The organism is Chitinimonas koreensis (assembly GCF_014353015.1).
Classification (GTDB): domain Bacteria; phylum Pseudomonadota; class Gammaproteobacteria; order Burkholderiales; family Chitinimonadaceae; genus Chitinimonas; species Chitinimonas koreensis.
In genome coordinates, this window is sequence record NZ_CP060704.1 from 1,325,690 (window position 1) to 1,439,996 (window position 114,307).

A 114,307-nucleotide genomic window follows, 5' to 3' on the forward strand; every position below is an offset into this window, starting at 1 on the left:
CCCTTGGGCATGCAGTAGCTGCAGCGCAGGTCGCAGCGGTCGGTCACGCTCAGGCGCAGGTAGTCGATGCGGCGGCCGTGGCCGTCGAGCAGGACTGGGGTGGAGGTGGGCGCGTTCATACGGACTGGGTCGGACGAGATTGCTGCGGATGACGCCCAGTGTAGGCGCTTTGCGCCCTGGCGGGTTCCGGCCGCCGATCGGCCGGGACGCGGCGGAAGGGTCGCGCTACGCCGCGACCGGGCAGAACGCGGCGCCGTCGGCGAAGGTCACCGCCACGCCGCCCGGCTCGCGCAGCCAGTCGACCAGGTCGATGCGCGGCGCGGCCAGCCGCCGGCGCAGCTGCGGCAGCACGCGGTGGGTGAGCAGGCAGACGCCCGAGGGCTCGATGCCGTCGCACACCGCGTAGGCGTACGGCGCGTCGCTGAGCGCCAGTGGCCGCCACAGCTTGGCGGCGGCGTCGAACGGCAGCTCGGGCAGGTCGCACGGCACCACCAGCAGGCAGTCGGCGTCGCTGGCGCTCAGCGCGGCTTCGAGCGCGGCCAGCGGGCCGGGCCAGTCGGCGAAATTGTCGGCGACCGGCTCGAAGCCGAGCCGGCGATAGCTGTCGTGATGGTCGTTGGCGCTGGCGAACACCGTGTCGGGCAGGCAGCTCTGCCGCTGCAGCCGCTCGCGCGCATGCAGCGCCAGCGGGCGGCCGCCGTGCAGCGCCAAGCCCTTGTCGCCGTGCGGGCGCTGGCGGCTGGCGCAGAGGATCAGCGCATCGAGTTCGGGTTGCCACGGTACCGAGATGGTCATGCCGATTTCCTTGGGGCGTAAGGGCCAGGTCATGCCGGCGCGCGATGCGAACGGCATGTTGCACTGCGGCAGTCTCAGCCATTTCGGATGCCGGTGAAAGTCTGCCGGCCAGGCTGCCGTCAACTGTTGCTGCGCCGCCGCAAATTCCGGTCGTTTTCATGCTGCGCAGCGCTCCGGCAGGGCCGTGCCGGCGTCGGCCAGCGCCGCGACCTGGCCGATCACCACGATGGCCGGGCTGCCCATCGCGGCGGCGCGCGCAGCCTGCGGCAGCCGGCCCAGCGTGGTGGCCAGCCGGCGCTCGTCGGGCAGGGTGGCGCGCTCGATCACCGCGGCCGGGGTGGCGGCGGCCAGGCCGGCCGCGATCAGGCCGGCCGCCATGCCGTCGAGGTGGCGCATGCCCATGTAGACCACCAGCGTGGTGTCGAGCCCGGCCAGCGCGGCCCAGTCGGGTTCGCCGCCGTCCTGGGTGTGGCCGGTGACGAAGGTGACGCCGCGGCAGGCGTCGCGGTGGGTCAGCGGGATGCCGGCCGCGGTGGCGGCGGCGAGGCCGGCGGTGATGCCGTTGACCACCTCGTGGCGGATGCCGGCGGCGCGCAGCGCCTCGACTTCCTCGCCGCCGCGGCCGAACACGAACGGGTCGCCGCCCTTGAGCCGGCCGACCACGCGGCCCTGGCGGGCGTGGCGCAGCATCAGCCGGGTGATGAAATCCTGCGGCGTGGAGCGGCAGCCGCCGCGCTTGCCGACCGCCACGATGCGCGCGTCGGGCCGGGCGTGGGCCAGTACCGCGCGGTTGACCAGGTCGTCGACCAGCAGCACGTCGCAGGCGCCGATGGCGCGCACGGCCTTGAGGGTGAGCAGCTCGGGATCGCCGGGGCCGGCGCCGATGAGGTAGACCTGGGTGGACATCGCGTGCTCCTGGCGGTCGGGTTGACTGGAAATCGGAAGGCGGAAGTCGCCGAGGCCGTGGCAATGGTCGGGTGCGAGGTCACTGGGCGGCCTGGCAGGTCGGGCTTCATGCCCGACAGCGCCATCTGCCAAGGGCGCTGTCGGGCGTAAAGCCCGACCTAGGGGAGCGTCCGGCGTCGCTGCGGTCGACGGGCGCATCGCTAGGCCGCCTCGCCTGCGATGGCCGGGCGCGGCGCGGCCGCCATGCGCTTGAGCTCGGGGATGCAGGAGCCGCACTTGCTGCCGCAGCCGAGCCGCGCCTTGAGGCCGTCGAGGTCGCAGCCCTCGGCCAGCGCGGCCTCGATCGCGTCGGCGGCGACGTCCATGCAGTTGCAGACCACCTTGCCGCGGCTCTGCTGGCCGCTCGGCGGCGAGGCCAGCGGCGCCAGCAGCCAGGGCCGCAATGCGGCCGCCTCGGCGCCTTCGGCGATCAACTGCCTGAGCCAGTCCTGCGCCGCCGTCTCGCCGCACAGGCGGATGCCGACCAGCCGGCCGGCGCGGATCTCGGCGTGCTTCTCCACGCCGCGGCGCGCGTCGCGGTAGCTCAGCGTGGCGAGCGGATCGTCGAAGCCGAACACCGCGTCGAGCCGGGCCAGGAAATCGGCCGGCGGCGCAGCGCGATGGGCCAGCCGCAGGATCACCGCCGGCCGTTCGCGCCCGAACAGGCCGACCGTGCCGTAGTCGAAGCCGGCCAGCAGCGCGGCGGCGCGGTGCATCAGCGCGACCGCGTCGGCGCTCTGCTTCATCGCCACCGCCTGCCACGGCAGCTCGGCGCGTTCGAGCCGCACCGCGGCGTGCTTGAGCTCGGGCTGCTTCGACACCGGGTCGACCTTGGCCAGCGTCAGCGCATTGCTGCCGTCGCCGGCCATGAAGCGGCCCGACCAGTGCATCGGCAGGAACACCTCGCCGCGGCGCTGGGCGTCGCTGGCCTCGACCCGCAGCACCAGGCTGCCGCGGCGGCTCCTGATGCGCGCCAGCGTGCCGGGCGCGATGCGGGCGGCGGCCAGGTCGGCCGGGTGGACCGCCAGCCGCGGCTCGTCGGCGTGGCTGAACAGCCGGGCCACGGTGCCGGTGCGGCTCATGCCGTGCCATTGGTCGCGCAGCCGGCCGGTGTTCAGGCGCAGCGGGTAGCGCGCGTCGGTCTTCTCGGCCACCGGCAGGTAGTCGAGCGCGACGAAGCGGGCGCGGCCGCTCGCGGTGGGGAAGCGGCCGTCGGCGTAGAGCCGCGCGGTGCCGTGGGCGGCGCCGGCGGGGTAGGGCCATTGCTGCGGGCCCTGGGCATCGAGCAGGGCGTAGCCGAGGCCGCCGATGTCGAGGTCGCGGCCGGCGGTGGTGCGCTTGTGTTCTTCGAAGATCGATTCGGGGTCGGCATAGGGGAAGAGCGTGCGGCCGCGGGGGACCGGCGCGCCGCCCTCCCTCTCTCCCTGGGAGAGGGCCGGGGTGAGGGGGCGCGGTTCAGGCTGGACTGCGTGCTCCAGCGCGATCGGAATGGTCAGCGCTGTATTTTCCGGTGTGTACGAAGCGGTCTGCGCGCTTTTCTCCGGCAGCGAGCGCTCCGCCGGCGCTCCCTCACCCCCGGCCCCTCTCCCGGGGGAGAGGGGAGCGGCAGGTCGGACTTCAGTCCGGCGGCGTTCTTGGCCGACGGTGCCGCCGGACTGGGGCCGGCCTGGCCGGCAGGCGCCGTTCCAGCCGGCGGGCGAAATCGGCCGCGATTTGCCAATCGTGGCGCGCCTCGCCCGGCGCCGGCACGGCGGCGTGCACGCGGGTGATGCGGCGTTCGGAATTGGTCACCGTGCCGTCCTTCTCGGCCCAGCTCGAGGCCGGCAGCAGCAGGTCGGCGTAGGCGGTGGTGTCGGTGTGGGCGTAGGCCTCCTGCACCACCACGAATTCGGCGGCCGCCAGCGCGCGGCGCACCTGGGCGCTGTCGGGCATCGAGTGGGCCGGGTTGGTGCAGGCGATCCACACCGCCTTGATCTCGCCGCGCTCGACCGCCTCGAACAGTTCCACCGCGGTCTTGCCCGGCCGCTCCGGCACCGACGGCACGCCCCACAGCGCGGCGACCTCGGCGCGGTGCTGCGGGTCGGCCAGGTCGCGGTGGCCCGACAGCAGGTTGGCCATGCCGCCGACCTCGCGGCCGCCCATCGCGTTGGGCTGGCCGGTCAGGCTGAACGGCCCGGCGCCGGGCCGGCCGAGCTGGCCGGTGGCGAGGTGCAGGTGGATCAGCGCGGCATTCTTGTCGGTGCCGTGGCTGGACTGGTTGAGCCCCATGCACCACAGCGACAGCGCGGCCGGCGCGGTGCCGAACCATTCGGCCGCGCGCACGATGTCGTCGGGCCGGATGCCGCACAGCTCGGCGGCGAAGCGCGGCGTGTATTCGCGGATGCGGCGCTTGAGCGCCTCGAAGCCCTCGGTGTGGGCGGCGATGTAGTCCTCGGCGATCCAGCCTTCCCACACCAGCACGTTGAGCATGGCGTGGAACAGCGCGACGTCGGTGCCGGGCAGGATGGCCAGGTGCAGGTCGGCCAGCTCGGCGCTGTCGGTGCGGCGCGGATCGACCACGATCAGCTTCATGCCGGGCCGCGCCGCCTTGGCCTCCTCGATGCGGCGGAACAGCACCGGGTGGGCATAGGCCGGGTTGGCGCCGGCGATCAGCAGGCAGTCGGCCAGCGCCAGATCCTCGTAGCTGCACGGCGGCGCGTCGGCGCCGAGCGTGGCCTTGTAGCCGGCCACCGCGCTGGACATGCACAGCCGCGAATTGGTGTCGATGTTGTTGCTGCCGATCAGGCCCTTGGCCAGCTTGTTGAAGACGTAGTAGTCCTCGGTCAGCAGCTGGCCGGAGATATAGAAGGCGACGGCGTCGGGGCCGTGCTCGGCGACGATCGCGGCGAAGCGGTCGGCGGCGTGGTCGAGCGCGGTGTTCCAGTCGACCCGGCGGCGCGCTTCGCTGCGCGCGGTGCGCAGCTCGGGATGCAGCGCGCGGCCCTGGCGCATGTCGGTCAGGTGCAGGGTGGCGCCCTTGCTGCACAGCCGGCCGAAGTTGGCCGGGTGGTCGGGATCGCCCTCGACCTGGACGACCCGGTCGCCGTCGGCGTGGATCAGCACGCCGCAGCCGGTGCCGCAGTAGCAGCAGGTCGATTTGACGATGTGGGGGCGGGCATGCGCGGGCTCCGGTGATCGGCGGGCGGGACGAGGTCAGGCGTCGGTGTCGAGGTAGACCTCGCCGCCTTCGAGCCGCACCGGGTAGCGGCGCGCGCAGCCGACGTCGGGCGCCTGCGCCTGGCCGCAGCCGAGGCCGATCTGCCAGCCGTGCAGCGGGCAGGCGACGGTGTCGCCGTAGACGATGCCCTGCGACAGCGGGCCGCCCTTGTGCGGGCAGCGGTCCTCGAGCGCGAAGACGGCGTCGGCGGCGGTGCGGAACACGGCGATGTCGCCGGCCGGGTGGCGCACCACGCGGGCGCCGAGCGGGGGGATTTCGGTTAGCGGGCAGATGTGTTTCCAGGTGCTCATGTCTGATCCTTGTGAGGTGGGAGGGGTGAGGGTGAGGTGTAACCCCATCCCCACCCCGGCCCTCCCCTTGAAGGGGAGGGAGTGATGCGGTGACGCCTGAACGATCGTCGACGGTTCCGATCGATGCGGCCTGCTCCTCCCCCTTCAAGGGGGAGGTTGGGTGGGGGGTGGGGTTACACCTCACCCCTCACTCCTGACCCCTCACGCGCCGATCGCCTCGTACTCATGCCGCTGCGCCCCGCGCACCCGCTCGGCCCAAGGGTCCTGGCCGAAGCTCAGCGCATACTTCAGCCGCTCGAACAGCTCGCGCCGGCGGCCGGCGTCCTCCACCACCTGGCGGCGCGCATGCTCCAGGCCGACGCGCGCCAGGTAGTGCACCGTGCGTTCGAGGTAGAAGCCCTCCTCGCGGTAGAGCTGCAGGAAGGCGCCGCTGTACTCCATCACCTCCTCGGCGCTGGCCACCTTGGCGAAGAACTGGGCGACCTCGGTCTTGATGCCGCCGTTGCCGCCGACGTACAGCTCCCAGCCCGATTCCACCCCGATCACGCCGACGTCCTTGATGCCGGCCTCGGCGCAGTTGCGCGGGCAGCCGCTGACCGCCAGCTTCACCTTGTGCGGGCTCCACATGCAGGCCAGCATGGTTTCGAGGTCGATGCCCATCTGCGTGCTGTTCTGCGTGCCGAAGCGGCAGAACTCCGATCCGACGCAGGTCTTCACCGTGCGGATCGACTTGCCGTAGGCGTGGCCGCTCGGCATGTCCAGGTCGCGCCAGACGCCGACCAGGTCTTCCTTCTTCACGCCCAGCAGGTCGATACGCTGGCCGCCGGTCACCTTCACCAGCGGGATGCGGTACTTGTCGGCCACGTCGGCGATGCGGCGCAGCTCGGCCGCGTTGGTGACGCCGCCCTTCATCTGCGGCACCACCGAGTAGGTGCCGTCCTTCTGGATGTTGGCGTGCACCCGCTCGTTGACGAAGCGGCTCTGCGGGTCGTCCTGCGCCTCGCCGGGCCAGGTCGAGATCAGGTAGTAGTTGAGCGCCGGCCGGCACGAGGCGCAGCCGTTCGGGGTGCGCCATTCGAGCGCGCGCATGGTGTCGGGGATGGTCAGCAGGTGCCGCTCGCGGATCGCGTCGCGCACCGCCTGGTGGGTGCGGTCGGTGCAGCCGCACACCGTGCGGGTCTTGGGCGTGGCGTCGAAGCTCGAACCGAGGCAGTTCATCAGGATCTGCTCGCACAGGCCGGCGCAGGAGCCGCACGAGCCCGAGGCCTTGGTGTGCTTCTTCACCTCGTCCAGCGTGGTCAGGCCCTGCTCGCGGATCGCCTTGACGATGACGCCCTTCTTCACGCCGTTGCAGCCGCACACCTCGGCGTCGTCGGCCATCGCCGCGGCGCGGTTCTCGCCGGCGTGGCCGGTGTCGCCGAGGTTCTGCTCGCCCCACATCAGGTGGTCGCGCATCGCGCCGACCGGGGCGCCGTCCTTGAGCAGGCGGAAGTACCAGGCGCCGTCGGCGGTGTCGCCGTAGAGGCAGGCGCCGATCAGCCGGTCGTCCTTCAGCACCAGCTTCTTGTAGACGCCGCCGACCGGGTCGGCCAGCGTGATCTCCTCGCAGCCTTCGCCGCCCATGAAGTCGCCGGCCGAGAACAGGTCGATGCCGGTGACCTTGAGCTTGGTCGACAGCACCGAGCCGGTGTAGCGGCCATAGCCCCAGCCGGCCAGGTGGTTGGCGCAGACGCGCGCCTGCTCGAACAAGGGCGCCACCAGGCCGTAGGCGGTGCCGCGGTGGTTCACGCATTCGCCGACCGCGTAGATGCGCGGGTCGAAGGTCTGCAGCGTGTCGCTGACCACGATGCCGCGGCTGCACTGCAGGCCGGCCGATTCGGCCAGCTCGGTGTTGGGGCGGATGCCGACCGCCATCACCACCAGGTCGGCCGGGATCTCCTCGCCGTCCTTGAAGCGCAGCGCGGCGACCCGGCCCGGCTCGGCCGCGCCGGGACCGGCGCCGACCAGTTCGGCGGTCTGCTTCTGCAGCGCGAACTTCAGCCCGCGCTGCTCCAGCGAGGCCTGCAGCAGCTTGCCGGCGACGCGGTCGAGCTGGCGTTCGAGCAGCCATTCGCCGATGTGCACCACCGTCACGTCCATGCCGCGCAGCTTGAGCCCGTTGGCGGCCTCGAGGCCCAGCAGGCCGCCGCCGATCACCACCGCGTGCTTGTAGCGGCCGGCCGCCGCGATCATCGCCTCGGTATCGGCGATGTCGCGGTAGCTGATCACGCCGGGCAGATCGCGCCCCGGCACCGGCAGCACGAACGGTTTGGAGCCGGTGGCGATCAGCAGCCGGTCGTAGTGCGCCTCGCTGCCGTCGTCGGCGTGGACGATGCGGCGCAGCCGGTCGATCTTGACCGCCTTGCGGCCCAGGCGCAGGTCGATGCCGTGCTCGGCGTACCACTCGAGCGGGTTGAGGACGATCTCGTCGACCGTCTGCTCGCCGGCCAGCACCGGCGACAGCAGGATGCGGTTGTAGTTGGGGTGCGGCTCCTCGCCGAACACGGTGATCTCGTAGCGGTTCGGCGTGAGCTTGAACAGTTCTTCCAGCGTGCGTACGCCGGCCATGCCGTTGCCGATCATCACGAGTTTCAGTTTTTGCATGGCTGGGCTCCGGGGAGGCGCCGTCCGCGCAGGCGGCGGCTGGGGTGGATTGCATGGGTTTGGAATGCGGACCTGGAGAGGCGAAGGGCAGGGCGAGCGGCGGGGCGAGGGAAGCCAGGCCGGCCGTGCGCAGCGGCCTGGCGGCGGCCGGCGCCGCGGGCTGCTTCGCCTGCTCCCTGGCGGGCCCCCGTGTTTCGACGCGGGACTTCGTTTTTGCGCGGCGGCCGGTTCGCGGCTCAGCAGGGCGAACAGCAGCACGACGTTGCAGCCGAGCGAGGCCAGCGCCAGCGCCTGCCACAGCCGGCCCGGCGCGCGCCGGGCCAGCGGGCTGCGGCGCGCCACCGCCAGCGGCCGCGCCTCGCCGAGCTCGAGCGCCAGCCGCAGCTCCTCGGCGGTCTCGAAGCGCTGCGCCGGATCGCGCGCCACCGCCTTGAGCAGCACGCTTTCGAGCCACACCGGCAGGTCGGGCCGGTAGCGCGTCGGCGGCACCGGGTCGCCGAACTGCGGCGCCTGGAACGGCTCGATCTCGCCGTAGGGATAGCGCCGCGTCAGCGCGTGGTAGAGCGTCACGCCGGCCGCGTACAGGTCGCTGCCCGCGCCGGCCGCGCCGCCGGCGAACAGCTCGGGCGCCAGGTAGCTCGGCGTGCCCGGCGTCTCGCCGCGCTCGGCGGTGATGCCGGGCAGTGCGCCACGCCGAGGTCCAGGAGGCGCAGCCGGCCGTCCGGGTCGAGGTGCAGGTTGGCCGGCTTGACGTCGCGGTGGACGATGTCGAGCCGGTGCAGCGCGCCGAGCGCGCGCGCCAGCCGCAGGCCGATGCGCACCGCCTCGGCCGCGCCGATCCGCTCGCCGCGCTCGAGCCGGGCCGCCAGCGTCTCGCCCGGGTACCAGCGCATCGCCAGCAGCAGCCACTGGCGGTCGGCCGGTTCGACCGGCTCGGGCAGGTAGCGGCTGGCGGCGCGCTGCAGCAGCCAGCCCTCGGTCAGCAGGTCCTCGGCCTGGGCCGGGTCCTGCGCCGCCAGCGCGGTCAGGGTCTTGAGCACCACGCGCTGGCCCTGGCCGTCGCGCGCCAGGTAGACCAGGCTGCTGCGGCTCTCGGCCAGCAGCGCCTCGACGGTGAAGCCGGCGATCGCCTGGCCGGGCCTGAGCCGCGGCGGCACCGCGCGGCCGGCGGCGCCGGCCACTTCGTCGAGCAGCCGGCCGGCCGGCAGCGACTCGACCCGCAGCACCACGGCCGAGACGTTGTCCTGCGAGCCGGCCGCCAGCGCCGCCGCGACCAGCGCCTCGGCGGCGCGCTGCGGCGCGTCGTGCAGTTGCAGCAGCCGGTGCACCTCGGCATCGCCGAGCGGCTCCCACACGCCGTCGCACAGCAGCGCGAACACGTCGCCGGCCGCCAGCTCGCCGTCGCGGAAATCGGCCACCAGGTGGGCATCGAGCCCGACCGCGCGCTTGAGCACGTGGCTGAAGCCGGCGTGCTGCCAGACGTGGTCCTCGCTCAGCTGCTCGCAGCGGCCGCCGCGCAGCAGGTAGGCGCGGCTGTCGCCGACGTGGGCCAGCGTGTAGCGGCGGCCGCGCAGCACCAGCGCGGTCAGGGTGGTGGCCAGCGGCTCGCCGTGGCGGGCCTGGCCCTGCAGCCACAGGTTCTGCGCCGCCAGCACGCGGTCGAGCGCATGGGCCGGCTCCCAGGTATCGGGCGTGGCGTAGTAGTCGGCCGCCAGGCCCTTCACCGTGGCCTGGGCCGCCAGCCGGCCGTCGGCCGACTGGCTGACGCCGTCGGCCAGCGCCGCCAGCCAGCCCTTGGCCGCTTCGAGTCCGGCCGGCGGCTCGATCACCGCGACGGCGTCCTCGTTGCGCGGCTTGCGGCCGGTTTCGCTGGCGGTGCCGATGGCGAGCGCGAGCATCATGCCGACTCCCGTCCCGGAGCAACGCCTGATCGACTGCACGTTCTAGCGAGCGCAGCGAGGCTCCCTCTGGACCACCCCACAAAGCCTTCGACTTTGTGGGGACCCCGGCGCGGCGAGGGCGGGGGAGTAGGGATGAAACAGGATGAGCCGGTGGTTGAGTACCCGCGGACCTGAAGCGCCCGGCTTTGCCGGGGGCCTGCACAGAAGCCCATTCCATGGCGGCCTCAGACCCGCGCGCCGGCGATATGCACGGCGCCCCAGGTGGTGCGCCAGCGTTGCTTGACGGAGAGCAGCCCGACCCAGGCCAGCAGCGCCAGCGCGGCGAAGATCGTCAGCCCGGTCGAATAGCCGCCGGTGAGCTGCTTGGAATAGCCGAGCCCGGCCGCCAGCAGGAAGCCGCCGATGCCGCCGGCCATGCCGACAAGCCCGGTCATCACCCCGATCTCGCGGCGGAAGCGCTGCGGTACCAGCTGGAACACCGCGCCGTTGCCCATGCCCAGCCACAGCATGCCGGCCACCAGGGCGGTCAGCGCCATCCAGGCCTCGGGCAGGTCGCGGCCGACCAGCCACAGGCAGGCCGAGGCCAGCGTGTACAGCACCAGCAGCGAGCGGATGCCGCCGACGCGGTCGGCCAGCGCGCCGCCGATCGGCCGCATCAGGGAACCGGCGAACACGCACAGCGCGGTGTAGAAGCCGGCCTTGACCGGGTCGAGCCCGTACTGGTCGTTGAAATAGACGGTGAGCGAGGAGGCGAGGCCGGAGAAGCCGCCGAAGGTGACGCAGTAGAAGAACATGAACCACCAGGCGTCGCGGTCGCGCAGCACGGCGAGGTAGGCCGACAGCTTCTTGGCCGGCGGGCAGTCGGGGCTGTCGCGGGCGAAAGCCAGGTAGACCAGGAAGACCAGCGCCAGCGGCGCCAGCGCCAGGCCGAACACCGCGTTCCAGCCGAAAGCCTTGGCCAGCGAGGGCGCGAACAGCGCGGCGATGGCGGTGCCCGAGTTGCCGGCGCCGGCGATGCCCATGGCGGCGCCCTGGTAGTGCGGCGGATACCAGCGGCTGGCCAGCGGCAGCGCCACCGCGAACGAGGCGCCGGCCACGCCGAGGAAGACCGCCAGCAGCATCACCTGGCCGAAGCTGTGCACGCCGGCCAGCCAGGCCACCGCCAGCGCCGCCATCACGATCAGTTGGCCGATCGCGCCGGCGCGCTTGGGCCGCAGGTGGTCGACCAGCACGCCCATCACCAGCCGCAGCAGCGCGCCGGCCAGCAGCGGGGTGGCCACCATCAGGCCTTTCTGCGCCGGGGTGAGGCCGAGGTCGCGGGCGATGTGCACCGCCAGCGGGCCGAGCAGCACCCAGACCATGAAACTCAGGTCGAAATAGAGGAAGGCCGACAGCAGCGTGGGCGGGTGGCCCGCTTTCCAGAAACCCTTGTCCATCTGTGTTCTCCATGCGTGAAGACGCAAAAAAGGCGTCCGCGCTGGGCGGCGGGTCTGCGATGAGAGACCGCCGCGTAGCGAGGACGCCTTTGTCCGGATTCGAGGGTTCGACGTTGAACCGTTGTCTTGCCAGGCCAGCGGTCCGCCGTTGAACCGTTGGGTGCTGCTTCATTCTGGCGGAACGCTAACAGCAACTGCCGTGCCAGCGTCGTGGCCTAGCTGGATCAAGGGCTTGCAGGCATGATGGCCGCGGCGCGGCCCGGTCCGTGCGCGCGGTTTGTGCATTGCAGCAGCGGCATGCACCGCAGCTGTGCGGAGCGGCGGCGGCCGTCGCGGCCGGCCGGCTTGTATGACACCGGGCTTCCCGCTACCCTCGCGCCCTTTCTGAAAACGCACCGGCCCGTCGCCCGGGGAGGAAAACAGCCATGTCGTCCAACAAGAACAACGCGCCGTCCGGCGTCCTCGCCACGCTCGCGCTGGCCCTGCTGCTGGCCGGTTGCGGCGGCGGCGGCGAAGGATCGGGCCCGGCGCCATGGAACGGCGGCGGGAGCAACGGCGGTGGCGGCGTGGCGGTGGCGCAGAAGTGCGCGGCCAACAACCCGTACCGCCAGGACGCCAGCGCGGCCACCACGCCGGGCACCCTGGCCGACGAGAAGGCCTGGCTGCGCGCCTACATGGGCGAGGCCTACCTGTGGTACGGCGAGATCCCGGCGGTGAACGCCGCGGCGGCGGCCTACTCGGACGAGCGCGACGTCTACGGCTCGCTCGACAACTATTTCGAAGCGCTGAAGACGCCGGCGCGCACCGCCTCGGGCAAGCGCAAGGACCAGTTCAGCTTCATCTACCCGACCCGGGAATGGGATGCGCTGTCGCAGTCGGGCGCGGTGCTCGGCTACGGCATCGAGTGGCACATGACCAGCAGCACGCCGCCGCGCGGCCTGCGCGTGGCCTACGTCGAGCCGGGCTCGCCGGCGGCGGCGGCCGGCGTGCTGCGCGGCGACGTGCTGGTGAGCGCCGACGGCATCCCTGCCGACGCCAGCGCGTCGTCGGAAGTGGCGCTGATGAACGCCGCGCTCTACCCGACCGGCGCCGGCCGCCACGGCTTCGTGTTCAGCCGAGCCGGCGTGGTGCAGCCGGCGCTGCAGCTCGACGCGACCACGGTGGTCAAGCAGCCGGTGCTGGTGGCCAAGACGGTCGACGTGGCGGGCCAGAAGGTCGGCTACATCGCCTTCAACGACCATATCGCCAGCGCCGAGTCGCAGCTGATCGCCGCGGTGAACCAGCTCAAGGCCGCCAGCGTGACCGACCTGGTGCTGGACCTGCGCTACAACGGCGGCGGCTATCTCTATATCGCCAACGAGCTGTCCTACATGATCGCCGGCCCGGCGCGCACCGGCGGCAAGGTGTTCGAGCGCCAGCAGTACAACGACAAGCGCGCGGCCGAGACCGCGGCGGCGGTCGATACCTTCAGCAGCACTGCCTGCCTGCTCGACGCCAACTACAACTGCACCTCGAACCAGGCGCTGCCGACGCTGAACCTGGGCCGCGTCTACGTGCTGGCCGGTTCGTCGACCTGTTCGGCCAGCGAGGCCATCGTCAACGGCCTGCGCGGCATCGACGTCGACGTGCGGCTGATCGGCGGCACCACCTGCGGCAAGCCCTACGGCTTCACTGCCAAGGACAACTGCGGCATCTCGTACTTCCCGATCGAATTCAAGGGCGCCAACGCCAAGGGCTACGGCGACTACGCCGACGGCTTCGCGCCGACCTGCCAGGCGGCGGACGACTTCTCCAAGCCGCTGGGCGACCCGAGCGAGGGGCTGTTCGCGGCGGCGCTGTACCACCGTGCCAATGCCAGCTGCAAGCCGGCGGCGGCGGGGAAGATGGTCGGGGAGGTGGCGACGGAGGGGTTCCTGCTGCGCGGGCCGGCGCGTGAGAACCGGATTCTGTTGCCTATCGGCAGGTGAAATGTGAAACGTGAAATGTGAAAGGTGAAACGTGTAGCCCCATCCCCCACCCAGCCTTCCCCTTGAAGGGGGAGGGCAGGGCGCCTGAGTCTCGATCGGTAGTGACCGTCAAGCGCGTCGCTGCGCTGCGCCCTCCCTTCAAGGGGAGGGGCGGGGTGGGGACGGGGTCAACACCTCACGCCTCACCCCTCACGCCTCACATCATTTCAGTCGACCAGCCCCTGGAACAGCGCCGTCGACAGATACCGCTCGCCGAACGACGGGATCACCACCACGATCAGCTTGCCGGCGTTCTCCGGCCGCCGGGCCACTTCCAGCGCCGCCCACACCGCCGCGCCCGAGCTGATGCCGACCAGCAGGCCCTCCTCGGTCGCCATCCGCCGCGCCAGCGCGAAGGCGTCCTCGTTCTTCACCCGCACCACCTCGTCGTAGGCCGCCGTATTGAGCACGCCCGGCACGAAGCCGGCACCGATGCCCTGGATCGGGTGCGGGCCCTTGGCGCCGCCGCTGAGCACCGGGCTGGCGTCGGGCTCGACCGCGACCGCGCGGAAACCGGGCCTGCGCGCCTTGATCACCTCGGCCACGCCGGTGATGGTGCCGCCGGTGCCGACGCCCGCCACCAGGATGTCGACCTGGCCGTCGGTGTCGTTCCAGATCTCCTCGGCCGTGGTCTCGCGGTGGATCTTCGGATTAGCCGGGTTCTCGAACTGCTGCGGCATGAACCAGCCGTTGGCCTCGGCCAGCTCGCGCGCCTTGTTGACCGCGCCGGTCATGCCCTCGGCCCCGGGCGTCAGCACCAGCTCGGCGCCGTAGCCGCGCAGGAGCGCGCGGCGTTCCTTCGACATGGTTTCCGGCATGGTCAGCACGCACTTGTAGCCGCGCGCGGCGCAGACCATGGCCAGGCCGATGCCGGTATTGCCCGAGGTCGGCTCGACCACCGTGGCGCCGGCCTGCAGCTGGCCGGCCGCCTCGGCCGTGTCGATCATGCTGACCGCGATGCGGTCCTTCACGCTGTGCGAGGGGTTGAAGAACTCGAGCTTGGCCACCACGCGGGCCTGGCAGCCGGCGGTGACACGGTTGAGCTGGACCAGCGGGGTATGGCCGATCAGTCGGCTGATGTCCTGGGCGATGCGCATGGGGAGTCTCCGGTTGGGGCGCGGCGCCGGGCCGCGTCGAGGCGAATGATAGGCCGGCCGGGGGCCGGCGATACAATGGCGGCTGACCATTACTTTAGAAGCTGTCTGCAGGCGGCGGCCGGATCGCCGATCCGGCGTCGGCCGGGCGCGCTGCTTTGCTTTTGCAGGCGCGGCCGGCCCGTATTGGGCTTTAGCCGCGAAGGCGTCGGTGGGATGTCCACCAATCGTGGCTGAAGCCGCGCCTACAAGAACCCACCGCGTGCAGGCGGTTCTCGAACCAACCGGACCGATCCCGATGAAAACCTATGTCGTAGGCGGCGCCGTGCGCGACGAGCTGCTCGGCCTGCCGGTGAAGGACCGCGACCACGTGGTGGTGGGCGCCACGCCCGAGGAGATGCTGGCGGCCGGCTTCAGGCCGGTCGGCAAGGATTTCCCGGTGTTCCTGCATCCGCGCACCCACGAGGAATACGCGCTGGCGCGCACCGAGCGCAAGTCCGGCCGCGGCTACACCGGCTTCGCGGTCTACGCCGCGCCCGACGTCACGCTGGAGGACGACCTGGGCCGGCGCGACCTGACCATCAACGCCATCGCCATGGACGAGGACGGCGAGCTGATCGACCCCTACCACGGCCAGGCCGACCTGGCCGCGCGGGTGCTGCGCCACGTCGGCGAGGCCTTCGTCGAGGACCCGGTGCGCATCCTGCGGCTGGCCCGCTTCGCCGCGCGCTTCGGTTTCGAGGTGGCCGGCGAGACGATGGCGCTGTGCCGCCACATGGTGGCGATCGGCGAGGTCGACCACCTGGTGGCCGAGCGGGTCTGGCAGGAGCTGGCCCGCGGCCTGATGGAAGACCGGCCCTCGCGCATGTTCATGGTGCTGCGCGACTGCGGCGCCTTGGCGCGGCTGCTGCCCGAGCTCGACGCGCTGTTCGGCGTGCCGCAGCCGCCGCAATGGCATCCGGAAATCGACAGCGGCGACCACGCGATGCGCGTGCTCGACTACGCCGCGGCGCAGCGCTGGCCGCTCGACACCCGCTTCGCCGCGCTGTGCCACGACCTCGGCAAGGGCGCCACGCCGGAGGAAGAGTGGCCGCGCCACATCGCCCACGAGCAGCGCGGCGTGCAACTGGTCGAGGCGCTGTGCGAGCGCCTGCGCGTGCCGGGCGACTGCCGCGAGCTGGCGCTGCTGGTATGCCGCGAGCACGGCGTCGTCCACCGCGCCGGCGAGCTGCGGCCCGAGACCGCGCTGGCGCTGCTGACGCGCTGCGACGCGCTGCGCCGGCCCGAGCGCTTCGAACGGCTGCTCGACGCCTGCGTGGCCGATGCGCGCGGCCGGCCGACCTTCGAGGCGGCCGCCTATCCGCAGGCCGACTACCTGCGCGCCTGCCGCGACGCCGCGGCCAAGGTCGACGCCGGCGCGATCGCGGCGGCCTGCGCCGACAAGTCGAAGATCGCCGACGAAGTGCAGCGCGCGCGGCGCGAGGCGATCGCGCGGGTGGCGCGGCCCGAGCGGGCGGGCTGAGCGCAGTGTCCGTCGGGCACGGGCGGCTCGCCAGGAAAGAAAGGCTTCACCGCCGAGGACGCCGAGGACACGGAGGAAATCCATGCGCGGAACGCCTTCCTCCATGTCCTCGGCGGCGAATCCCTTGCGGCGGATGCCGGCGGGCCGCGCCGGGCAGTACGCGGCGCCCGGCCCCATCTACCATGTGACGAGCAGGCCCGTTCCGCTGCCGTCTTCCATCCCTGAAAGGACTCACCCCATGCGCATGCTCGCCGTCTGGCTGATCGACGCCGTCAGCCTCTTGCTGCTCACCCACCTGATGCCCTCGGTGCAGGTCAGCAGCTTCGTCACCGCGCTGGTGATCGCGCTGGCGCTGGGCCTGGTCAACCTGCTGATCCGGCCGCTGCTCTTGATCCTGACCCTGCCGGTCAACCTGCTCACGCTCGGTCTGTTCACCTTGGTCATCAACGGCTTCTGCTTCTGGCTGGTGGCCGAGGTGATCGGCGGCTTCAGCGTGCCGGGCTTCGGCACCGCCATCGTGGCCTCGCTGATCTTCAGCGTGATCAGCTGGCTGGCCACCAGCCTGCTGCTCGGCAGCGGCAAGGACTGAGCGATGGCGCTGCACCGCATCGTCGCCACGCTGCTGCGCGGCGGCACCTCCAAGGGCGTGTTCATGCGCGCCGACGCGCTGCCGGCCGATCCGGCGCTGCGCGATGCGCTGCTGGCGCGGCTGATCGGCAGCCCCGACCCCTACGGCCGCCAGATCGACGGGCTCGGCACCGGCATCTCGTCGACCAGCAAGGTGGTGCTGGTGTCGAAGTCGAGCCGGCCCGGCTGCGACGTCGATTACCTGTTCGGCCATGTCGGCATCGAGGACGGCCGCATCGACTGGTCGGGCAACTGCGGCAACCTGTCGGCCGCGGTCGGCCCGTTCGCCGTGCTCGAAGGCCTGGTCGAGGCGCCGCGCGACGGCCAGGCCACGGTGCGCATCTGGCAGGCCAATACCGGCAAGGTGATCGTGGCCGAGCTGCCGGTGCGCGACGGCCTGCCCGATCAATCGGGCGATTTCCGCATGGACGGCGTGGCCTTCGCCGGCGCGCCGGTGCGGCTCGATTTCCTCGACCCGGCCGGCGGCGCTTCGGGCGCGCTGTTCCCGACCGGCCGCCGCGTCGACCGGCTCGAGGTGCCCGGCGTCGGCGCGCTGGAGGTCACGCTGATCGACGCCGGCAATCCGCTGGTGATCGTGATGGCCGCTGCGCTCGGGCTCGATGCGCGCGAGATGCCCGCCGGCTTCAACGACCGCGCCGGGCTGCTGGCGCGCATCGAGGCGGTGCGCGCCGCGGCGACGGTGGCGATGGGCCTGGCGGCCAGCGCGGAAGCCGCCACGCGCGAGCGGCCGAGCAATCCCAAGCTGTGCTGGATCGCGCCGCCGGCCGATTACCTGGCGGCCGACGGCACGCCGGTGGCGGCGGAACGCATCGACCTCGCCGCCCGCATCGTCTCGATGGGCAAGCTGCACCACGGCTTCACCGGCACCGGCACCATCGCGCTGGCCGCCGCCGCGGCGCTCGAAGGCACGCTGGCCAGCGGCCTGCTCGGCGCGCCGCTGGCCGGCCGGCCGCTGCGCTTCGGCCATCCGAGCGGCGTCAACGAGATCGAGACCGTGCTCGACGGCGAGCGGGTGGCGGCGTCGCGGCTGGTGCGCAGCGCGCGGGTGCTGATGCGCGGCGAGGCGTGGGTGCCGCTGGATTGACCGCGAAGGCTCGATCGGGCCTGTAGGCGCGGCTTCAGCTGCGAATGGCCACCGACGTCGCCATGGTGAGGTGCCCGCGCGGGCCGCGGCGCATGCTCGGCGATTCGCGGCTGAAGCCGCTCCTACGGTGTAACTGCCGGCGGCGGCGGGACGCTAGCCCCGCCAGGCCTCGACCCGGTTGCGACCGGTGTGCTTGGCGCCGTACAGCGCCTGGTCGGCGCGGGCGATCAGCGTGTCGATGCCGATGCCGGGTTCCCACTCGGCCGCGCCGAAGCTGGCGGTGATCGCGATCGGGCCGGCCGGGCAGGGGATCGAGATGGCGGCGACGTCGATGCGCAGCCGTTCGGCGATCTCGAGCGCGGCGTCGAGCGTGGTGTTGGGCAGCAGCGCGACGAATTCCTCGCCGCCGAAGCGCGCCAGGATGTCGACGTCGCGCAGCTGCTGGCTCACCGTGCGGGCCAGCAGGCGGATCGCCTCGTCGCCGATGTCGTGGCCGTAGCCGTCGTTGACGCGCTTGAAGTGGTCGATGTCGAAGATCAGCGCCGACAGCGGGCCGGGCTGGCGCTCGACCCGGCGCAGCTCGATCTCGGCGCGCTCGTGGAAGGCGCGCCGGTTGTAGAGGCCGGTCAGGCTGTCGGTGCTGGCCAGCTCCTCCAGCTTGTTCACCAGCCGCTGGCGTTCCTCCAGCGCGCCGAACAGGTGCTGGTTGGCGCTGTCGAGCAGCTGGGTGCGCTCGAGCACCTGCTCCTCGAGCGAGGCGTTCAATTGCGCCAGCTTGGACTGCTCGCCGCGCAGCGCGCGCAGCAGGTGGTCGAGCGAGCTGGCCAGCCGGCGCGTCTCCAGCAGCCGGCCGCCGATCGGCACCTCCAAATCCTCGCCGCTGCGCAGCCGGTCGGCGGTGCTGGCCAGCGCCGCCAGCGGCTGCGCCACCTGGCCGGCCAGCCAGATCCCGAACAGCGCGAACAGCACCGCGAAGCCGCCGCCGAGCGCCAGCACCGTGGCCTGCAACTGGTAGACCGGCGCATAGGCCTCCGCCGCCGCCTGCCGCACCACCACGGTCCAGCCCAGGCCGGCGTAATCGCCGTAGCCGCGCGTCGGCACCACCGTGGTCAGGTAGTCGCGCCCGTCGGGCCAGCGCAGCAGCAGGCCGCCGTGGCTGGCCGCCTGGGCAAGGCCGCCGGGCAGCCCGGCCGCCTCCTTGCCGGCCGGCGCCAGCAGCACCTTGCCCTCGCGGTTGAGCACGAAGGTCTCCACCCCCTTGGCGCGGCGGCCGAGGCTGAACACCGTATGCTCGACCTCGCGCGCCCATTCCCACGACAGATGCACCCCGAGCACGCCGCTGAAGCGGCCTTCGAGGTCGAATACCGGCGCCGCCACGTCGACGAAGCGCAGCGGCTCGCCGCTGGCCGGCGGCGGCAGGATCTTGGCCAGCAGCTTGGCCTCGTGCACGTCGCCGACGAAGCTGCCCTTGCCGCCCTCGATGAACCACGGCCGCTTCGACACGTCGGCGCCCTCGAGGATGCTGTCGGCCGAGTAGACCACCTTGCCGTCGGGCCGGGCGAAACCGATCCAGGCGATCTCGCCGGTGCTGCGGCGCAGCTTTTCCAGCACCAGCCGGTTGTCGCCGACCTGGGTGGCCGGGTCGCGCAGCTGGTGCAGCGCCACCAGCGTCTCGACGTCGCGCAGCCGCTCGTACAGGCCGAGGTCGAGCCGCGAGCGCATTTGCTCGGCCAGCTCGCTCAGCGCGGCGCCGATGTCGCGCCGCACCGCGTCGGTCGCCAGCTGGCCGAGCGACCACGACAGCACCACCGCCATCAGCACCGAGACGGCAGCGAAGGCCAGCGCCAGGGCGGTACGCAGGGAGAGCGGCGGCATGCAGGCATCCTCGTCGGGTCGGTCAGGCCAGTGTAGACAAACCGGCGGATATATAGGCCGCCGCCGATGCGCGCCCAGGGCTCGGCGCGGCCCGCCTTCGCTTCCTCCGGAATCGCGGCTGCCGCCCGCGGCGCTGCGCCTGCATCATAGCTTTAAGGCTATCGATTTTATTTAAACAATCAAATTTTCAAATCATGTGGAATCGCTATCATTCGCACATATCGAAACACCCCCAACCCATTGATCCACAAGGAGTCGCAGCATGAAGACCATCGGCGAGAAAATCGAAGCGTTCAGCGTCACCGGCGTGAAGCCCGGCTTCAACCACCACGAGGAGAACGGCGTCTCGGCCTTCGAGACGCTGACCGAGGCGTCCTTCCCCGGCAAGTGGAAGGTCATCTACTTCTGGCCCAAGGACTTCACCTTCGTCTGCCCGACCGAGATCGTCGGCTTCGGCAAGCTGAACCAGGCCTTCGAGGACCGCGACACGGTGCTGCTCGGCGGCTCGACCGACAACGAGTTCTGCAAGCTCGGCTGGCGCCGCGACCACAAGGATCTCGACCGCCTCAACCACTGGTCGTTCGCCGACGTGCAGGGCACGCTGGTCGACCAGCTGGGCATCCGCGACCGTGCCGCCGGCGTGGCCCTGCGCGCCACCTTCATCGTCGATCCGGACAACGTGATCCAGCACGTCTCGGTCAACAACCTCAACGTCGGCCGCAACCCGGAAGAGATCCTGCGCATCCTCGACGGCCTGCAGACCGACGAACTGTGCCCGTGCAACCGCTCGGTCGGCGGCGACACGCTCTGATCGACCGCGGCGCCGGCCGCGAACGCCGCCGGCGCCGTGCATGAACCCCGCCCAGGAGAAGACATGGAATTCCTCACCACGCTGCAAGCCCGCATCCCCGACTACGCCAAGGACATCCGGCTCAACCTCGACGCGGTGATCAAGCGTTCGAGCCTGGCGCCCGAGGAGGCGCTCGGCGCCGCGCTGGCGGCCGCCTTCGCCGCGCGCTCGAAGACGCTGGTCGATGCCATCCGCGACAGCGGCGCGCTGTCCGAGGTCGAGACCCGCGCGGCGCTGACCGCCGCCAGCCTGATGGCGATGAACAATGCCTGGTATCCCTATGTCGAGATGGCCGGCGACGAGGAACTGAAGACCCAGCGCGCCGAATTGCGCATGAACGCCTACGCCGGCCACGGCGGCACCGACAAGCGCCGCTTCGAGGTCTACGCGCTGGCCGCGTCGATCGTCGGCAAGTGCCACTTCTGCGTGGCCTCGCACTACAAGGGCCTGCGCGGCATGGGTCTGGGCGTGCAGGAGCTGCGCGACGTGGGCCGCATCGCCGCGGTGGTGAACGCGGCCGCGCAGGTGCTGTCGGTAGAGTAAGGGGCCGTTCGGCGCAGAACCGTCGGCCCGGCCCGTATCGGAGGTTGCTATGGCCTGGCAGATGCTTGTGGATTCGCTGAGACGACGCATGCCGGAGGCGCCGGTTCCCTTGCGGCTGGAACTCTGGAACGGCCAGGGCATCTCGCTCGGGCCCGAGCCGACCGTGACCATCCGCGCCCGCGGCCTGGCCGGCCTGCAGGCGGTGGCGCGCAGCACGCTCGACGCGCTCGGCGAGGCCTATGTCGAGGGCGAGATCGACATCGAGGGCGCGCTGCCCGACGTGATCGCGGTGGCGGCCGACCTGGCCGCCCAGGGCGGCGGCGACCCGGCCCGCGCGGCGCCGGCCTCGCGCCAGGCCCACAGCCGCGCGCGCGACCGCGCCGCCATCGCCTACCACTACGACGTCTCCAACGAGTTCTACGCCGCCTGGCTCGATCCGCGCATGGTGTATTCCTGCGCCTATTTCCACGACGAGGCCGATACGCTCGAGCAGGCCCAGCTGCAGAAGATCGACCACATCCTGACCAAGCTGGCGCTGCGGCCCGGCCAACGCCTGCTCGACATCGGCTGCGGCTGGGGCGCGCTGGCGATCCGCGCGGCCGAGCGCTTCGGCGCGCGCGTGCTCGGGGTGACGCTGTCGCAGCAGCAGTACGAGCTGGCGCGCGAGCGGGTGGCGGCGGCCGGCCTGGCCGGCCGGGTCGAGATCCGCATCGAGGACTACCGCGACGTGCGCGGCCAATTCGACCGCATCACCAGCGTCGGCATGTTCGAGCATGTCGGCCTGGCCAATCTGGCGACCTATTTCCGCCGCATGCACGCGCTGCTGGCCGACGACGGCGTGGCGCTCAATCACGGCATCACCAGCACCGACCCCGAATCGCGCGATTCGCCCTACGGCGGCGGCGATTTCATCGAGCGCTACGTGTTCCCCGACGGCGAGCTGCCGCACCTTGGCCTGGTGGCGCGCACCATGGCCGAGGCCGGCCTCGAAGTGATGGACGTGGAAAACCTGCGGCGCCACTACGCGCTGACCTGCCGCCACTGGGCCGAGCGCTTCGAGGCGGCCGGGCCACGCCTGCTCGAGCTGGCCGGCGAGAAACGCCATCGCATCTGGCGCGTCTACCTGGCCGGCTGCGCGCATGCGTTCGACCAGGGCTGGGTGGCGATCCACCAGGTGCTGGCGGTGAAGCAGGGCGCGACGGGGAAGGGCCGCTGCCGCTGACGCGCGACTACATGTACGGCGCCGGGCGGTTGCCGACCGGGCATTGAGCGCGCCGGCCATTCGACGATCCGGACGGACGTAGCAGCGGCTTCAGCCGCGAATGGCGGCGGAGAATGCCCGCCGATTCGCGGCTGAAGCCGCTCCTGCGAATTCATCCATCCCGGAGCGTAGGATGGGCACAGTTTTCGTGCCCACGCGTTTTTCTTGTGTGCCACGCGGGCACGAAAACCATGCCCACCCTGCGGCGATGCCGGAACCTGCGATGCGCGACCTGGCCGCTTATCCCGCTGCGCCCGGACAAGGGCGGCTTGGCTTCAATCGATCCGCAACCCGGCCGGCGGCTGGAAGCGCGCCGCGTCGATCGGCTGGTCGAGTTCGATCTGCGTCACCTCGGCGCGGATGCCGGGCCGGCCGCCGCGCGATACCTCCGATTTCAACACCACGTGCTGCACCGGCCGTTGCGCCGCCGGCAATTTGGGCCACGGCTGCCAGACGCAGGACGAGCCGCGCTCGCCCAGCGAGCGGCGGCTGCAGCGCTGGCCGGCCACCTGTTCCTCGCCGCCGCCGGCCGCGGCGGCCGCCGTCGCATCGGCCGGCGCGCCGGCTTCCGCCGCGTGGGCGGCATTGGCGCCCATCAGCGCAGCCAGCGCTGCGGCGCCGGGCACTTCGGCGCCCGGCGCCGCGCGCAGGGCCCGGCCGGCGTCGGTCAGCGGCACGCGGCTGCCCTTGCCCTTGACCATGTCGAGCTTGTAGCGCGAACCGTCGGCCTCGATCACGGCGCGACGGAACGGCCCGCGGTCGACGATCGCGCAGCTTTGCATGTCGACCTGGTAATCCGGCCCGGTCTCGTAGCGCGCATAGCGGCCGAGCGCGTAAAAGGCCTCGAAGCGGTAGCGGCCGACGTCGTCCGGCACCGCGCCGCCGCCGCTGGCCGAGCCGCCGCCGACCTGCTTGGCCTGTACGCAGGCCTGCCGCGCCAGCGTCAGCATCTGGCGCAGGCTGCCGGACGGATCGCTGACCTCGCCGCTCAGGTGCAGCGTGGGTGCAGCCTGGGCGCCGGCCAGCAGCAGGACGGCCAGGGCGGGCAGCGCCCGGTGGGGGAGGAGAGGGGAGCAGAGCCGCATGGGACGGGACGCCTGGGGAAAGGATGACGGCCGGTCCCGGCGCGGAGGCCGGGACCGCGCGGGACGATCAGTTGGACTTGGCCACCACGCGCTCGGTGATGCGGTCGCCGGCCAGCTGGTCGGCGACGAAGCTGGTCGAGCGCACCAGCACGTCGCGCGCGACTTCCTCGAGCGGGGTGCCCGAGATGCTGGCGTGGTTGCCGCCGAGCACGCCGATGCCGACGAAGGCGGCGCCGCCCAGGCCGAAGCCGGTCTTCTCGTTGTTGCCCTGGAAAGTCTTGGACGCCACGATCTTGGCGCGCTTGGCGTCGACGATGCGCAGGTCGAGGTTCAGGTGGGCCTTGGTCTTCTTGAACTCGGCGCCGCCGAGCGCCGGCACCCACTTGCCGACCAGCGCGCCGACGCCGGTGGCGCTCTGCTCGAAGCCGATCGAGGTGATGCTGCCGGTGACGATGTAGTCGGCGGTGTCGGTCTCGAGCTTCACGCCGTTGATCTCGAGCTCCTTGCGCACCTCGTCGAGCGCGGCGCGTTCGAGCACCTCGAAGCAGCCGGTCTGGCTCAGCGCGGTGCCGAGCATTTCACCGAGGCCGGAGCCGATCGCGCCGTAGTTGGGCGTGCTGACGTGGCCCGGGTTCCACCAGCTGCTGTTGCCGGCCGACTGGCCGCCGCCGCCGTAGCATTCCGACGACTTGCACTTGAATTCGGTGAACATGATCTTGGCCACCGGCTTGTTGCACTTGGGCACGGCGTACTCGCGCTCGTTGACCTCGGTTTCCTTGGCCAGCGCGGGCAGGGCCAGCAGCAGGACGGCGGCAGCAACAGCGATTTGGCGAAGTTCATGATTTCTCTCCTGATAGGTATTTGGATGCAAGCGATGGCTGATGGAATGCACGGCAAGGCGATCGGCCGGGATGACCGGCGCGCGCTTGGCGAAGGGAATCGGATTCGGGCGTCGGCGCGCGAGGATGTAGCCAGCCACCCCGATCGGGCAATGTAACTATGACGCTTGCATCGGTGATGATGCATTGAACGTGCGAATAGCATCAACTGGCGGAATCGACATGGCGGGGCCAGCTCGGAGTCTGTTGATTCATATATGAAAATAATGGATTTCTGATTTGCTGGCGCCGCCCCGGCCGCTTGGACTGCGCGGCCGGCCGGCCGGAGCGGGGCAGGGCTAGGCCACTGATCGCGCAGCGTGTCGTAGGGCTCGAAGAAGCAGGTCGGCATCGGCACTTCCACGCCCTGGATCGACAGCGGCGGCAGTTCGAGCGTGAAGCGCAGCGGGCGGCGCGGCAGGTCGAAGCGCATGATGGCGTGGATGGGCAGCGTCCGGTTGGTGACCTCGACGCCCGGATATTCCACCGGCGCGTCGACCGGCCGGTCGAGGACCGGTCGCCCGCCGCCGTGCCACAGCTCGCCGGTCGGCCGATGGATCGCGCCGCCTTCGATCAGCCGGATCTGCCGGTAGTCGAAGGACAGGTAGCCGGGTGGGTAGCGGCGGTGCTTCAACTGGTTCGAGTTGCTGGTATAGAAATGCCGGCCGGTGCTGGAGATGAACTCGGGCGGCCGGGTCTCGGGCAGCCGCAGGGTACCGATCGTGGTGCCGAAATACAGGTAGAAGCCCGGTTTGGCCGATTGCGCGATGTCGGGCCGTACCAGTGGAGCCGATACGATCGGCAGTTCGTCCGTGTTCGCCAGCCGTTCGACGAAAGCGTCGTGGGTAGTGAACGTGTCGTTGTAGGCACCGGTGCGCGAGCGATAGACCGCGGTGGCCCAGGCGACGTCGCGCGTGGCGGCGGGATAGCGGCGCTTCTCCTGGCGCTCCATGGGCTTGATGGCGGGATTGAGCATCAGTGCGCCGTCGCCCAGGGCTACACCCACGTCCTGCGCGCAGCCTGCTTCCGCCAGCAACAGGCCGCTACCGGCCAGTTTCAGGAAATCGCGTCTTTGCATCGTCAACCTCCAGCCTTTTGTGGAATGGCGCACGAGCCGGCCGGCAGGATGGTGCCCGGATAATCGGCGCAGGTCAGGCCGGTCAATCCCTCGCTGCGATTGTTGCGCGCCTTCGTTTCGACATAGCCCCATTCGGCCGTGGTCAGGTCGATGTCGTCGAAACCCAGATCCTTGATGGCCTGGTTGAGGATGGCGAGCTTTTTCGAGAAGGTCTGGTTGATCGAGCCCACATTGCCGTGCTGCGTCGGGTTCTTCAGCGGCGTCCGGGTCTGCTTCGCATTCGGGTCTTTGGGGCTCGACGTCACGGTTTGGCCGTCTACGGTCCAGGTGAAGGTTGCCTCTTCCGTCTCGCCGACCTTGTTGAAGTCGTTGAGAACCTCGGCGATGCTCAGGATATCGCGGCCGCTGCTGTTCTTCTCCCAGGTCGTCTGCGAGACGAGCTGGTTGAAGATCGCCTGCTCGGCTGCCAGGGTGCGGTCGCCGTTGGTATTCCAGTCGATGGCGAACAGCTTGCCCTTGTTGGGCTGCGGCGTGACCTTGAAGACGTTCAGCGTCTTGCTCCATAGAACCGGGTAGCCCCAGTGGTCGAAGGTGTAGTCGGGGTCCGAGTCGTACAGGCCATGACCGTCGCCCAGGCCCAGGTCGACGCCGGTATACGGCCGGTCCTCGTTGCTGGCGTGGCTGTAGGTATCGGCCAAGGTATGCAGCATCTCTCCGAAGAAGACCTGCTGAGCGCACTTGCTGCCGGCGTTGGCGTAGGCGTTGTAGAGGTTGTTCAACTGGTTCTTCGTATTGAGCGGATCGTGGATGTCCCCTTCTTGCAGGGTGTCCTTCATGAAGTGGTAGTGCTGCAGCGCTTCCTGGTTGGTCAGCAGCGAGGTGAGCACTTCGAGGTTGCCGTCCTGGTCGATCACCACCGGGCTGGTCGCCGCGTTGTCGTCGACGAACTGCGAAGCCAGCGCGATATTGCGTGCCACCGCCTTGTCCAGCCCGGCCGCGAGGCCGAGGTAGAACACCATGTAGTAGTGCATGTCGATCTGGTAGAGCCCGTCCGGATCCAGCTTGTTGATCGGATCGCCCGAGGCGTACAGGTAGGCGTCCGGGCCGTCCGGATAGCCGAGCGGATCGGGCTGCAGGTAGCGGCCGCTGCGCGGGTCGTAGCTGCGGTGCCAGTTGTCGTGCAGGCCGGTCTCGGCGTCGAAGTACTGGCCCGGCAGCCGCAGGTTCAGCACCGCGCCGCGGGCGCGCACCGATGCCTGGCCGGCCGGCGCCAGCGTGGCCTGCCACACCAGCTTGCGGTCCTGGTCGGTCATCGCTACCGGCGTGTCGCGCTGGTCGACATGGATGAACAGGATGCGCTCGGCGCCGGCGGCGTTGTCCGGGTTGGCGGCGCTTTCGAGCTTGGCGATCGGCACGGCGCGGCCGGAGCCGCCGGTCTCGCCGAGATAGAGGTACTGGCTGGTGATGCGGCCTTCGCCGTCGACCTCGGCCACCAGCTTGCCCTGCAGCCACAGGAAGTACTGCGTGACGGCCTTGCCGCCGACGTAGACGGTCTTGCTGGTGCGCTGGCCGAAGCTGTTGTAGCGGTAGCGCGCCAGCAGCCGGCCGCTGGCATCGCTGACCGTCTCGAGTTCGCCGTCGAGGGTGTAGCCGTAGCGATGGCGACCATCGTCGACGGTACGGCCGAGCCGGTCGAGGCGGGCCGGCGCCGCGGCCTGCGCCGGCGGCAGCAGCGTGGCGCCGGCCGCGCTGGTCCGCAGCAGCACCGGTGCCGTGGCGGCCTGCGGCGTTTCGAGCGCGCCGAAGCCGCCGTAGCGATAGACGCTGTCGAGCACGCCGCCGCCGTCGGTCCGGACATGCGCTGCACGGATCTTCGGCCCACGCCGTAGTCGTAGCGCGCGCCGAATACCTGCGCCTGGGCGGTGCCGACCTCGATCCGGGTGAGCCGGCCGGCGCTGTCGAAGCGCTTGGCGGTCTCCACGCCGTTGCCCTGGCGATAGCCGCCGATGCCGTCGAACGGATGGAAGCGGATGCCGGTCGCGACGTCGGTGCTCGGGATCATGCGCTGCAGGCCCTGCATCCAGCCGGGCAGGGCGGCGACCAGGCCGTGCAGCCGGCTGGCCAGCGCGCCGCGCAGCGTGACGCTGCGGGCGGCCTGGGTGGCCGGGTCGCGGCCGATCTCAAGCACCCGGCCGTCGGCCAGCGTCTGGCTGCTCGGCTCGCCGGTGCGCATGTCGTAGCGGGCGGCGGTGGCGTAGCGGGCGACCGGCCGGCCGTCGGTGCCGAGCAGGCTGACCGTGGTGGCGGCGATGCGGCCGGCGTCGTCGAAGGCGTACTCGGTGAGCTGGGCCGGATCGCGCACCTCGACCAGCCGGGCGCCCTGGTAGCGCAGCATGGTGGCCGACCATGGGCCGGCCTTGCCGCCGGCCGCCGGGGCCGGCCGCGCGGCCTTGAGGATCAGCCGGCCGGCCGCGTCGTAGCGGTATTCGGTACGGCTGCCGTCGGCCTGCACCTGCTCGGTCAGGCGGTCGGCCAGGTCGTAGCGCGCCATCTTCAGGCCATGGTCGGGCAGTTGCACCACCAGCCGGCGGCCGAAGTCGTCGCGCAGCGCATTGCCGGCGATCGCGTTGCCGTCCTCGCCTTCGGCTTGCGGTGCAGCTCGACCCGCATCTGTCCGTCGCGGGCCAGGTCGAAGCGCGCCCGCAGCGTGCCGGCGGCGTTTTCGCGCGTCCGGTGCAGCACCTCGTCACCATCGAGCCGATCGCTCAGCTCGCCGCGCAGGTCGTAGCGCCAGAGGCTGATGCGGCCGTCGGCGTCGAGCCGCCAGGCCGGCCGGTTGTGCGCGTCGTAGCGGGTATAGCTGGCGCGCAAGGGCTGCGCCTGGCCGGGTTCGTACAGGCCGGTGGCCAGTACCTTGCCCTCGCCGTCGAGCGTGAAGCCGCTGGCATAGCCCTGGGCGTCGGTCACCCGAAGCGGGTGGCCGGCCAGGTCGTAGTCGAGCCGGATGGCGCGGCCGGCGGCATCGGCCAGCGCGGTGGCGCGGCCGAGCGCGTCGTGCCGCTGGTTGACCACCATGCCGGCGCGTTCGACCCGGGCGACGCGGCCGGCGAAGTCGTAGTCCAGCCGGGTGGCGACGCCGTCGGTCGCGGTCCGCTCGACCAGCCGCGCGGCGGCACCGCCGTGGCGGAAGGTCTCGCGCAGCTGCTGCGGGTATGTCACCGCGGTGACGAAGTCGGCGCGCGCGTCGTACTCGATGCGGGTGACGTCGGAATCCGACGGGTCGGCCTTCGGTCCGTTCGGCAGCGGGCCGTCCACTTCGCTGAGCACGCTGCGGTGGTTGACGATGCGGTAGCGGTAGACCGTGCTGCGGCTCAGCGGCGACGGCTGGCGCAGCATGCGGGTCAGGTCGTCGGCGGGCGATCCGGCGGCCAGCGGGCTGAAGCCGGTCTCGGTGATCCGGGTGGGCTGGCCGGCGGCGTTGTATTCGAAGCGCAGCTGGTGCTCGCGGCCGGCGATCACGCTCGGCTCGGCGATCAGCGCCGGCTGCAGCGCGGCCAGACCTGCGCCCTGCGCCGGCGCGTACTCGTAGCGCCGAAGCCATTGCACGGGCAGCGGCTTGCCGTGGCGGTAGTCGACGCGGCTGACGCGGCTGGGACGGCCGTAGGCATCGAGTTCGGTGCGCACCGTGTCGATCGGCTGGCCGGCGTCGTCGAGCCGGGTTTCCTCGGTCAGCCGGCCCTGCGCGTCGTAGCCGTAGCGGCGGTTGCTCGGGCCGCAGGTGGCACAGCCGGCGCCGCGCACCTCGAGCAGGCGGCTCTGGCCGGCGAGGGTGGCATAGCGGTAGGTGGTGGTCTGGCCCAGGCTGTTGGTGAGCACGGTGACGCCGGGCTTGCGCCGGTCGAAGGCGACGCGCTCCAGCCCGGCCTGGCCGGCCACCGCTTCGCCCTTCACGCTGAGGATGCCCTGCCCGGCGGCATCGTAGGCCCAGGTCGAGATGCGCCGCTCGATGCGTTTGCCGTCGCTGCCGGCGCCGGCGACCGAGATGCCGGTCAGCAGCGATGGGAAGCGCGGATCTTCGTAGTGGTAATTGCGGCTGATGCGGTCGGCGCCGCCGGCCGGCAGCTCGACCCGCGCCAGGTTGGCCAGCGCCGCGTTCGGATCGGCCTTGTTGCCCTTGGCCGGCGCGGTGCCGTAGGCATAGTCGAAGCGGCCGACCGGGCTGTCGATGCTCTGCACGCCGGCGTAGCGCGCATGGCCGGCCGCGGTCCGGCGGTCCAGGTGGTTCAGCACCAGGCTGCGGCCTTGCGGATCGGTCACCCGGATCAGCCAGCCGTGCGGATCGTAGGCCAGGCTGACGGTCTCGCCGGTCGGCGCGCTGATGCGCTCGAGCCGGCCGCCAGCGTCGAAGGCCAGCACCCGGCCGTTGGCCCAGGTCCAGGCGTAGCTGGTGCGGCCGTTCGACACGCTGCGGCGCAGGCTGCCCTGGCGGGCGTCGCCGCTCAGGTAGCGGTCGGGTTCGAGCAGGCCGCGGTGGAACACGATCGGCGTGCCGTCGGCCTGCACGATGCGCAGGCTGTTGCCCAGCTCCTGCAGCTCGGTCTCGTAGCTCAGCTTCCAGCCGCGGCCGAGCAGGCCCTTGCCGCCGGCGGCGAGGCTGTACTGGCTGTTGTAGTAGCGGACGATCTCGAGGCCGAGCACGCCGGGCAGGGCGGGCAAGTCGGTTTCCTGCTGGAACTTGTTGCCGGTGATCACGTTGATCGGGTTGCCGGCGCCCTGGTTGGTACCGGAGTTGTTGCCCTGGCTGGCGGCGCCATCGCCGCCGCAGGTCGAGCCGCCGGGCGTGGTGCCGCCGCAGCAGGCCTTGGTCGGATCGCAATCGGCCGCCAGGGCGGCGTCGGCCGCGCCGAGCAGCAGGCCGGCCAGCAGCAGGCGGACAGCGGAATGGGAAAGGGAATGTTGCAGCATATCTATATGGTTGCCGGATCAATGAATGCGAATACGCGGCGCCGGGGCGCCGCGGCAAAGGCCGGCCCGTTCGGGGCCGGCCGGGTATCGAAGGAAAGCTGGAAAGCGCGGCCGCGCGGCTACTGCTTCTTCGGCCTGCGGCAGGGGAAGCGCTGCTGGATGCGGTCGCCGCCCTGCTCGAACTTGTAGTGGTCGATCAACCGGCCGCCGCGCGGCTCCAGCAGCCACTTGTAGTCGAGGCCCGACTGGCCGCTGCCGTCCAGCCGGTGGCTGGTCTCCACCTCGATTTCGCCGCGGGCGTTGCGGGCGAGGGAGAGGCTGCCGGTGAGGACGGTCTGCATCCGCGGCACCTTGGCCCGGCAGTCGAAGGCCTCGAATTCCAGCGGCGGCAGCAGGCCGGCCGGGGCACCGGCCGGCAGCGCATAGAGCACGTAGACCTCGTTGCCGGCGCTCTGCTCGTGGCAGAACACCTGGACGAAGCGGCGCTCGCCGACCGGGTGGCGGTCGACGCTCTGCGGCGGCTCGCCCGCCGACCAGCAGCCGGCGGCCGGGGCCAGCTTGGGCAGCTCGTCGGCCGGGTCGTCCACCGCCGCGGCGGGCAGGCCGGCGCCGGCGAAGAGGAGCAGCAGGGCGGTATGGAGCAGGGCATTCATTCTTCGCGTTCCCATCAGAGTTTGAGCGTCGTGAGCGAGATGTAGGCGTCGCTTTCGCTCTGCCCGCCGCCGGTCTTGGCGGTACAGAATATGCGCTGCCAGGCCGGCGTGGTCTTGGCCACGTAGTCGGCGATCTTGGTGGTCTTGGCCTCGCCGCCGTTGTGCTTGCTGAACACGTATTCGGCGAAGTCCTTCTCCTGCGCCACCGTGGTCGGCGTCGCGATGGCCGGGTGGTCCTTGGCGACCTTCTTCATCAGCTTCTTGATCCAGGCGTCGGCGATCTTGTCGTGGGTGGCCTTGTCGCTGAAGATCTTCATCAGCCCGTCGCGCAGCGTCGCGTCGGTGAAGATGGCGGCCGACTGGAAGCCCGCCCGCGCCTCGCCCCAGTTCTTCTGGTTGCGGATGTAGGGGTTCAGATCCTTGGCGCCGGCGCTGGTGCCGAGCGCCGTCATCAGCGGCGTCAGCTCGTCGCGCAGCTTGATGCGCGCGGCGTACTGCGCGTCGGTCTCGTCGGCGTAGATCTGCTTGCCCTTGTCGTCCTTCTGCGGCTTGCCCTGGGCGTCGACCTGCGGAATCTTCAGCTTGGCGCTGCCGAGGATCTTGCTGCGGTAGCAGTCCGGATCGATGCGGTCCTTGTTCTTCGGCGGGCAGACCCGGATGTGCTCGGGCGTGATCAGCTCCTCGGTCCGTTTCTTCACGCCCTTCCAGGCGACCATGCGGTCATAGTCGCGCTTCGTCAGCTTGGTCTCGTCGGCGAAGGTGGCGCCGTCGGTGGCCCAGCTCGAGGTCTCGGTGATCTTGTCGAACCACTGGCCGGTCTTGGCCGCCAGCGTCGCGGCGGTGTCGAGCTTGGCCTGGGTGATGCCGAGCGATTCCAGCGCGGTCTTGTAGTTGGCGAAGTTGACCCGGATCTCGCCCATGAAGGTGGCGAAGATGAACTGCACCCAGCCGTAGGACGCCGCCGGCCGCTTGGTGGTCTCCGGCACCAGCGCCGGGTTCCAGGTCCCGGCCGGGCAGGTCGAGTGCGTCGCCGTGGCGCAATCCTTGTCGCCCGACTCGTGCACCTCGATCGCCTTCTTGATGCGGGCGAAGCGCACGTCCTCGGCGGTGGCGTTGGCCTGGCAGGGGATGAAGCGGTTCGGCTCGCCCTTGGCCACCATCGGGTCGAGCGTGCCCTGCACGCCCATGTCGATCTTGGGCATCAGCGCGTCGATCTTGGCCGGGCACTGGGCGATGCCCTGGTCGATGCCGGTCAGCTTCTGGATGATGGTCTTGGCGGCCTCGTCGTCGAGCTGCACCTCGAAGGCGGACGGCGAGTAATAGCCCGAACGGCCCTGGTAGAAGTCGGTGAAGCCCTTCACCGCCTGGGCCGCGCCGGCGTCGTCGTGGTAGGCGTAGGCCTTGCCGCCCTGGATGTAGCTGCCGGACTTGTCGTAGATCAGCGTGCGGTTCGGCATGCCGGCGATGTCGGAGATGACGAAGGCCCAGTGCGCCTTGCGCGGCATCAGGTTGGCGTCGCGGCGGGCGCCGTCGTCGATCGCGTAGTAGCGGATCTTGGCCGCGCCGTCCGGATCGAAGAAGGCTTCGGGCTGGCCGCCGGCATAGGCGGTCAGGTCCAGCCGCAGCGCCGCCGGCGTGTCGCCGTCGAGGCTGTCGGCCACGCCGGCCGGGTCCGGGCTGATGAAGCGGCCGGCGGCCGGATCGTAGTAGCGGGCGACGTGGTAGCTGAGCCCGGTCTCCTCGTCGGCGTACTGGTTGACCAGCCGCAGCTTGGGGTCGAAGCCGGCCTGGCCCTGGCCGCGCAGCGCGCCCCAGGCGTCGATGCCGCTGCGCCAGCGCACCGCGGCGGTGCCGGCGTCGGATGCCGCCAGCACCGCGCCGCGCGCATCGGTGTGCAGCGCGTAGGCCTCGCCGTCGTGGCGCCACAGCACCGGCCGGTAGCCGCGGTAGACGTATTCGCTGCGCACCTTGCCGCCGGCGTCGGCGACCGCCTGCAACTGGCTGCCCCGGTAGAGGTAGTACTCGGTGCCGGCGGCGGTGGTCTTGCTCACCCGGCGGCCGTCGGCGTCGTAGCCGTAGCGGGCGACCACCGTCCCGGCCTCGTCGCTGACCTGGGCCAGCCGGCCGGCGGCGTCCCATTCCAGCACGAAGCGGCCGCGCGCGGTGGCCAGCCGGTGCGGCAGGCCGGCCGGGTCGAAATCGCTGCCCGGCGCCGTCTCGGCCAGGCCGTCCGCGGCGACCGGCGACCACGGCTCGTCGTCGGCGGCGGTGACGGCCTGCGCTGCCTGCGGCTTGAAGGTCGACAGCGCGGTCTTGTACTGCAGCCATTCGGGCAGCCGCAGCATCAGCGGGTCGAGCAGGCGCGGCCAGCGCACCTGCTCGATCGCGGCCAGCTGGCCGCGCGCCTCGCCCTCGGCGAAGTAGCGATAGGCCAGGCGCACGCCGCTGGGCAGGGTGGTGGACAGCAGCCGGCCCTCGTCGTCGTAGTTGAACTGCTGGCCGAGGCTGACCGGCGCGGCGCCGGCGATCTCCACCGTCTGCCGGATCGGCTGGCCCCACGGCGAATAGTCGGAACGGACCACGTTGCGCACCTGGCCGTCGACCAGCACTGCGGCCTTGATGCGCGCCATCGCCTGCCACTTGAAGCGGCTGGTCTCGGCGCGGCCCTGCCAGGCCCGCACCACCTCGAGCAGCCGGCCGGCGGCGTCGTAGCGGGCGGTGGCGGTCGCGCCGCGCGGATCGACCGTGCCGGTCAGCCGGTCGGCCTCGTCGTAGCTGGCGGTCTGCCAGCCTTGGCCGGGATTGCGGATGGCGACCACCCGGCCGAAATCGTCGAGCAGCCGGCGCGCGCTGCGGTCGCCGGCGCGGAACTGCAGCACCTCGTCGGCCGCGGCCGTGCCTTCGCGGCCGTAGCGGGCCTCGAGCTCCGGCAGCAGCCCCGCCGGCGGCTCGGCGGCGGCCAGCACGGCGCCGGCGTCGGCCAGGGCGGAGGCGCCGGGCGCAGCCGGGCCGGTCTCGGCCGACGGGCCCGCGGTCTCGTCCTCGGCCGCGGCGAAGCGCGTGGTCCGGCTGCGCTCGCCGTCGGCGGTGTAGGCGGTTTCCTCCACGCTGCGCAGGCGGCCGTCGTGGCCGTAGCGGTAGCGCAATGCGTGGCGCAGGCCGTCCCACTGCCATTCGACCGCCTGCGGCCGGCCGGCCGCGTCGGTCGCCGCGATGCGGATCCGGCGGCCGCCGGGACGCAGCACCGAGACCACGGCGGTCGCCCGCGCATTCCATTCATAGCGCGTGACGTCGGAATCCTGCGGCGAGCCGAGCGGCCCGTTGGGCAGCGGGCCGTCGACCTCGGCCAGCACGCTGCGGCCGTCGACCTGCTTGTAGCGGAAGCGGGTGGTCCGGCTGATCGCGCCGGCGGCGGCCGGCTCGTCGGCGTCGTCCGCGACCGGGCGGTAGCCGCTCTCGGTCACTTCGAGCGGCTGGCCCAGCCGGTCGTAGCGGACGCGGACCTGGTGCTCCTGGCCGGCCACCACGCTGGGCCGCGCGATCAGGCTGGGCCGGGCTGCCGACGGGCTGCCGCCGTCGGCGGCCGGGTATTCGTAGCGCACCAGCAGGCGCGGCGGCTGCGGCTTGCCGTCCTGGTAGTCGATCCGGCTGACGCGCAGCGGCCGGCCGTAGGGATCGCGCTCGGTCCGCTCGGCGTGGATCGGCCGGCCGTTCGCATCGAGCGTGGTCTGCTCGGCGAGCCGGCCGGCGCGGTCGTAGCCGTAGCGGGTATTGGCCGGCGCGCAGTGGGCGCAGTCGTCGCCGGCGACTTCGGTCAGGCGCGGCTGACCGGCGATCTCGGCGGTGCGGTAGCGGGTCTGGCCGCCCTGCGGCGTGCTCAGCACCACCTCGCCCGGCTTGGGCCAGCTCAGGTTCAGCTGCTCGATGCCGGTGCCGTCGACCAGCCGGCCGGCGGCGAAGCGGGCCGGCTCGCCCTTGACCGTCAGGTTGGCGCGGCCCTGGGCATCGTAGCCGTAGCTGCCGATGCGGCGGGCGCTGCGCTGGCCGCGGCCGTCCGGCTGCTCGACGCTGATCCCGGTCAGCAGGGAGGGGAAACGCGGATCCTCGTAGTGATAGCGGCGCACGGCGGCCTGGCCGGCGGAATCGTCCGGCAGCGTCACCCGCGCCAGGTTCGCCACCGCCGCGGCCGCGGCGGGCTTGCCGCCCTCGCTGCCGTAGCCGTATTCGAAGCGGCCGGCCGGGCTGTCGATGCGCTGCACGCCGGCATAGCGGCCGGCCGCGTCGGCGCGGCCCGGGTAGTTGAACACCAGGCTGCGGCCCTGCGGATCGGTCACGCGCAGCAGCCAGCCGTGCGGATCGTAGGCCAGGTTGACGGTCTCGCCGGTCGGGGCCGAGATGCGCAGCAGGCGGCCGCCGGCGTCGAAGCCGAGCGTGCGGCCGTTCGGCCAGGTCCAGACATAGCTGCGGCGGAGGCCGGCCTGGCTGACGACGAGCTGGCCCTGCTGCGGATCGGCGGCCAGGTAGCGGCCGGGCTGCAGCAGGCCGCGGCGGAACACCGCCGGGGTGCCGTCGGCCTGCACGATGCGGATGCTGTCGCCCAGGTCCTGCAGCACGGTCTCGTAGCTGAGCTTCCAGCCGCGGCCGACGATGCCGCGGCTGCCCTCGGCGAGCGCGTACTGGCTGTTGTAGTAGCGGACGATCTCGAGGCCGAGCACGCCGGGCAGGGCGGGCAGGTCGGTCTCCTGCTGGAACTTGTTGCCGGTGATCACGTTGATCGGATTGCCGGCGCCCTGGTTGGTGCCGGAGCCGTTGCCCAGGCTGGCCGCGCCGCCGCCGCCGCAGGTCGAGCCGCCGGGCGTGCCGCCGCCGCAGCATTGCTTGGTCGGGTCGCAGGCGGCGGCCTGGGCCGGCGCCGGGGCGGACCACAGCAGGAGGCCGCCCAGCAGGGCGAGGGCGGAAGAACCGAACGATGAGCGCAGCGTGATGGGCATCATGGGATGGATCGGGCTATTTGAATGGATGGGTGGCGCAGGGACGAACGCGCGTGCGATGCGGCTGCCGCCGCCCGGCCTGGGCCGTCGCGGCGATCGGATGCTGGAAACGACCGTGTTCCGCGCATCGGCCCTAGCGGTCCGAAGCCGGCCGCAGCGTGTCCAGGTAGGGCATCAGCAGGGGTTCCAGCCAGCGCATGCGGCGCTCGAAGCAACGGTGCTTGAAGTCCAGGTCGGCCTGCCACAGCGCCAGTTCCTGGCGCGCCAGCGTCAGGTCCTGCAGGAAGGGGAAGCGGTACTGGAAGACGGTGTCCGCCGGCTTCACCGCCCGTTTGCCGCCGGCGGGCACGATCACCAGCGCCAGCCGGTCCAGCGCCTTGGCCTCGCGTTCGCGCCAGGCCAGGACGGCCCACTGCCAGTTCGCGTCGATCGGCCGGACGTAGGTCAGCAGCTGCTTGCTCGACCGCGCCGGTGCCGCGTTCCAGCCTGGCGCGTGGGCGGCGAACAGGGCGAGATAGAAGTCCTGCCGCGCGAAGGCCTGCTCGTCGGCACAGAACTGCGCCCGCTCGTCGTCGCCCTCGAAGCCGGCCGCCGGCGGGAAGCCCGCCAGCGGCACCGTGCGCCAGGGTTTTTCCAGCGCCAGCCGCTGGGCGCGCTGCCACAGCGCCATGTGCTGGCTCACGGTCTCGCCCGACTGCGCCATCAGCGCGCGCGCATAGCGGTCGGCCGCGCCGTCGAAGCAAAGCCACGGCGCGGCGCCGAGCAGGTCGACGCCGGGCGCGTAGACGTTGCGGTAGGCGTCGCGCTGCGCCGGATCGGTCCCGGCCTCGAGGCGGTAGCCGTGGTCGTCGTCGGCGATCAGGCCGTATTGCAGTAGCCAGGTGGCGACCGAGTATTCGAAGCCGATCGGCGTGACCCACGGCTCGGGCAGGCGCTGCTTCCACCAGGCCGAAGGGTGGTAGGCGGCGAAGCCTTCCGCGCACTCCTGCTCGGCCCAGGCCATTTCCTGCCGCAGGATCGCTTCGGCATGCCCGACCAGCCAGGCCGGGGCGCCGGGTCGCGTCGAAGCGTCGAACCAGTCGGCGCTGGATGGATCGGTCATCGTCGGTCGTCCTCGTGCCGGCGGCGTCACGGCCGCCGCTGCATATCCGCCGCGGCGATCCGTTTGCCGTTGATCGAGATCGGCCGGGCGCGGAAGGGCTGCGCCAGCCAGGGCTTGCCGAGCTCGAACAGCTCGGAGCGGGACGAAATCTGCGGCTCGCCCCAGCTTTGGCCGCCGTCATCGGAAAACGCCTGGTAGACCGCATCGAACGGGATCGCGAACAGATAGCCGCGCTCGGCGCGATGCAGCGGCTGCTCGTAGACCAGGCGTCCGTCCACCGGCGCGATCAGGCCGAACAGATAGGTGGCGCGGTGGATGCCGGCCTGTGCCAACGCATTGCGTTGAGCTTCGCTCAATGGGCTGGGCTTGGCCGAGGGGACGAGATGCAGTTTCTTCCAGGGAAAGGCGGCGACCGGCAGCCAACTGCCGTCCGGGCGCAGATAGCTGTACGGCGCCAGCGGCGTGCCGTCGTGCTGGCCGAAATGGGCGCAGACCTCGGCCAGCTCGGCCACTTCCTTGTTGTTGTACATCACCGAGGCCGGTACTTCGGACGACCGCCCCGCCGCGTCGACGTAGCGGCCGGACCAGTCGCGCCGGTTCGATTCGCGCGAATTGGGGCCGAACGGCAGCGGCACCAGCGAGTAGTCGTAGCTGGATTTCAGGACGAACCTGCCGCCGTCCGGCAGGCCGCATTCGAGTACGTCTTGGCGACCGATGGCGGCGGCCGTGGTGCTGGCGATGCAGAGCGCGGCGGCCAACGCAATTCGTCCGGGATAGGAAGGGTTCATCGCATCAGAGCTTCGAGATGTTGTCGTCATAAACGATGTGATTATCCTTCATCGCCTTCTTGTCCATCTGGAAGATATCCGTCAACTTTTGCCCATTGACCGAGACGCTGCCTGCACCGTCGAACAGCTTGGCGATCTCCAGCTTGGTGTGCTCGACGGCGAGGTAGAACGCCAGTGCGTGCTTGGTCTTCACCGGGTATTTCACCAGAATCCGGTCGCCTTTCTTGAGATCGGCCTGGCTGGAGCGCGCGTCGCTGTACCAGTCGGTGCCGTAGGTGCTTGTCGGTGGTTTTTTCGGGTTGTACTCCTCGACGCGCCAGCCGAAGATGTCTGGCCCCTCATAGGCTTGCTTGCCGCCGAGCTCCTCCGCGCCGTCCTTGTTCCAGTAGCCGTGGGTGGTCTTGTCCGACGGGCAGCCGACGTCGCCGATCTGCGGCTTGGAACAGAAGACGTTCATGCCGGCCACGGTGCCGGTGAACAGGTCGCTGCGTACCTGCTCGTCCCAGACCGTGGTCTGCTCCAGCCCGACCGGGATGTAGCCGGTCTCGGTCTGGCCCCAGCCCTTGTTCAGCACGCAGCCGCCGCGGGTGGCCGCATCGACCCAGTTGGTGTGCGAATAGAAGTCGCCCAGCGCGTGCAGGTTCTGGCCGAAGGCCGCCACGATGCGCGAGATGTTCACGCCGTTGTTCGGCGCGAAGGTCGCGTTCTGGTAGGAGTTGCGGTTGGCCTTGATGTGGTCGAGCGAGTCCTGGATCCAGTTGTCGTTCTTGCCGTCCTGGTAGCTGGAGGTCAGCTGCGTCATGGCGGCGTCGGTGTACATCGGGCCGTCGTTCGGGTTGTCGAAGTGGTTCTTCGGATTGCACTGGCCGCCGCCGTCGGTATAGGGCGTCGGGTAGCAGGACACCGAACCGTTGACGTCGGAGTGGTAGTTGTTGCGCACCACCCAGTCGATGAACTGGTCCGAGAAGCGCCCGCTCTGTCCCTCCTGCTGCATGTACTGCGAGAACGCGATGCGGACGATGTCGCCGTGCCCGCCGTCGGCGATCGGCATGTCCCAGAACCCGTTCAGCGGGCTTTTGCCGGCGAACAGCGTGCCCGGGATGTGGAACAGGCCCAGCGGATCGATGCCGGCCAGCGGATTGCCACCGACGTAGGCATAGGCGTGTTCGCCGCCGGCGAGACCGAGCGGATCGGGCGTCAGGTAGCGGCCCTGGCTCGGGTCGTAGTAGCGGTGGACGTTGTAGTAGAGGCCGGTCTCGTCGTCGGCGTACTGGCCGGCCAGCCGCAGCGGCATGGCGAAGTTCTGCACCGCGCCGTCCGGTCTGGCGTATGGATTGCCGAAGGCATCGAAATCGCCCTGCCAGACCACGCGCTGCGCCGCGTCGGTCACCGCCAGCGGCAGGCCGCGCGGATCGGCGTGGACGGCGTAGAGCGCGCGGGCCTGGCCGCCGTCGGACCGCATCGCCGCGTAGGGCGGTGGTCGCCGTACAGGTACTGGCTGACGACGCGGCCGGTGGCGTCGGCCTCGGCGATCAGCCGGTGGGTGGTGTCGTAGACGAAGTAGGTGGTGCGGTCGCCGACCGTCTTGGCGATGCGGTTGCCGAGCACGTCGTAGCGGTAGCGGGCGATGCTGCGGCTGCCCTGGCGCACCTCGACCAGCCGGTGGGCGTCGTCGTAGACGAAGTTCTGCTCGCCGCGCCGGACCTGCCGGCCGAAGCGGTCGCGCTCGGCCGCCGCGTCGCGCCGGTCGCCGAGCGCGTCGTAGCGGTAGTCGGCGTCGCGCAGCGCCGGCTGCGCCAGGCGGTTGTAGGCGACCTGGAGCGTCGACACCGTCGGCCGCTCGGCGGCCAGCCGCCGCATCGGGTCGTAGGCGTAGCGGAATTCCTGGCCGCCGCGCACCGTGGCGGCGAGGTTGCCGCCGCCGTCGTAGCGGTAGTCCAGCTTCTCGACGGCCGCGGGCTTGGCGGCGGTGCCCACTTCCAGCGCGGTGGTGCGGCCGGCGGCGTCGAAGCGGCTGCGCTGGACCAGGCCGTTGCCGTGGGTGAGGCCGGCGATGCCGCCGAACGGCTGCCATTCGATGGCCGACGCCACCGCTTCCTCGGTCAGCGAGCGCGGCAGCAGGGCGCGCAGCCGGTCGGCCGGCCAGGCGCCGACGGTGTGGTCGATCCAGGCCAGCCAGCCGGCGTCGCGGTAGACCGCGGCGAGCTTGCCGTCGACCGCGTCGTAGCGGTAGCCCAGCCGCTGCCCGTCGGGCAGCCGGCGGGTGGCCAGGCGGCCGCTGCCGGCCTCGTAGGCGTAGGCGGCGGCGAAACGGACCGGCGGCTGTGCCGCATCGGCCGGGACGATGGTCTGGACGTCCTCGGTGATCTGGCCGAAGGCGTCGCGCGCATAGCTGCGGCTGTTGCCGCAGCCGTCCAGCCGGGCCAGCAGGCCGCCCTGGTAGCGCAGCGATTCGCTGCAGCCCGGCCGGTCGCGGCGGACCAGCCGGCCGGCGGCGTCGATCACCCGCGTTTCCACCGTGCGGCTGCTGCCGTCGAGCGCGGTATGGATCTTCTCCACGATCGCGCTGCCGGCGGCGGCGCGATGGCGGTAGGCGATGCGGCCCTCGTCGGGCGAGACCTCCAGCACGGTGCGGCCGAAGTCGTCCTTCAGCAAGCCGTGCGGGCGGCCGGCGCCGTCGGTGAACAAGAGGCCGCCGCGATTGGCGGCGAACTGGCGGGTGGAGCGGTCGGCGGCGAGCACTTCGACGCCGTTCTCGCTGCGCACCGTCGCGGTCGCGTAGCCGGCGCCGTCGAGCTGCACCGCCTGGTCGCCGAGCGGGCCGGTGCCCTGGGCCATCTGCAGGCCGACCGGCGTCAGGCGGGCGCGCAGCGCGCCGCGCTCGTCGCGCAGGTCGAGCTCGCCACCGAGCAGGCGGCCCGCCGCGTCGCGGATGGTCGCGGCCAGCAGCCGGCCTTCGCTGTCGTAGCGGTTGTCGATGCGGTTGCCGCGCGCGTCGACCAGGCCGGTCTGGCGGCCGTCCGGGCCGTATTCGGTGCGCAGCACCACCTGGTCGGGCGTGACCGTGCGAGTCAGCCGGCGGTTGGCGTCATAGAAGAAGCGCTGCCGGCGCACCGCGCCGGCGCCGTCGGCCGCGCGGCCGTCGACGAAGCCGGCGGTCTGGGTCACGGCCTGCAGCGTGCCGGCCGGATCGTAGGCCAGCACGGCCTCGATGCTGCGCACGCCGTCGCTGCGGCGCAGCGTGGTCGGCCGGCCGGCCGCGTCGAAGGTCCGCATCTCGGTACGGAGGCCGCCCGGCGCGAGCACGGCGACGACGGCGTGGCCGGCGGCGTCGTAGTCGAAGCGGGTCACGTCCGAGTCGGTCGGATCGCCGTTCGGGCCGTTCGGCAGCGGACCGTCGATCTCGGCCAGCAGGCTGCGGCCGGCGATCTGGCGGTAGCGGTAGCGCGTCGTCAGCACCTGCGGCACCGCCTGCTCGGCTGTGGCCACGCTGCCTTCGCCGTCGAGCGGGCCGTAGCCGGTCTCGCTGATCTCGAGCGGCTGGCCCTGCGCGTTGTAGCGGAACCGCCACTGGTGTTCGCGGCCCGCCAGCACGCTCGGCTTGGCGATCAGCAGCGGCTGCTGCTCGCCGTCCGCGGCTGCGTATTCGTAGCGGGCCAGCAGTTGCGGCGCGGCGGCCTTGCCGCCGGCATAGGCGATCCGCAGCGTGCGGACCGTCCGGCCCAGCGCATCGCGCTCGGTGCGCGTGGTCTCGATCGGCTGGCCGGCGCGGTCGAGCCGGGTGACGTCGCGTAGCCGGCCCTGGCCGTCGTAGCCGTAGCGCATATCGGTCGGGCCGCAGCTGCTGCAGCCGGCGCCGCGCACTTCGAGCAGGCGCGGCTGGCCGGCGATCTGTGCGCTGCGGTATTCGGTGCGCTGGCCCTGGCTGTCGACCAGCACCGTCAGGCCCGGCTTGGGCCAGCTCAGCGCGACCTGCTCGATGCCGGTGCCGGCGACCAGACGGGCGTTCTCCCGGCGCGCCGGTTCGCCGCGCACGGTCAGGTTGGCGCGGCCGGCGGCGTCGTAGCCGTAGCTGCCGATCCGCTGGTCGAGCTGGCGGCCGTCGCTGCCCTTGCCGTGCACGCTGATGCCGGTGAGCAGCATGGGGAAGCGCGGATCTTCGTAGTGGTAGCGCCGGCTGACGCCGGCCGGCATGGCGACGCCGGCCAGGTTGGCCAGCCGCTCTTCCGCCGGCGCCGTCGCGCCCTTGGGGCCGGGCTGCCGTAGGCATAGGCGAAGCGACCGACCGGGCTGTCGATGCTGCGCACGCCGGCGTACCGGCCACCGGCGGCGTCGTGGTAGTTCAGCTGCAGCGCCCGGCCCTGCGGGTCGACCACCCGGATCAGCGCGCCGCGCGGGTCATAGCTCAGGCTGACTGCTTCGCCGCTCGGCGCCGAGATCCGCTCGAGCCGGCCGGCCTCGTCGAAGCTCAGCACCCGGCCGTTCGGCCAGCGCCAGGCGTAGCGCTTGCGGCCGGCCTGGCGGATCAGGCTCAGCACGCCCTGCTGCGGATCGCCGCTGCGGTAGCGATCCGGTTCGAGCAGGCCGCGGCGGAACAGCACCGGGGTGCCATCGGCCTGCACGATGCGGACGCTGTCGCCCAGGTCCTGCAGCGTGGTTTCGTAGCTCAGCCGCCAGCCGCGGCCGAGGATGCCCTTGTTGCCCGGGACGAGGCTGTACTGGCTGTTGTAGTAGCGGACGATCTCGAGGCCGAGCACGCCGGGCAGGGCGGGCAGGTCGGTCTCCTGCTGGAACTTGTTGCCGGTGATGACGTTGATCGGGTTGCCGGCGCCCTGGTTGGTACCGGAGTTGTTGCCCTGGCTGGCGGCGCCCTCGCCGCCGCAGGTGGCGCCGCCGGGCGTGCTGCCGCCGCAGCAGGCCTTGGTCGGGTCGCAGGCTTCCGCCTGGGCGGGGCTGGCTGCCAGCCAGAACAGGAGGCCGCCCAGCAGCGGCAACGATGCGAGACGGAGCAGGGAGCGGCGTGCCGGCATGGTCTATTGCAGCCCTTGGAAGGTGATGTCGACGCGGCGGTTCGGCGCCAGGCAATCCTTCTGCGCCTGGCCGCTCGCGGGGCAGCTGCCCTTCGCCACGATCGGATCGTGCGAGCCGCGGCCCTCGGTGGAGATCGGCTTGTCGGGGAAGCCGTGCGCCTGCAGGTAGTCCTTCACCGCCTTGGCGCGATTGAGCGACAGCGGGTCGTTGACCGCGTCGGTGCCGATCTGGTCGGTGTGGCCGGTCAGCTTGACCGACTCGAAATTGCGGCTCTGCGCCTGGGCGATCAGCTCGTCGAGCTTGCTCTTGCCGCTCGCGCTCAGCGTGGCCGAGCCGAAGTCGAACAGCAGGTCGGTCGACAGGCTCTCGGTCACCGTGCTGCCGCCGCCGGGGCAGCCGTTGCCGTTGCCGTTCGGATCGGGATCGGTCGGGGCGACGTCGCCGTTGCCCCAGTGCATGCCGACGCCGCCCTGGCTGGTGCCGCCGCCGACGTTCTTGTAGCTGCTCGGCAGGGTGCCGGCGTCGGGCGCGGTGCCGACCTGGCCCAGGCCGAGCGAGTTGCCGTTGCTCGGCGTCTGGGTGTGGCCGACCGCGGCGCCGCCCTCGATCGCCGGCGACTGCATGCGCGTGGCGAAGGCCAGGTTGATCGGCATGCGGCGCGATTCCAGCATGTGCTTGGCCACCGGGTCGGTGGTGAAGGCGCCGACCAGGGTGCTGTAGAGCTTGCCGACCAGCGGTACGTCGAGCGGCATGCCGTAGGTCATCTCGAGCTTGAGCACGTTGGCGTCGAGGATGTTCTGGCCCGACTTGGCGCCGGTGGCGGTCGAGCGCAGCAGCAGGTTGTCGTTGGGGATCTCGAGCTGGCCGCTCTTGTTCTTCACGCCGAAGTCCTGGAACGCTTCCTTGTTCGGGCTCAGCTGGCGCCAGCTCATGAAGCCGTTGGCCTTGGCCTCGGCGATCTTCTGCACGGTCTTGGCCATGGCGGCCGGCACGTCGGAGGCGCTGGTGGCGCCGACCATCACCGGCATCAGGCCGCGGGCGAGGCCGCCCTCGATCGACGAGGTGGTGGCGTTGCCGACGCTGCCGGCGCGGGCGGCTTCCTCGAGCGCGAAGTTGAGCGCGTTCTTCTGCTGCATCACCAGGCCGAACTGCAGGGCGCCCAGGCCGAGCAGGCCGACGATGGGCAGGGTGATCACCAGTTCGATGCTGCTGGCGCCGCCCTGGCGGCGGGCGCGTGCTTGCTGCCTCATTGCTTGCTGCCTCCCTGGATGATTTCGACATGCGGCTTGACCGCGGCGGCGCCGGCGGCCACGGCGGAGTGGCCGGTCCTGGGCGGCACCGGCTCGGCGATGGCGCGCACCGGCTCGTCGCGCAGCGGCTCCTCGGCCGGCGGCTCCAGCAGGGCGACCAGGCCGTCGGCCAGGCGGTCGCGCTCGGCGGCGAAGTCGGGCGGGACGGCCAGCGGCGCCATCGCGCCCAGTTCGCTGGCCGCCAGTTGCAGGCCCAGCAGCGCGTGGCTGTAGCGCAGCTCGGCCAGCATGCGGCTGGCGCCCGGGCCCTGGGTGTCGACCAGGGCGATGGCGCGCTGGTAGGCGTGGCTGGCGGCGGCCCAGTCGTCCTGGCGCTGGGTGGCGTGGGCGAGCCGGACCCAGGCGCCGAGGTCGTCGGGCTGGCGGACCAGCAGCGCCTCGAGGCCGGCGCGGGCGACTGCCCAGTCGCCGGACCGGTAGGCGGCTTCGATCTGTTCGAGGCCGATGGCCGGCGCCGAGGCGCCGGCAGCCGCGGCCGGCTTGTCGGTAGCCGGCGCCGTGGCGGCCGGGACCGCAGCGGCCGGCGCGGCGGCGGCCGGCGTGCCGGCGGCCAGGGCCGGCGGCAGCGCCAGCACGGCGGCGAGGGAAAGCGCGAGGGTGGACAGTCGCATCATGGGGTCTCCGTCACGGGGGCAGTTGCTGGCCGCGTTCGAGGCCGAGCCGGGCGGCGTCGCCGGCCGGCAGCTCGACCACCCGCCAGGCCGAGCCGCACAGCGCCAGCCGCCACGGCGGCAGGGCAGGGCGGATCGCCACGATGCGGTCGGCGCGGTCGAGGAACAGCACGTCGATCGGGTAGCGCATGCCGAAGGTGTGGACGCTGTTGCACGGCGCCAGCGACAAGCCTTCGCCGCGCCGCAGGGGGCGGCGGCCGAGCAGGCCGCGCAAGCGCGGCAGCAGGCGGTGGGCCAGGTGCAGCTCGAGCGGCCCGGCCGGCAGCGCCAGCGTGGCGCGCGGCAGGCCGAAGCCGGCCGCTGCTGCGGCGGCGGTGGTGGCGGTGCTCACAGCAGGCCCTCCTGCAGGAACTTCATCACGATCGGGAAGGCGAGCACCACGAAGGTGCAGGGGAAGATGAAGGCGATCAGCGGGAACAGCATCTTCACCGGCGCTTCCATCGCCATCTTCTCGGCGCGCAGGAAGCGTTCGCTGCGGCGCTGCTCGGCCTGGGCGCGCAGGATCGGGCCGAGGCTGGCGCCCTGCTTGTCGGCTGCGACCATGGCCGAGACCAGGCTGGAGATGGCCGGGATCTGCAGCCGGTCGGCCAGCGAGCGCAGCGCCTCGGCGCGCGAGCGGCCGGCGCGGATGTCGCGCAGCGTGCGGCCGAGCTCGTACTTGAGCGGGTTCTCGGGCAGCTTCTCGGCCGCCTTGCCCAGCGCGCCGGTCAGGTTCAGGCCCGATTCGATGCCGAGCGTGACGATGTCGAGGTAGAACGGCAGCGCCTTGAGGATCTGCTGGTGGCGGCGCTGCTTCTCGTCCTTGAGCCACAGGTCGGGCAGCATGAAGCCGAGCCCGCCGATGAAGGCCAGCACGAACGGCGGCGCCATGCCCAGCGGGCTGTAGGCGATGGCGACGGCCAGCATGGCGATCAGCGCGGCCACGATCTTGCCGGAGAAGAACTGCTCGGCGCCGAGCGTGAAGTCGAGCCCGGCCGCCTTGAGCTCCACCTGCTTGCGCTGGCGGTAGCGCACCGACAGCAGCGAGGCGGTGTGGAAGGTGACCAGCTGGATCAGCGGCCAGGTCAGCCGGTAGAAGGTCGGCGGCCGGTCGAGATAGGTGCGGTCCTCGCCGGGCACGTCGAGGAAGGCCTGGCGGACGCCGGCGAAGGCCAGCCAGAAGGCGAAGGCGACGCCGCCGAGGCTGAGAGCGAGCCAGATCATGGGAAAGTCCTGTTACAGCCCCGTCCGGTGCACGCAAGCAGGGGAGCCATCGCACGCGAGCGCAGCGAGGCTCCCTCGCGGCGGCGAGGGCGGGGGAGTAGGGATGAATCAGGAGGAGCCTGGTGGCCGAGCTGCGTTGACCGTTAACGCCCGGCTTTGCCGGGCGCTGCACCGCAGCTCGAATCACCGATGAAGTCAGAAAGTCCATGCCAGGCTCACACATCGATCGTGATGATCTTCTTGATCACGATCGCGCCGAGCCCTTCCATCACCGCGATGATCCCGACCACCACCCAGCCGTACCAGGTGGTGAACAGCGGATGCATGGCGACCGGCTCGAGCTTGAACAGGAAGAAGATCAGCAGCACCGGCAACAGGCCCACCACCCAGCCCTGCAGCTTGCCCTGGGCGGTCAGCGCGCGGATCTTGCCCTCGATGGCGGCCTTCTGCCGCAGCGTGTCGGACAGCCGCTCGAGCGTCTCGGCCAGGTTGCCGCCGGTCTCGCGGGCGATCTTGAGGGCGGCGCAGAACAGCGCGTATTCCTCCAGCGGCACGCGCTTCTCGAGGTTCTCCAGCGCCGATTCGAACTCGACGCCGATGCGCTGCTCGCGCAGCAGCAGGTCGAATTCCTGCGAGATCGGCACCGGCATCTCGGCCACCATCTGCGCCATCGCGGCCGGCAGCGCGGCGCCGGCGCGCAGCGCGCCGGAGATCAGCATGCTGGCGTCGGGCAGCTGCTCGCGCAGCTTCTTGTGGCGCCGCTCGCGCACGATGCGGACCAGGAAGCGCGGAAACACCGCCAGCGCGCCGGCGGCGATGGCGCCGATCACCATGTTGCCGCTGAACAGCCAGGCCAGCATGCCGCCGGCGATCACCAGGATCACGTTGACGGCGAACAGCTGGCTGATGTCGACGAACACGAACATCTGCTCGAGGTGGGCGCGGGCGTGGTCGGAGAACACCTGCTGGTAGCGGTCGAAGCCGCCGGTCAGCAACTGGTAGACGCACCAGAACAGCACCATGCCGCAGATGAACACCACCAGCACGATGGTGGTCTCGAAGTCGGCGGCGCGGGCCGCCTCGTTCATCCAGGACTGCAGGGTCTCGGTCATGGCTGGACCCGGTCGAAGATCGACAGGTCGACCGGCACGCCGACGCGGCGCAGGTCTTCGTAGAAGCTCGGCACCGCGTCGCAGCCGGTGAAGTGGCCGACCACCTTGCCGTTGGCGTCGAAGCCGCGCTGCTCGAAGCGGAACAGGTCCTGCATCTGGATCTTGCCGCCCTCGACGCCGGTGATCTCGGCGATGTGGGTGATCCGGCGCGAGCCGTCGGCGGCGCGGGTCTGCTGCACGATGATGTCGATGGCCGAGGCGATCTGCTCGCGGATGGCGGTGACCGGGATGTCCATGCCGGCCATCAGCACCATCACCTCGAGCCGCGACACCACGTCGCGCGGGGTGTTGGCGTGGGCGGTGGTCAGCGAGCCGTCGTGGCCGGTGTTCATGGCCTGCAGCATGTCCAGCGCTTCGCCGCCGCGGCATTCGCCGACCACGATGCGGTCCGGCCGCATCCGCAGCGAGTTGCGCACCAGGTCGCGGATGCTGATGCCGCCCTTGCCCTCGAGGTTGGTCGGGCGCGATTCGAGCGAGACCAGGTGTGGGTGGTTGAGCTGCAGCTCGGCCGCATCCTCGATGGTGACGATGCGCTCGCCGCGCGGGATCAGGTTGGACAGCACGTTGAGCAGGGTGGTCTTGCCCGAGCCGGTGCCGCCCGAAATGATGATGTTCTTGTGCCGTTCGACGCACACCTTGAGGAAGTCGAACATCAGCTGGTTGGCCGAGCCGAAGCCGATCAGGTCCTCGACCTCGAGCCGCTTGCGGCTGAACTTCCGGATCGTCAGCGCGGCGCCGCGCAGCGCCAGGGGCGGGATGATGGCGTTGACGCGCGAGCCGTCCTTGAGCCGGGCGTCGACCATCGGGCTCGATTCGTCGATGCGGCGGCCCAGCGGCGCCACGATGCGCTCGATCACGCCGCGCACCGCTTCCTCGCTGGTGAAGGCCGCCGGGTAGCGCTGCAGCCGGCCGCCGCGCTCGACGAAGATCTCGTCCGAGCGGTTGACCATGATTTCGCTGATGCTCGGGTCGGCCAGCAGCTTTTCCAAGGGGCCGAGGCCGACCGCCTCGTGCAGCACGTCGTCGATCAGCTGTTCGCGGTCGATGTCGGCCGGCAGGCTGATCTTGCTGGCGATCACTTCGCGGATCAGCGCCTCGGTCTCGCTGCGCAGCGCCTCGTCCGACAGGCTGCGGATGTCGCGCCGGCGCAGGTCGATGGTCTGCAGCAGCAGCTGGTGAACCTGTTGGCGCCAGTTGAAGGTGGCCAGGTATTCGGCCAGCTGCTCGTCCTGGACGGCGGTGGCGGCCGGGGCCGCCGCGACGGGGGCCGGGGCCGGAGCGGGCGAGGGCGCGGGGCCGGCCGGACCGCGGCTTCGGCGCGCGGTGCGGCGGCCGGCGCTGCGGCCGGTGCGCGCGGCGCCGTCGGCGCGGCGTCGTCGGGCAGCTGGGCGCGCAGCCGGTAGCTGCCGATCACGATCTCGTCGCGCTCGGACAGCGGCCCGAATTCCACGATGCGCTCGTTGTTGACCCAGGTACCGGCCAGGCTGCCGCGGTCGACCAGCTTGAAGCCCTGCTCGGTGGCGCGGATCTCGGCGTGGACGCGGCCGATGGTCCAGCCCGACAGCACGATCTGGTTGTTGGCATGCTTGCCGATCAGGCAGGGGAAACGGTCGACCGCGATGGTTTCGCGCTCGGTGCCGTTCTCGAATACGGTGAGGTTCAGCATCGTCCTCGTTCCTTGAAACCTATACACAATCTATTGAGAAGCACATTCCCTCCCCTTCAAGGGAGGGTTAGGGTGGGGATGGGGGCGGAGCCGACTGGCCCATCCCCTCCCAGCCTCCCCCTTGACGGGGAGGCGCAGTTCTAGTGGTCCTTGAGCGGCGGCTTGGCCAGCGGCGGCGCCGGCGGCTTGGCCTTGTCGGCGATGCGTTCCTTGGTTTCCTGCAGGCGGCGCTCGCCGCTGTCGATCAGGCCGCGGTTGAGTTGCGAATCGGGCGAGATGAAGTGCGGCGTGACCAGCACCACCAATTCGCTCTGGTTGCTGCGGAACTGCTTGGACTTGAACAGGTGGCCGAGGATGGGGATGTCGCCCAGGCCGGCGACCTTCTCCACCGTCTTGCCGGTGTCGTCGTTCAGCAGGCCCGACAGCACCAGCGTCTCGCCTTCGCGCAGGTTCACGTCGGTCGCGGTGCGGCGCATGAGGAAGCCGGGCAGGCCGCCGACGGTGACGCCGCTGTCGACCGCCGACAGCTCGGTGCTGACCGAGGCCGAGATCACGCCGCTCTCGCTGGCGGTCGGCTTGATGTTGAACAGCACGCCGTAGGGCTTGAAGGTCACCGACATCTCGCCGTCGCCGTTGACCATCGGGATCGGGATCTCGCCGCCGGCCATGAAGTTGGCGTTGCCGCCGCTGCGGCAGGACAGCCGCGGCTCGGCCAGCACGTAGGCGTCGCCCTGGCTGACCAGCAGGTTGATGACCGAGCTGGCCGAGGTCTGCAGGCCGAAGTAGGTCTGGAACGGCTTGACCTTGCCGGTGTTCTCGGTATCGGGCCGAAGCTGCCGTTGGGCTGGCCGTCCGACACCAGGCGGAAGTAACGGTTGTTCTTCCAGTCGCCGATGATGCCGAACAGCGGGCCGTTCAGCGTCTTCTGCCAGTTCACGCCGAGATCCTCGAGCGCCTTCTTGTTGAACTCCATGATCTTCACGTCCATGTAGATCATGCGTTCCAGGCCCATCGTGCTGACCAGGTTCACCACCTGGCCCTGGTAGCGGGTCACCACTTCCTTGAGGCGCGCGGCCGATTCGGCGTTGAGGTCGCCGCCGGTCAGCACCACCTTGTCGCCGACCAGCGAGGCCTGCACGCCGCGGATCGAGCCGATCATGGTGCGCACTTCCTTCAGGAGGCGCTGGCTGTCGGCCGCCACCACGGTGACGATCAGCGTGCGTTCCTGGCCGTTCTGGCGCCACAGGTGGACGGTCGACTGGCCGGGCTTCTCGGGCAGCAGCAGGATCTGGCGGTCGTCGAGCGCCGAGGCCGATACCACGTTGCCGTTGCCGACGGCGATGCGCTTGATCTTGGCTTCGTTGAGCACCAGGGTCTGGCCGACGTAGAGCTCGATCTCGTTGCGGTCGGCCGTGCTGCGCTCCGACTGGGCGGCCATCGGCGCGGCCAGGGCGGGTGCGGCGGCGCCGAACAGGGCCAGCGTGCACAGCGCGATGCGGGTCATGGAATAAAGCGATGCGAGGTTCATGTGGTTCTTCTATTTCGTAATCGATGCCGAGGGCTTACTTGGCGGCCGTGGGGGCCGCGGCCGGGGGACGGTCAGCGGGGCGGTGTCGGCCTGCGGGTTCATGGCCGCCGGGCCGGCCAGCGTCTGCCATTCGCGGCTGACGCCCTTGCCGCCGACGATCACTTCGGTCATCGCGCCGCCGCCGCGCGGGCTGCTGGGGGCCATGCCGAACAGGCCCGAGGCGTCGAGCGAGGCGTCCTTGGCGGCCAGCTGGTCGTCCGGGTTGCGCAGGGTGATGCGCAATTGGCCGATGCGCTGGGCCACGATCAGCTTCTGCGCCTCGGCCGGCAGCACCGACAGCGTGACCGTGCCGTAGTCCTGCAGCTCGTTCTGGCTGCCGCTCTGGGCGGCGTCGTTCTTCACCCGCTGGCCGGTGGCCATCACCTGCAGGCGCTGCAGCAGCAGGAAGGTCTGTTCCTCGACCTTGATCAGGCTGCCCTTCTCCGGCGGCTTGGCCGTCAGGTAGATGTCGACCAGGTCGCCGGGGCGAACCATGCCGGACACCGAGTTGGTGTCGTCGACGGTGATGGTGTAGGCGCGCGAACCGTTGCGGACGCGGTGGGCGAAGCTCGAGGCGTCGTCCTGCTCGATGGCCGGCCACAGCAGCGGCTCGCCGGCCCTCATCTCGCCCATCAGGCGCGAGCCGGCGGCGCGGTCGAACTGGCCGGGCCTCACCGCGCTCGAGGGCACGGTGTCGGCCGGCAGCTTGCGCAGCGACATGGTCTCTTCCGATACCACGTCGCCCTTGTTCAGGTTGAACTTGGCGACCACCACCTCGACCTTGGCCGACTTGTCGGTCAGCTTCGCCTTCTCGGCGTCGACGGTCTGATGGATGTAGGTACGGGTGGCGAAGGTGGCCAGGAGCCCGAACAGCACGGCGCCGACCAGCAGGACGGCGCTCTTGCCCGGACGGGGAACGGATGGAAATTTCGGCATGGTCTACGGCAATCGAATCGGATGAGATCGGAACGGGAAATCGGCAGCGGGATCAGGGCAGCGATATGGCGAAGGAAAACTTGTGATAGGCGTCGCGGATCGCGGTGAGCACCATCTCCATGGGGCTCGGATCGCCGACGAACAGCACGATGGCCACCAGCGTGCCGATCACCACGTACTCGGTGAGGCTCTGGCCGCGCTGGCGGCCGGGGGCGGCGGTAAAGCGGACGGGCTGCATCGTCAATCCTTGCGCTGGATGCGGTTGAGTACGGCGAAGGTGCCTTCGGGCCGGCGCTCGACCGTCACCGACCACTGGCTGTCGCCGGAGGTGAACATGGCGGCGTAGGCCTGCTGCGGCGAACCGGGGTAGCGCACCTGCGGATCGCGCACGCCGCCCAGGCGCTTGATGCCGGCCTCGATGCGGGCGGCGCTGGACTGCACCGACTGGCCGCCCTCGAGCAGCCACAGGTCGCCGGTGAGGCCGTGGTCGAACGAGCGGGTGTGCTGCGCGACGCGCATGCCGGGCGGCAGCTCGAACGGCAGCGGCGTCTTGGCCGGCTTGCCCTCGCGGAACACCGTGGTGGCGGCCAGCGTGCCCTCGACCCGGTTGAAGCTGGTGCGCTTGAGCTTGGCGGTGTACCAGTACTCGCCGACCTTCTGGCTGATGGCGAGGCCGTCGGCCATGCGCTGCTCGAACAGCTGCTCGTCGTTGTCGGCGCGCCATTGCCGGCGCAGGCGCTGGGCCAGCGCGTCCGGGTCCTCGTCGCTGCTGAAGCGCCACAGCGAGGTCGGGATGCCGTTGACCACCAGCGATTCGGCCACGCGGGTCACCGCCAGGCCCTCGGGCAGGCGCGAGGCCGGCGCGGCGGCGGCGCACGACAGCGACAGAAACAGGGCTAGCGCCGCCGCAATCCGGTTGGTCGCAGCACCAGCGTCGAATCCGGGACGTGATTTCACGGACGGTTGACAGGTCCTTGTTCGAGCGAAGCGAGGCCCCCTCTGGCCCACCCCACAAAGTCTTCGACTTTGCAGGGGCCCCGGAGCGGCGAGGGCGGGGGAGTCGGAATCGAACAAGGAAGAGCCGGTGGTTCAGCCTGCACGGCCCGCAAGCGCCCGGCTTTGCCGGGGGCCTGTGCAGTAGCGTGATTCGGCACGGAGGTATCTAGATCCATGGCAGGCTCGCTCAGCGGTTCCTCAGCCGGTCGGCCGGCACGATGTCGGGATCGAACTCGTTGAGCCGGAACTGGCTGCCGCGCGTCTCCAGCGTGGTGGCGTCGGCGGTGGCCAGGATCGGCTGGGCCAGGCCGTAGGCCACGTCGGTCAGCTCGTCCAGCGTGTGGTTGGCCTGCTTGACGCGCTGCTTGACCATCGAGGGATTGGTGGCGGCCCAGGCGTCGGTCAGGATGGTGGTGCGGTGCTGCATGCGCAGCGCCAGGCTGTCGAGCTGGGTGTCGAACGACTTGGTCTGGCTCGGCGACAGCGCGACCTCGACACGCGCCTCCATCAGGCCGCTGGCCGGCGTCAGGCCGAACTGGCCGGGGCCGGCCTTGACGAAGGCGCCGCCGGCCGAACCGAACGGCGAGAAGCCGACTTCGGCCACCCGGGCGCCGACGTCGCTGTATTTCTCCAGCAGCGACTTGCCCTTGCGGTCGACCCACAGCGGGTTGCGGCGCGCGTCGTCGTCGACCTTGTCGGCCGGCACGTCGCCGGCCAGCACTTCGTTGCCATTGCCGCGGAAGAAGCGGCTGCGCAGCTGGTCGACCAGTTCGGGATGCGAATTGAACTGGCGGCAGACCTCGGGCCGCACCGTGCACTCGAAGGCGAGCTTGCGCGAGGCGGCGATGCTGGCGAGCTTGACGTCGATGAACTTGCCGAGCAGCGGCACCAGCGCGAACACCGGGATCAGCACCAGGCAGGCGACCATGGTTTCGATCAGCGATTGCCCGCGCTGCCGGCGGAAACCTCCGAGCATGTATTTCTCCCTGTCGACCGGGCCGGCGGCGCTGGGTCTGTCGCCCATCTGCCGCCGGCCGCGTTGTCTTCCAATCAGTTCACCGACTTCCAGGCCAGCGCCTCGGCGCGCTCCGCGTCGGTGGGCGCCACCAGCCTGGCCTGCCAGTAGGGGTTGTAGAGGCTGGCCAGCTCCTCCTTGCCGTCGGCGCGGGCACCGCCCAGCGCGGGCTCGGGCCGCTTGAAATAGACCTCGGCGGCGCTGACCGAGGCGATGCTGCCGGCCTGCAGGCTGTCGCCGAGCTTCATCCGGCCTTCGTTGAGGTTCACCTTGTCGGCCGTGCGGGTGGCCGAGGTCCGCACCATCACCGCGAAGCGCGTGCGCGGATCGTCGCGGTTGCTCAGCTTGGGGTAGTCGAGCTCGCGCACCACCGAGATGCCGGAGTAGCCGTTGAGCTCCTCCTTCTCGCTGTTGGCATAGCTGTGGGCGCTGCCGTTGGTGCCGGCCGAGTTGCCGAAATTGCCGCCGATCACGTCGTTGCGGGCGAAGCTGCTGCCGCCGTCGTTGGAGCCGGCGGCATCGTCGCCGGCCCAGCCCAGCGGCACTTCGCGGCTGCGGCAGCTCCAGCGCCGGCGATACTTGAGGTGGGCCGAGTGGGTGTCCACCGCGTCCCAGCGATCGAGGCTGGCGAGGCTGGTGGCGCCGCGCTTCTTGAATTCGGGAATGCCGAAGCCGATCCAGCAGGTATTGGACAGCGGCAGCGGGAACGGGCTGGCCGGCCGGTCGCGGGTGAAGCCGTCGCGCGAATCGAGCACCACCCGGGCGAGCCGGTTGCGGTCGTTGTCGGTGTAGCGGCGGGTGAACGAGGTGAAGTCGTCGCCGCTCAGCACCACGGCCGCCCGGAAGGCCGGATCGTTGGCCTGCGTCACCGAGTCCACCACCATCTTCATGCCGACGATGCTGGCCGAGGCATGCATGATTTCCTGGCTGCCGGCCAGCGCCTGCTTGTAGACGTCGCGCGCCGGCACGGCCACCTTGGCGGCGTAGTCGGTATAGGTCGAGGCGTACTCGGCCGCGGTCGCGATCGCCGAGGTGATCTGGCCGATATAGGGGATGTACTGGGTGTACTGGTTGATGTTCTGGGCCAGGATCTTGATGTAGCGGACCCACGACGACAACGTCATGGCCTGTGCTATGCCAATTTCATTGGCCACGATGGCGCGGTTGGAATACGCGTCATAATTGAGCACCCGAGCGCGCCAAAGCGCACCGCTGTAGGCCGCCGCGTCCGCCGTGTTGGTGACGCGCGCCTTGTCGGCGGTGATCTGTCCGGCACTGAAGAGGAAGAACAGGCCCAGGCCCGCCGCAGCCATCAGGAACAGCGCGAACAAAAGTGCGTGGCCGCGCTGGCGCTCCCGCTGGAACGCTCGCATGCGACTGGACTTTCGATGAGGGATTCGATTGAAGGAGGCAGGCGGTGCCGTGCTGCGGCACCGGCCTGCCTCGAAGAGCGGCCCGTCGATGCGGGCCGCTCCGGGCGCTAAGCGTGGGAAAGCTTAGTTGCCGCCACCGCCGCCACCGCCGCCGGCGGCAGCCTGGTCGTTGTCGGCGTTGTAGCTGCCGAGGCCCTTGGTGGCGTTGCCGCGCGTGGATGCGGTGTTCGCGGTGGTCTGCGCGTTGCCGATTTCGCCCGAAGCGTTCTGACCCGAGATTTCCTTGGCCAGACCGGCGGTCTGGTTACGGATGGTCTGGCCGAACACGGAGTAGACGCCGATGGCGGCGACGGCGATGAGTGCGACGATGATGATGTACTCAGTCATGCCTTGGCCGGCTTGCTTGCGAAGGCGACGTGCTTGTTGACGCAATTGCATGTTGAATTTCCTGGTTATGGATAAGGCGTATTTGAAGGCGCAATTAAACGTCATATGCAGGTGTATTGCAACATGCGCACGACATGCATTTTTCACATCATGATTCGCTTAAATTAGGACTTTGGCATATTAATGTTGCACCGCCGAATTTCTGATTATCTTTAATATATTGAGTGGCCCGGATGGGGTGGGGCCGGCGGATTTATCCTGTCGTTTCAATGGGCTGAATATGATGGCAGGACGGGCTGCCGGCACGCGCGCCGGCCGTTCCGGCTGGCGCGCGGTCGATTTCGGAGCGGATCGGACGGTCAGATCTGGCAGGTTGCATGCTGCGATGCAAAATGCTAGATGAATGGAGGATGGTTGGGGAAAAACGCCGCCGTGCTAGACCGCGGCTTCAGCCGCGCTCGAGCACCGTGAAGCCGGCCAGCACGTAGTCGGGCAGCACTTCGTGCGGGGCGCCGAGGCGGATGCGGTAGCGCTTGCCGCCAGCCGCCAGCAGGTACTCGGTGCCTTCGGCGCCGCCGGCGCGCGGCAGCACCAGCAGGCGTGCGCCGAGCGGCGATTCGGCGCAGTAGAGCGCCGGCTGCAGGTAGCCCGCGCTGTCCAGCGTCACCGCCACCGGGTTGGGACCGAGCCGCTCGGCGCCGACCTTGACTTGGGCGTCGCGCGACTTGTGCAGCCGCCGCACCACGCTCAGCGTCAGGTGGGTGTCGTGGCGGTAGGCGAACACCTCGCCGACCGCCAGCTGGTCGTTGTAGCGCGCCTTGTAGTGCGCGCCCACGCCGCTCGCGCTCTCGTCGGCCTGGGTCCAGTTCTCCCACTCCGCCGTGCTGCCGGCGGCGCCGAGCGCGTGGTGGATGCGCTCCAGGCCGGTCAGCGCCAGCACCGCCTGCTCGTGCTTGCGCCGCTCGCTGCGGCGCGAACGGCTCTGGCCCTCGCGCGAATAGACCAGCGCCAGGTCGTCGAGCAGGTCGGGAATGTGCGCCGCCAGTTGCTCGTCCTTGGTGGCCAGTTCGGCCGGTCTGGCGCCGCCGCGCACTGCGTCGGCCAGTTCGGCCAGGAACTGGGCCAGCGGTTCGGTCGACAGGTAGCGGTAGCGCTCGCCGACCATGTTGCGGCGGAGCTTGACCGGCGGCGCCGGCTCGTCGAGGTTGACCGCGTAGGTCTGCTCGCGCGGCCGGATGATCTTCTCGACCGGGACCCGCGCGACCCAGTGCGACAGCGCCTGGTCGAGCAGCCAGATCTCCTCGGGCCGCCGCCGCGCCGGCTCGGCCAGCTCGAGCAGCATGGCGTGGGCGTACAGCGTGGCCACGCTGATCGGCGCGTCGCCCGGGTAGCGCGCGATCGGCCGCTGGGCGAAACCGGCGGTGTCGGCGATCTGGTAGAGCCGGTTGAGGCTGCGCCACAGCCGCGGCTCGGCCTCGAAATAGCGCAGGTAGGCCCACTTGGCCTGCTCGGCGTAATAGCTGACCGCGCGCAGCGTGATCAGCTCGGCATCGTGGGCGAAGCGCGGCGACGGCGACTGGGCATGCTGCTTGAGGCAGAGCTTGTAGGCCGAGGCCAGCTCCTTCCAGCAGGCCAGCAGGCTCGGCATGGCCTGGCGCGGCTGGATGCCGTCGACCGTCTCCTCGCCGCGGTGGACCGCGATCAAGAGCTGGGCCAGCGGCCGCGCCTTGTCGTCGAAATTGGCGACGGCGCGGTAGCGCTCCTTGAGCCCGACGCGCGGATTGCGGTTGAGCGCCGCCAGCGCCTTGACGATCTCGGTCAGCGCCGCGAGCGTCTCGTTGCGCGGCAGCTCGGCCATCATCTGCGTCGCGGTCGGCCCGAAATCCTGCTCGTCGCGCGCGCGCCGCATCAGGGCATCGATCAAGCCTTTGAAATCGAACATGGTTCTTAGAATGTGAGCGTAGGCACGGGGGCGCCGCGGTGGGCCGGGACGGCAGCCATACCGGCTGCCGCTGCCATGCGGGCGCGCACGCCGGAAATGAAGGCTGGCGGTTCCCGCGTGATAAAATTACGCAATTTTGCCGTACCGCGCCATGCGCGGCTTTTTATTTTGTTGTCGTGCGCTTCGTGCGCGCACGGCGGGAGTCCTCGATTTGATCACCACTTCCGGCATCACCATGCAATTCGGCGCCAAGCCGCTGTTCGAAAAAGTCTCCGTCAAGTTCGGCGGCGGCAACCGCTACGGCCTGATCGGCGCCAACGGCTCGGGCAAGTCGACCTTCATGAAGATCCTCGGCGGCGATCTCGAACCCACCGCTGGCAACGTCAGCCTCGACCCCGGCGTGCGGCTGGGCAAGCTGCGGCAGGACCAGTTCGGCTACGAGGACCAGCGCGTGATCGACGTGGTGCTGCAGGGCCATGCCGAGCTGTGGTCGACCATGCACGAGAAGGACGCCATCTACGCCAATCCCGAGGCGACCGAGGACGACTACATGCGGGCCGCCGACCTCGAGGTCAAGTTCGGCGAAATGGGCGGCTACGACGCCGAGGCGCGCGCAGGTGCGCTGCTGCTGGGCGCCGGCGTGCCGATCGAGCAGCACTTCGGCCCGATGAGCGAAGTGGCGCCGGGCTGGAAGCTGCGGGTGCTGCTGGCGCAGGCGCTGTTCAGCGCGCCCGACGTGCTGCTGCTGGACGAACCCACCAACAACCTCGACATCAACACCATCCGCTGGCTGGAGCACACGCTGAACGAGCGCGACTCCACCATGATCATCATCTCGCACGATCGCCACTTCCTGAACCAGGTCTGCACCCACATGGCCGACCTGGACTACAGCACCATACAGCTCTACGCCGGCAACTACGACGACTACATGCTGGCCAGCACCCAGGCGCGCGAGCGCGCGCTCGGCGCCAACGCCAAGGCCAAGGAGCGCGTGGCCGAGCTGCAGGCCTTCGCCGCCCGCTTCGCCGCCAACAAGTCCAAGTCGCGCCAGGCCACCAGCCGGCTCAAGCTGGCCGACAAGATCAAGGAAGGCATGCCCGAGGTGAAGCCGTCCTCGCGCCAGAACCCCTACGTGCGCTTCGATTTCGACGACAGGCAGAAGCTGCACCGCCAGGCCTTCGAGGCGACCGAGCTGAACTTCGCCTACGAGGCCGGCACGCCGATCCTGAAGAACTTCAACTTCATCCTCGAAGCCGGCCAGAAGCTGGCGGTGATCGGCGGCAACGGCGTCGGCAAGTCGACGCTGATGAAGCTCCTGATGGGCCAGCTGCACGGCCAGCACGGCGGCATCAAGTGGGCCGACAAGGCCGAGCCGGGCTACTTCGCGCAGGATCACGAGGACGACTTCGCCAGCGACGAGACGCTGTTCGACTGGATGAAGCACTGGAGCCAGCCCGGCGACGACGACCAGGTGATCCGCGGCATCCTCGGCCGCCTGCTGTTCAGCGGCGACGACGTGAAGAAGTCGGTCAAGGTGCTGTCGGGCGGCGAGAAGGGCCGCATGCTGTACGGCAAGCTGATCCTGCAGCGCCCCAACGTGCTGGTGATGGACGAACCGACCAACCACATGGACATGGAGTCGATCGAATCGCTGAACCTGGCGCTCGAGCTGTACAAGGGCACGCTGGTGTTCGTCTCGCACGACCGCCAGTTCGTCTCCTCGCTGGCGACCCAGGTGCTCGAGCTCAAGGGCGACGGCAGCTATGTGCACTACATGGGCGGCTACGAGGAATACCTGTCGAGTCAAGGCCTGGAATGAGCCTGGACGGCGCTTCGGCGGCAGTTGTTGCGTAACTGCATCGTGTGACGCGCATGTTGCGGAAAGTTCGGGTTTAGAGTTGCCACTCTAGAATTGCCGTACTAATATGCGCGCACATCTTCAGTGCACCCGCGAACCAAAAGCGGGCGATCAAGCCGGTGGCCCAGGCCGCCGTCTCTAGAGTTGCCGCAAGGGCTGCTCAACCGAATACAGACAAAGAAGAAGCATGGAGCAGACAAAACGCAGCACCCCTCCGGGGTGCTGCGTTTCTTTCGTCCGGCGGGTGCCGGGTCGGGTGGTCTGTCAGCGGGGCCGTGCGCGGTCCGCCAATCAGTGGAGTCATCGAATATGCGTTTGTCCGGCAAAGTCTGCATCATCACCGGCGCCGCCAGCGGCATCGGTCGCGCCACGGCGCTGCGTTTCGCCCGCGAGGGCGCCCGGGTCGTGGTCTGCGACCTGAACCAGGCCGGCATCGACCCGGTCGTCGGCGAGATCGCCGTGGCCGGCGGCGAAGCCGTGGGCTACCTGGTGAACGTGACCGACAAGGCGCAGATCGCCGCCATGGTGGCCGGCGTGAAGGAGCGCTGGGGCCGCATCGACGTGCTGGTCAACAACGCCGGCATCGTGGCCGACGCGCAGCTGACCAAGATGACCGAAGAGCAGTTCGACTGCGTCATCGACATCAATCTGAAGGGCGTCTACAACTGCACCAAGGCCGTGGTCGACACCATGATCGAGCAGTCCTCCGGCGTGATCCTCAACGCGTCCTCGGTGGTCGGCCTGTACGGCAACTTCGGCCAGACCAACTACGCCGCCGCCAAGTTCGGCGTGATCGGCTTCACCAAGACCTGGGCCAAGGAGCTCGGCAAGCGCGGCATCCGTTCCAATGCGGTCTGCCCGGGCTTCGTCGCCACGCCGATCCTGAACAACATGCCGGAGAAGGTGATCCAGGCGATGGAAGAGAAGGTGCCGATGCGCCGGCTGGCCCAGCCCGAGGAAATCGCCTCGGTCTACACCTTCCTCGCCAGCGACGACGCCAGCTACGTCAACGGCGCCGTGCTGTCGGTCGACGGCGGCCTGGTGATCTGACCTGGCCTCCGTTCCGCCCACGAAAAAGCCCGTCGCATGCGACGGGCTTTTTATTGATCCAGGCATGTCCAGGTGACGAGTAGGTCGGGCTTCATGCCCGACCGCACTGCGGGGCGGAGATCGCCGTCGGGCATGGCTTGGAGCCCGGCCTGCATCCAAATGCCCGGCTAGCTGGCCGTGCCCTCGTAGACGATGCGCCAGTCCTGGGCCTCGCGCTTGAAGTAGAGCCGCTTCTTCATGCGGTTCTCGAGGTTGTTGCTGCGGTAGTCCTGCTCGAAATCGGCCATCAGCAGGCTACCCTGCGCGGTCGGGTAGGCGAACAGGCTGAGCTGGTCGAGCTTGACCTGGCTCCACTGCTTGCCGGCGCCGACGCTGCGCTTCTGGCTGCTCCAGCCGGCCAGGTCGAGGTTGCCGCTGCGGAAGTCGCTGGCGTAGTGGGCGAGATAGCGCGAGGTGTCGAGGCTTTCCCAGTCGCGCCGCCATTGCTCGACCTCGGCCTGTGCGCCGGCGCGGCGGCGGCTCCAGGTCTCGCGGTCGAGCCATTCGATCCGTTCGGCGATCACCACCGGGGTGCCGGGCAGCAGGTATTCGCCGAGCGCGCCCATGTCGGCGTTGGTCAGCGCCACGCAGCCGTTGGAGGCCTTGGGCGCGCGGCTGTAGGTGTCGTAGGGCACGCCGTGCAGCCAGATGCCGCTGCCGGTGCGGCCTTCGCGGCGGTCCAGGTCGTTCGGGTAACTGAGCGGCCAGGCGCCGACGCCGTACAGCTCGGCCAGGCTGCCGTAGCGGCGGTCGAGCTCCTCGCGCGCCATGTGGCCGGTGACGAAGTAGATGCCCAGCGGCGTGCGCTGGTCGCCGGCGCGGTTCTTGTCGACGCCGAGCTTGCCGATGGTGGCGTAGAAGTCGCGCACGTAGCGCGGCACGCCGCCGTCGTTGCGGTAGAGGAAGATGCGCGCGCGGCTGGCGTCGATCACCACCGCGTAGCGCTGGCCGGGGCCGAATTGCAGCAGGTTGGCCGGGATATGGTCGGTCGGCGGCGGCGCGCTGTAGTGCAGCAGCCGCACCGCGGCTTCCTGGCGCAGGTCGGCCAGCTTGTCGTCGGCCACCGGCGCCGCGCCGATGTCGGCCAGCGGCTGGCTGCGGGCCATCAGCAGGTCGCCCTTGAGCAGATGGGCCAGCCGGTAGTTGGGCATGGACTGCAGCAGCGCGTCGACCACCTTGTCGGCGTCGTCGAGCCGGTTCTGGCGGATGGCGGTGAGCGCGGAGACGATGGCCTGTTCCGGGTCGCGATCGGCGCGGAGCGCGGCCGGCGCCGGCTGCGGGCGGAGGAAGGCGGTCCCGTGCGGCCATTGCATGGAGTTGGCAGCGGGGGCGATATAGAGCCCTGCGATCAGGCAGGCGGCGATTTTCGGCCAGGTACGGTGCAGCATGGCCACGAGTTTAACCTACTCGCTCGTCGGTGATCAGCCAGCGCTCGCCTTTGCGCTCCAGAATCAAGGTCTTGCCGGTCGAAGTGTCGAGTTTGTCGGACTTGTAACGTTGCACGAAGCGCACGGTCGCGGTGTCGCCGGCGGCGTCGAGCTTCACCCGCAGATTGCTCAGCTTCACCTCGATGCGGCGCGCGCCCTCGATCCGCTCGCGCCGCTGCTTTTCCCATTCGCCGCGGCTCGAGCCGGCAGGCTTGAACTGGCGCGAGTAGCTGGCCAGATAGGCCGGGACGCGCTTGTCGCTCCAGGCGTCGGCCCAGGCGCGCACCGCGCGCGCGACCTGTTCTTCGGCCTGCTTGGCCGGGTTGGCGGGCGGCGGGGTCGGCTTGTCGGCAAGCGGCGGCGGGCTGGGCGCGACGGTCGGCGCGATCGGCTTGGCGGCGGGTGTAGGCGTGGGGCTCGGCGCGACCGGCTTGGCGGCCGCGACCACGGTGGGCGGCAGCGGGCGGACGGTCGGCGGCGTGGTCGGCGCGATGGTCGGCGGGCGGGTCGGTTGCGGGCTCGGCTGGACCGGCCGCGTTTCGGCCGGCCTGGCCGCAGTCGGCGGCAGCGTCATCGGCGCCGCGCGTGCCGGTGCCGCGTTGCTGCTCAGCAGGTCCTGCACCAGCGCCAGCCGCGGCGGCTGCGCCGGCGAGGCGAGCGGCGTCGGCACCTGGCCGTTCTGGCGTTCGACCACGTCGCGCTGCAGCGCCTTGTCGTAGGCCTGGGCCGCCAGCTTGGCGTAGACGTCGGCCAGGTTGGCGTGCGCGGTGGCATAGGCCGGGTTGGTCTGCAGCGCCTTCTGCAGCGCGCCGCGCGCCTTGTCGAGCTGGCCCTGCTGGGCATACAGCGCGGCCAGGTTGTTGTAGGGCTCGGGCAGGTTCGGGTAGTCGGCGCTCAGCGCGGCATAGGCCTGGATAGCCTCGGCGTTGCGGCCCAGCAGCGCCAGCGCATTGCCGCGCAGGAGCCGCAGGCGGGCGTCGCGCGGGGCGCGGGCGATGGCCGCGTCGGCGCGTTGCAGCGCGCTGCCGGCATCGCCGCGGCCGAGCAGGGCGGCGATGTCGTCGGCTTCGCCGGCGTATGCGCCGGCGACATGCGCGCAGGCGAGCAGGGCGGCGGCCAGGAGCGGGCGGAACGGGCGGGGGACGGACATCGGCTGGACGCTGGACGGGCGGGGGATACAAACTCGCGATTTTATCAGACTACGCTTATCGTCCCGCCGCCAATGTTCACGTCGATTCCCATTGCCGTGCAGTCCATGTTGCTGCTGGTCTGCTCCAACGTCTTCATGACCTTCGCCTGGTACGCCCACCTGCGCGACCTGTCGGCCAAGCCCTGGTACATCGCCGCTGTCGCCAGCTGGGGCATCGCGCTGTTCGAATACCTGCTGCAGGTGCCGGCCAACCGCATCGGCTTCCAGGTCTACACCCTGGCCCAGCTCAAGATCATGCAGGAGGTGATCACGCTGGCGGTGTTCGTGCCGTTCGCGGTGTTCTACATGAACCAGCCGTTCAAGCTCGACTTCGTCTGGGCCGGGCTGTGCCTGCTCGGCGCCGTCTACTTCATGTTCCGCGGCTAGCCGTTCGTGCCTTCCAGCTGCGCCAGCAGCCAAGCCTGCAGCGCATTGATCGCCGCATCGTCGCGCCGCGCCCGCGGGCAGGCGAACCAGTAGCGGTAGCCGGTCTCGAGCTGCAATTCCGGGAAGGGCAGGGCCAGCCGGCGGGCGGCGATGTCGTCGGCGAACAGCAGCGGATCGGCCAGCGCCACGCCGAGGCCCTGGCTCGCCACGTTCACCGCCATGTCGTTCGATTCGAAGCTCGGCCCGGCCGCCAGCCGCGGATGGGCGATGCCGGCGCGCGCCAAGAGCTGGCGCCAGTGCGCATGGTCGGGCGTCAGGTGGATCAGGTCGAAGCCGGCCAGGTCGGCCGGCGTCCCCAGCCGTTCGGCCAGGGCCGGCGCGCAGGCCGGCGTCAGGTGCTCGGCGAACAGCGGCAGGGCGTGGATGCCCTCCGGCTCGGCGCGGTCGTAGACGATGGCGGCGTCGAAGCCCTCGCGGGCGAAGTCGACGCGCTGGAATTCAGCCGTGCTGATGCGGATCTCGATGTCCGGATGGGCCTTCTGGAAGCCCGGCAGGCGCGGCAGGAACCAGCGCAGCGCCAGCGTCGGCAATAGCTTGAGCTGCAGGCCGGCGCCGCGGCCGCGCAGCCGCTCGATGGTGGTGCCCAGGTGGTCGAGCGCCAGGTCGACCGCCGCCAGCAATTCCTGCCCCGCCTCGGTCGGCGTCACGCCGCGCGCCTGGCGCTGGAACAGGGCCAGACCCAGCGCGGCCTCGAGCTGCTGGATCTGCCGGCTCACCGCGCCCTGGGTCAGGTAGAGCCGTTCGGCGGCGCGGCTGACGCTGCCTTCGTGGGCGACCGCGGCGAAGCTGCGCAAGAGGTCGAGCGGCGGAAGCCGGCCGGTGCTCATCTCATATTCCCTGTGTGCATGTTTCGCATGATTATATTTCGATGGTCATGCCGTATCGCGCTGGTTAATTTCGGTCGATCGAACCAGGCCATGGCGGTCCCGCCCGTACTGGCCTTCGTTCGATCCCATTCCACGCATGCATATTACACAGGGGTGTGACATGAAGGCCTTTTCCCGTATCGCCGCGTCGGTGGCCAACCTGGCGGCGAGCCTGCTGATGCTGCAGGCGGCGCATGCCGCCGACGCCAAGCCGCTGCGCATCGGCATCGATCCGACGTTCAAGCCGTTCACCTACAAGCTGCCCGACGGCACGCCGACCGGCTTCGACATCGAGATCGCCCAGGCGCTGTGCACCGAGATCAAGCGCAGCTGCAGCTTCGTCGAGAGCGACTGGGACGGCATCATCGTGGCGCTGAACGCCCGCAAGTTCGACGCCATCATCTCGTCGATGGACATCACCGAGGAACGCAAGCGCGCGGTCGACTTCACCAACAAGTACTACAAGGTGCCGTCGCGGTTGATCTTCCCGGCCGGCCAGGCCGTCTCGGGTACCAATGAGAGCCTCAAGGGCAAGCGCATCGGCGTGCTGCGCGGCTCGACCGAGGAGCGCTACGCCAAGGCCGAATACGCGCCGGCCGGCGCCGTGGTGGTCGACTACGCGACGCAGAACGATGCCTTCCTCGACCTCAAGGCCGGCCGCATCGACGGTACCCTGGTCAACGTGGTGGTCGGCCAGTCCGATTTCCTCAAGACCGCCGCCGGCCAGGGTTTCCGCTTCGTCGGCCCCGAGCGCGGCGACGAGAAGTACTGGGGCGTCGGCGCCGGCATCGCGGTGCGCAAGGGCGATGCGCTGCGGGCCGAGCTCGACCGCGCGCTGGTGGCGATCCGCGCCGATGGCCGCTACAAGCGCATCCAGGACAAGTATTTCGACTTCGACGTCTACGGTCGTTGAGGCCGGCCATGTCGATCAGGGTCGGACCGCGCCCGGTCATGGCGATGCCCGGCGCCGCGAACCGCGACGAGGCCTGCCTGGAGATCGACCTGGCGGCCATCGAGCGCGGCGCGCGGGCGGTGACCGCGCAGTGCGCCGCTGCCGGCATCGCGGTGGCCGGCGTGACCAAGGTCGCCTGCGGCTCGCCGCAGGTGGCTGGGGCCATGCTGGCCGGCGGGGTGGCGCAACTGGCCGATGCGCGGCTGGCCAATCTGCGCCGGCTGCGCCAGGCCGGCCTGCGGGGGCCGTTGTGGCTGCTGCGCGCGCCGTCGCCGGCGCAGGCGGCCGCGGCGGTGGCGCTGGCCGACGTCAGCCTCAATTCGGAACTGGAGACCGTGCGCCGGCTGTCGGCCGAGGCGACGGCGCTGGGCCGGCGCCACGACGTGGTGCTGATGATCGAGCTGGGCGACCTGCGCGAGGGTTTGCTGCCGGACCAAGCCTTCGGCTGCGCGCAAGCCGTGGCGGCGCTGCCCGGCATCCGGCTGCTCGGCGTCGGCGCCAATCTCGGCTGCATCAGCGGCATCCAGCCGACCGCGCGCAACCTGGCGGTGCTGGTCGAGGTCGCCGGCGACCTCCGCCGCCGGCTCGGCATCGAGCTGCCGATCGTGTCGGGCGGCAATTCGGCCAGCCTGTCGCTGCTCGACGCCGGCTGCCTGCCGGCCGGCATCAACCACCTGCGCGTCGGTGAGGGCATCCTGCTGCCCGATGCGGCCTTCCTGTCGGTGTTCCGTGGCGCGGCCTACCGCAAGGCGGCCTTCCAGCTGTCGGCGCCGGTGATCGAGGACCGCATCAAGCCGGCGCGGCCCTATGGCCTGGCCGGCAAGGACGCGTTCGGCCGCATGCCCCGGTTCGACCAGGTGCCGGATGCGCCGATGCGCCGGCTCTTGCTGGCGATCGGCGAGGAGGACATCCGCCTGGCCGGCCTGCAGCCCGACGACGCAAGGCTGCGGGTGATCGGCGCCAGCAGCGACCACCTGGTGCTCGACGCCAGCGCGGTCGGGACGGACTACCCGCTCGGCCAGCGGGTGCGCTTCAGCCTCGATTACGGCGCGCTGCTGACGGCGATGACTTCGCCCTACGTCGAGAAGCGCTACCTCGATCCACGCTGAGCGGCCGCCGAGGCGGGCGGCCCGGCGGAATCGGGTAAAATCGGCGCATCGCCAATCCTGATCGCCGACGCCTTCATGTCCACGTCCCACGCCAGCCCGGCCGCCGAAACCGAAATCAAGAATTTCATCCGTACCGTCATCGATGCCGACCTGGCCTCCGGCAAGCACCCGCGCACCATCACCCGCTTCCCGCCCGAGCCGAACGGCTACCTGCACGTCGGCCACGCCAAGTCGATCTGCCTGAACTTCGGCATCAAGGACGACTACAAGGCGCGCGGCTACGCCAGCGAGTGCAATCTGCGCTTCGACGACACCAATCCGGAGAAGGAAGAGGACGAGTACGTGCAGGCCATCCAGGCCGACGTGCGCTGGCTCGGCTTCGACTGGGACGGCGGCGTGCGCTACGCCTCCGACTACTTCGAGCGGCTCTACCAGTACGCCGAGGAGCTGATCGGCAAGGGCCTGGCCTTCGTCTGCGAGCTCACGCCCGAGCAGATGCGCGAATACCGCGGCGATTTCCAGGTGCCCGGCCGCAACAGCCCGTTCCGCGACCGCACTGTGGAGGACAACCTCGACCTGTTCCGCCGCATGCGCGCCGGCGAATTCGCCGACGGCTCGCGCACGCTGCGGCTCAAGATCGACATGGGCTCGCCCAACCTGAACCTGCGCGATCCGGTGATCTACCGCATCCGCCGCGCCCACCACCATCGCACCGGCGACGCGTGGTGCATCTACCCGATGTACGACTACACCCACTGCATCTCCGATGCGCTGGAAGGCATCACCCATTCGCTGTGCACGCTCGAGTTCGAGGATCACCGCCCGTTGTACGACTGGGTGCTCGACAACGTGACCATCGGCTGCCATCCGCAGCAGATCGAGTTCTCGCGGCTGGAGCTGCTCTATACCGTCACCTCCAAGCGCAAGCTCAACCAGCTGGTCACCGAGGCGCTGGTGAACGGCTGGGACGATCCGCGCATGCCCACCGTCAGCGGCATGCGCCGGCGCGGCTACAGCCCGGCCGGCATCCGGCTGTTCGCCGAGCGCTGCGGCATTTCCAAGACGCCCAACGTGGTCGACCTGTCGGTGCTCGAGGGCGCCGTGCGCGAGACGCTGGAAGCCGAGGCGCCGCGCGTGATGGCGGTGCTCGATCCGATCAAGGTGACGCTGACCAACTTCGAGCCCGGCACCACCGGCTCGCGCTCGGCGCCGTTCCATCCGCACCATCCCGAGTTCGGCGAGCGCGAAGTGCCGATCGCGCGCGAGATCTACATCGAGCGCGACGACTTCGCCGAGGTGCCGCCGCCGGGCTGGCAGCGGCTGACGCCGGGTGGCGAGGTGCGGCTGCGCTACAGCTACGTGATCAAGTGCGACGAGGTGGTCAAGGATGCCGACGGTCGCGTGGTCGAGCTCAAGTGTTCGCTCGACCCGGCCACGCTGGGCCAGAACCCGGTCGGCCGCAAGGTCAAGGGCGTGATCCACTGGCTGAGCGCCGAACACGCGATCGAAGCCGAGGTGCGGCTGTACGAGCGCCTGTTCACGGTCGAGCGGCCCGACGCGGTGCGCGGCGAGGACGGCCAGTACCTCGACTTCAAGCAGTTCATCAACACCGAATCGCTGCGCGTGGTGACCGGCTACGTCGAGGCCTGCGTGCGCGACGCGGCGCCGGAGAGCCGCTACCAGTTCGAGCGGCTCGGCTATTTCGTCACCGACCGGCGCGACCATGCCGCCGGCGGACGGCCGGTGTTCAACCGGACGGTGGGCCTGAAGGACAGCTGGAGCAAATCATGAGTCTTGATCGTACCTTGATGGCCAGGATCACCCAGCGGCCGGGCCAATGCGGTGGCCGTCCCTGCGTACGCGGCATGCGGATCAGGGTCGCCGACGTGCTGGATATGCTGGCTAACGGCATGGATACCGCCGAGATTCTGATGGACTATCCAGATCTCGAAGCCGACGATATCCGTGCCTGCTTGGCTTTTGCCGCCAGCCGGCTCGACATTCCACGGCTCGCCGCATGATCCTCTGGCTCGATGCCCAGTTGCCGCCGGTCCTGGCCGCGTGGTTGACCGAAACCTTCGGCTTGTCGGCCTACGCGCTGCGTGATCTGGGGTTACGCGATGCAACGGACCTCGAAATTTTCGCCGAGGCGCGGCAGGCCGGGGCTATCTTGTTGTCCAAGGACAGCGACTTCGCAGATTTGGTGACTCGCTTAGGACCACCGCCCCAACTGCTGTGGTTGACCTGCGGCAATACCAGCAATCGTTCGCTGTGCAGCCTGCTCAGCGCGACTTTGGGCGAGGCCTTGAGCCTGCTCGAACAAGGTATGCCGATCGTCGAGATCGATGGTCGGGAGAGTTCGCCTTGATGACCCCGCTCGCCGACCAACTCGCCTTCCTGCTCGAACTCGACAAGCTCAAGGCCGTGCTGCGCCGCACCCGGCCGGTCGGGCTCGAGCGCTACGAGAACAGCGCCGAGCACAGCTGGCACGTGGCGCTGATGGCCATGCTGCTGGCCGAGCACGCCGAGCCGGCGGTCGACGTGAACCGGGTGGTCAAGCTGCTGCTGGTGCACGACATCGTCGAAATCGACGCCGACGACACCTTCCTCTACGACGAGGCCGGCGCCGCGGCCAAGGCGATCAAGGAGGTCGCCGCGGCCGAGCGGCTGTTCGGCCTGCTGCCGCCGGCCCAGCGCGACGAGTTCATGGCGCTGTGGCGCGAATACGAGGACCGCGCGACGCCGGAAGGCCGCTTCGCCTACGCCTGCGACCGGCTGCTGCCGATGCTGCAGAACCTGGCCAACGACGGCATCGGCTGGCGCGAGAACGCGGTGCGCTTCGAGCAGGTGATCCGCAAGAACCTGCCGATCGACGACGCCGCGCCGGCGCTGTGGCAATACGTGCTGCCGCGCCTGGAGGCCGCCCGCGAAGCGGGCTGGCTCGGCTGAAGACCGGCGTTATAATCTGATCTAGCTAATCTAGCTAGGAGTCTCCCATGCTGACCGCCAATATGCACGACGCCAAGTCGCAGCTCTCCAACCTGGTCGAGCGCGCGCTGGCCGGCGAAGAAGTGCTGATCGCCCGCAACGGCCGCGCCGTGGTGCGCCTGGTGCCGGTGGAGCAGATCGGGCCCCGGCGCGTCGGCGGCCGGCTCAAGGGCCGCATCGCGATCGCCGAGGATTTCGACGCGCCGCTGTCCGACGAGGTGCTGCGCGGCTTTCTGGGCGGCGATTGATGCGCCTGTTGCTCGATACCCACGTATTGCTGTGGTGGCTGGCCGATCCGGAGCGTCTCGGCCAGGCTGCCTACGCCGCCATCGCCGATCCGGCGCACGAAATCTGGGTCAGCGCCGCCAGCGGTTGGGAAATCGCCATCAAGCAGGCGCTGGGCAAGCTGTCCGGTCCGGTCGACCTTCCCGCCGAGCTGGCGGTCGAGGGCTTCCGGGCGCTGGCGATCGATTTCCGCCATACCGAGGCCGTGCGGGCGTTGCCGCCCCTGCACGGCGATCCGTTCGACCGCATGCTGGTCGCGCAGGCCCGCACCGAAGACCTGGTGCTGGTCAGCGCCGACGAGCAGTTGCGCCGTTATTCCATTCCCTTGCTGTGGGCCGCCTGAGGCGGCGAATGCCATGTCCCCATTGAACAACGACACCTTCCTGCGCGCCCTGCTGCGCCAGCCGACCGACTACACCCCGCTGTGGCTGATGCGCCAGGCCGGCCGCTACCTGCCCGAGTACCGCGCCACCCGCGCGCGCGCCGGCAGCTTCATGGGGCTGTGCACCTCGCCCGACTACGCCACCGAGGTCACGCTGCAGCCGCTCGAGCGCTATCCGCTCGACGCCGCCATCCTGTTCTCCGACATCCTCACCGTGCCCGATGCGATGGGCCTGGGCCTCTACTTCGCCGAGGGCGAAGGGCCGAAGTTCGAGCGGCCGCTGCGCGACGAGGCCGCCATCCGCGCGCTGGCGGTGCCCGACATGGCCGAGCTGCAATACGTGTTCGACGCGGTCGCCTCGATCCGCCGCGCGCTCGACGGCCGGGTGCCGCTGATCGGCTTCTCGGGCAGCCCGTTCACGCTGGCCTGCTACATGATCGAGGGCGGCGGCTCGGACACCTTCAGCCGGGTCAAGACGCTGATGTACGACCGGCCCGAGCTGCTGCACCACATCCTGGCGGTCAACGCCGACACGGTGGCGGCCTACCTGAACCGCCAGATCGCGGCCGGCGCCCAGGCGGTGCAGATCTTCGACACCTGGGGCGGCGCGCTGGCCTACGGCAAGTACCAGGAATTCTCGCTGGCCTACATGAAGCGCGTGATCGACCAGCTGGTGCGCGAGCACGACGGCCGCCGTGTGCCGGTGATCGTGTTCACCAAGGGCGGTGGGCTGTGGCTCGAGGACATCGCCGATTCGGGTTGCGACGCGATCGGGCTCGACTGGACCATGGACCTGGCCGCCGCGCGCCGCCGCGTCGGCGACCGCGTCGCGCTGCAGGGCAATTTCGACCCCAATGCGCTGTTCGCCCGGCCCGAGGCCATCGAGGCCGAGGTGGGGCGCCTGCTGGCCAGCTACGGCGCCGGCAGCGGCCATGTGTTCAACCTCGGCCACGGCATCTCGCAGTTCACGCCGCCCGAGCACGTGACCGCCTTGGTCGACGCGGTCCATCGCCTTTCCCGCGCCTACCATTCCGTTTGATCGATCGCACCGTTTTCGTGCCTGCCGCCCTCCATTCGGCAGGCGCGATTGATTCAGCAAAAACAAGGACTTGCCGGCCGATGTTGAAGTGCGGTCGGCGCTATGGCCGCTAACTTATGCACAGCATTCGGGCGGCAATCGGCAGCCTTGTCAAGCCTTGACAAAATTCGTGCCATCCCGGTCTTATTTTTCAAGGCATTGATTTTAAAAGAGAAACATTTTTGCCCATTTTTTGGGCAAGCCAGCAAAGCGCTTGTCGCATCCGGGGTTTAGCCTGTTAACCAAAACTTTCCCACAAAGTTATCCACAGGTTTTGTGGAAAGCGGCGAAAGTCCTGTCGCGACGGGGCTTTAAGCGCTCCGCACGGCCGCGCAAATTTATCGCTTGACCCCGCATGCCTTTTCTTCGCCTCGCCCTCGATGTTCCGCTCGACCGGCTGTTCGACTATTCGGTCGAGGCTGCGACCGCGGCCGACCTCGGCCGCCGCGCCGTGGTGCCGTTCGGCAGCCGGCGGCTGGTCGGGGTGGTGATGGAGGTGGCCGAGCAGGCCGCCGATGCCGGCATCGCGATCAAGCCGGTCGAGGCGGTGCTCGACGACCTGCCGGCGCTGCCGGCCGAGCTGCTCGGCCTGCTGCGCTTCTGCGCGGCCTACTACCAGCATCCGATCGGCCAGGTGGTGCATACCGCGCTGCCGGCGCGCTTCCGCGATCCCTCGCCGTTCCGGGTGGCCGAGGCGCTGCGCTACCAGGCGGCCGACCCGGCCGCGCTGCGCGAGGGGCTGGCCGCGCGTGCCGTGATGCAGCACCGGCTGGCGGCGATGCTCGAGCGGCCGGTGGCCGAGGCGGAGCTGCGCGCGGTGTCGGCCGGCGCCTGGCGCATCGTGCAGGACTGGCTGGCGCAGGGCAGGGTGCGCGCGCTGGTGCAGGCGCCGGCCGCGCCGGTGGCGGCCGCCGGGCCGGCGCTGAACGCCGAGCAGGCCGCCGCGGTCGAGGCGATCGGCGAGGCCTGTGCCGGCGCGGCCGGCGGCAAATTCGCCGCCTTCCTGCTGCACGGCATCACCGGCAGCGGCAAGACCGAGGTCTACCTCAACGCGATCGCCCGGGTGCTGGCGGCCGGCCGCCAGGCGCTGGTGCTGGTGCCCGAGATCAACCTCACGCCGCAGCTCGAGGCGCGCTTCCGCAGCCGTTTCCCCGGCGTCGACATCGTCGGCCTGACCAGCGGCGTGGCCGACGGCGAGCGCGCCGCCGGCTGGGTCCGTGCCGCGCGCGGCGAGGCGGCGCTGGTGCTGGGCACCCGGCTGGCGGCATTCACGCCGCTGCCGCGGCTGGGGCTGATCGTGGTCGACGAGGAGCACGACGCCAGCTTCAAGCAGCAGGACGGCCTGCGCTACTCGGCGCGCGACCTGGCGGTCTACCGCGCGCGCCAGGCCGGCGTGCCGGTGGTGCTGGGCTCGGCCACGCCGGCGCTGGAAAGCTGGCATAACGCCGAGGCCGGCCGCTACCGCCTGCTGGCGCTGCGCCAGCGCGCGGTCGACGGCGCCCGGCCGCCGAGCTGGCGGCTGGTGGCGACCCGCCGCCAGCCGCTGGCCGACGGCCTGCACGCCACCACGCTGGCCGCCATCGGCGAGCGGCTGGCGCGCAACGAGCAGTCGCTGGTGTTCATCAACCGGCGCGGCTATGCCCCGGTCATGCATTGCGGCGAATGCGGCTGGCTGGCCGGCTGCACCCGCTGCTCGGCGCGGCTGACGGTGCACCTGCGCGAGCGCTGCCTGCGTTGCCACCACTGCGGCTGGGAAGAGGCGCTGCCGGCGCATTGCCCCGGCTGCGGCAACAGCGACCTGGCCCCGCTGGGCCAGGGCACCCAGCGGCTCGAGCAGATGCTGGCGCAGCGTTTTCCGCATGCGCGGGTGCTGCGCATCGACCGCGACAGCATGCGCCGCAAGGGCAGCTTCGAGGCCGCGCTCGAAGCGGTGCACGATGGCCGCGTCGACATCCTGATCGGCACCCAGATGCTGGCCAAGGGCCACGATTTCCCGCGCCTCACGCTGGTCGCGGTGGTCGGCGCCGACAACGGCCTGCACTCGGCCGACTTCCGCGCCGGCGAGCGGCTCTACGCCCAGCTCGCCCAGGTGGCCGGCCGCGCCGGCCGGGCCGAGCGGCCCGGCGAGGTGCTGCTGCAGACCGACTTTCCAGAACATCCCTTATATGCGGCGCTGATGGCCGACGACTATGCTGCCTTTGCGGCGGCCGAGTCGAGCGAGCGCCGCCGCGCCGGTTTTCCCCCCTTCGTGCACCAGGCGGTCCTGCGCGCCGACGGCTTCGCGCTGGCCGAGGCGATCGCCTTCCTGCAGCGCGCGATCGAGCTGGCGCCCGAGGATGCGGCGGTCACGCTGTGGGATCCGGTGGCGGCGCCGATGGCGCGGCTGGCCAACCGCGAACGGGCGCAACTGCTGGTGCAATCGGGCGCGCGCAGCCGGCTGCAGGCCTTCCTGGCCGCCTGGATGGCGGCCTTGCGCCAGCTGAAGGCGGGCAAGGTGCGCTGGTCGCTCGACGTCGATCCACTCGAGGTGTGAATGAGGTCCAAGTTCCTGCTCGCCGGCCTGGCCGCCGCCCTGACCGCCGCATCGCTGCGCGCCGCGCCCCTGCCCGAACCCGATGAACACGAACTGCCGCCGGTCGAAGGCATGCGCCGCGGCTGGACGGTGGAGACCGGCAGCCGCGAGGCGGTGCGGCTGTTCTGGCGGGTGCGCTACCGCGCTTCCACCCGAGCGCCTTCTGGCGCGGCAGTCTCGAAGGCTGCGAGCCGGGCGAGACGTTGGCCGAGCACCGCGCCGCCATGCTGGCGCGGATCAACTGGTACCGCGCCATGGCCGGCGTGCCCGGCGACATGACCGAGGATCCGGCTGCCACCCGCAAGGCCCAGGCCGCCGCCCTGGTCACCGCCGCCAATTCGCGCATCTCGCACGACATCACGCCCGACTGGGCCTGCTTCTCGGCCGATGCGCAGGAGGGCGCCCACCTGTCGAGCATCGCCCTGGTGGTCAACGGCACCGAGGCGATCGACTCCTTCATGCGCGATGCCGGCGAACTCAACCACGGCACCAACCACCGCCGCTGGCTGCTGTTCCCCAACACCATGTTCATGGGCCTGGGCGACGTGCGCACCGCCGATCCGCAGCGCACCGCCAGCGCCTTCACCGCCTTCGACGGTCTTTACAACGGCAACCGCCCAACGCTCAAGCGCGAGTTCGTGGCCTGGCCGCCGCCGGGCTGGGTGCCCTACCAGGTGGTGTTCCCGCGCTGGTCCTTCGCCTTCCCCGGCGCCGACCTGACCGCCGCCACGGTGGCCATGACGCGCGCCGGCCAGCCGGTGGCGGTGGCGCTCGAGCCCTACGACGACGGCGCCGGCGAGCCGACCCTGGTCTGGCGCGCCGACGGCCAGGCCCACGACGCGATCTGGCCCAGGCCGGATGCCGACGCCACCTACAAGGTGGTGGTCGACAACGTGAAGGTGGCCGGCGAGACGCGCCGCTTCGAATACGAGGTCAAGGTGTTCGATCCCGACGGGCCGGCACCCGACAAGCGCGAAGCCACCATCAACGGCCCGGCAAGGGCCAGCGCGGCGGAGGGCGCCGGCTACGGCGTGCTGGCCCAGCCCGGCGCCACCGGCTACCAGTGGCGCGCGCTGCGCACCGAGCCGTGGACGGTCGGCGAGGGCGCCGAGAACGGCTACGGCGCGTTCTCCTACAGCGGCGCCAACAACTACCCGGTGCTCGACCACCAAGCCGCCGCCTCGGGCAAGCAGTCGTTCCGGCTGGCCCACAACGGCATCGGCGACGAGATCCTGCTGCTGGCCGAGCAGGTCGCGCTCGGCGCCAAGCCCTCGCTGCTGTTCCGCGGCCGCCGCGGCGTGGCCGGGCTCGACGAGGTCGCCCGCGTCGAGGTGCTGGTCGAGGGCCGCGACGCCTGGGAGACCGTCTACCTGCAGCGCAGCGACGGCAAGACCGCCAGCGCCGAACCGGCCTTCTTCGAGCGGCGGGTCGACCTGTCGCCCTATGCCGATCGGCTGGTGCGGCTGCGTTTCCGCTACCAGTTCGCCGGCGGCGACTTCTACTCGCCAGACGATCCGCGCATCGGCTGGTACCTGGACGACATCCGGCTCGACGACGCCCACAGGCTGGTCGAGACCGGCGAGCCGCAGCGGGTGACGCTCGGCCGCTTCGACTTCCGGCCCGCGAAGCCCGGCGACTGGCGCCTGCAGGCGCGGCCGACGGTGTACCGTGCGGCGGGCGACTGGGGGCCGCTGTGGGCGGTGAAGGTGCAATGAGCCGCGCGCTGCGGGCGTTCTGCCGTATCGCGCTGGCGCTGGGGCTGGCCTTGCCGGCGATGGCCGCGCTGCCCGACGCGGTGGCGGCCCGGCTGCGCGCCGCCAAGCTGCCCGAACGCGCGCTCGGCGCCGTGGTGCTGCCGGCCGACGGCGGCCCGGCCCGGCTCGAGCACAACGCCGACGCGGCCTTCAACCCGGCCTCGACGCTCAAGCTGCTGACCACGCTGGCGGCGCTGGAGACGCTCGGCCCGACCTTCCAGTGGCATACCGGCTTCTACGCCGACGGCCCGGTCGAGGGCGACACGCTGCGCGGCAATCTCTATCTGCGCGGCAGCGGCGACCCGAAGCTGACCTACGAACGAGTCTGGCTGCTGCTGCGCGAGCTGCGCAACCGCGGCGTGCGCCACGTCGCCGGCGACCTGGTGCTCGACCGCAGCTATTTCGTGCTGCCGGCCGAGGAGGCCGGCGCGGCGCCGTTCGACGACCAGCCCGAGCGCGCCTACAACGTCGCGCCCGACGCGCTGCTGATGAACTTCAAGGCGCTGCGCTTCGACATGGACAGCGGCGGCGATGACACAGCCGGCGCCAATGGCACAACCGGCGCCAATGGCACAACCGGCGCCAATGGCGCCGGCGGCGTGACGGTGCGGATCGAGCCGCCGCTGGCCGGCGTGACCGCATCCAGCCGCCAGCGCCTGGTCGGCGGCGACTGCGCCGCCTGGTCCGGCGGCTGGGCCCGGCCGTCGATCGAACCGATGGCCGGCCACGGCGTCGCGGTCACGCTGCAGGGCAGCTTTCCGCGCCATTGCCGCGCTGGCCGCTACCTCGGCCTGTTCGACGCCGCCGACTTCGCCGACCGGCTGGTGCGCGCGCTGTGGCTGGAGCTCGGCGGCAGCATCGCCGGCGCCACGCGCGAAGCCGCCACGCCGGCCGGCGCCGTCCTGCTGGCCGAGACCCAGTCGCCGCCGCTGGGCGAGCTGATCCGCGACGTCAACAAGCTGTCGAACAACACCATGGCGCGGGCGATCTACCTGACGCTGGGCGCCGAGCGCCAGCGCGCGGGCCTCGCCGGCAGCGCGGCCGACAGCCAGGCCGCGGCCGAGCAGGCCGCGCACGACTGGCTGGCCCGGCGCGGCCTGGCCTTCCCCGAGCTGGTGATCGACAACGGCGCCGGCCTGTCGCGCAACGCCCGAATCAGCCCGCGCCACCTGGCCGCGGTGCTGGCGGCCGGCCGAGCCGGTGCCTTCGCGCCCGAATACGCCGCCAGCCTGCCCATCGTCGGCCTCGACGGCACCATGCGGCGGCGGCTGGCCGACAGCCCGCTGGCCGGCATGGCGCGGATCAAAACCGGCACGCTTGACGAGGTGAGGGCGGTGGCCGGCTACGTGCGCGACGCGGCCGGCCGCGACTGGCTGGTGGTCGGCATCCTCAACCACGGCCGCGCCGGCGCCGGCCAGCCGGTGCTCGACGCGCTGCTCGAGTGGGCCGGCAGCAGTACGGCGCCCTGAGCGCGTATACTTGCAAACGTGCATGTATTCGTTAACGTGGAGCTGGCCATGAGTATCGCCATCGAAGACATCGTGCCATTCAGCCAGGCTCGAGCCCGCCTGACCGAGCTGGCCGAGGAAGTCCGCAACGGCGCGGAGAAGATCGTCACCAAGAACGGCGAGAGCTACGTCGCCTTGATCGACGCGCGCAAGCTCGCCTACTACCACCGGCTCGAGCGCGAGCGGATCAACCTGCTGCTGCTGGAAGACGTCGAACGCGGGTTGGCCGATGTGGAGGCCGGTGCCGCGCTGCCGGCCGAGCAATGGCTGGCCGATCGGCTGCAACGGCGCGAGCGCGAATAGATGATCCGCATCCGGGTCACCCGGAATTTCGACGCCAACGTCGATCGTATCGAGGCCTTCTGGCAGGGCCTGGGACACGAGACGGCGGTCGACCGATTGCTGGTCGTGATCCGCGACGAGGTGGTGCCGAACCTGGCCCGCTTTCCGCGGCTCGGCCGGGCCGCCCGGCTCGACGCGGTGGAGTCGGTGCAGGGGCTGGCCGCCTGGGGCAGGGTACGTAGGCGCCTGGGCTCGGGCGAACTGCGCGAATACCTGTTCGACGACTACCTGCTGCTCTACCTCTACCGCAACGACGAAATCCACCTGCTCGCCATCCGCCATGCGCGAGAGGCGGGATTCGACCTTCAACTCGCCTGATTCGAAATTCCCCCGCATGAAATACCACGACCTCCGCGACTTCATGGCCCAGCTCGAAACGCTGGGCGAGCTCAAGCGCATCCGCCAGCCGGTGTCGCCGCATCTCGAGATGACCGAGATCTGCGACCGCGTGCTGCGCGCCGGCGGCCCCGCGCTGCTGTTCGAGAACGTGCCGAGCCCGCGCATGCCGGTGCTGGGCAACCTGTTCGGCACGCCGCGCCGGGTGGCGCTGGGCATGGGCGCCGAGGACGTCGGTGCGCTGCGCGAGATCGGCCGGCTGCTGGCCTACCTGAAGGAGCCCGAGCCGCCCAAGGGCCTGAAGGATGCCTGGGAGAAATGGCCGATCCTCAAGCAGGTGCTGAACATGGCGCCCAAGGTGGTCAAGCGCGCGCCCTGCCAGGAAGTGGTGGTGGAGGGCGCGGCGGTCGATCTCGACCGCATCCCGATCCAGCACTGCTGGCCCGGCGACGTCGCGCCGCTGATCACCTGGGGCCTGGTGGTGACGCGCGGGCCGCACAAGGCGCGGCAGAACCTCGGCATCTACCGCCAGCAGCTGATCGGCCGCAACCAGCTGATCATGCGCTGGCTGGCCCACCGCGGCGGCGCGCTCGATTTCCGCGAGCACGCGGTGCGCCATCCGGGCCAGCCGTTCCCGATCTCGGTAGTGCTGGGCTGCGACCCGGCCACCATCCTCGGCGCGGTCACGCCGGTGCCGGACAGCCTGAGCGAATACCAGTTCGCCGGCCTGCTGCGCGGCAGCAAGACCGAGCTGGTGCAGTGCCTGGGCAATACGCTGCAGGTGCCGGCCAGCGCCGAGATCGTGCTCGAGGGCCATATTGCTCCGGCCGAGCGCGGCTGGAGCGGCCGCAGCGAGCGCGGCGTGCCGATGAAGGAGATCGGCGGCTATCTGCACGCGCTCGAAGGCCCGTACGGCGACCATACCGGTTACTACAACGAGCAGGACTGGTTCCCAGTATTCACCGTCGACCGCATCGCCAGCCGGCCCGACCCGGTCTACCACAGCACCTACACCGGCAAGCCGCCGGACGAGCCGGCCGTGCTCGGCGTGGCGCTGAACGAGGTGTTCGTGCCGATCCTGCAGAAGCAATTCCCCGAGATCGTCGACTTCTACCTGCCGCCCGAGGGCTGCTCCTACCGCATGGCCATCGTCAGCATGAAGAAGGCCTACGCCGGCCATGCCAAGCGGGTGATGTTCGGCGTGTGGAGCTTCCTGCGCCAGTTCATGTACACCAAGTTCATCGTGGTGGTGGACGACGACGTCGACGCGCGCGACTGGAAGGAAGTGATCTGGGCGATCACCACCCGGATGGACCCGTCGCGCGACACGGTGCTGGTCGACAGCACCCCGATCGACTACCTCGACTTCGCCTCGCCGGTATCGGGCCTGGGCTCGAAGATGGGGCTGGACGCCACCAACAAGTGGCCCGGCGAGACCAGCCGCGAATGGGGCGTGCCGATCGCGCGCGACGAGGCGGTCGCGCGGCGGATCGATGCGTTGTGGGGGGAGCTGGGGCTGTGAGCGGGCTGGCCCGAGAAGCGTTGAGGCTGCGGGCGGGTTGGCCTGCGAACGATGGATATTGGACATATGTAGATTTGCGGACCGGTCTTGTCTAGATAGGCGTTCTTCTTTGAAATATATATTCCGTAGCGGTTTGGATGGGCCAAGAGAGGTGTCGTGATGAACCAACACTTGGATACAGAATGTTGCAAACCTGTATGGAAAAATTGCTTGGGCGAGCGCGATGTAAGTAGGATCCCTAACACTTTCGGGGGTGACTGCCGGCTAGAGCCTGGCACTGCTCGACCGAATCCAGGAATGCGCCGTACGGTGGCGTGTTTGCGATAGCGGGGCTTGGCGGGTTTACAAATCGAGCTGGGCCAAGGCTGCTGTTTCGATCAAGTTTGGGGAGATTTACGGCATGATGAAAATGAATCGACTGGCATTTGCACTTGCCACGATGGGTCTGGCTGGCTTTGCCATCGGCGCTTCTGCTGCGGAAGAGATCAAGGCAGAACGCATCGAGGTGACTGGCTCCAGCATCAAGCGTGTCACGGCCGAAGGTCCGGCACCGGTTGAGGTGATCACCCGCAAGGATATCGAGCGTACCGGCGCGACCACGACCAACGAGCTTTTGAAGAGCCTGTCGACCATCGACATCTTCGATCAGGGCGAATTAGCTAGTAACAGTCCGTCGGGCTCGGGTACCGGCAATATCCAGATTCGCGGCCTGTCCGAAACCGATGTGCTGGTTCTATTGAACGGCCGCCGCCTGCCGGTTAACGCCCTGCACGATGGTTCGGGCGCGGGCGCTGCAGTCGACATCAACATGATCCCGATCAGCGCGATCGAGCGCGTCGAAATCCTGAAGGACGGTGGTTCGGCCATTTACGGCGCCGACGCTGTCGCTGGCGTGATCAACTTCATCACCAAGAAGAACTATCAGTCGATCGATGTCCGTGGCAAGTACGGCGTTTCCAGCCGCGACGACGGCCAGGAGAAGAGCGCGAGCGTGACCGCGGGCTTCGGCGACATCCAGGAGCAAGGCTTCAACGTGCTGGCCACGCTCGACGTGTTCAAGCGCGACCCGATCTATCGCAAGGATCGCGACATCTCGAAGTCGGTCGATTTCCGCCGCCTGGGCGGCTCGGATGGCCGTAGCTCGTTCTCGCCCTACGGCAACATCCTGAACGATGACGGCGCCTTCACTGGCGAGCAGGTTCGTCCGTGCCCTGCCGATCAACTGAGCGGCACGCGCTGCCGCTACGACTTTAATGCCAGCTTGCTGACCGCATACAACGGCGCCGATCGCCAGAGCGGCCTGCTGCTGGGTACCGTGAAGATCACCAACGATATCCGGGCCTATGTGCAAGGCTTCTATTCGAAGTCCGAGGACCACTTCGAAGCGCACCCGGTACCTGACTACTTCCTGCTGCCGGATGGCCGCTACTACGCCGGCCGCTTCATGCAGGGCGGCCCGCGGATCACCGATCGCAAGTCCACACTGTCTCAGTTCGTCGCGGGCGTCGAGGGCTACACCGCCAATCTCGACTGGTCCTTCGTGGTCGGTCAGGGCGATGGCAAGGTGACTAATAGCGACAAGAACTACTACAACGCAGACCTGTGGGCGGATGCGCTGGGTAGCGGGCGGATCGATGCCACGGTCAACACCAACGATGCTGCCTTCGTGGAAACCCTGAAGGTCAAGCCGGTCCGTAAGGGCGAATCCAAGAATACCTTCGTCGACGGCAAGATCAGCGGTGAGCTGTTCGAACTGCCTGGCGGCCCGATGGGCTGGGCGGTGGGCGTTTCCCACGTGAAGGAAGAGCTGACCGATACGCCCGATGCCCTGACCCAGGCGGGTAAGGTCGTCGGCAGCATCCAGCAGGCTGCCGTTTCGGCAGACCGGAAGGCTCTCGGTTACTTCGTCGAGTTGCAACTGCCCGTCCTGGACAAGCTCGAAGTGCAGGCCGCGATCCGTTATGACGATTACTCCAGCAGCGCCAAGGGCTTCAAGGACAACGACGCTTCGAAGGCCTCGCCCAAGCTGGCGTTCTCCTATCGCCCGACCAAGAACTTCATGGTCCGAGGCTCCTATAGCGAGAGCTTCCGGATGCCGACGCTGAAGCAATTGTTCGGGGCGTCCGATCAAGGTGCGATCGACGTCGAAGGCGCCGCGGAATGTACCGGTCTCGGACTGCCGGCCAACTGCGAAATCCCGGCGTACCAAGTCGGCGGCAGCAACTCCGCACTGAAGCCAGAAAAGGGCAAGACCTACAACTTGGGTCTCGTGGCCGATCTGGGAGCGTTCTCGGGCTCGATCGACTTCTGGCGCGTGGAGAAGGACAACGCGATCGATCAACCGACCATCCTGGATGCCATCCGGGCCGGCAGCTGGTCGCAAGATCCGACCAACAATCGTTACCTGATTTTCACCAACCTGCAGAACATCTCCCAGGTTGAATCGCAAGGTATCGACCTCGATGCGCAGTACGGCCTCAAGCTGCCCTTCGGCAAGCTGGTGATTGGCGATACCATCACCTACTACCAGAAGACTCGCGAGCGGAAGGCCGGCGAATGGGAGAGCACGCTGGGCATCTATGCCAGCCCGCGTTACCGCAATACGGTCAAGGCTGAACTCGACGCCGGCAAGTGGGCGGGTTCGATGGCGGTCCGGACGACCGGCGGTTTCTACGACACCGACGAGCAGCCCAGCGCCAGCAATCCGCTGCCGGCCGGCACGCGCAAGGTGCCGAGCCACACCGAGACCGACATGATGGTGAGCTTCACCGGGATCAAGGGTCTGCGCCTCGACTTCGGCGTGAAGAACCTGTTCGACCGCATGCCGCCGTTCAGCAACCAGAACGCTTCCGACAACACCTATACTCAGATGGGCTTCGCCGAGCTGTACAGCAGCCGTGGCCGCTTCTATCAACTGGGTGCGCAGTACACCTTCAACTAATCGGTTCGTTTCTTGCTCTGATGAAATGCCCCGCCATGGCGGTAATGCTGTTCACTTAAGCATTTGAGCATCAGCAGATGCTTCTCCGAAAATCCGATGCCAGACCTTCTGGCATCGGATTTTTTCATGACCTTCCAACAGCATCTGCTCTTTCATGTCCTTCCAACAGCATCTGCTCGATCTGGGTGACCTGTTCAACTTCTCCAATCTGAGTACCTTCACCCAGAACATCCCGGTCGAATGGGTGGAATCTGCGCTGCACCTTTCTAGTCAGGCCTTGGCAGGACCTGCAGGTGTTCGCCGTGGACGGTGCGCTGCCGCGCACGCTGGATAGGCCTCAATTCCGAGCGCACTTCGGTTCCGGCAATACCGTCACCGAACGCCAGACGCCGTTTCACATGATGCATCGGGTGGCGTTGATGAACGTGCGCTCCCGACTGATCTTGGATGACCAGCTCAGCCCCTATCGCCGAAGCGAGATACGCCTGGCCCATACCATTCTCCAGCAGATTCCCGATCACACCCTCGCCCTGTTCGACAAAGGCCTCTGCAGCGCCGACCTGCCGCTGAACCTGAACACGCATGGTCAGCACCGGCACTGGCTGATCCCGGCGCGCCAAGGCTTGGTCGGCGAGGAAGTGATCCGTCATGGCGAGCGGGACCGCCTGCTGCGAATGAAGGTTTCACCGCGGGCGCGAAAGCGCAACCCGACACTGCCCGCCTACTGGGAGGTACGCGAGGTCAGCTACGAATGGCAGGACAAGGTCAAAACCGTACTGACCTCGCTGCCGGCCGATCGCTACAGCGCCCGCGCCGTGGCCGAGCTGTACCAGTAGTGCCGGGGGATCGCGCTGGGCTTGCGGGATATCAAGAGTTGCATGCAGCAGGATGCAGTGATCCTGCGCAGCAAGAAGGCCGAGCTGATCTACCTGGAGGTCTGGGGGGCTGGCTTACAACGTGATTCGCCGCGAGGCGGGGCTGGCCACAGCGAGCTTGGGGCGCTTGCCATCCGAGATACGCTGCAAACCGGCGTGCCAATCCATTCCGGCGCAACTGATCGTCATGGCGGCAGCCAATCCGGTCTCGGCAACCGGCTGACGCCTGTCAGAACTGCGGACGGGCGTAGGCGGACTGTTCCTGGCTTACCGCCCCAGGCCCTCAAGACCCAGGACGGTGAGGATCTCCAAGACCCGCTATCCGGTGGACTTCAAGGCTGCTCGGCTTAAGTGAACAGCATTACGCCATGCGGGCCTTTTTTACTTTTGCCGGCGCCCGGGACTGGGTCGCCGGTTTGCGGGAGCATGATCGGACGCAGGCCCGTAGCCGACGGTCCATGTGCCGGGTGTTGTTGTATTGAAACATTCAGGGGCGGCATGTTGCATATGTGCCGGGAAGAATTGCTGCGGTAAGCCTAGTGTCAGTAGGATTCGAAACACTTTCGGCGGTGGTTGACTAGACCATATCGGTTTGTGCCCCCACTCGTTGAAGCTAGGAAGCGCCTTACCGGGTGCTTATACGGAATAAGTACTTAGGGCCGACAAGTGGCTCAGGTGTGACCGTACCGATCCAAGTCTTGGGGAGATTCAAAGCATGATGAAAATGAAGCGACTGGCCTTCGCAGTTGCCACGATGGGCCTGGCGGGCTTCGCCGTTGCGGCGCACGCGGCAGATGAAGAGCGGAAAGTCGAAAAGATCGAAGTGACCGGTTCGAGCATCAAGCGCATCGCCAAGGAAGGCGCCTTGCCCGTACAGACCTTCAAGCGCGAGGACATCCAGCGCTCGGGCGCGACCAGCGTGCAGGATCTGGTGCAGAAGCTGCCGTCGATGCAAGGCTTCACCGCACCGGCCGTGTCGGTCGGCGGTGGCGGCGGTGGCTTCTCGGGCGCATCGATCCACAACATCGGCGAAGAGCACACCCTGGTTCTGCTGAACGGCACTCGCGTGGCCAACTGGGCCGGCAACTCGTTCCAGAGCAGCGGCGGCGTCGACCTGAACACCCTGCCGGTCTCCGCGATCGAACGCGTCGAAATCCTGACCGACGGCGCTTCGGCTATCTACGGCTCCGATGCGATCGGTGGCGTGATCAACTTCATCCTGCGCAAGAACGAAACCGCCGGCGAAGTCACCCTGACCGGCACCGTGCCGTCCAAGCAAGGCGGCGCCGACTACAAGGTCAGCGTGACCAAGGGCTTCGGCGACCTCAACAACGACGGCTTCAACGTACTGCTGGGCTACAGCCACGACGAACAGAAGGCCATGAAGGCCACCGATCGCGAGTTCGCCAAGAGTGGCCTGATCGACTTCGAGCACAACGGACGGAAGCTGCGCTTCTTCAACGGCTCGATCAACTCGATTCCTGCCAACCTCGAGGTCTATCGCGAGTCGATCGAAGACGATGCCTACTTCGGCACGCCGTACTACGACATCAACGGCAAGTGCGCCCCAGCCCACGTGTTCCGTGGCGGTGCCTGCCGCTTCGACTACACCTCGACGATCGAGATCAATCCCGAATCGAAGCAGGACAGCTTCGTCGGTTCGTTCAGCGCACGTCTGGGCGGCGACCATACGCTGTATGGCGACCTGCTGCACTCTAAGTTCAAGATGACCTCGCGGATCGCGCCGGCACCGATGTCGGGCTTCGCCATCAACAACGGTACCGCGGGCTGGAACAACGCAATGGCCCAGGCTCACGCGGCCGATCCGACCTTCGTGGCGGACGCGGACGATCAGGCCATCATCTATTTCCGTGCGCTTGATGCCGGCAACCGCACCACGCTGGATGAAACCACCGCCACCCATGCCACCCTGGGCCTCAAGGGCGTGCTGGTAGGCTGGGACTACAACGTCGGCTACACCCATTCCGAGAGCAAGTGGGACGAGTACTACACCCGCGGCTGGGTTTCGGCCAACAAGATCCAGGCCGCTCTCGACAACCTGGTCATCGACCCCTTCAAGCTGCCCGGTTCGAACGTAGCCGCATTCAACGATATCCAGTTCACCGGCCTCTACAAGAGCGCCAAGTCGACGCTGGATTCGGTCGACGTACGTGGTTCGCATGAGCTGTTCGAGATGCCTGGCGGTTCCGCCATGCTCGGCGTCGGCGCATCGTTCGTGCGTGAAGCGCAGAATTACAACCCATCGTCGACCGCGCGCGGTGTGGGCGACCAGATCGCCGGCGACTCGGCGACCGAAGTGCCGTTCGATGTCAGCCGCAATGCCTGGGGCGTGTTCAGCGAACTCGCACTGCCGGTGGCCAACAACCTCGAACTGACCGGTTCGGTGCGTCATGACAGCTACGACAAGGTGAACGACGGCTCGGCCACGACGGCCAAGGTGTCGGCCCGTTGGCAGCCAGCCAAGACCATCCTGGTGCGCGCTTCATACGGTACCGGTTTCAAGGTCCCGACCGTCACCCAGACTCAGGACGGCTTCGTTCAGCAGTTCGGTGTGACTGGCGGTACCCACCCGGCTTGCCTGGCCGTACCGGCCGGCGATCCGCTGTCGGGCGTCTGCTACCCGTCGGCTACCCAGTGGACGCAGTTCAACGCGACCAACGCCGACCTGCGTCCCGAGAAGTCCGAGCAATGGACCATCGGTTTCCGCGTCGAGCCGACCAGCAACTTCTCGATCGGCGTCGATCTTTGGAACGTCAAGATCGACGATCTGATCGACTCGGTGGATGAGGACACGGCCTTTGCCGATCCGGCCACCTACCGCAGCGCCTTCAGCAGCTGGTACAACCCGCAGTCCCGCAAGAACGAGCCGATCTTCCTGGCCAAGCTGTTCAACATGGGCACCACGGTCACCCGCGGTCTGGACATCGACGGCCGGCTCGGCTTCAAGACGCCGATCGGTCGCCTGACGACTCAGCTTGGCGCGACCTACATGCTGAAGAATGACTACCAGACCATCAAGGGTGGCGATTTCCACAGCAATGTCGGCAAGTATGAAGATGGCGAAGTTACCTTCCGCTTCATCAGCAAGCTGAGCGCGACACTCGAAAGCGGTGCCTTCACCCATGTCGGTACGCTCAACTACAAGTCGGGCTACCGCGACGTGGTGCAGCGCGCCGACGATCCGGCCGGTTGCGCAGTGCGTTCGGTCAATGCCGATGGCACCACCGGTGGTTGCGTGACGGTGGACGATCATCAGGTCGGTTCCTACACCACCTTCGACTGGCAGACCCGCTACCAGCTGAACAAGTCGCTGGCGCTGACCTTCGGCGTGCTGAACCTGTTCGATCGCGATCCGCCGTTCACCATCCGCAACAGCGGCCCGCACCAACTGGGCTACGACGCGCGCTATACCGATCCGCGCGGCCGTGCCTACAGCCTGAGCGGCAGCTTCAAGTTCTAATCGGCTGTCCGGTGCAAGAAAAAGCCTGCGGTGAGAACCGCAGGCTTTTTTCTTTGTTGCCGCATTCGGAAATGCGACAGATCCTGCATGGGATGTGTGCCGTGCCTTCGCCGGATCTGCTGGCTAGCTGAAGAACTTGTTGGTGATCGGATAACGCCAATCCTTGCCGAAGCTGCGCGGCGTGATCCGCGCCCCCACCGCTGCCTGCCGGCGCTTGTACTCGTTCACCTTCAGCAGCTTCACCACCCGCAGCACATCCGCCTCGGCGTAGCCGGCCCGCACGATGTCGGCGATCGACTGGTTGCGCTCGACGTAGCGCTCCATGATCGCGTCGAGGATTTCGTAGGGCGGCAGGCTGTCCTGGTCGAGCTGGTTCTCGCGCAGCTCGGCCGACGGCGGCCGCGTGATGATGCGCTCTGGGATCACTTCCGACACCGTATTGCGCCAGCGCGACAGGCGGAACACCAACGTCTTGGCGATGTCCTTGAGCACCGCGTAGCCGCCGGCCATGTCGCCGTACAGCGTGGCGTAGCCGGTGGTCATCTCCGACTTGTTGCCGGTGGTCAGCACCAGCCGGCCGGTCTTGTTCGACAGCGCCATCAGGATCACGCCACGGGTGCGCGACTGCAGGTTCTCCTCGGTGGCGTCGACCGGCAGGCCGTCGAACTGCGGCGCCAGCGCGGCCAGGAAGGACTGGAACATCGGCTCGATGTCGATCTCGTCGTACTGCACGCCGAGCCGCCGCACCATCTCGCGCGAATCGTCGAGGCTGATCTGCGCGGTGTAGCGCGTCGGCATCATCACCGCGCGGACCTGCTCGGCGCCGAGCGCGTCGACCGCGATGGCCAGCGTCAGCGCCGAATCGATGCCGCCGGACAGGCCGATGATGGCGCCGGGGAAGCCGTTCTTGCGGATGTAGTCGCGCGTGGCGAGCACCAGCGCGGCATAGATGCTCTCCTCCTCGCTGCGCGCGGGCGCTTGCGGGCCGGGCAGCAGGTCGCCGTCGTGGAATTCGAGCACGGCGGTCGCGGTCTCGAAGGTAGGCAGCTGCGCGACGACTTCGCCGGCACGGTTCATGGCGAAGCTGCCGCCATCGAACACCAGCTCGTCCTGGCCGCCGACCCAGTTGCAGTAGACGACGGGCAGGCCGGTTTCCTCGACGCGCTGCCGCACGATGGCTTCGCGCACGTCTTCCTTGCCGCGGTGGTAGGGCGAGGCGTTCGGTACCAGCAGGATCTGGGCGCCGAGCTCGGCGGCCTCGGCGGCCGGCTCCAGGTGCCAGATGTCCTCGCAGATCGGCACGCCGACGGTGACCACGCTGCCGTCATGGCAGCGCTGCTCGAACACGCAGGGCGAGGCGCCCGGCGTGAAATAGCGGCACTCGTCGAACACCTCGTTGTTGGGCAGCACCATCTTCTGGCCGCGGCCGAGGATATGGCCGTCGCGCATCACGGTGACGGCGTTGAAGCGCTCCTCGCCCAGCATCAGCGGATGGCCGACCACCAGGGTGACGTCGTCGGCGACGTCGAGCAGGCGGTCGAGCTGGGCATTGCAGGCGGCGTAGAAGCTCGGCCGCAGCAGCAGGTCCTCGGGCGGATAGCCGGCGATGGTCAGCTCGGGCACCAGCAGGATGTCGGCCCCGGCGGCGCGCGCTTCGGCCAGGAGGCCGATGACCTGGTCGGTATTGCCGGCGAGGTCGCCGACGGTGGCGTTGAATTGGGCTACGGCGATTTTCATATGCGAACGGGTTACGTTTTTTCTTCAACTAACCGACGAGTTCCAGCCGACGCTCGACGCGACCAAGGCGTTGATCCACATCGTCGATCCGTTTGTGGGTAATGGCCAGGTCGCCGTGCAGCAGGCTCAGATCGCGCCGCATGCCGGCGATATGCTCTTCGAGCGAACCAACGCGCAGGGTCAGCCCTTCCAGGGCCTTGGTGTTAGCCGCCATTTCCATGCGAATCGCCTTGAGGTGCTCGAGAACCAGATTTTCGATTTGTTCAGCCATGATTTTCCTCCTTGGGGGCCTGAACTCATTGTATCCGCTCTCCGATGCCGGTATTCCGCGGCGCGCTTCAGCGCCCGGCGTAGAGCACGAACATGGCCGGTCGCTTCTTCAGCTCGGGCCGTGGCTGGGCCTGCCAGCGCGCCAGCGGCTGGGACACGATCAGCTCTTCGGCGGTGGTCAGGTTGCGCGCCACTGTCAGCCAGGTGTCGCGGCGGCAGGCCTGCAGCACTGCGTCGACCATCGCGTCGTTACGATAGGGCGTCTCGATGAACAGCTGGGCCTCGTCGTGGCGAGCCGAATCGCGCTCGAGCTCCTTCAGTCGCTCGAGCCGCGGGCCGGCCTCCACCGGCAGGTAGCCGTGGAAGCGGAAACGCTGTCCGCTGGCGCCGGCCGCCATCAGCGCCAGCAGGATGGACGAGGGGCCGACCAGCGGCGCGACGCGGATGCCGCGGGTGTGCGCCAACCGCACCAGCTCAGCGCCCGGGTCGGCCACGCCGGGACAGCCGGCTTCGGAGATCAGGCCGACGTCGTGGCCGGCTTCGAGCGGGGCCAGCAGCGCGGCCAGCTCGGCGGCGCGGGTATGCTCGTTGAGCGCGCTCATCGCCAGCTCGGCCATCATGCGCTCGGGTCCGTAGAGCTTGAGGAAGCGCCGCGCGGTCTTGGGGTTCTCGACCACCCAGTGGCCGATACGGTTGGCGATGCCGCGCACCTCGGCCGGCAGGATCGCCTCGAGCGGGCCGTCGCCGAGCGGGGCGGGGACCAGGTAGAGCGTGCCGGCGCTCATGGCAGCGGATGGCCTTCTTCGCGCAGCATGCGGCACAGCTCGATCAGCGGCAGGCCGATGATGGCGGCCGGGTCGCTGCCTTCCATGGCGGCGATCATGGCCACGCCGAGGCCCTCGGTCTTGGCGCTGCCGGCGCAGTCGTAGGGCTGCTCGCGCTCCAGGTAGCGGGCGATCTCGCCATTGCTGTAATCGCGCATGGTCACCCGCCACGGCACCACCACTTCCCGGGTATTGCCGCTGGCCGCGTTGTGCAGCGCCAGCGCAGTGTGGAACACCACGGTGCGCCCGCGCATGGCTTGCAACTGGGCGAAGGCGCGCTCGAAGTTGCCGGGCTTGCCCAGTTGCACGCCGTCGAGCAGCGCCACCTGGTCCGAGCCGATGATCAGCGCGGCCGGGAAGCGTGCCGCCAGCGACTGCGCCTTGAGGCGGGCCAGCCGCGTCGCGGTGGCGGCGGCGGTCTCGCCGGCCAGCGGGGTTTCGTCGCAGTCGGGCGCGGCGACGTCGAAGGAAATGCCGAGGCGTTCGAGCAGCTCGCGCCGGTAGCGCGAGGTGGAGCCGAGGACGAGTTGGGGCGTGCTCATGGTCGGTGGGAAATCCTGTTTGCCTGCTGTTGCGGCAAGGCCGCGGCTCATGCCGAAAAGGCAGTTTTCTTTTGACGATTCAACGGCCCGAAGTATATCATTCACCGTTTATGTCCAACCCCGTCTTCGACAACGGCGAATTCGCCCGCAACCGCCGGACGCTGCAAGGCGAGCTGAAGCTGGCCGACCTTCCGCGCATCGGCGGCGAAGTGCTGGCCGCCACGCCGATCGGCTACGCGCTGGCCGGCGGCATCGACCGCCTGCAACGGCCGACGCTCGACCTGGCGCTGAACGGCGAGCTGCAGCTGAAGTGCCAGCGCTGCCTCAAGCCGGTGTCGTTCGAGCTCGACGTGGCGACGCGTTTCACGCTGTTCGCCGACGAGGCCCGGATGAATGCCGCCGAAGCCGACGACGAGGACCTCGAAGGGCTGCTGTTCGAACACGAGTTCGCGCTGATCGGCCTGATCGAGGACGAAATCCTGCTGTCGCTGCCCTACGCGCCGGCGCACGATGCGTGCGAAGCCGGCGATGGTGCGGCGGCGGACGCGGTGGCGACACCGCAAAAGCCTAACCCGTTTGCCGTGCTGGCGGATCTCAAGGGCAAGTTGAAGCGCGGCGAACACTGACTTTTTCGTATTTTCGAGTTTGATCCAGGAGCAAAACCATGGCCGTTCAACAGAACAAAAAATCCCCGTCCAAGCGCGGCATGCACCGCGCCCACGACTTCCTGACCGCTCCCGCGCTGGCCATCGAGCCGAGCACGGGCGAGGCCCATCTGCGTCACCACATCAGCCCGAACGGCTTCTACCGTGGCCGCCGCGTGATCAAGGCCAAGGGCGAGTAATCTCCCTTGCCGTCAGGGCAGTCCCTTTCGGGAAAGGCGCACTCCTTGCGAGTGCGCCTTTTTCATTTCGAGCTAGCGCTTGGCGCAGGCCAACATTAACCTCCGCGGCATGGAAATCACTGTTTCGATCGATGCGATGGGCGGCGACCACGGCACGCACGTGACCGTTCCGGCCGCCCTCAAGTTTCTCAAGGCCCACCCCGACGTGAACGTGGTGCTGGTCGGCCTGGCCGATGCCATCGAGGCCGAGCTCAAGGCACGCCACACCAAGCCCGGCCCCCGCCTGCGGGTGCACCCCGCCAGCGAGGTGGTGGCGATGGACGAGGCGCCGCAGTCGGCGCTGAAGAACAAGAAGGACTCGTCGATGCGGGTCGCCATCAACCTGGTGAAGACCGGCGAGGCGCATGCCTGCGTATCGGCCGGCAACACCGGGGCGCTGATGGCCACCGCCCGCTTCGTGCTGAAGATGCTGCCCGGCATCGAGCGGCCGGCCATCGCCAAGATGCTGCCGAGCCAGCGCGACGCCACCTGCGTGCTCGACCTCGGCGCCAACGTCGAATGCTCGCCCGAGCAGCTCTACCAGTTCGGCGTGATGGGCGCGATGCTGTACGGTGCGCTGCGCCACAAGGAGCGGCCGAGCGTCGGCCTGCTCAACGTCGGCTCGGAGGACATCAAGGGCAACGATACGGTCAAGCAGGCGGCCGAGCTGTTCAAGGCGTCCCGGCTCAATTTCCACGGCAACGTGGAGGGCAACGACATCTACAAGGGCACGGTCGACGTGGTGGTGTGCGACGGCTTCACCGGCAACGTCGCGCTCAAGGCCTCGGAAGGCATCGCCAAGCTGATGGCCGAGCTGCTGCGCGACGAGTTCAGCCGCAGCTGGTGGCGCCAGCTGGTCAAACTGGTGGCGGCGCCGGTGCTGCTGAGCTTCCGCAACCGCATGGACCCGCGCCGCTTCAACGGCGCGAGCCTCTTGGGCCTGCGCGGCATCGTGGTAAAGAGCCATGGCGGCGCCGACCGCTTCGCCTTCTACTGCGCGCTGGAACAGGCGCTCGAGGAGGCGCGTTCGGGCGTGCTGCACAAGATCACCGCGACCATGGCCGAACACGTGACGGCGATGGAGGAGGGCGACGACGCCTGAGCGCCGTCGGCGCCGATTTCCGGATCGGCGCAATGGTTTCATCCGCAGGACTGCCTGCGCTACAACGACCCGCGCGACCATGAGCGCGCGGGCGATCCCCAAGCGAAGCGCCGCCACGAGCGGCGCGATGGAGACCGAATTGCCGCATTCCCGCATCGCCGGTACGGGCAGCTACCTGCCCGCCCGCATCCTCGACAACGCCGAACTGGCCCGGCAGATCGACACCTCCGACGAATGGATCGTCAGCCGCACCGGCATCCGCGAGCGCCGCATCGCCGCGGCCGACGAGACCACCAGCGACCTGGCGCTCAAGGCCAGCCGCGCCGCGCTTGAAGCGGCCGGGGTCGATGCGTCCGAGCTCGACCTGATCGTGGTGGCGACCGCCACGCCCGACGTGGTCTTCCCCAGCACCGCCTGCATCCTGCAGGACAAGCTCGGCGTGCACGGCTGCGCCGCCTTCGACGTGCAGGCGGTCTGCGCCGGCTTCGCCTATGCGCTGGCCACCGCCGACCAGTTCGTCCGCGGCGGCATGGCGCGCACCGCGCTGGTGGTCGGCGCCGAGGTGTTCTCGCGCATCCTCGACTGGAACGACCGCAAGACCTGCGTGCTGTTCGGCGACGGCGCCGGCGCGGTGGTGCTCAAGGCGTCCGAAGAGCCCGGCATCCTGGTCACCAAGCTGCGCGCCGACGGCCGCTACCGCGACATCCTGTGCACGCCGGCCTCGGTCGCGCACGGCGGCGTGGTCGGCACGCCCTTCCTGCACATGGATGGCCAGGCGGTGTTCAAGTTCGCCGTGAAGGCCTTGGCCGAGCTGGCCAGCGAGACGCTGGAAGCGGCCGGCCTGCCGCAGAGCGAGCTCGACTGGCTGGTGCCGCACCAGGCCAATATCCGCATCATCGAATCGACCGCGCGCCACCTCGGCCTGCCGATGGACAAGGTGGTGGTCACGCTCGACCGTCACGGCAACACCTCGGCCGCCTCGATCCCGCTGGCGCTCGACGAGGCGGCCCGCGCCGGCAAGTTCAAGCCGGGCGAATTGCTGATGCTCGAGGGCATCGGCGGCGGCTTCGCCTGGGGTTCGGCGCTGCTGCGCTGGTAGCCGTCCTGCTGGCCGCCGGTCGTGCATCTGGCTCGAACAAGCGACCGCTTGCTGGCAAGAGCAGGCGTCCACGCGTAATATTCGCCGGCATTTCGCGGCAAATTCGCCGAATTTCACAGGAGTTGGCCATGTTCAAACTGTACGGCTCCCCGTTTTCGAACTACCACAACAAGGTCAAGCTGGCGCTGCTGGAGAAGGGCGTCGCCTTCGAGGAGATCGCCGCCGGTCCCTCGCAGGAAGCCGACTACCTGGTGCGCTGCCCGACCGGCAAGGTGCCGTATTTCGAGGTCGATGGCACGCTGTTCTGCGAATCGCAGGCCGCGCTCGAGTACCTCGAAGAAGTCTACCCGGACCATCCGCTGCTGCCGGCCGAACCGCTGGCGCGCGCCCGGGTGCGCCAGCTGGTGCAGATGCTGGAGCAGGACGTCGAGCTGGTCGCGCGCCGGCTGCTGCGCCATGCGCTGTTCGGCGCGCCGCTCGACGAGGGCGTGAAGGCCGAGGTGGCGACCCAGCTCGACCGCGGCCTGGCCGCTTTCGCCCGGGTGGCGAGCTTCTCGCCCTGGCTGGCCGGCGACCGTTTCACCATGGCCGATTGCGCCGCGGCGGTGCATATCCCGCTGGTGACGCGCCTGACCCAGGCGGTCTACCAGCGCGACTGGTTCGCCGATCTGCCGGTCGCCGCCTACCTCGAACAGCTCAAGCAGCGCCCCGCCTACCGGCGCGTGCGCGACGATCTCGAAGCTGCCCGCGCCGCGCGCGGCCAGTGAACCCGGAGGAATCCACCATGAAGCTCGCTTTCGTCTTTCCCGGCCAGGGCTCCCAGGCCGTCGGCATGCTCGACGCCTTCGCCGACCTCGACGTGGTGCGCGAGACCCTGGCCGAAGCCAGCGCCGCGCTCGGCCAGGACGTGGCCACGCTGATCGCCGCCGGCCCCAAGGAAGCGCTCGACGCCACCGTCAACACCCAGCCGGCGATGCTGGTCGCCGGCGTCGCGGTCTACCGCGCCTGGCTCGCCCGCGGCGGTCGCCAGCCCGATTTCCTGGCCGGCCACAGCCTGGGCGAATACAGCGCGCTGGTCGCGGCCGGCGCGCTCGGCTTCGCCGACGCGGTCCGCCTGGTGCGCCTGCGCGCCGAGGCGATGCAGGACGCCGTGCCGCAAGGGCAGGGCGCGATGGCTGCCATCCTCGGCCTCGACGACGATTCGATCCGCGCCGCCTGCGCCGAAGCGGCCCAGGGCGAGGTGGTCGAGGCGGTCAATTTCAATACCCCGGGCCAGGTGGTGATCGCCGGCGCCAAGGAGGCCGTGGCGCGCGCCTGCGAGCTGTGCAAGCAGAAGGGCGCCAAGCGCGCGCTGCCGCTGCCGGTATCGGTGCCCTCGCACTGCGCGCTGATGAAGCCGGCGGCCGAGAAGCTCGCCGCCGCGCTCGCCGCGATCGAGATCCGTACGCCTGTCATCCCGGTGCTCCACAATGCCGACGTCGCCGCCTACGCCGATCCGGCGCAGATCCGCGACGCGCTGGCGCGCCAGCTGCACAGCCCGGTGCGCTGGGTCGAGACGATCGAGCGGCTGGCCGCCGACGGCACCACCGTGGTGGCCGAGTGCGGACCGGGCAAGATCCTGGCCGGCATGAGCCGCCGCATCGTCGACGGCCTGCAGTCGTTCGCGCTGACCGATCCGGCCGCCTTCGACGCGCTCGCCGCGGCGGTCTAAGAATCCAGAACTGGAGCACAAGAGCATGTCCCTGCAAGGCAAAGTCGCGCTGGTCACCGGCGCTTCGCGCGGCATCGGCCGCGCCATCGCCGAGGCGCTGGCGCGCGATGGCGCGACCGTGGTCGGCACCGCCACCAGCGAGCGCGGCGCGGCCGACATCGCGGCCTACCTGGCCGAAGCCGGCGCGACCGGCACCGGCCTCGCCCTCGACGTGAACGATCCGGCCGCGATCGAGGCAACGCTGAACGAGATCGAAAAGGCCTACGGCAGCGTCGCCGTGCTGGTCAACAATGCCGGCATCACCCGTGACCAGCTGCTGCTGCGCATGAAGGAAGAAGACTGGGACGCCATCATGGATACCAATCTGCGCTCGGTATTCCGGCTGTCCAAGGCCGTGCTGCGCGGCATGATGAAGGCGCGCTGGGGCCGCATCGTCAGCGTCGCCTCGGTGGTCGGCAGCACCGGCTCGGTCGGGCAGACCAACTATGCGGCGGCCAAGGCCGGCATGATGGGCTTCACCCGTTCGCTGGCGCGCGAGGTCGGCAGCCGCAACGTCACCGTCAACTGCGTGGCGCCGGGCTTCATCGATACCGACATGACCGCGGTGCTGGCCGACGAGTACAAGCAGAAGCTGCTGGGCCAGATTCCGCTCGAGCGGCTGGGCCAGCCGCAGGAGATCGCCGACGCGGTCGCCTTCCTCGCCAGCGAGCGGGCAGGCTACATCACCGGCAACACGCTCCATGTGAACGGCGGTATGTACATGAATTGATGGGGATTTCCCCGTTTTAAACTTGCGCCCGGTTTTTTTGCTAGAATGCGGGCGCTTTTGACCATCCAATACGAAAGGTTTGGGTTCAAGAATGGAAAACATCGAACAACGCGTGAAGAAGATCGTCGCCGAGCAACTGGGCGTCAACGAAGCCGATATCAAGATCGATTCGTCCTTCGTTGAAGACCTGGGCGCCGATTCCCTCGACACCGTTGAACTCGTGATGGCGCTCGAAGAGGAATTCGAGTGCGAAATTCCGGACGAAGAAGCTGAAAAGATCACCAACGTTCAGCAAGCCGTCGACTACGTCAAGGCACACGTCGGCAAGTAATGCCCGCTGGACCGGCCGCCCGCGGGCGGCCCGACGAACCCGCAAGACCCCCGTGCGTCGTTTTCGCATGGGGGTCTTGTCGCATATACGTTCCGATTTGAGCAGTTGCTTGTTCGAGTTCGCCGCACCGTCATCGAGACGCGCTAGGCTGGCGCGATCGGAACCGCAGTAGAAGGAAAGACACCATGTCCAAACGCAGAGTCGTCGTCACCGGCCTGGGCCATGTCTCGCCGGTCGGCAACGACGTCGCCACCGGCTGGGCCAACCTGCTGGCCGGCCGTTCCGGCATCGCCACCATCACGCGCTTCGATGCGTCCGATCTCGCCTGCCATATCGCCGGCGAGGTCAAGGGCTTCGACGTGACCCAGTACATCAACGCCAAGGACGCCCGGCGGATGGATCTGTTCATCCACTTCGGCATCGCCGCAGCGCTGCAGGCGATCGCCGACGCGGGGCTGGACGACGCCGGGCTCGACCGCGAGCGCGTCGGCGTCAACATCGGTTCCGGCATCGGCGGCCTGCCGCTGATCGAGGAGACCGGCGTGGCGCTGATGCAGGGCGGTCCGCGCAAGATCGGCCCGTTCTTCATCCCCGGCTCGCTGATCAACATGATCGCCGGCCACGTGTCGATCCTGAAGGGCTACCAGGGCCCGAGCTACGGCATCGTGTCGGCCTGCACCACCGGCGCCCACTGCATCGGCGACGCGGCGCGCATCATCCAGTACGGCGACGCCGACGTGATGGTGGCCGGCGGCGCCGAGGGCGCGATCGCTCGCCTGGGCATCGGCGGCTTCGCGGCGATGCGCGCGCTGTCGACCCGCAACGACGACCCGGCCACCGCCAGCCGGCCGTGGGACAAGGGCCGCGACGGCTTCGTGATGGGCGAGGGGGCCGGCGTGCTGGTGCTCGAGGAATACGAGCACGCCAGGAAGCGCGGCGCCCGCATCTACGCCGAGCTGGCCGGCTTCGGCATGAGCAGCGACGCCCACCACATGACCGCCCCGTGCGAGGACGGCGACGGCGCCGCGCGAGGCATGCGCAATGCGCTGCGCGATGCCGGCATCAACGCCGACGAGGTCGACTACATCAATGCCCATGGCACCTCGACGCCGCTGGGCGATGCGGCCGAGACGATGGCGGTGAAGCGCTGCTTCGGCGACCACGCCAAAAAGCTCGCGGTGAACTCGACCAAGTCGATGACCGGCCACTTGCTCGGCGGCGCCGGCGGCGTCGAGGCGGTCTACTCGGTGATGGCGCTGCACGAGCAGAAGAGTCCGCCGACCATCAACCTGTTCGAGCAGGACGTCGACGGCGGCTGCGACCTGGACTACGTCGCCAACACCGCGCGCGACATGCCGATCCGGGTGGCCATCTCCAACTCGTTCGGCTTCGGCGGGACCAACGGCACGCTGGTGTTCAAGCGCGCCTGAGCGGTCGCACCGAACGAAAGAGGCCGTCCTTCGGGGCGGCCTTTTTCGTTCTTGCGCAACCGTGCACATCCCGGCCGGCTGCATTCCATCGCGGCCTGGCGTCGCCCGGTCGGCCGCCGGCGCATTCCGGCACACCTGCCTGCCTTGCGGCGCCCGCCCGGTGCTATACCGGCCGGCGCGCCGATCGGTGGCGCACCACGAGAGAGGAATATCACGATGCGAACACGGCGATGGAAGTGGCTGGCCGGACTGGGGCTAGCCGCGGGATTGACGGCGCTGCCGGCGCAGGCCGCCGGCTTCGCGCCGTGCGGCGACGCCGGCGACTTCGCCGAACTGGCCGGCTCGCAGTGCGCGGCGATGGACGTGCCGCTCGATCACGCCCGGCCCGACGATGGCCAGCGCCTGCAACTGTTCGTACGCAAGTTCCCGGCCGAGGGGCGGCGGCGCGGCGCGATCTGGCTGGTGGCCGGCGGGCCGGGCGAATCGGGGGCCTCGTTCTACCCGCTGCTGCCGACCCTGCGGCGCAGCTTTCCCGGCCTCGACCTGCTGGTGCCCGACCATCGCGGCACCGGCCTGTCGGGCCGGCTCTGCCCCGACGAGGAAGCGGTCGCCGGTGCCGGCGGCGCGGCGCTCGAAGGCGCCGAGTGGGGCAGTTGCTTCGGCCGCCTCGGCGCCGATCCGGCTCGGGCGCGCGCTTTCGGCATCGGCAATGCCGCCCGCGACCTGGCTGGCCTGATCGGCCATTTCCGCGACGACGGGCCGGTCTACCTGTACGGCGTCTCCTACGGCACTCAGCTGGTGCTGCGCACCCTGCAGCTGGGCGACCAGGGCCTGCGCGGCGTGATCCTCGATTCGCTGGTGCCGCCCGAGACCGATCCGCGCTGGGATCTGAGCCGCCGCTCCGAACTGGTCGATGCGGTCGGCCGCCAGGTGCTGGCCGCCTGCGAGGCCGAGCCGGCCTGCCGCGGCGGGGCCGAGGGCAGCGCCGAGGCGCGCTACCGCCGCGTGCTGGCCATGGCGGCGCAGCAGCCGGCACCGGCCTGGCGGGCGCAGATCCCGGGCCGCGATCCGCGCGCCTTCTTCGGCAGCCTGCTCGACGTGCCCGAGCTGCGCCGCAGGCTGCCGGCGCTGCTGGCCGATCTCGACGCCGGCCGTGGCGAGGTGCTGCAGCAGGTGCTGGCGCGCCAGCGCGCGATCGGCGAGGCCATGGGCCGCTATCCGCAGTCGCCGCTGTCGATCCCGCTGGTGCAGATCGTCAGCGCCTCGGAGAACACGCTGCGGCCCGGGCTGACCGCTGCCCAGGTCGAGCAGGAGGCGCAGGGACTGCTGTTCACCAGCGTGCTGCCGGGCCTGCTGGCCGAACCGAGCCTGCCGCGCTATCCGCGCGACGCGGCCTGGGGGCGTCAGCCGGACCGACTGCCGCCGACCCTGGTGCTGCACGGCACGCTCGACCCGAAGACCGCCTGGCCCGGCGCGCAGGCCCACGCTGCGCTGCTGCGTCCGCACGGCCGGCTCGGCCTGCTGGCGGTCGAAGGCGCGCCGCACTTCATCCTGTGGGCGGCGCCGGACTGCTTCCAACGCGCGGCGCGCGCCTTCGTCGCCGCCGGCCGGCCGCGCGACGGCCGGTGCAGCGCCGCGGCCGGCTGATCGGCACGCTTGCCAAGCGAAACGCCGCGCGGGAGACTGCGCGGCGTTTCGTTTCCTGCCCCTTGCGATGCCAACCCTGTCGCTCCCGTCCGCGCCCGATCTCCTGGCGCTGGCCGCGGCCTATCCGGCCGATTTCCCCTACCTGCTGCAATCGGCCGGCGACACCGGCTGGGACATCCTGTTCGCGCTGCCCGAATCGGTGCGCATCTACGGCGCCGGCGAAGGCGCCGCGCTGCAGCGCGACCTAGCGGCGATCGCCGTGGCGCCGGCGGCCGATGCGAGCGGCCTGCCGTTCACCGGCGGCTGGTTCACCTACCTCGGCTACGAGTGGCTCGAAACGCTGGAATCGACCGTGCCGCCGCGCCACGACGCCGGCTTCCCGCTCGGCCTGCTGGCCCGGGTGCCGGCTGCGCTGATCGTGGCGCGCGAGGACGGCCGCGCCACGCTGGTGGCCGAGACCGCAGACCAGCTGGCGCGGCTCGAAGGCCTGCTGGCCGGCGTCGATGCGCCGTTCGCCGGACAGCCCATCGTGCTGGCCGGCCTGACCGAGGACGAGCCGCAGGCCTTCCTCGACGGCACGCTGCGCTGCAAGCAGTACATCCGCGACGGCGACGTGTTCCAGGTCAACCTGTCGCGCGGCTGGGACGCGCAGCTGGCCGGCGGCGCCGGGCCGCTCGACCTGTTCGCCCAGCTGCGCCGCGCCAATCCGGCGCCGTTCTCGGCCTATGTCGACTTCGGCGACGGCCGCGCCATCGTCAGCTCTTCGCCCGAGCGGCTGGCGCGCATCGACCGCACGGGCCGGGTCGAGACCCGGCCGATCGCCGGCACCCATCCGCGCTCGCCCGACCCGGCCGAGGACGCCGCCCAGAAGGCGCGGCTGATCGCTTCGACCAAGGAGCGCGCCGAGCACATCATGCTGATCGACCTCGAGCGCAACGATCTCGGCCGCATCGCCCGGCCGGGCACGGTCAGGGTCGACGCGCTGATGGACGTGACCAGCTACACCTACGTGCACCACATCGAGTCGACGGTCAGCTGCACGGTGCGGCCCGGCCTGTCGGTGGCCGACGCGGTGCGCGCGCTGTTCCCCGGCGGCACCATCACCGGCTGCCCCAAGGTGCGCTGCATGCAGATCATCCGCGAGCTGGAGGACCGGCCGCGCCGCGCCTATACCGGCAGCCTCGGCTACATCAACCGCGACGGCTCGCTCGACCTCAACATCCTGATCCGCACCTTCATGCAGGACGGCGCCGCGCTGTCCTTCCGCGCCGGCGCCGGCATCGTGGCCGACAGCGACCCCGAGCGAGAGCTGGGCGAGACCCGCGCCAAGGCGCGCGGCCTGCTGCGCGCGCTGGGCCTGGCCGACCGGTAGGGCAGGAGGGCGCATGCGGATCCTGGTGAATGGCAGCGAAGCCGGCCTGGTCGACGCGCGCGACCGCGGCCTGGCCTATGGCGACGGCGTGTTCCGCACGCTGCGCTGCGAGGCCGGCCGATTGCTGGCCTGGCCGCGCCACTACGCCCGGCTGGCGGCCGACTGCGCCGCGCTCGGCATCGCCTGCCCGGCCGAGGCCGACCTGCTGGCCGACCTGGCCGCGCTGGCGCCGCACGACGCGGCGGTCAAGCTGACGGTGACGCGCGGCGTCGGCGCGCGCGGCTATGCCTGCGCGGCCGAGGTGCCGGCCACCCGCATCGTGCAGGCCGGACCGCTGCCGGCCTACCCGGCCGGCCTGCGCGAGCACGGCGTGGCGGTGCGGCTGTGTGACTGGCCGCTGGCCATCCAGCCCGGCCTCGCCGGGCTCAAGCATCTGAACCGGCTCGACCAGGTGATGGCGCGGCGCGAGTGGGACGACCCGGCGCTGTTCGACGGCCTGATGGCCAATGCGCGCGGCGAGCTGGTCGAAGGCGTGATGACCAATCTCTACCTGCTGGCGGGCGGCACGCTGCTGACCCATCCGCTGGCCGACTGCGGCGTGGCCGGCGTGACGCGCGAGCTGGTGCTGGAATGCGCCGCGGCGCTCGGCATCGCGGTCGAGCTGCGCGCCTTCACGGCCGAGGCGCTGGCCACGGCCGACGCCGTGCTGCTGAGCAACAGCCTGGCCGGCGTGCTGCCGGTGGCGCGCTGCGGTGCGCGGGCATGGCATGATTTCGCCTTCGCGCGGCGGCTGCACGACGCCGTCGCCCTCCTGGCCCGACAAGAAAGCCGACCATGCGTCATGCCCTGATCCTCGCCGCGCTGCTGGCCCTGCCGGCGCTGGCCGCCAAACCCAAGCCCACTCCGGAACCGATCACGCTGCCCGACAAGTACTCGCCGATCTTCTACGAGCACCTGACCGGGCCGGAAAAGACGCGCTGCGAGAAATACGTCGACGAGCTGATGCTGATGGAAAAGCGCCAGCGCATGGGCGCGACCAAGCCGTGGGACCTGGAGAAGATGAAGGCCAAGCGCCAGCGCATCGATGCCGATTACGACAAGTATTGCCTGCGGATGATCAAGTAGGCCGCCGCAAGGCGGTGCGTCCGTTTCGCGGCAGCGGTTGCAGGAACGGTTTGTAGGAGCGGCTTCAGCCGCGAATGGCCTCGGTCGGGCGAACACTGTCGCCGATCGGCCATTCGCGGCTGAAGCTGTTCCTGCATGTGCAACAAGCTTGCGCGGCGCATCCTGGTAGGTCGGGCTTTACGCCCGACAACGCCATTGATCGAGACGGCCGTCGGGCGTAAAGCCCGACCTACGAAGACAGCAAGCAGCTCGGTAGGTCGGATTTCAGTCCGACAGCGCGCCGATGAAGATCGCTGTCGGGCATAAGGCCCGACCTACAACCCCATCCACGGCCGTATGCCCCTGATTGGCGCGATCAAGCCACCGCCGGCGTCAACGTTGCCGTGCGCCGGTTGATGCGCAGCACCACGATCGCGCTGACCAGGCACAGCCCGCCCGAGATCATCGTCGCCGCCGTGTAGCTGCCCAGGCTGTTGCGCAACAGGCCCGCGCCGAGCGCGGCGAAGGCGGCGCCCAACTGGTGGCCGGCCACGATCCAGCCGAAGATCACCGGCGCCTCGCGGCTGCCGAAGCGGTCGTTGGTCAGCCGCACCGTCGGCGGCACGGTGGCCACCCAGTCGAGACCGTAGAACAGCGCGAACAGCGGCAGGCCGAAGAAATCGAAGCCGAAGGCATAGGGCAGGTAGATCAGCGCCAGTCCGCGCAGGCCGTAGTACCAGAACAGCAGCACGCGTGCGTTGTAGCGGTCCGACAACCAGCCCGACAGCGTGGTGCCGGCCAGGTCGAACACGCCCATCGCGGCCAGGATGCCGGCGCCGCGCACCGGCGTGATGCCGTAGTCGCCGCACATGGCGATGAAGTGGGTGCCGATGTAGCCGTTGGTGCTGGCGCCGCAGACGAAGAAGCTGAAGAACAGCAGCCAGAAGTCGCGCGACTTGGAAGCGCGCGCCAGCGCTGAGAAGGCGATGGTGATCGGATTGCCGGTCGGCGGCGCGGCGGCGGGGCATCGTCGGCCTCGCCGTAGGCGCGCAGGCCGACCGCGCCGGGCCGCTCGGGCAGCAGCCAGGCGACCAGCGGGATGACCACCGCGGCCGCCGCGGCCACCAGCAGCACCACCGGCCGCCAGCCCTGCTGCTCGGTGATCGCGGCCAGGAGCGGCAGGAACACCAGCTGGCCGGTGGCCGAGCTGGCGGTCAGCAAGCCCATGGCCAGCCCGCGCCGCTCGACGAACCAGCGGTTCACCACCGAGGCGCCCAGCGTCATCGCGGTGGCGCCGGTGGCGCAGCCGACCACCAGGCCCCAGATCAATTGCAACTGCCAGGTCGACTGCATCCGGCTCGACAGCGCGACGGCGCCGGCCAGCACCGTCAGCGCGGTCAGCACCGTGCGGCGCAGGCCGAAGCGCAGCATGGCGGCAGCGGCGAACGGGCCCATCAGGCCGAACAGCGCCAGGTTGATCGACAGCGCCAGCGAGATGGTGGCGCGGCTCCAGCCGAGTTCCTGCTCGAGCGGCACCATCATCACGCTCGGCGTGGCGCGGGTGCCGGCGGTGACCAGCATCACCAGGAAGGTCACGGCGATGGCGATCCAGCCGTAGTGGAAGCGGCCGCGCGCCCAATTTGCGAGTGCCTGCATGGCGAATGTCCTCGAGCGGGATTGATGTGACAGGTCGGTAACAACGATTGCGGATGCTATGTACCGAGCGGTAACATGTCAAGCATGGAAACGGATACGGGAAGCAAAAATACGTCGGCGAACGACGTGACGGCGGCCGGCGAGGGGCGGGCCAGGCTGCGCCGCGCAAGTCGACGACGGGCAGCGAGGCCTCGGCGCGCATCCTCGACGCGGCCGAGCAGCTGTTCTATCGCGAGGGCGCGCGGGCGGTCGGCGTCGACGCGGTGGTCAAGCAGGCCGGCGTCAACAAGATGAGCCTGTACCGCCAGTTCAATTCGAAGGACGAGCTGCTGCGGCAATACCTGGTCCGGCGCGACGCCAAGTTCTGGGGCTATTTCGAGGGCAGCGTGGCCAGGCACCCCGATGACCCCGCGGCCGGCCTGGTGCAGTTCTTCGCCGACCTTTCGGTGCGGGCGTCGGCGCTGGACTACCGCGGCTGCCCCTTCGTCAACGTGGCGGTGGAATTCGCCGACCCCGAGCACTTCGCCCGTCGCCACGTCGCCGAGGGCAAGCGCCAACTGCTGGCGCGGCTGCACGAGCTGGCGACCGCCGCCGGCGCCGCCGAGCCGACCGCACTGGCCGAGGCGCTGGCGCTGCTGATCGAGGGGGCCTATGCGGCCAGCCAGACCTACGGGCCGGGCAATACGCTGATGCTGGCCTTGCCCGGCGTGGCGCGGACGATGGTGGAGCAGGCGGTGGGACGGGAAGTCTTGCGGTGATGGGGTGGGAAAGGAGAAGAGGGAAGGGTGGTCCTTCCCCTGCGACGGATTCAAGCCTTGGGTAGGAGAGCCTGTAGAAGTGACTTTGGCCGTGAATGACGGTTGTGGCAGGAACGGCGATTCGCGGCTGAAGCCGCTCCTACAAAAGCGTCGACCGCCGAGCGACGCTTCCCTTCACCCTTCACCCTTCACCCTTCACCCTTCACCGATCTAAGCCCGCCGATTCCGCTCGCGATACGCCCCCGGCCCCTCGCCCTGCCAGCCCTTGAACGCGTGGTGGAAGGCCGCCGGGTCGCGATAACCCAGTAGGTACGCGATCTCGCCGATCGGCAGCGCCGAGCTGTCGAGGTAGTGGCGCGCCAGCTCGTGGCGCGTGCGGTCGAGCAGGTCCTGGAAGGCCAGGCCGGCCTCGCCCAGGCGGCGCTGCAGCGTGCGCGTCGACAGGTGCAGCGCGTCGGCCACCTCGGCCAGCCGGGTCGCGCCGCCTTCGCCCAGGCGCGCCAGCAAGAGGCTGCGCACCTGGCCGACGATCTCCGGCTCGCGCCGGTGCCGCTCGCGCAGCAGCGCTTCGGCATGGTTCTGCAGCAGCGCCAGCAGCCCGTTGTTGGCCTGCGGCACCGGCCAGTCGAGCAGCTCGGCCGGGAACAGCACCCGGTTGGCCGCACAGCCGTGCCGCACCGGCACGCCGGCCAGTTGGGCCAGTGCGGCGCTGTCGCCGGCGTGGGCGAATTCCAGCTCGAAGCCTTGCAGCGGCCGGCCGGCCAGCCACTCGGCGCAGGTACGGATGCCGGCGAACACCGACTCGGCCAGCGCCGCCGCGGCCGGGTGGCCGCTCCAGTCGTTGCGCCAGCCATAGACCCACAGCTCGCCCTGCCGCGACAGGCTGGAGCGGCCCAGGTCGTGCACCAGCGCCTCGAAGCGCAGCACTTGCTGCAGCGCCTCGCCCAGCGTCGGGCAGGACAGCAGCAGGATGCCGTTGACGCCATAGGTGGTCGGCTTGGCCGCCTGGCCCAGCCGCCAGCCGAACGCGGGGCCGGCATGCGCCACCGCGCGACGCAGCAGGTCGAGGTAGGCGGCGACCGGCACGTCGGCCTCGCCGCCGGTCGGTACGCCGCTGGCGGCCAGCTCGGACGCGGGCAGGCCGGCGGCCAGCGCGGCCTCGCGCAGCGTGCTGGCGTAGGGCGACACCACGCGCGGATTTGGCGCGATCGCGCAATCGATTGGCAGCATCGCGAAGTGGCTGTTCATCATCGAGCGACTACAGTTTCCCTATTGCAGTGCTGGCCGATACCACCGGCGCGCGTCAGCGCGCTTCCCCGCCGCGGCGGGGCGGAGGGGTGGAATCAAAACAGCAAAGGACGGGTGAAGATTCCTCGGACGGTGAACGCCCTGCTTGGCCGGGCGCTGGACCGAAGATCCGTTGGCACTTCCCTATCGAATTTAAAGCCGCGACGCGCGGCACCGGGAGCATAAGCCATGCGACGCTGGAATGGCTGGGGCGACGACGCCACCAGCATGAGTCTGAACGATGCCGCCCTCGCCATGCTGGGCGAACGCCTCGGCCCCGGCCGGCCGCCGCGCGACGTGGGCCAGGCCGAGCTGCTGTCCGCCGTGCCGGCCTCGCGCCTGCCCGAACACCCGCTGATCCGCCGCGACGCCGCCAGCCGCTTCGGCGCCGCGCTCGGCGAGAGCTACCCCGATTGGCTGCGCAAGCGCTGCGGTCCGCTGCCGCCGGTGCCGGACGGCGTCGCCTTCCCGAGAGCAGCGAAGACGTGCGCACGCTGCTCGACCTGGCGCAGGCCCACGGCTGGATCGTCATTCCCTTCGCCGGCGGCACCAGCGTGGCCGGCCATCTCGACTGCCCCTTGGGCGAGCGGCCGGTGCTGTCGCTCAAGCTCGAGCGCATGAACCGGCTGCTGCATCTCGACAAGACCAGCCGGCTGGCCACCTTCGGCGCCGGCACGCCGGGCCCGCAACTGGAAGCCCAATTGCAGGCCGAGGGCTACACGCTCGGCCATTTCCCGCAGTCGTTCGAATACTCGACCGTCGGCGGCTGGGTGGTGACGCGTTCCTCCGGCCAGCAGTCGCTGCGCTACGGCCGCATCGAGCAGCTGTTCGCCGGCGGCCGCATGGAGACGCCGGTCGGCCGGCTCGACCTGCACACCCTGCCGGCCTCGGCCGCCGGGCCCGATCTGCGCGAGCTGGTGATGGGCTCGGAAGGCCGCTTCGGCGTGCTGACCGAGGCGGTGATGCGGGTCAGCCCGCTGCCGGGCCACGAGCGCTTCCACGCGCTGTTCTTCCCGAACTGGGATGCCGCCGAGGCCGCCGTGCGCGGCATGGTGCAGGACCGCCTGCCGCTGTCGATGCTGCGGCTCTCCAACGCCGGCGAGACCGAGACCAACCTGACCCTGGCCGGCCACGCCAATCTGATCGCCTGGCTCGAGCGCTACCTCGGCTGGCGCGGCTGCGGCGAGGGCAAGTGCATGCTGATGCTGGGCGTGACCGGCACGGCGGGCGACGCCGCCCGCGCGCTGCGCCAGGCGCGCCGGCTGGCCGGCCGCCACGGCGGCGTGCATATCGGCACCGTGATGGGCGACAAGTGGCGCGCCAACCGCTTCAAGGGCCCCTATCTGCGCAATGCGCTGTGGGAGCGCGGCTACAGCGCCGACACCATCGAGACGGCGGTCGACTGGCCGCGCGTCAAGCCCTTGATGGAGGCGATGGAGCAGGCCGCGCGCGACGCCTTCGCCGCGACCGGCGAGCGCGTGCACGCCTTCACCCACCTGTCGCACCTGTACGGCCAGGGCTGCAGCATCTACTCGACCTTCGTCTGGCCGACCGCCGACGGCGGCTTCGAGCCGAACATGGAGCGCTGGCGCCGCTACAAGGGCGCGGTGTCGCAGGCCATCGTCCGCCACGGCGGCACCATCAGCCACCAGCACGGCGTCGGCCGCGACCATGCACCCTTCCTGCTGGCCGAGAAGGGGCCTCTGGGCATGGCCACGCTGGCCGGGCTGTGCCGCCATTTCGACCCCAAGGGCATCATGAATCCCGGCAAGCTGCTGCAGGACGGCAGCCGCTGGGGCCATGCCTCGCTCGAAGCGAACGCCGCCGATGCGCGCGGCTGACGCCCGCGCCGCCAGGCTGGCCCGGCTGGCGGCCGAGGACTGGGACATCCTGGTGATCGGCGGCGGCATCAGCGGCGCCGGCGTGCTGCGCGAAGCGGCCCGGCGCAGCTGGAAGGCCGCCCTGGTCGAGCAGCGCGACTTCGCCTGGGGCACCTCCAGCCGCTCGTCCAAGCTGGTGCATGGCGGCCTGCGCTACCTCAAGGAAGGCCAGCTGCGCACCACGCTGCACTCGGTGCGCGAGCGGCAGCGGCTCTTGGCCGAGGCGCCCGAGCTGATCGAGCGGCAGAGCTTCCTGTTCGCCGACCGCCGCGGCCGCAAGCCGGGCCGCTGGCTGTTCCAGCTCGGCCTCGCGATCTACGACCGCATGGCCGGCGAGCGCAGCCACGCCTACCACGACGCAGCCGCCACGCTGCGGCTGGCGCCGGGGCTGTCGACCGCGGATCTGCGCGGCAGCATGGTCTACCGCGACGCCAAGACCGACGACGCGCGGCTGGTCTGGCGCGTGCTGATGGAGGCCGAGGCCGACGGCGGCCTGGCGCTCAACTATGTGGCAGCGCGCGCGCCGGTGCTGGTCGACGGCCGGGTGGCCGGGCTGGAGGTGCAGGACGCCGAGACCGGCATCCGCTACGACTTGCGCGCGCGCGCCGTGGTCAACGCCACCGGCGTCTGGGCCGACAAGCTGCGCGGCGCGGTCGGCGGCCGGCCGATGCTGCGTCCGCTGCGCGGCAGCCACCTGGTGCTGCCGGCCTGGCGTCTGCCGGTGGCGCAGGCGATCAGCCTGATGCACCCGCACGACGGCCGGCCGGTGTTCTTCTATCCATGGGAGGGCGCCACCCTGGTCGGCACCACCGACCTCGACCATCGCGACGGGCTCGAGCGCGAGGCCGCCATCACGCCGGCCGAGGTGGCCTACCTGCTGGCCGCCGTCAACGACCAGTTCCCCGGCCTCGCCATCGGCCCGGCCGACGTCGCCGCCAGCTATGCCGGCGTGCGGCCGGTGCTCGACGACGGCACCGCCAACCCCTCGGCCGCCGGCCGCGACCACGTGGTGCTGGACGAGCGGGGCCTGATCAGCGTGACCGGCGGCAAGCTCACCACCTTCCGGCTGATGGCCGAGGACGCGCTGGCGCTGGCCGCCGGCCGCATCGGCAAGCCGTTCGCGCGCGATGCCGGGCCGGTGTTCCGGCCGGCCGCGGCGCTCGATGCGCGCTTGCCGGCCGCCTTGCGCCATCGCCTGGCCGCCCGTTACGGTGCGGCTGCCGCCACGGTCCTGGCCGAAGCTGCGCCGGCCGAGTGCGAGCAATTGCCCGGCAGCGACGGCTACTGGCTGGAGCTGCGCCGTGCCGCGCGAGCCGAGGCGGTGGTCCACCTCGACGACCTGCTGCTGCGCCGCAGCCGCATCGGCATCCTGCTGCCCGAAGGCGGCCGCGCGCTGCTGCCGCGCGTCCGCGCACTGTGCCAGCCGGTGCTGGGCTGGGACGACGCGCACTGGGATGCCGAGGAGGCGCGCTACCTGGCGCTGATCGCCAACCATTACAGCCTGCCGCCGCTGGAGGCGATTCCGGATTGGCAGGGGTATCTGGGTGGGGAGGGCGGGGCGCCGGTCAGCACGACGTAGGTCGGAATTCATTCCGACAGCGCCCTTTCCATCGTCGCTGTCGGGATCGGCCAGCACTACTCATTTCGACTCACCGAGCAGGCGGGTGAGCGCACTGCCGTATCAAGCCCCTCTCCCCCGGAAGAGGGGTGGGGGTGAGGGCGCAGCGGTTCAGGATGAAATGCCGGTCATTGATTGCTCCTCCGGCGCTCCCTCACCCCAGCCCTCTCCCGGGGGAGAGGGTGCGGACTGTGCATTTCATTGGGCCGCGAGTCACTGAAGGGGCGTGGCCATTTCTAGTCCCTCTCTCAAAGGGAGAGGAAACGCGGCTTTCCAGCCATAACTAGACGTCCGCCCCGCCGGTGCGGAACAGAACAAGCAGCACCAAGGACACCCCGCGATGAGCAACGACTACCTGCTGGCCATCGACAACGGCACCCAGAGCGTGCGCGCGCTGCTGTTCGACCTGCATGGCCACCTGGTCGACAAGGCCCAGGTCTCGATCGACTACGCCGACAACCAGCCCGGCTGGGTCGAGAACGACCCCGAAGCGTTCTGGCAGTCGCTGTGCCAGGTCTGCCAGCGGCTGTGGGCCAACACCCCGGTGCCCAAGTCGGCGGTGCGCGGCGTGGTCATCACCACCCAGCGCGGCACGGTGGTCAACCTCGACCGCGACGGCAATCCGCTGCGCCCCGCCATCCTCTGGCTCGACCAGCGCCGCGCGCGCAAGCTGCCGCAACTGCCGTGGTGGTGGCGCACCGCCTTCCGCGCCATCGGCATGCGCGACACCGTCGAACATTTCCTGCACGAGGCCGAGGCCAACTGGATCGCCCAGGAGCAGCCTGAGATCTGGGACCGCACCCACAAATACCTGCTGCTGTCGGGCTACCTCAACTACCGCTTCACCGGCCGCTACGTCGATTCGACCGGCAGCCAGGTCGGCTACGTGCCGTTCGACTACAAGCACGGCCGCTGGGCCGCCGGCCACGACTGGAAGTGGCAGGCGCTGCCGATCCGGCCCGACATGCTGCCCGAGCTGGTGGCGCCGGGCACCGTGATCGGCGAGGTCGGCCGGGAGGTGAGCGAGGCGACCGGTATCCCGATGGGCCTGCCGGTGATCGCCGGCGCCGCCGACAAGGCCTGCGAAGTGCTCGGCGCCGGCTGCCTGAGCCCCGAGGTGGCCTGTCTGTCGTTCGGCACCGCGGCCACCATCAACACCACCACCCGCCGCTACGTCGAGGCCACGCCCTTCGTGCCGCCCTACCAGGCCGCCGTGCCGGGCCACTACAACACCGAGGTGCAGATCACCCGCGGCTTCTGGATGGTGAGCTGGTTCAAGGAGCAGTTCGGCCTGCACGAGCAGCAGGAAGCGGCCGCGCTCGGCGTGAGCCCGGAAAGCCTGTTCGACGCGTTGGTCGAGGCGGTGCCGCCCGGCGCGCAGGGCCTGATGCTGCAGCCGTTCTGGAACCCCGGCATCAAGGTCCCCGGCCCCGAGGCGCGCGGCGCGGTGATCGGCTTCAGCGACGTGCACACCCGTGCGCACTTGTACCGCGCGATCTTGGAAGGCCTGGTCTACGCGTTGCGCGAGGCCGGCGAGCGGATCGAGCGGCGCAGCGGCACGGCGATCGAGACGGTGCGCGTCTCCGGCGGCGGCTCGCAAAGCGACGCGGCGATGCAGATCACGGCCGACATCTTCGGGCGACCGAGCGAGCGGCCGCACCTGTACGAGACCAGTGGCTTGGGGGCAGCGATCATCGGCTCGGTGGGGCTGGGGCTTCATGGCGACTACCGCGCGGCGCTGGCGGACATGACGCGGGTGGGAAGGCGGTTCGAGCCGCAGCCCGAGCATGCGGCGCGGTATCGGCGGCTTTATCGGGAGGTGTATTGCGGGATGTATGAGCGCTTGCGGCCGTTGTATCAGTCGCTGCGGGAGATCGATGCGGCGGGGTGAGGGTTGCTCGGAAATCCGTAGCTTGGGTTGAGCGCAGCGAAGCCCGACATGGATCGACCCGACATGCGCCGAGCTTGCCGGGTGTCGCTGCTCGGCCCAAGCGACGAACCCGGTGGCCTGCCAAGTTTCAATGCACTTCGAGCGTCACCTTGCGCCCGGCACGAGCCGCCAGTGTCACCAGCATGTCGAGGCTGAACTTGTCGTGCTTTCCCCGCATCAGGTCGGAGACGCGGGACTGCCCGATATTCAGTGCTTGCGCGGCCTCGACCTGGGTCCAGCCGCGGCGTTGGATTTCCTCGCGCAGCCGGGCCATCAGCTCGGCCCGCATGGCCAGGATCGCGGATTCCTCGGGCGAGAAACCGAGGTCGGCAAATACATTCCCGCTCGATTCGACGATGGGTTCGGGTTCCATGCTTCAGCCTCCAATCTGGCGGTAACGACGGGCGGCAAGTTCGATGTCTTCCTGGCGGGTCTTCTGCGACTTCTTCTGGAAGGCATGCAGCACATATACCGCATTGTCGAACTTCGCCACATAGAGCACTCGCCACTCGCCCAGCACATGCACACGTATCTCATAGCAGCCTGGTCCCACGTTGAGCATCGGCTTGAAATCGGACGGCATGAAACCGTGCTGGACGGCGCTCAACTCGAAACCGGCGGCGCGCCGCGCTTCCGCGGGGAAATCGCGCAGATCGTCCAGGCTGGAGCCGAGGAAGCGGAGTGCTTTCATGAGGGAACAGTATGCGCGATCCCGGTGGTTTATCAAAGTAGGTTGATAATTGTGAGACGTGAAGCGGACTGAGCGGCGTTGGGCAGTGACCAGATGTTGCTGGGCTGAATGAAATGAAGCCCAACGTTCACCACGGCAGACGTTGGGTTTCGCTACGCTCAGCCCAACCTATGCTAGCTGCAAGCGTTGGCCATTTCTGCTCCGATGATGCTCAGGAATTTTTGAAGTTGAGGCTGTTCGATGGTGGCAACGAAATTCGGAACTTCATTGCGATGGCGTCGATCGTTGAAAGTAAATTGTCCATTCGACGAAATCACGAAGTCCGCATGGGCGATTGCATTGCGAAGATGGCGAATCAATTGTTCGGTTGGCGATGGCGGGGCCATAAATGAGAAGAATTTCAATGGGTCATGTTTTTCGAGCTGGGCGAGTAATTGAGGTGACCAATATGATTCACGCGGTACTACGATAAGGCAATACAGCAAGCTTATGGTATGAGCAGGGCCGAATGCGCAATAATTCTCCAAGCCGTATTGGGCGGAAATTGCCGCAAGAGACGGGCGGATCTGCCCCGATTTGATCGCCAAGTGAAGTACTTGAGCATCGATGAATGCTCGTCGAGGCACTTCGTCTTTAAGGTCATCGATAGCCACGAAGTGTCTTCCTTGGTTATTGGCCGTTCAGATGCGATAGCTTAGGCTGAAATAACGATGCACGGCGTTACCGACCATCGCTACGTCTAGTTCGACCTATCGGATTGCACGAGTTGGCCGAACTGCCGATTTTGCGCAAGCGGGCGCAAAGTCGGCCTGCATCTGCTTGATCCAGGGCTGGTCGCCATCGTCGAGTTGGCGAAGCATGTCGATGATTTCTCTGGCTTGGTCGGCAGGTCTGGCCGAGTTGGTTCGATGAAGGCCAGCTAGTCCGACGGCTGTGGTATGCGGGCGCAGCTCATGGGTGTTGCGATGGACGGAGTAGGCGAAGAAAGGGCGAGCCGATTCACGGGGATGGCTACCCCGTGGATTTCGGTAGGGTAGATCATTGCGACGGGACGTCAGGCCGGCAATGCGCAGGCCGCTCGCTGGGACGCACAGGCCCGGGCCAGAAAGGCGCGCATCTGGTCGTCGTTGTCGAAAACCCGCTTCGGAATCAGGGCCAGGAGCTGATTACCTTCCTTCAGGGTGCTTTCGATCCAGTCGGAATCGTCCACGATGACGTCCAGGTCTGCCCTGGTCGATTGGGATTGGGTCGAACTGCCCGCCGTCGCACTGGTTTTCGTCCAGACGCCTTCTTTCCGCAGCTCGATTTCGCAATCGATGCCGTTCGTCTTGCCGTATTTTTCGACGACCAGCTTGCGGGTGCGTTTCCGCCAGAAATATGGATGCAGATACCAGGCGAGTATTGCGCCGATGAGGCCGGCCGATATTCCCGCAATCAGGCGGGCGCGGAACGGTTGCGGAAGCACGGCGAGACACAAGGCAGGATTGACCAGTGCGACCAGGATGGGGCCTTGCCAGCGCCGCACCACGTTCGAGTTTTTCAGTTGGTGAAGGCTGATCGTGGTGATTTCGTCGATCGAGGCGTGAAATGCAATTCGCACGGTGCTTCCGATGGGATTGAAGTCTGCAGGTATGGGTTTGCGCCGGCCGGTTTCGCCGGCACGGGAATTCGGGATGGCGTCGAGCGGACCGGAAAATGAGATACGGTGCATGGCGTGACCGGGGTGTCGCCAATCCGGGCCGCTACCGCTAGGAGAGTGCGTAAAGGTCGGCCAGGATATGCGCGAAGATGGCCGGCCACAGTTTTCTGAAGCGCCAGTAGAACGCTGTGATGACGACGCCGAGGCCGAGTATCAGGATGGCGCCGAGCGGGCCTTGATAGATATGGCACAGGGTCCGGACCAGCGCGCTCGCGCCGAGCGCGACCGCCGCGCCATGCTTTGCGAATGCCTCGACGAGGTAGCGGCAGAAGAAGAACTCTTCAAATATGCCATTCACCACCGAGACGGTTACGGCGAACGGCAGCGAGAGGAAGATCGATTGCCCGAATCGGCCGAGAAATTCCTGGCCTCCGATCATCCGGCCGAGCGTATCCCAGAGGGCCATTTCGACCACGATGGCCACGCCGAACAGCAGGACACCCGCGAAGGAATACAGCCAGCTGGGCTGGATGCCGAAGTCGTGCAGCTTCCAGCCCCGGAACCTCAGCACGGCGAACCCGGCCAGCAAGATCAGGCATTCGGCAAGGAGCATGATCAGCGCTTCGTCATCGGTGAAACGCGGCACGGGAAAACCCGACAGAACCGACTGGATCGATGCATAGACGGGCCATCCCGCAAAGATCGCCACGATGAGGACGATTTCGGGATAGATGTGGGTTGGCGGGTATTGGGCGACATGGGCGGAGTCTTCGATGTTCGTTTCGAGCGGGTCGCCGCAGGTCGGTCCGTTCGCGGAAAAAGGTCGGCACCTTAGCCCGGATCGCATCGAAATGAAACTCGCCGCCGGACGTATCCGGTCCATGGCGTTCAGTGCGTTGCGCCCTGCGCCTTGGGGGCCGGTACTACGATGGATGGCGCCAGTCCGTAGCTTGGGCTGAATCGAAATGAAACCGGCGGGCCGGCTCGACGTTCACCGCGGCGGACGTCGGGCAGGCTCGCTGGGCTCAGACCGACCTACAAGCTGTATTAATTTGGCGAGATCGAGAGACCGGGCCAAACACATGACCATACGGCCCGATCCGGATTCGCCGCCTTGAACGGCTTCAACCGTCAGTGCGCATGGCGCACGCCCATCATCACCATGAATACATAGCCATTGCCGGTCGGTGCCCGATAGACCCCGTGCCCACCCAATATCTCGGCCGCGATGCCCGCCATGTACCAGCCGTCTTCCTCGTCAGCAGTCCATAAGGGAACGGTGAGATACGGGTAGTCATGCGCCTCGCCATGCTCGCGGACGGCGGCGATGCGCGAGCGGACGGCCGGCAGCAGGCTGAAGTTCGCCCAGGCCCACTTCCAGGTATTGCCCGCGGTCGACAGCGTGCCGGCGAATTCGATGTCGAAGATCAGGTCGGGAATGTCGGCACCCGAGAAGACGAGCTGCGCCGTCGGCTGGTCATAATCCCAGCGAGGATAGCGGTCGAGCTGAAAACGCTCGTTCAGGCCGTTCTGCTTTTCCTGCAGCAGGCGGAAGCACGCGTCGGCATGGTTCCCCAGAGTTCCTGCGCGTTTTTGTCGGGCCAGTCGACGCTCTGGGCGTGCAGGTCATCGTAGCAGCCGCTGCAGAGCAGCTTGATATCGGCGACCCCTTCGTTGTTCTCGTTCCATTCTCCCTCGCGTTCGAAGGCGACATTGCATTCGTCGCACCACGCATCGGGCCATGGATTGGCCTCCTCGGGGCAGCGGCAATGCCATCGCTGCACGGGTTTTCGGCCAGGTGGCGGCAGACGAAGGCCATCTGGCTGCTGCCGTGCGTCGAGCAGTTCACGGTGTCGTTTTCATCGTCGGTATCGATGGCGGGGGGCGCAGATGTTTGGTCAATGTTTTCCGAATTCATTTTTCTACTTTGATTTCGATACGGGAATGATTGGAATGGGTCTCGGGATCGAGGCGACGTTCTTGCTCGGATAAAGAGATATAGGGCCTGGACTGATCTGACGTGGAGATTTCACGCCCATGCGATTGCTATGCTGTTCGCGAGTCGTACACCCACCTCCGCACCTTGCTTGCCGTAATTCCACCC

The 114,307-nt window shown here is 69.3% G+C and carries 101 protein-coding genes and 2 pseudogenes (2 of these 103 cut by a window edge); 47 read left to right on the forward strand and 56 right to left on the reverse strand.

All coding sequences use genetic code 11. The features are described 5' to 3' along the window. The 9 genes from moaA to H9L41_RS05705 all read right to left on the reverse strand — a co-directional run. Positions 1-119 carry the 5' portion of a GTP 3',8-cyclase MoaA gene (gene moaA, locus H9L41_RS05665; protein ID WP_028447913.1) on the reverse strand. 880 nt of this gene lie to the left of the window's left edge, so 119 of the gene's 999 nt are visible here — the first part of the coding sequence; the start codon lies at positions 117-119; the stop codon falls past the left edge of the window. Between the two features lie 106 nt (positions 120-225). Continuing rightward, entirely contained in the window at positions 226-795 is a 570-nt protein-coding gene (locus H9L41_RS05670) for an NTP transferase domain-containing protein (RefSeq protein WP_051319384.1), read from the reverse strand. Between the two features lie 156 nt (positions 796-951). After that, positions 952-1,701 carry a uroporphyrinogen-III C-methyltransferase gene (gene cobA / locus H9L41_RS05675; RefSeq protein WP_028447912.1) on the reverse strand — a complete coding sequence of 250 codons (750 nt, stop codon included), beginning with the start codon at positions 1,699-1,701 and terminating at the stop codon, positions 952-954. Positions 1,702-1,901: 200 nt separating this feature from the next. Further along, positions 1,902-2,894 carry a molybdopterin dinucleotide binding domain-containing protein gene (locus tag H9L41_RS05680; protein WP_187523709.1) on the reverse strand — a complete coding sequence of 331 codons (993 nt, stop codon included), beginning with the start codon at positions 2,892-2,894 and terminating at the stop codon, positions 1,902-1,904. 463 nt (positions 2,895-3,357) lie between these two features. Continuing rightward, positions 3,358-4,842, reverse strand: coding sequence for a molybdopterin-dependent oxidoreductase (locus H9L41_RS05685; RefSeq protein WP_308419600.1), 1,485 nt, complete (start codon positions 4,840-4,842; stop codon positions 3,358-3,360). Between the two features lie 90 nt (positions 4,843-4,932). Further along, positions 4,933-5,247, reverse strand: a complete 315-nt coding sequence (gene nirD, locus H9L41_RS05690; RefSeq protein ID WP_028447910.1) for a nitrite reductase small subunit NirD — start codon at positions 5,245-5,247, stop codon at positions 4,933-4,935. A gap of 201 nt (positions 5,248-5,448) precedes the next feature. Next, on the reverse strand, positions 5,449-8,460 hold the full coding sequence (gene nirB / locus H9L41_RS05695; protein WP_308419601.1) for a nitrite reductase large subunit NirB: 3,012 nt from the start codon (positions 8,458-8,460) through the stop codon (positions 5,449-5,451). Further along, positions 8,457-9,791 carry a protein kinase domain-containing protein gene (locus H9L41_RS05700; RefSeq protein WP_265583943.1) on the reverse strand — a complete coding sequence of 445 codons (1,335 nt, stop codon included), beginning with the start codon at positions 9,789-9,791 and terminating at the stop codon, positions 8,457-8,459. Before H9L41_RS05700 ends, nirB begins: the two co-directional genes overlap by 4 nt. A 224-nt stretch (positions 9,792-10,015) precedes the next feature. Further along, the gene (locus H9L41_RS05705; protein ID WP_028447908.1) at positions 10,016-11,227 is read right to left on the reverse strand and encodes a nitrate/nitrite transporter; all 1,212 of its coding nucleotides are present in this window, start codon (positions 11,225-11,227) and stop codon (positions 10,016-10,018) included. Positions 11,228-11,652: 425 nt separating this feature from the next. On the opposite strand from H9L41_RS05705, the gene H9L41_RS05710 reads away from it, so the two are divergent. Further along, complete coding sequence (locus tag H9L41_RS05710) at positions 11,653-13,194, forward strand: S41 family peptidase (RefSeq protein WP_034608085.1); 1,542 nt, start codon at positions 11,653-11,655, stop codon at positions 13,192-13,194. A gap of 206 nt (positions 13,195-13,400) precedes the next feature. Here H9L41_RS05710 and cysK read toward each other — a convergent pair whose 3' ends face one another. After that, the gene (gene cysK, locus H9L41_RS05715; protein WP_028447907.1) at positions 13,401-14,330 is read right to left on the reverse strand and encodes a cysteine synthase A; all 930 of its coding nucleotides are present in this window, start codon (positions 14,328-14,330) and stop codon (positions 13,401-13,403) included. Between the two features lie 295 nt (positions 14,331-14,625). Here cysK and H9L41_RS05720 point away from each other — a divergent pair, with 295 nt between their 5' ends. The 3 genes from H9L41_RS05720 (at position 14,626) to H9L41_RS05730 (ending at position 17,581) form a co-directional block, all read left to right on the forward strand. Beyond that, positions 14,626-15,849: a multifunctional CCA addition/repair protein gene (locus H9L41_RS05720; protein WP_028447906.1), complete on the forward strand. Its 1,224-nt coding sequence runs from the start codon at positions 14,626-14,628 to the stop codon at positions 15,847-15,849. Between the two features lie 238 nt (positions 15,850-16,087). Further along, a complete protein-coding gene (locus H9L41_RS05725) occupies positions 16,088-16,438 on the forward strand; it encodes a phage holin family protein (RefSeq protein ID WP_028447905.1) in 351 nt (116 codons plus the stop codon). A 3-nt stretch (positions 16,439-16,441) separates the two neighbouring features. Further along, complete coding sequence (locus H9L41_RS05730) at positions 16,442-17,581, forward strand: 2-methylaconitate cis-trans isomerase PrpF family protein (protein WP_028447904.1); 1,140 nt, start codon at positions 16,442-16,444, stop codon at positions 17,579-17,581. A gap of 153 nt (positions 17,582-17,734) precedes the next feature. Here H9L41_RS05730 and H9L41_RS05735 read toward each other — a convergent pair whose 3' ends face one another. Beyond that, positions 17,735-19,456: a sensor domain-containing diguanylate cyclase gene (locus H9L41_RS05735; protein WP_051319383.1), complete on the reverse strand. Its 1,722-nt coding sequence runs from the start codon at positions 19,454-19,456 to the stop codon at positions 17,735-17,737. Positions 19,457-19,718: 262 nt separating this feature from the next. Here H9L41_RS05735 and H9L41_RS05740 point away from each other — a divergent pair, with 262 nt between their 5' ends. The 3 genes from H9L41_RS05740 to H9L41_RS05750 all read left to right on the forward strand — a co-directional run bounded on the left by H9L41_RS05740 (position 19,719) and on the right by H9L41_RS05750 (position 22,071). Beyond that, positions 19,719-20,267 (forward strand): peroxiredoxin, encoded by a 549-nt coding sequence (locus H9L41_RS05740; protein ID WP_028447903.1) that lies wholly within the window; start codon positions 19,719-19,721, stop codon positions 20,265-20,267. A 63-nt stretch (positions 20,268-20,330) separates the two neighbouring features. Beyond that, a complete protein-coding gene (locus H9L41_RS05745) occupies positions 20,331-20,849 on the forward strand; it encodes a carboxymuconolactone decarboxylase family protein (RefSeq protein WP_028447902.1) in 519 nt (172 codons plus the stop codon). A 109-nt stretch (positions 20,850-20,958) separates the two neighbouring features. Then, positions 20,959-22,071, forward strand: a complete 1,113-nt coding sequence (locus H9L41_RS05750) for a class I SAM-dependent methyltransferase (RefSeq protein WP_265583944.1) — start codon at positions 20,959-20,961, stop codon at positions 22,069-22,071. A gap of 314 nt (positions 22,072-22,385) precedes the next feature. Here the strand turns inward: H9L41_RS05750 and H9L41_RS05755 are convergent, their stop codons facing one another. The 28 genes from H9L41_RS05755 to H9L41_RS05880 form a co-directional block, all read right to left on the reverse strand. Continuing rightward, positions 22,386-23,195: a hypothetical protein gene (locus tag H9L41_RS05755; RefSeq protein ID WP_028447900.1), complete on the reverse strand. Its 810-nt coding sequence runs from the start codon at positions 23,193-23,195 to the stop codon at positions 22,386-22,388. Between the two features lie 67 nt (positions 23,196-23,262). Continuing rightward, complete coding sequence (locus H9L41_RS05760) at positions 23,263-23,907, reverse strand: CsgG/HfaB family protein (RefSeq protein WP_265583945.1); 645 nt, start codon at positions 23,905-23,907, stop codon at positions 23,263-23,265. Between the two features lie 1,246 nt (positions 23,908-25,153). Further along, a complete protein-coding gene (locus H9L41_RS05770) occupies positions 25,154-26,464 on the reverse strand; it encodes an RHS repeat-associated core domain-containing protein (protein ID WP_265584024.1) in 1,311 nt (436 codons plus the stop codon). A 2-nt stretch (positions 26,465-26,466) separates the two neighbouring features. Then, positions 26,467-27,732, reverse strand: a complete 1,266-nt coding sequence (locus H9L41_RS24390; RefSeq protein ID WP_265583946.1) for an RHS repeat domain-containing protein — start codon at positions 27,730-27,732, stop codon at positions 26,467-26,469. Further along, entirely contained in the window at positions 27,705-30,116 is a 2,412-nt protein-coding gene (locus H9L41_RS05775) for a DUF6531 domain-containing protein (RefSeq protein WP_187523713.1), read from the reverse strand. Before H9L41_RS05775 ends, H9L41_RS24390 begins: the two co-directional genes overlap by 28 nt. 119 nt (positions 30,117-30,235) lie before the next feature. Further along, positions 30,236-30,769, reverse strand: coding sequence for a hypothetical protein (locus H9L41_RS05780; protein ID WP_028447897.1), 534 nt, complete (start codon positions 30,767-30,769; stop codon positions 30,236-30,238). Between the two features lie 14 nt (positions 30,770-30,783). Beyond that, entirely contained in the window at positions 30,784-35,763 is a 4,980-nt protein-coding gene (locus H9L41_RS05785; RefSeq protein WP_028447896.1) for an RHS repeat domain-containing protein, read from the reverse strand. Between the two features lie 130 nt (positions 35,764-35,893). Beyond that, positions 35,894-36,862 carry a hypothetical protein gene (locus H9L41_RS05790; protein WP_028447895.1) on the reverse strand — a complete coding sequence of 323 codons (969 nt, stop codon included), beginning with the start codon at positions 36,860-36,862 and terminating at the stop codon, positions 35,894-35,896. A gap of 26 nt (positions 36,863-36,888) precedes the next feature. Next, complete coding sequence (locus H9L41_RS05795) at positions 36,889-37,620, reverse strand: hypothetical protein (protein WP_028447894.1); 732 nt, start codon at positions 37,618-37,620, stop codon at positions 36,889-36,891. Positions 37,621-37,654: 34 nt separating this feature from the next. Next, positions 37,655-39,112 (reverse strand): RHS repeat-associated core domain-containing protein, encoded by a 1,458-nt coding sequence (locus H9L41_RS25540; RefSeq protein WP_187523714.1) that lies wholly within the window; start codon positions 39,110-39,112, stop codon positions 37,655-37,657. Next, positions 39,037-41,793: a hypothetical protein gene (locus H9L41_RS26475; RefSeq protein WP_308419654.1), complete on the reverse strand. Its 2,757-nt coding sequence runs from the start codon at positions 41,791-41,793 to the stop codon at positions 39,037-39,039. Before H9L41_RS26475 ends, H9L41_RS25540 begins: the two co-directional genes overlap by 76 nt. Next, a complete protein-coding gene (locus H9L41_RS24405) occupies positions 41,688-42,680 on the reverse strand; it encodes a DUF6531 domain-containing protein (protein ID WP_265583947.1) in 993 nt (330 codons plus the stop codon). The genes H9L41_RS26475 and H9L41_RS24405 overlap by 106 nt, the downstream gene beginning before the upstream one ends. A 3-nt stretch (positions 42,681-42,683) precedes the next feature. Further along, on the reverse strand, positions 42,684-43,931 hold the full coding sequence (locus H9L41_RS05810) for an OmpA family protein (RefSeq protein WP_028447892.1): 1,248 nt from the start codon (positions 43,929-43,931) through the stop codon (positions 42,684-42,686). Continuing rightward, on the reverse strand, positions 43,928-44,602 hold the full coding sequence (locus tag H9L41_RS05815) for a tetratricopeptide repeat protein (protein WP_034608082.1): 675 nt from the start codon (positions 44,600-44,602) through the stop codon (positions 43,928-43,930). The genes H9L41_RS05810 and H9L41_RS05815 overlap by 4 nt, the downstream gene beginning before the upstream one ends. 13 nt (positions 44,603-44,615) lie before the next feature. After that, on the reverse strand, positions 44,616-44,993 hold the full coding sequence (locus H9L41_RS05820) for a DUF192 domain-containing protein (protein ID WP_265583948.1): 378 nt from the start codon (positions 44,991-44,993) through the stop codon (positions 44,616-44,618). Then, positions 44,990-45,865 (reverse strand): type II secretion system F family protein, encoded by an 876-nt coding sequence (locus H9L41_RS05825; protein WP_028447890.1) that lies wholly within the window; start codon positions 45,863-45,865, stop codon positions 44,990-44,992. Before H9L41_RS05825 ends, H9L41_RS05820 begins: the two co-directional genes overlap by 4 nt. Before the next feature lie 215 nt (positions 45,866-46,080). Then, on the reverse strand, positions 46,081-46,977 hold the full coding sequence (locus tag H9L41_RS05830) for a type II secretion system F family protein (protein WP_051319380.1): 897 nt from the start codon (positions 46,975-46,977) through the stop codon (positions 46,081-46,083). After that, the gene (locus H9L41_RS05835; protein WP_265583949.1) at positions 46,974-48,116 is read right to left on the reverse strand and encodes a TadA family conjugal transfer-associated ATPase; all 1,143 of its coding nucleotides are present in this window, start codon (positions 48,114-48,116) and stop codon (positions 46,974-46,976) included. The genes H9L41_RS05830 and H9L41_RS05835 overlap by 4 nt, the downstream gene beginning before the upstream one ends. A gap of 8 nt (positions 48,117-48,124) precedes the next feature. Continuing rightward, on the reverse strand, positions 48,125-48,703 hold the full coding sequence (locus H9L41_RS24410; RefSeq protein WP_265583950.1) for an FHA domain-containing protein: 579 nt from the start codon (positions 48,701-48,703) through the stop codon (positions 48,125-48,127). 140 nt (positions 48,704-48,843) lie between these two features. After that, positions 48,844-49,422 (reverse strand): secretin GspD/PilQ domain-containing protein, encoded by a 579-nt coding sequence (locus H9L41_RS05840; protein ID WP_187523716.1) that lies wholly within the window; start codon positions 49,420-49,422, stop codon positions 48,844-48,846. Then, on the reverse strand, positions 49,314-50,231 hold the full coding sequence (locus H9L41_RS05845) for a pilus assembly protein N-terminal domain-containing protein (protein WP_187523717.1): 918 nt from the start codon (positions 50,229-50,231) through the stop codon (positions 49,314-49,316). Before H9L41_RS05845 ends, H9L41_RS05840 begins: the two co-directional genes overlap by 109 nt. Before the next feature lie 9 nt (positions 50,232-50,240). Beyond that, entirely contained in the window at positions 50,241-51,206 is a 966-nt protein-coding gene (gene cpaB, locus H9L41_RS05850; RefSeq protein WP_187523718.1) for a Flp pilus assembly protein CpaB, read from the reverse strand. Positions 51,207-51,258: 52 nt separating this feature from the next. Further along, positions 51,259-51,444: a hypothetical protein gene (locus H9L41_RS05855; RefSeq protein ID WP_028447886.1), complete on the reverse strand. Its 186-nt coding sequence runs from the start codon at positions 51,442-51,444 to the stop codon at positions 51,259-51,261. Between the two features lie 2 nt (positions 51,445-51,446). After that, positions 51,447-52,163 (reverse strand): hypothetical protein, encoded by a 717-nt coding sequence (locus H9L41_RS05860; protein WP_157462133.1) that lies wholly within the window; start codon positions 52,161-52,163, stop codon positions 51,447-51,449. Positions 52,164-52,389: 226 nt separating this feature from the next. Continuing rightward, the gene (locus H9L41_RS05865) at positions 52,390-53,178 is read right to left on the reverse strand and encodes a hypothetical protein (RefSeq protein ID WP_157462132.1); all 789 of its coding nucleotides are present in this window, start codon (positions 53,176-53,178) and stop codon (positions 52,390-52,392) included. A 74-nt stretch (positions 53,179-53,252) separates the two neighbouring features. Next, on the reverse strand, positions 53,253-54,590 hold the full coding sequence (locus H9L41_RS05870) for a pilus assembly protein TadG-related protein (RefSeq protein ID WP_028447883.1): 1,338 nt from the start codon (positions 54,588-54,590) through the stop codon (positions 53,253-53,255). Positions 54,591-54,713: 123 nt separating this feature from the next. Then, the gene (locus H9L41_RS05875) at positions 54,714-55,028 is read right to left on the reverse strand and encodes a Flp family type IVb pilin (protein WP_034608079.1); all 315 of its coding nucleotides are present in this window, start codon (positions 55,026-55,028) and stop codon (positions 54,714-54,716) included. A gap of 397 nt (positions 55,029-55,425) precedes the next feature. Further along, positions 55,426-56,901: a cyclic-di-GMP receptor FimW-related protein gene (locus H9L41_RS05880; RefSeq protein ID WP_187523719.1), complete on the reverse strand. Its 1,476-nt coding sequence runs from the start codon at positions 56,899-56,901 to the stop codon at positions 55,426-55,428. A gap of 229 nt (positions 56,902-57,130) precedes the next feature. On the opposite strand from H9L41_RS05880, the gene H9L41_RS05885 reads away from it, so the two are divergent. Both H9L41_RS05885 and fabG (H9L41_RS05890) read left to right on the forward strand, forming a co-directional pair. Then, positions 57,131-58,741, forward strand: a complete 1,611-nt coding sequence (locus H9L41_RS05885; protein ID WP_028447881.1) for an ABC-F family ATPase — start codon at positions 57,131-57,133, stop codon at positions 58,739-58,741. A gap of 348 nt (positions 58,742-59,089) precedes the next feature. Beyond that, positions 59,090-59,830: a 3-oxoacyl-[acyl-carrier-protein] reductase gene (gene fabG, locus H9L41_RS05890; RefSeq protein WP_028447880.1), complete on the forward strand. Its 741-nt coding sequence runs from the start codon at positions 59,090-59,092 to the stop codon at positions 59,828-59,830. A 167-nt stretch (positions 59,831-59,997) separates the two neighbouring features. On the opposite strand, the gene H9L41_RS05895 is transcribed toward fabG (H9L41_RS05890), so the two are convergent. Next, the gene (locus tag H9L41_RS05895) at positions 59,998-61,182 is read right to left on the reverse strand and encodes a L,D-transpeptidase family protein (protein ID WP_169730236.1); all 1,185 of its coding nucleotides are present in this window, start codon (positions 61,180-61,182) and stop codon (positions 59,998-60,000) included. An 85-nt stretch (positions 61,183-61,267) separates the two neighbouring features. Next, positions 61,268-62,446: a nuclear transport factor 2 family protein gene (locus H9L41_RS05900; RefSeq protein ID WP_028447879.1), complete on the reverse strand. Its 1,179-nt coding sequence runs from the start codon at positions 62,444-62,446 to the stop codon at positions 61,268-61,270. Positions 62,447-62,551: 105 nt separating this feature from the next. Here H9L41_RS05900 and H9L41_RS05905 point away from each other — a divergent pair, with 105 nt between their 5' ends. After that, a complete protein-coding gene (locus tag H9L41_RS05905) occupies positions 62,552-62,872 on the forward strand; it encodes a DMT family protein (RefSeq protein ID WP_308417343.1) in 321 nt (106 codons plus the stop codon). On the opposite strand, the gene H9L41_RS05910 is transcribed toward H9L41_RS05905, so the two are convergent. Next, a complete protein-coding gene (locus tag H9L41_RS05910) occupies positions 62,869-63,759 on the reverse strand; it encodes a LysR substrate-binding domain-containing protein (protein WP_028447877.1) in 891 nt (296 codons plus the stop codon). The two genes, H9L41_RS05905 and H9L41_RS05910, sit on opposite strands and share 4 nt — an antisense overlap. Positions 63,760-63,919: 160 nt before the next feature. Here H9L41_RS05910 and aotJ point away from each other — a divergent pair, with 160 nt between their 5' ends. From aotJ to H9L41_RS06000, 18 genes and pseudogenes are all read left to right on the forward strand, one after another. Continuing rightward, positions 63,920-64,711, forward strand: a complete 792-nt coding sequence (gene aotJ / locus H9L41_RS05915) for an L-arginine-binding protein AotJ (protein ID WP_028447876.1) — start codon at positions 63,920-63,922, stop codon at positions 64,709-64,711. 44 nt (positions 64,712-64,755) lie between these two features. After that, positions 64,756-65,859: an alanine racemase gene (locus H9L41_RS05920; RefSeq protein ID WP_028447875.1), complete on the forward strand. Its 1,104-nt coding sequence runs from the start codon at positions 64,756-64,758 to the stop codon at positions 65,857-65,859. 75 nt (positions 65,860-65,934) lie between these two features. Further along, positions 65,935-67,650, forward strand: a complete 1,716-nt coding sequence (locus tag H9L41_RS05925) for a glutamine--tRNA ligase/YqeY domain fusion protein (RefSeq protein ID WP_028447874.1) — start codon at positions 65,935-65,937, stop codon at positions 67,648-67,650. Next, complete coding sequence (locus H9L41_RS05930; protein ID WP_028447873.1) at positions 67,647-67,880, forward strand: DUF433 domain-containing protein; 234 nt, start codon at positions 67,647-67,649, stop codon at positions 67,878-67,880. The genes H9L41_RS05925 and H9L41_RS05930 overlap by 4 nt, the downstream gene beginning before the upstream one ends. Continuing rightward, positions 67,877-68,227 (forward strand): DUF5615 family PIN-like protein, encoded by a 351-nt coding sequence (locus H9L41_RS05935; RefSeq protein WP_028447872.1) that lies wholly within the window; start codon positions 67,877-67,879, stop codon positions 68,225-68,227. The genes H9L41_RS05930 and H9L41_RS05935 overlap by 4 nt, the downstream gene beginning before the upstream one ends. After that, entirely contained in the window at positions 68,227-68,808 is a 582-nt protein-coding gene (locus tag H9L41_RS05940; protein WP_034608076.1) for an HD domain-containing protein, read from the forward strand. Before H9L41_RS05935 ends, H9L41_RS05940 begins: the two co-directional genes overlap by 1 nt. Before the next feature lie 47 nt (positions 68,809-68,855). Continuing rightward, positions 68,856-69,095, forward strand: coding sequence for a type II toxin-antitoxin system Phd/YefM family antitoxin (locus H9L41_RS05945; RefSeq protein ID WP_028447870.1), 240 nt, complete (start codon positions 68,856-68,858; stop codon positions 69,093-69,095). Beyond that, a complete protein-coding gene (locus H9L41_RS05950) occupies positions 69,095-69,475 on the forward strand; it encodes a type II toxin-antitoxin system VapC family toxin (protein ID WP_028447869.1) in 381 nt (126 codons plus the stop codon). Before H9L41_RS05945 ends, H9L41_RS05950 begins: the two co-directional genes overlap by 1 nt. A 13-nt stretch (positions 69,476-69,488) precedes the next feature. Beyond that, the gene (gene hemE / locus H9L41_RS05955; RefSeq protein WP_028447868.1) at positions 69,489-70,553 is read left to right on the forward strand and encodes a uroporphyrinogen decarboxylase; all 1,065 of its coding nucleotides are present in this window, start codon (positions 69,489-69,491) and stop codon (positions 70,551-70,553) included. Between the two features lie 394 nt (positions 70,554-70,947). Continuing rightward, entirely contained in the window at positions 70,948-73,125 is a 2,178-nt protein-coding gene (locus H9L41_RS05960) for a primosomal protein N' (RefSeq protein ID WP_028447867.1), read from the forward strand. Positions 73,126-73,367: 242 nt separating this feature from the next. Further along, positions 73,368-74,879, forward strand: a complete 1,512-nt coding sequence (locus H9L41_RS05965; protein WP_187523720.1) for a CAP domain-containing protein — start codon at positions 73,368-73,370, stop codon at positions 74,877-74,879. Further along, positions 74,876-76,387, forward strand: coding sequence for a D-alanyl-D-alanine carboxypeptidase/D-alanyl-D-alanine endopeptidase (gene dacB / locus H9L41_RS05970; RefSeq protein ID WP_034608074.1), 1,512 nt, complete (start codon positions 74,876-74,878; stop codon positions 76,385-76,387). Before H9L41_RS05965 ends, dacB begins: the two co-directional genes overlap by 4 nt. Positions 76,388-76,435: 48 nt before the next feature. After that, complete coding sequence (locus tag H9L41_RS05975) at positions 76,436-76,729, forward strand: type II toxin-antitoxin system Phd/YefM family antitoxin (protein ID WP_028447864.1); 294 nt, start codon at positions 76,436-76,438, stop codon at positions 76,727-76,729. Next, positions 76,730-77,086 (forward strand): type II toxin-antitoxin system RelE/ParE family toxin, encoded by a 357-nt coding sequence (locus tag H9L41_RS05980; RefSeq protein ID WP_028447863.1) that lies wholly within the window; start codon positions 76,730-76,732, stop codon positions 77,084-77,086. A 16-nt stretch (positions 77,087-77,102) separates the two neighbouring features. Then, a complete protein-coding gene (ubiD, locus tag H9L41_RS05985) occupies positions 77,103-78,626 on the forward strand; it encodes a 4-hydroxy-3-polyprenylbenzoate decarboxylase (protein WP_028447862.1) in 1,524 nt (507 codons plus the stop codon). Positions 78,627-79,026: 400 nt separating this feature from the next. Then, positions 79,027-81,567 carry a TonB-dependent receptor gene (locus H9L41_RS05990; RefSeq protein ID WP_084300576.1) on the forward strand — a complete coding sequence of 847 codons (2,541 nt, stop codon included), beginning with the start codon at positions 79,027-79,029 and terminating at the stop codon, positions 81,565-81,567. Between the two features lie 154 nt (positions 81,568-81,721). After that, positions 81,722-82,797: pseudogene (locus tag H9L41_RS05995) on the forward strand (IS4 family transposase). 369 nt (positions 82,798-83,166) lie between these two features. Continuing rightward, entirely contained in the window at positions 83,167-85,923 is a 2,757-nt protein-coding gene (locus H9L41_RS06000; protein ID WP_187523721.1) for a TonB-dependent receptor domain-containing protein, read from the forward strand. A gap of 123 nt (positions 85,924-86,046) precedes the next feature. On the opposite strand, the gene H9L41_RS06005 is transcribed toward H9L41_RS06000, so the two are convergent. From H9L41_RS06005 to H9L41_RS06020, 4 genes are all read right to left on the reverse strand, one after another. Next, positions 86,047-87,660 (reverse strand): NAD+ synthase, encoded by a 1,614-nt coding sequence (locus H9L41_RS06005; RefSeq protein ID WP_028447859.1) that lies wholly within the window; start codon positions 87,658-87,660, stop codon positions 86,047-86,049. Positions 87,661-87,688: 28 nt separating this feature from the next. After that, positions 87,689-87,931: a hypothetical protein gene (locus H9L41_RS06010; RefSeq protein ID WP_028447858.1), complete on the reverse strand. Its 243-nt coding sequence runs from the start codon at positions 87,929-87,931 to the stop codon at positions 87,689-87,691. Between the two features lie 67 nt (positions 87,932-87,998). Continuing rightward, complete coding sequence (locus H9L41_RS06015; protein WP_028447857.1) at positions 87,999-88,715, reverse strand: SAM-dependent methyltransferase; 717 nt, start codon at positions 88,713-88,715, stop codon at positions 87,999-88,001. Then, complete coding sequence (locus H9L41_RS06020) at positions 88,712-89,296, reverse strand: Maf family nucleotide pyrophosphatase (RefSeq protein WP_028447856.1); 585 nt, start codon at positions 89,294-89,296, stop codon at positions 88,712-88,714. The genes H9L41_RS06015 and H9L41_RS06020 overlap by 4 nt, the downstream gene beginning before the upstream one ends. Before the next feature lie 110 nt (positions 89,297-89,406). Here H9L41_RS06020 and H9L41_RS06025 point away from each other — a divergent pair, with 110 nt between their 5' ends. From H9L41_RS06025 to H9L41_RS06085, 13 genes are all read left to right on the forward strand, one after another. Beyond that, entirely contained in the window at positions 89,407-89,922 is a 516-nt protein-coding gene (locus tag H9L41_RS06025; protein WP_028447855.1) for a YceD family protein, read from the forward strand. A 38-nt stretch (positions 89,923-89,960) separates the two neighbouring features. Further along, a complete protein-coding gene (gene rpmF / locus H9L41_RS06030) occupies positions 89,961-90,140 on the forward strand; it encodes a 50S ribosomal protein L32 (RefSeq protein ID WP_028447854.1) in 180 nt (59 codons plus the stop codon). A 109-nt stretch (positions 90,141-90,249) separates the two neighbouring features. Beyond that, positions 90,250-91,281: a phosphate acyltransferase PlsX gene (plsX, locus tag H9L41_RS06035; RefSeq protein ID WP_028447853.1), complete on the forward strand. Its 1,032-nt coding sequence runs from the start codon at positions 90,250-90,252 to the stop codon at positions 91,279-91,281. 139 nt (positions 91,282-91,420) lie between these two features. Further along, positions 91,421-92,380, forward strand: a complete 960-nt coding sequence (locus H9L41_RS06040; protein ID WP_028447852.1) for a beta-ketoacyl-ACP synthase III — start codon at positions 91,421-91,423, stop codon at positions 92,378-92,380. Positions 92,381-92,508: 128 nt separating this feature from the next. Continuing rightward, entirely contained in the window at positions 92,509-93,147 is a 639-nt protein-coding gene (locus tag H9L41_RS06045; protein ID WP_028447851.1) for a glutathione S-transferase family protein, read from the forward strand. 17 nt (positions 93,148-93,164) lie between these two features. After that, positions 93,165-94,091: an ACP S-malonyltransferase gene (fabD, locus tag H9L41_RS06050; RefSeq protein ID WP_028447850.1), complete on the forward strand. Its 927-nt coding sequence runs from the start codon at positions 93,165-93,167 to the stop codon at positions 94,089-94,091. A gap of 25 nt (positions 94,092-94,116) precedes the next feature. Next, positions 94,117-94,860: a 3-oxoacyl-ACP reductase FabG gene (fabG, locus tag H9L41_RS06055; protein ID WP_028447849.1), complete on the forward strand. Its 744-nt coding sequence runs from the start codon at positions 94,117-94,119 to the stop codon at positions 94,858-94,860. Between the two features lie 91 nt (positions 94,861-94,951). Continuing rightward, complete coding sequence (gene acpP, locus H9L41_RS06060; protein WP_028447848.1) at positions 94,952-95,191, forward strand: acyl carrier protein; 240 nt, start codon at positions 94,952-94,954, stop codon at positions 95,189-95,191. 185 nt (positions 95,192-95,376) lie between these two features. Continuing rightward, entirely contained in the window at positions 95,377-96,621 is a 1,245-nt protein-coding gene (fabF, locus tag H9L41_RS06065; protein WP_028447847.1) for a beta-ketoacyl-ACP synthase II, read from the forward strand. Between the two features lie 216 nt (positions 96,622-96,837). Beyond that, the gene (locus H9L41_RS06070) at positions 96,838-98,268 is read left to right on the forward strand and encodes an alpha/beta fold hydrolase (RefSeq protein ID WP_034608072.1); all 1,431 of its coding nucleotides are present in this window, start codon (positions 96,838-96,840) and stop codon (positions 98,266-98,268) included. A gap of 67 nt (positions 98,269-98,335) precedes the next feature. Further along, complete coding sequence (locus tag H9L41_RS06075; protein WP_028447845.1) at positions 98,336-99,640, forward strand: aminodeoxychorismate synthase component I; 1,305 nt, start codon at positions 98,336-98,338, stop codon at positions 99,638-99,640. Between the two features lie 13 nt (positions 99,641-99,653). After that, entirely contained in the window at positions 99,654-100,490 is an 837-nt protein-coding gene (gene pabC, locus H9L41_RS06080) for an aminodeoxychorismate lyase (protein ID WP_084300575.1), read from the forward strand. After that, positions 100,475-100,765 carry a hypothetical protein gene (locus H9L41_RS06085; protein ID WP_028447844.1) on the forward strand — a complete coding sequence of 97 codons (291 nt, stop codon included), beginning with the start codon at positions 100,475-100,477 and terminating at the stop codon, positions 100,763-100,765. Before pabC ends, H9L41_RS06085 begins: the two co-directional genes overlap by 16 nt. A gap of 355 nt (positions 100,766-101,120) precedes the next feature. Here H9L41_RS06085 and H9L41_RS26060 read toward each other — a convergent pair whose 3' ends face one another. Then, positions 101,121-101,891, reverse strand: a complete 771-nt coding sequence (locus H9L41_RS26060) for an MFS transporter (protein ID WP_373282113.1) — start codon at positions 101,889-101,891, stop codon at positions 101,121-101,123. Continuing rightward, positions 101,816-102,400 (reverse strand): annotated as a pseudogene (locus tag H9L41_RS26065) (MFS transporter); the annotation flags it as partial. The gene H9L41_RS26060 and the pseudogene H9L41_RS26065, both read right to left, overlap by 76 nt. 200 nt (positions 102,401-102,600) lie before the next feature. Between H9L41_RS26065 and H9L41_RS06095 the strand changes: the two are divergent. Further along, entirely contained in the window at positions 102,601-103,158 is a 558-nt protein-coding gene (locus H9L41_RS06095) for a TetR/AcrR family transcriptional regulator (RefSeq protein WP_187523875.1), read from the forward strand. Between the two features lie 210 nt (positions 103,159-103,368). Here H9L41_RS06095 and H9L41_RS06100 read toward each other — a convergent pair whose 3' ends face one another. Beyond that, positions 103,369-104,388 (reverse strand): AraC family transcriptional regulator, encoded by a 1,020-nt coding sequence (locus H9L41_RS06100; protein WP_051319409.1) that lies wholly within the window; start codon positions 104,386-104,388, stop codon positions 103,369-103,371. A 246-nt stretch (positions 104,389-104,634) separates the two neighbouring features. Between H9L41_RS06100 and H9L41_RS25555 the strand changes: the two genes are divergently transcribed. From H9L41_RS25555 to H9L41_RS06115, 4 genes are all read left to right on the forward strand, one after another. Next, on the forward strand, positions 104,635-105,066 hold the full coding sequence (locus H9L41_RS25555) for a hypothetical protein (protein ID WP_308419604.1): 432 nt from the start codon (positions 104,635-104,637) through the stop codon (positions 105,064-105,066). Continuing rightward, the gene (locus H9L41_RS06105) at positions 104,970-106,286 is read left to right on the forward strand and encodes an FAD-binding oxidoreductase (RefSeq protein WP_308419655.1); all 1,317 of its coding nucleotides are present in this window, start codon (positions 104,970-104,972) and stop codon (positions 106,284-106,286) included. The genes H9L41_RS25555 and H9L41_RS06105 overlap by 97 nt, the downstream gene beginning before the upstream one ends. Next, positions 106,273-107,904, forward strand: a complete 1,632-nt coding sequence (locus H9L41_RS06110) for a glycerol-3-phosphate dehydrogenase/oxidase (RefSeq protein WP_051319373.1) — start codon at positions 106,273-106,275, stop codon at positions 107,902-107,904. Before H9L41_RS06105 ends, H9L41_RS06110 begins: the two co-directional genes overlap by 14 nt. A 379-nt stretch (positions 107,905-108,283) precedes the next feature. Next, positions 108,284-109,834, forward strand: coding sequence for an FGGY-family carbohydrate kinase (locus H9L41_RS06115; RefSeq protein ID WP_028447840.1), 1,551 nt, complete (start codon positions 108,284-108,286; stop codon positions 109,832-109,834). Between the two features lie 127 nt (positions 109,835-109,961). Here H9L41_RS06115 and H9L41_RS06120 read toward each other — a convergent pair whose 3' ends face one another. The 6 genes from H9L41_RS06120 to H9L41_RS26070 all read right to left on the reverse strand — a co-directional run bounded on the left by H9L41_RS06120 (position 109,962) and on the right by H9L41_RS26070 (position 113,808). Next, positions 109,962-110,246, reverse strand: coding sequence for a helix-turn-helix domain-containing protein (locus H9L41_RS06120; RefSeq protein WP_028447839.1), 285 nt, complete (start codon positions 110,244-110,246; stop codon positions 109,962-109,964). Positions 110,247-110,249: 3 nt separating this feature from the next. Continuing rightward, on the reverse strand, positions 110,250-110,564 hold the full coding sequence (locus H9L41_RS06125; protein WP_028447838.1) for a type II toxin-antitoxin system RelE/ParE family toxin: 315 nt from the start codon (positions 110,562-110,564) through the stop codon (positions 110,250-110,252). Positions 110,565-110,737: 173 nt separating this feature from the next. After that, positions 110,738-111,217, reverse strand: coding sequence for a HEPN family nuclease (locus H9L41_RS06130; protein ID WP_157462131.1), 480 nt, complete (start codon positions 111,215-111,217; stop codon positions 110,738-110,740). A 401-nt stretch (positions 111,218-111,618) separates the two neighbouring features. Then, positions 111,619-112,275 carry a hypothetical protein gene (locus tag H9L41_RS06135; protein WP_157462130.1) on the reverse strand — a complete coding sequence of 219 codons (657 nt, stop codon included), beginning with the start codon at positions 112,273-112,275 and terminating at the stop codon, positions 111,619-111,621. A 37-nt stretch (positions 112,276-112,312) separates the two neighbouring features. Next, positions 112,313-113,086, reverse strand: coding sequence for a CPBP family intramembrane glutamic endopeptidase (locus tag H9L41_RS06140; protein WP_187523723.1), 774 nt, complete (start codon positions 113,084-113,086; stop codon positions 112,313-112,315). 248 nt (positions 113,087-113,334) lie between these two features. Further along, complete coding sequence (locus H9L41_RS26070) at positions 113,335-113,808, reverse strand: DUF6882 domain-containing protein (RefSeq protein WP_373282114.1); 474 nt, start codon at positions 113,806-113,808, stop codon at positions 113,335-113,337. Positions 113,809-113,822: 14 nt separating this feature from the next. Here H9L41_RS26070 and H9L41_RS06150 point away from each other — a divergent pair, with 14 nt between their 5' ends. Continuing rightward, entirely contained in the window at positions 113,823-114,134 is a 312-nt protein-coding gene (locus H9L41_RS06150) for a hypothetical protein (protein ID WP_187523724.1), read from the forward strand. A gap of 115 nt (positions 114,135-114,249) precedes the next feature. Here H9L41_RS06150 and H9L41_RS06155 read toward each other — a convergent pair whose 3' ends face one another. Next, on the reverse strand, positions 114,250-114,307 hold the 3' portion of the coding sequence (locus H9L41_RS06155; RefSeq protein WP_308419605.1) for an RES family NAD+ phosphorylase. The gene runs 302 nt beyond the window's last position; the window shows 58 of its 360 coding nt (coding positions 303-360); its start codon lies off the right edge, out of view; it ends in the stop codon at positions 114,250-114,252.

Bases quoted from the DNA above. Each gene is read 5' to 3' on its own strand.
- H9L41_RS05670 (WP_051319384.1), bottom strand. From the start codon at position 795: ATGACCATCTCGGTACCGTGGCAACCCGAACTCGATGCGCTGATCCTC.
- cobA (WP_028447912.1), bottom strand. From the start codon at position 1,701: ATGTCCACCCAGGTCTACCTCATCGGCGCCGGCCCCGGCGATCCCGAG.
- nirD (WP_028447910.1), bottom strand. From the start codon at position 5,247: ATGAGCACCTGGAAACACATCTGCCCGCTAACCGAAATCCCCCCGCTC.
- H9L41_RS05700 (WP_265583943.1), bottom strand. From the start codon at position 9,791: ATGATGCTCGCGCTCGCCATCGGCACCGCCAGCGAAACCGGCCGCAAG.
- H9L41_RS05705 (WP_028447908.1), bottom strand. From the start codon at position 11,227: ATGGACAAGGGTTTCTGGAAAGCGGGCCACCCGCCCACGCTGCTGTCG.
- H9L41_RS05710 (WP_034608085.1), top strand. From the start codon at position 11,653: ATGTCGTCCAACAAGAACAACGCGCCGTCCGGCGTCCTCGCCACGCTC.
- cysK (WP_028447907.1), bottom strand. From the start codon at position 14,330: ATGCGCATCGCCCAGGACATCAGCCGACTGATCGGCCATACCCCGCTG.
- H9L41_RS05720 (WP_028447906.1), top strand. From the start codon at position 14,626: ATGAAAACCTATGTCGTAGGCGGCGCCGTGCGCGACGAGCTGCTCGGC.
- H9L41_RS05725 (WP_028447905.1), top strand. From the start codon at position 16,088: ATGCGCATGCTCGCCGTCTGGCTGATCGACGCCGTCAGCCTCTTGCTG.
- H9L41_RS05730 (WP_028447904.1), top strand. From the start codon at position 16,442: ATGGCGCTGCACCGCATCGTCGCCACGCTGCTGCGCGGCGGCACCTCC.
- H9L41_RS05735 (WP_051319383.1), bottom strand. From the start codon at position 19,456: ATGCCGCCGCTCTCCCTGCGTACCGCCCTGGCGCTGGCCTTCGCTGCC.
- H9L41_RS05740 (WP_028447903.1), top strand. From the start codon at position 19,719: ATGAAGACCATCGGCGAGAAAATCGAAGCGTTCAGCGTCACCGGCGTG.
- H9L41_RS05745 (WP_028447902.1), top strand. From the start codon at position 20,331: ATGGAATTCCTCACCACGCTGCAAGCCCGCATCCCCGACTACGCCAAG.
- H9L41_RS05755 (WP_028447900.1), bottom strand. From the start codon at position 23,195: ATGCGGCTCTGCTCCCCTCTCCTCCCCCACCGGGCGCTGCCCGCCCTG.
- H9L41_RS05760 (WP_265583945.1), bottom strand. From the start codon at position 23,907: ATGTTCACCGAATTCAAGTGCAAGTCGTCGGAATGCTACGGCGGCGGC.
- H9L41_RS05770 (WP_265584024.1), bottom strand. From the start codon at position 26,464: ATGACCGACCAGGACCGCAAGCTGGTGTGGCAGGCCACGCTGGCGCCG.
- H9L41_RS05775 (WP_187523713.1), bottom strand. From the start codon at position 30,116: ATGCTGCAACATTCCCTTTCCCATTCCGCTGTCCGCCTGCTGCTGGCC.
- H9L41_RS05780 (WP_028447897.1), bottom strand. From the start codon at position 30,769: ATGAATGCCCTGCTCCATACCGCCCTGCTGCTCCTCTTCGCCGGCGCC.
- H9L41_RS05785 (WP_028447896.1), bottom strand. From the start codon at position 35,763: ATGATGCCCATCACGCTGCGCTCATCGTTCGGTTCTTCCGCCCTCGCC.
- H9L41_RS05790 (WP_028447895.1), bottom strand. From the start codon at position 36,862: ATGACCGATCCATCCAGCGCCGACTGGTTCGACGCTTCGACGCGACCC.
- H9L41_RS25540 (WP_187523714.1), bottom strand. From the start codon at position 39,112: ATGCGGTCCGACGGCGGCCAGGCCCGCGCGCTCTACGCCGTCCACGCC.
- H9L41_RS26475 (WP_308419654.1), bottom strand. From the start codon at position 41,793: ATGCTGCTCACCGGCATCAGCGTGCACGGCAAGGGCAGCGACGGCCGC.
- H9L41_RS24405 (WP_265583947.1), bottom strand. From the start codon at position 42,680: ATGCCGGCACGCCGCTCCCTGCTCCGTCTCGCATCGTTGCCGCTGCTG.
- H9L41_RS05810 (WP_028447892.1), bottom strand. From the start codon at position 43,931: ATGAGGCAGCAAGCACGCGCCCGCCGCCAGGGCGGCGCCAGCAGCATC.
- H9L41_RS05815 (WP_034608082.1), bottom strand. From the start codon at position 44,602: ATGCGACTGTCCACCCTCGCGCTTTCCCTCGCCGCCGTGCTGGCGCTG.
- H9L41_RS05825 (WP_028447890.1), bottom strand. From the start codon at position 45,865: ATGATCTGGCTCGCTCTCAGCCTCGGCGGCGTCGCCTTCGCCTTCTGG.
- H9L41_RS05830 (WP_051319380.1), bottom strand. From the start codon at position 46,977: ATGACCGAGACCCTGCAGTCCTGGATGAACGAGGCGGCCCGCGCCGCC.
- H9L41_RS24410 (WP_265583950.1), bottom strand. From the start codon at position 48,703: ATGCTGAACCTCACCGTATTCGAGAACGGCACCGAGCGCGAAACCATC.
- H9L41_RS05845 (WP_187523717.1), bottom strand. From the start codon at position 50,231: ATGAACCTCGCATCGCTTTATTCCATGACCCGCATCGCGCTGTGCACG.
- cpaB (WP_187523718.1), bottom strand. From the start codon at position 51,206: ATGCCGAAATTTCCATCCGTTCCCCGTCCGGGCAAGAGCGCCGTCCTG.
- H9L41_RS05855 (WP_028447886.1), bottom strand. From the start codon at position 51,444: ATGCAGCCCGTCCGCTTTACCGCCGCCCCCGGCCGCCAGCGCGGCCAG.
- H9L41_RS05865 (WP_157462132.1), bottom strand. From the start codon at position 53,178: ATGCTCGGAGGTTTCCGCCGGCAGCGCGGGCAATCGCTGATCGAAACC.
- H9L41_RS05870 (WP_028447883.1), bottom strand. From the start codon at position 54,590: ATGCGAGCGTTCCAGCGGGAGCGCCAGCGCGGCCACGCACTTTTGTTC.
- H9L41_RS05875 (WP_034608079.1), bottom strand. From the start codon at position 55,028: ATGCAATTGCGTCAACAAGCACGTCGCCTTCGCAAGCAAGCCGGCCAA.
- fabG (WP_028447880.1), top strand. From the start codon at position 59,090: ATGCGTTTGTCCGGCAAAGTCTGCATCATCACCGGCGCCGCCAGCGGC.
- H9L41_RS05895 (WP_169730236.1), bottom strand. From the start codon at position 61,182: ATGCAATGGCCGCACGGGACCGCCTTCCTCCGCCCGCAGCCGGCGCCG.
- H9L41_RS05900 (WP_028447879.1), bottom strand. From the start codon at position 62,446: ATGTCCGTCCCCCGCCCGTTCCGCCCGCTCCTGGCCGCCGCCCTGCTC.
- H9L41_RS05905 (WP_308417343.1), top strand. From the start codon at position 62,552: ATGTTGCTGCTGGTCTGCTCCAACGTCTTCATGACCTTCGCCTGGTAC.
- H9L41_RS05910 (WP_028447877.1), bottom strand. From the start codon at position 63,759: ATGAGCACCGGCCGGCTTCCGCCGCTCGACCTCTTGCGCAGCTTCGCC.
- aotJ (WP_028447876.1), top strand. From the start codon at position 63,920: ATGAAGGCCTTTTCCCGTATCGCCGCGTCGGTGGCCAACCTGGCGGCG.
- H9L41_RS05920 (WP_028447875.1), top strand. From the start codon at position 64,756: ATGCCCGGCGCCGCGAACCGCGACGAGGCCTGCCTGGAGATCGACCTG.
- H9L41_RS05925 (WP_028447874.1), top strand. From the start codon at position 65,935: ATGTCCACGTCCCACGCCAGCCCGGCCGCCGAAACCGAAATCAAGAAT.
- H9L41_RS05930 (WP_028447873.1), top strand. From the start codon at position 67,647: ATGAGTCTTGATCGTACCTTGATGGCCAGGATCACCCAGCGGCCGGGC.
- H9L41_RS05935 (WP_028447872.1), top strand. From the start codon at position 67,877: ATGATCCTCTGGCTCGATGCCCAGTTGCCGCCGGTCCTGGCCGCGTGG.
- H9L41_RS05940 (WP_034608076.1), top strand. From the start codon at position 68,227: ATGACCCCGCTCGCCGACCAACTCGCCTTCCTGCTCGAACTCGACAAG.
- H9L41_RS05945 (WP_028447870.1), top strand. From the start codon at position 68,856: ATGCTGACCGCCAATATGCACGACGCCAAGTCGCAGCTCTCCAACCTG.
- H9L41_RS05950 (WP_028447869.1), top strand. From the start codon at position 69,095: ATGCGCCTGTTGCTCGATACCCACGTATTGCTGTGGTGGCTGGCCGAT.
- hemE (WP_028447868.1), top strand. From the start codon at position 69,489: ATGTCCCCATTGAACAACGACACCTTCCTGCGCGCCCTGCTGCGCCAG.
- H9L41_RS05960 (WP_028447867.1), top strand. From the start codon at position 70,948: ATGCCTTTTCTTCGCCTCGCCCTCGATGTTCCGCTCGACCGGCTGTTC.
- dacB (WP_034608074.1), top strand. From the start codon at position 74,876: ATGAGCCGCGCGCTGCGGGCGTTCTGCCGTATCGCGCTGGCGCTGGGG.
- H9L41_RS05975 (WP_028447864.1), top strand. From the start codon at position 76,436: ATGAGTATCGCCATCGAAGACATCGTGCCATTCAGCCAGGCTCGAGCC.
- H9L41_RS05980 (WP_028447863.1), top strand. From the start codon at position 76,730: ATGATCCGCATCCGGGTCACCCGGAATTTCGACGCCAACGTCGATCGT.
- ubiD (WP_028447862.1), top strand. From the start codon at position 77,103: ATGAAATACCACGACCTCCGCGACTTCATGGCCCAGCTCGAAACGCTG.
- H9L41_RS05990 (WP_084300576.1), top strand. From the start codon at position 79,027: ATGATGAAAATGAATCGACTGGCATTTGCACTTGCCACGATGGGTCTG.
- H9L41_RS06000 (WP_187523721.1), top strand. From the start codon at position 83,167: ATGAAGCGACTGGCCTTCGCAGTTGCCACGATGGGCCTGGCGGGCTTC.
- H9L41_RS06005 (WP_028447859.1), bottom strand. From the start codon at position 87,660: ATGAAAATCGCCGTAGCCCAATTCAACGCCACCGTCGGCGACCTCGCC.
- H9L41_RS06010 (WP_028447858.1), bottom strand. From the start codon at position 87,931: ATGGCTGAACAAATCGAAAATCTGGTTCTCGAGCACCTCAAGGCGATT.
- H9L41_RS06015 (WP_028447857.1), bottom strand. From the start codon at position 88,715: ATGAGCGCCGGCACGCTCTACCTGGTCCCCGCCCCGCTCGGCGACGGC.
- H9L41_RS06020 (WP_028447856.1), bottom strand. From the start codon at position 89,296: ATGAGCACGCCCCAACTCGTCCTCGGCTCCACCTCGCGCTACCGGCGC.
- H9L41_RS06025 (WP_028447855.1), top strand. From the start codon at position 89,407: ATGTCCAACCCCGTCTTCGACAACGGCGAATTCGCCCGCAACCGCCGG.
- rpmF (WP_028447854.1), top strand. From the start codon at position 89,961: ATGGCCGTTCAACAGAACAAAAAATCCCCGTCCAAGCGCGGCATGCAC.
- plsX (WP_028447853.1), top strand. From the start codon at position 90,250: ATGGAAATCACTGTTTCGATCGATGCGATGGGCGGCGACCACGGCACG.
- H9L41_RS06045 (WP_028447851.1), top strand. From the start codon at position 92,509: ATGTTCAAACTGTACGGCTCCCCGTTTTCGAACTACCACAACAAGGTC.
- fabD (WP_028447850.1), top strand. From the start codon at position 93,165: ATGAAGCTCGCTTTCGTCTTTCCCGGCCAGGGCTCCCAGGCCGTCGGC.
- fabG (WP_028447849.1), top strand. From the start codon at position 94,117: ATGTCCCTGCAAGGCAAAGTCGCGCTGGTCACCGGCGCTTCGCGCGGC.
- acpP (WP_028447848.1), top strand. From the start codon at position 94,952: ATGGAAAACATCGAACAACGCGTGAAGAAGATCGTCGCCGAGCAACTG.
- fabF (WP_028447847.1), top strand. From the start codon at position 95,377: ATGTCCAAACGCAGAGTCGTCGTCACCGGCCTGGGCCATGTCTCGCCG.
- H9L41_RS06070 (WP_034608072.1), top strand. From the start codon at position 96,838: ATGCGAACACGGCGATGGAAGTGGCTGGCCGGACTGGGGCTAGCCGCG.
- H9L41_RS06075 (WP_028447845.1), top strand. From the start codon at position 98,336: ATGCCAACCCTGTCGCTCCCGTCCGCGCCCGATCTCCTGGCGCTGGCC.
- pabC (WP_084300575.1), top strand. From the start codon at position 99,654: ATGCGGATCCTGGTGAATGGCAGCGAAGCCGGCCTGGTCGACGCGCGC.
- H9L41_RS06085 (WP_028447844.1), top strand. From the start codon at position 100,475: ATGCGTCATGCCCTGATCCTCGCCGCGCTGCTGGCCCTGCCGGCGCTG.
- H9L41_RS06100 (WP_051319409.1), bottom strand. From the start codon at position 104,388: ATGCTGCCAATCGATTGCGCGATCGCGCCAAATCCGCGCGTGGTGTCG.
- H9L41_RS25555 (WP_308419604.1), top strand. From the start codon at position 104,635: ATGCGACGCTGGAATGGCTGGGGCGACGACGCCACCAGCATGAGTCTG.
- H9L41_RS06110 (WP_051319373.1), top strand. From the start codon at position 106,273: ATGCGCGCGGCTGACGCCCGCGCCGCCAGGCTGGCCCGGCTGGCGGCC.
- H9L41_RS06115 (WP_028447840.1), top strand. From the start codon at position 108,284: ATGAGCAACGACTACCTGCTGGCCATCGACAACGGCACCCAGAGCGTG.
- H9L41_RS06120 (WP_028447839.1), bottom strand. From the start codon at position 110,246: ATGGAACCCGAACCCATCGTCGAATCGAGCGGGAATGTATTTGCCGAC.
- H9L41_RS06125 (WP_028447838.1), bottom strand. From the start codon at position 110,564: ATGAAAGCACTCCGCTTCCTCGGCTCCAGCCTGGACGATCTGCGCGAT.
- H9L41_RS06135 (WP_157462130.1), bottom strand. From the start codon at position 112,275: ATGCACCGTATCTCATTTTCCGGTCCGCTCGACGCCATCCCGAATTCC.
- H9L41_RS06140 (WP_187523723.1), bottom strand. From the start codon at position 113,086: ATGGACCGGATACGTCCGGCGGCGAGTTTCATTTCGATGCGATCCGGG.